Genomic DNA, 115343 nt, shown 5'->3' with positions numbered 1-115343 from the left:
TTGAGCGCAAGGCCAACGTGGGGGCACGTGTGGTTGCCCTCTCCCCCGAGGGGCTTATTCAACTTTATCAAGTTCGCGAAGCCTTAGAAGGTATGGCCGCTCGCTTAGCAGCGCGCTACATGAGTGATGAAGAAATTGGCGATATGCAGTCATTGTTAGACAGTCACTTCGACAAAGTTAAAGACAGCCACAATTATTACCAAGAAGCGGGCGATGTGGATTTCCATTACCGCATTGTAACAGGCAGTAAGAATGAGCATTTGATCAGTGTGCTTATTGATGGCCTCTATCACTTAGTGCGCATGTATCGCGTGCAACTTGGTATGGCAGGCCCCCGTGTAAGCACCGCCTTTGACGAGCACAGGCACATCGTTAATGCCATTGCCAACCGAGACGAAGAATTGGCAGAAATACTAATGAGACGCCATATTCTTTATTCCAAAAATAATATCGAAAAGAAGCTGAACCATGATTAATTTGGACTACGCTTCTTTAAACCCATTACACCTCTACCCTACTTTCAAATAAGCGAGTGATACCATGAGTGCAGGAAAAAAATTCAGAATCGCCTTAGAGAATAATAAGCCTCTACAAATTGTCGGCACCATTAACGCCTACACGGCCATGATGGCAAAAGCCATCGGCCATCAAGCTATTTATTTATCAGGTGGCGGTGTGGCAAATGCGTCTTATGGGCTTCCTGATTTAGGCATGACCTCACTAAACGACGTTATTGCTGATGTTCAGCGTATCACCAGTGCATGTGACTTACCTTTACTTGTGGATATCGACACCGGTTGGGGTGGCGCATTCAATATAGCTAAAACCGTACGCGATATGGAAAAAGCAGGCGCAGCGGCCGTTCATATGGAAGACCAAGTAGCACAAAAACGTTGTGGTCACCGTCCTAACAAAGAAATTGTTAGCACTGAAGAAATGGTAGATCGTATTAAAGCCGCGGTAGATGCCAGAACAGATCCTGACTTTTTCATCATGGCCCGTACCGATGCATTCGCACAAGAAGGCTTAGAAAAAGCCATCGAACGTGCAAAAGCATACGTTGCTGCTGGTGCCGACGGTATTTTCGCAGAAGCGGTACAAACCGAAGAGCATTATAGAGCATTTGCCGAAGCGCTAGACGTACCTATTCTTGCCAACATCACTGAGTTCGGAAAAACCGAACTATGGAACAAGGAAGAGCTTGGCGAATGGGGCGCTGACATGGTGCTTTACCCACTGAGCGCATTCCGTGCGATGAATAAAGCAGCAGAAACGGTTTACAAATCTATACTTGAAAACGGCGACCAAAAAGCCGTAGTCGATATGATGCAAACACGTATGGACCTATACGATTACCTTGGCTACCACGAATACGAGCAAAAACTAGATGCCCTATTCGCCCAAGGCAAAAATTAGAATTAATACGACACAGCTTTAAGCGAGAAGGGGGGCGAGGCACCGAAAGAGTGGGGGTGGTGCGCTGGGCGTTACCCCTCCGAGGCATGGATGCCGAGGCGGAGCCCCCATGGATGGGTTTACGGCGTGGTAACGCCCTGCGCACCGCACCCGATCCAATGGTGCCACGCACCCCACTCGAAGCTGTAACTTACACAGTTTATTTTTAAACAGACTTTTAAGTACCTTACAAATTACACAAGACCGGAGACAACAAGATGGCTAAACAGTTAAGTGGCGCGGGACTACGCGGACAAGTTGCAGGTAAAACAGCATTATCGACCGTAGGTAAATCAGGTTCAGGTTTAACGTATCGCGGTTACGACGTAAAAGACTTAGCGCAAAACTGTCAATTTGAAGAAGTAGCGTACCTTATTCTTAAGGGCAAGCTACCTAACCAGTCTGAGCTAGATGCTTATAAAACCAAACTTCGCGGTATGCGCGGTCTTCCAACAGCGCTTAAAGAAGTGCTTGAACGCATTCCTAAAGACGCCCATCCAATGGATGTACTTCGCACGGGTTGCTCAATGCTTGGCAACCTTGAAATGGAAACCAGCTTTGATCAACAGCAAGATGTAACTGATCGCATGCTAGCCTGTTTCCCAAGTATTATTTGTTACTGGTATCGCTTCTCACACGATGGCGTACGCGTAGACGTTGAAACTGATGACGACTCTATTGGTGGTCACTTCCTGCATATGCTTCACGGCGAAAAACCTCGTGAATTGCACGAGCAAGTTATGCACGTATCACTTATTTTATACGCAGAGCACGAGTTCAACGCATCAACGTTTACTGCTCGCGTTTGTGCATCAACACTTTCTGATATGCATTCTTGTGTTACCGGCGCTATTGGCTCACTTCGCGGTCCTCTTCATGGCGGTGCGAACGAAGCAGCAATGGAGATGATTGAAGGTTTCACGTCTGCTGATGATGCTGAAGAAAAAATGATGGGCATGCTAGAACGCAAAGAGAAGATCATGGGCTTTGGTCACGCTATTTATTCTGAGTCTGATCCTCGCAACGAAATCATCAAACAATGGTCTGAAAAACTGGCTGCCGATGTAGGTGATGAAGTGCTTTACCCAGTTTCTGTTCGCTGTGAAGAAGTAATGTGGCGCGAGAAGAAATTGTTCTGTAATGCCGACTTTTTCCATGCCTCAGCGTATAACTTCATGGGTATTCCTACGCCATTGTTCACCCCCATCTTTGTGATGTCACGCTTAACAGGCTGGGCTGCTCACGTTATGGAACAGCGCGCTGACAACCGTATTATCCGTCCATCTGCTGAATACACAGGTGAAGAACTTCGCCCAGTACCAGCTATTAGCGAACGCGCTTAAGGTTAGTAGCTTATGAATATTGATTTCCGTAAGCCCCTTCCCAACGCGGGTATCGATTTTTTCGATACTCGTGAAGCGGTAGATGCTATTGAGCCAGGCGCATACGCCAAATTGCCTTATACCTCGCGGGTATTAGCTGAAAACTTAGTGCGTAAATGCGAGCCTGAAAAACTCACCGATTCGCTTAAACAGCTGATTTACCGCAAACGCGACTTGGACTTTCCATGGTTCCCAGCCCGTGTTGTATGTCACGATATTTTAGGTCAAACCGCTCTTGTTGACTTAGCAGGCCTTCGCGATGCCATTGCGGCAAAAGGTGGCGACCCAGCTAAAGTAAATCCGGTTGTTCCTACGCAGCTGATTGTTGATCACTCACTCGCAGTTGAACATGCAGGTTTTGAAAAAGACGCGTTTGAAAAAAACCGCGCTATTGAAGATAGACGCAACGACGACCGATTCCACTTTATCAACTGGACAAAAACCGCATTTAAAAATGTGGACGTTATCCCTCCGGGTAACGGTATTATGCACCAGATTAACTTGGAGCGTATGTCACCGGTTATTCAAGCTCGCGACGGCGTCGCCTTCCCAGACACGTTAGTCGGTACCGACAGCCATACGCCTCATGTTGATGCACTTGGTGTTATTGCTGTTGGCGTAGGTGGTCTTGAAGCAGAAAGCGTTATGCTAGGTCGCGCTTCATATATGCGATTACCTGATATTGTAGGTGTAGAGCTTACCGGTAAACCGCAGCCAGGCATTACCGCAACTGATATCGTATTAGCACTTACCGAATTCTTGCGTAAAGAGCGCGTTGTATCAGCTTATTTAGAATTCTACGGTGAAGGTGCTTCACACCTAACATTAGGTGACCGTGCCACTATCTCGAACATGACACCTGAATACGGCGCTACCGCGGCCATGTTCTACATTGACCAGCAAACCATTGATTATTTGCGTTTAACAGGTCGTGAAGAAAAGCAAATTGCGCTTGTTGAGCAGTACGCGAAACACACTGGTTTATGGGCCGATGACTTGGCAACAGCTGAGTACGAACGTGTGCTAACCTTCGATTTATCTGCTGTTGGTCGCAATATGGCAGGCCCTTCAAATCCTCATGCGCGCTTGCCAACCAGCGACTTAGAAAGTCGTGGCATTGCGGCAAAATGGACGGAAGAAGAAGAAGGCAAAATGCCAGATGGCGCGGTGATTATTGCTGCCATCACTAGCTGTACCAATACGTCTAATCCGCGCAATGTAATTGCGGCAGGCCTACTTGCACGAAACGCTAACGAGCGTGGATTAACCCGTAAACCATGGGTGAAAAGCTCCCTTGCACCGGGCTCTAAAGCCGTTAAGTTGTACCTTGAAGAAGCCAACCTAATGGGAGAGTTAGAAGATTTAGGTTTTGGTGTAGTTGCTTTTGCATGTACTACCTGTAACGGTATGAGCGGTGCGTTAGATCCGAAGATTCAGCAAGAGATCATCGACCGTGACTTATACGCTACAGCAGTATTATCGGGCAACCGCAACTTCGACGGCCGTATTCACCCATATGCCAAGCAAGCGTTCTTAGCTTCACCTCCGCTTGTAGTTGCTTATGCCATTGCCGGTACTATTCGCTTTGATATTGAGAAAGATGTCCTAGGCACCGACAAAGATGGTAACCCAGTTACTCTGAAAGACATTTGGCCAACTGATGAAGAAATTGATGCCATTGTCGCAAAGTCGGTAAAGCCTGAGCATTTCAGAAAAGTGTACGAGCCCATGTTCGATTTAAGTGTGGACTACGGCAAAGACATAAATCCGCTTTATGACTGGCGTGAAATGAGTACCTATATTCGTCGCCCACCTTATTGGGAAGGTGCGATGGATGCCGAGCGCACCATGAAAGGCATGCGTCCACTGGCCATTTTGGGTGACAACATCACCACTGACCACCTATCGCCTTCAAATGCAATTATGGCAAGCAGCGCGGCTGGTGAATATTTGGCGAAAATGGGCTTGCCAGAAGAAGACTTTAACTCGTACGCCACCCACCGCGGCGACCACTTAACCGCGCAGCGCGCTACCCTTGCGAACCCGAAAGTGTTCAACGAAATGGTGTTAGAAAACGGTGAAGTGAAACAAGGTTCACTGGCCCGTGTTGAACCTGAAGGTAAAGTGATGCGTATGTGGGAAGCCATTGAAATCTATATGAACCGCAGACAACCATTGATTGTTTTTGCTGGCGCAGACTATGGTCAAGGCTCTTCACGTGACTGGGCAGCCAAAGGCGTACGCCTTGCTGGCGTTGAAGTTATTGTCGCTGAAGGTTTCGAGCGTATTCACCGCACTAACCTTATTGGTATGGGTGTGTTACCGCTTGAATTTAAACCAGGCACGACGCGCAAGACCCTTGAGCTTGACGGTACTGAAACCTACGATGTTAACGGCGAGCCATCACCTGGTGCAACGCTCACGTTGGTTGTGAATCGCACCAATGGTGACCAGCTAGAAGTGCCTGTAACCTGTCGTTTAGATACCGCTGAAGAAGTATCTATTTACAGCGCAGGCGGCGTATTGCAGCGCTTTGCCAAAGACTTCTTGGAAGCTGAAGCTAGCTGATTTAATTGGGAAGAACTGAGTCGGTTACGGGACACGCCGTGAATACATCCTTGTAGGCTCCCAATTCGCATCCATGCGAATTGAGGGTCCCACACCCGACTCAGTACTCCCTTTATAGTCTAGCTGTTGGACGAAGAAGTGAATCAGTTACAGGGCACGCCGTAAATACGTCCTTGTAGGCTCTCAACTCGCATCCTTGCGAGTTGAGAGTCCAGAAACTAACTCACCTCTCCCCTTTTATCTTTGTTAGCTTTTTAGTTTAGAGAGAGTGTTGGGGCACGGTTGAAACCTTCGGGGTGTAGACCTCCTCTCTCGAAAGAGTTTATTACTTTTGGGTGGAAGCTGTTTGTGATTTGAAACCTTCCAGCCGCAAGGATGCGGTTGGGGAGCGCACATGGATGTGTTCACAGCGTGTTTCAATTCGAACCAACCTCCTTCAAACTATTAAACCAACGTTTTTTAATTTAAGAGAATGTTGGGGCAATGTTGAAACCTTCGGGGCGCATGGACGCGCCCCGAGAGCCTACAAGGATGTATTCACGGCGTGTTTCAACAGTGCCTCAACGCTCTCTTTCCGAAGAAAGGAAAAAACATGACAAAGTATGCGCCACAACTTCGAGTACCGGCTACCTACATGCGTGGCGGTACCAGCAAAGGTGTGTTTTTTAAATTAACGGATTTACCAGAAGCAGCGCAACAGCCAGGCCCTGCGCGCGATGCGTTGTTGCTGCGTGTAATTGGCAGCCCCGATCCTTACGGTAAACAAACCGACGGGATGGGTGGTGCTACATCAAGTACCAGTAAAACGGTGATCTTAAGCAAAAGCGAGCGCGAAGGTTACGACGTCGATTACTTATTTGGCCAAGTGGCTATAGACAAACCTTTTGTCGATTGGAGTGGAAACTGCGGAAATTTAACCGCCGCAGTGGGTGCATTTGCAATCACGAATGGTCTTGTAGATCAAAGCAGAATTCCAGACAACGGCATAGCTACTGTAAATATTTGGCAAGCCAACATCAATAAGGCCATTATCGCGAAAGTACCAATTACCAATGGCCAAGTACAAGAAACTGGCGACTTTGAACTTGATGGCGTTACCTTCCCAGCTGCGGAAGTAGAGGTTGCTTTTGTAGATCCAGCCGATGGTGAAGGTGCGATATTCCCAACAGGGCGTTTGATCGACACTCTTGAAGTACCCGGGGTGGGCTCACTTCAAGCCACTATGATCAACGCGGGTATTCCCACCATCTTCATAAATGCAGAAGATATTGGCTACACAGGTTCTGAGCTTCAAGATGACATAAATAGCGACATCGATGCATTAAACAAATTTGAAGCCATTCGTGCCCACGGCGCAGTTCAAATGGGCCTAATAAGCGATGTCAACGAAGCAGCAAACCGCCAACACACACCAAAAGTGGCTTTTATTGCGCCGCCTCAAGCTTACAAAGCATCTAGCGGCAAAGATGTATTGGGTTCAGATATTGACGTTCTGGTTCGCGCGTTGTCTATGGGCAAACTTCACCACGCTATGATGGGAACTGCTGCCGTAGCAATTGCCGCTGCCGCAGCCATTCCAGGTACATTAGTAAATATTGCTGCTGGCGGTAAGGACCGTGAATCTGTTACTTTTGGACACCCGTCTGGCACCCTTCGCGTGGGAGCAAAGGCCGCTTTAGAGAACAATCAGTGGCAGATAAATCAGGCAGTTATGAGCCGTAGTGCCCGAGTGCTTATGGAAGGCTTTGTTCGCGTTCCACAAGAGCAATGCTAAAGCGAAATAAACGCCAACCTGCGATAGGTGACTGAAAATAAGAAAAATCTTATTTAGACATTCGTATGAAAAGCCCTCTTTTTTGAGGGCTTTTTTCTCTATTTTGGTTAATATGTCCCAAGATATGTATTGAGAAGTCCACATGTATAAAGTTTTGGTTGTCGAAGACAGTATTACTGTCCGAAAAATAGTTAATAAACTGATAGAGGATAACCCTCACTTTACCTGTGATTTGTGCGAAGACTTGGCTGAGGCTAGTGCTGCTTTGGCAAACAATGCTGATTATCTTGCAGCCATCGTTGATTTGAACCTCCCTGATGCACCTAACGGTGAGAGTGTAGAGCTTGCATTATCGTACAATTTGCCCACTATTGTACTCACTGGTAACTTCGACGAATTTACCCGCTCTCAACTACTCGACCAAGGCGTGCTTGATTACATCACCAAAGAATCTCGTTATTCCTATTTGCAGGTGTCTAAACTTATTGACCGCTTGCGCAAAAACCTAAATACCAAAGTATTGGTTGTTGAAGATTCTAAAACTAGCCGCCATCATATATGTAACTTACTGAAAAAATTCCAATTTCAGGTTCATGAAGCCAACGACGGTATTGAAGCGTTAGAAGAACTCGACAAACACCAAGATATTAAAATGGTCATTTCTGACCATCGCATGCCTAACATGGATGGTTATGAACTGGTAAAAGCAATACGCCACGAAAAACGCTTACAAGACCTTGTCTTCATTGGGTTATCTGCAACGGGAGACAGTGTTCTAACGTCTAAATTTATTAAAAGTGGGGCAAACGATTTTCTATCCAAACCCTTCTATCACGAAGAATTTTATTGTCGTATTATGCAGAATCTTGAGTCTCAAGAAATGATTCAAACTATTCGCGACAATGCCAATTTAGACCCGCTTACCAAAGTGTATAACCGACGCTATTTGTATGAAAAAGCCGAGGAATTATATGCAAATAAGGAATCTCGCAATAAAGTCATTGTGTCAATGATTGATGCGGATAACTTCAAAAATGTGAATGATACACTGGGCCACAAAACGGGCGATACATTGCTTCAAGAGTTTGCCGCCTTACTTCAAGAGTATTTTCCGGATGACCTCATTGTGCGCTATGGCGGTGAAGAGTTTACCGTTGTATCACTGCGTCCACCCAAGCTTTACTTAGCGGCAGTGTCTTCGTTTATGAATGCAGTACGAACAACGCCATTTACACCACATAAATTCAATATTACCTGCAGCATTGGAGTTTGTGCTGAAGAGTATGACTGCTTAGAGTCTCAATTGGATGTGGCAGATGCCCGCTTATATCACGCGAAACACTCGGGTAAAGATTGCATAGTAACTCGTGACAGTAACGCGTGACATTGTCGCGTAAAAGTGACTCGTGACAATGACGCGTAAGAGTAAGGCATGAAATAACCATCACGCTAGGACAAGGTTTCAACTTGCTTTTGCCTTTGTGTTATTGAGCTTCCCGCAGTTGCCACTACGACTAACGCCACCGCAAACCACTGCGAAACTGTCAGTGTTTCGTCAATAATGATAAACGCTGCGATGGCAGCAATGGCTGGCTCAACACTCATCATTATGCTAAAGGTTTGCTTTGGCATATTTCGCATCGCGTTCATCTCTAATGTGTAAGGGATGGCAGATGAGAACACCCCTACCGCAACGCCCATAAAAAGAGCGAAAGGAGTAAGTAAAACCTCCCCCTGACTAATCACGCCAATAGGTACGATAGCAAATGCCGCTACTAACATACCGAGTGTTACCGTAACACCACCTGAACCTTCGCTACCGGTTTTATTGCCGAAAACAATATAACCAGCCCAAAATGCACCAGCGGTGAGTGCAAGCATAACCCCAACGGGGTCAAGACTATCTGGAGACGTACCAATATCAGGGAGCAACAAACAAACGCCAACAACGGCCAATAACACCCATGCGAAGTCACGTTTTTTCCTTGCACTAAAAAATGCAACAGCCAAAGGCCCAGTAAACTCTAGTGCTACACCAATACCTAAAGGAATACGCGCAATTGCCAAATAAAAAATGATATTCATGGCACCAAGGCAAAGACCATAAAAGATAACGTTACGCCATCCTCTCGGCGATAAACGGGCTTTCCATGGTTTAAAAATAATAGAGAGTATGGCTGCAGCGAAAAATGCACGAAGCGCGCTAGTGCCCTCAGGGCCTGCTATGGGAAAAAGCTGCTTCGCAAACGATGCCCCAGATTGAATAGCTACCATGGCCAACAATACAGACACTATGGCTGACAAAAAACGTTTATTCACAGAATGCCGTATATCCAGTGAGGAAAAAGAGCCCGGATTATATTTGTTCTAAAAACAAAATGCTCATGATAAATACAGCCCGTTTTTTACGTTGCCGGTCAACATTGCCCATCACAAGGTGTTACTGGTAACGTTTTGGATCACATCCATGAGCGCCTTGTTGATTCAACCTCTATAAGAATTGAATCGGCAAGCCTGTAAACATAGCTCTCTGGAAGGAAGGGAACTGTGACCGCACCAGACGCTAAAACCACTTTTAACGTAGCTAACTTCCTACGCTTCATAAAAACGCTTTGCTTCACCATAACTTGCTGCACTTTGTAAGGTTCAAAACACAAATAATCGACGCCTACGCGACCTCGTCTAACGTAGATATAGCGGCGGTCAAATGCAATGCCCCAGCGCCACCAACGAAGCGTCAATAACAAAGCCACCCCAGAAAAAATGCTAAATGCCAAAACAACGACATCCATGTGTTCACTTACTACGCCCACTGTTATTGCAAGAAGAAAGGGTACTGTCCAAGCAACACTCAACCAATGAAGAATAAAACGCTTACTAATAGTCTGGTAAGTTTGCGCATGCAAATTACACCCAGGCATCACTTCTTGACTGAGCTCGATGGCCTCGTTTTCTGTGACAGAAGGTACGATGAGCTTATTCGGAGACATTAGCTCCTGCACCTGTTGGCTAGCAGTTGTGTTTTGCTCAAAATACAGGTTTACCCGTTTTAGAATTTTGTCTAACCAGTCTTGTTTCGCCGTGATCATTTGAATGCGAGACGCACGCATGCTCACTTCCAATTTATTTAATAAACCACTGCGGCGAATGTATCTGTCATCAGCGCGAGAAAGTGTATAACCATAAAACGTAAACAATGCCCCACCAACACTGAGAAGTGCCAATGCCGCCATCACCATCATTAGCACGACAAAGGCATATAAGCTAAACTGCCACCACGCAATGGCTTGTTCATCTACCAGTTGATTAAGTTGCAACCCTTTTTCAGCCAACCATTCAGAAACAAACCCAAATACATCATCATAAAAAGGGGCAGCTGCACCTAAAATTATCCATACGCGATTATTAGTAATACCATGAATAATAATGTCACCCACTGAGCGCGTATTGAGGATTTCTTCTTTCTCTTCGTCTTGTTCCCCCGTAATTAAGGTCTTATCACCGTCTGGTGAAGTAAGTGCATTCGCTGTAACAGATTCGTTTTGCTGGGCCTTTTCAATTAGAACTCGCTTTCTAAGCGCATGGGCGTAAGCTAATGGCACAGCAACAATTTTCGCTTCTTCTTTACCACTGCCCGCAGTGTCTAACACAACCAGTGCGTAACCAAATGGTCGATAATAAAATGGCAATTCTATTTTTACATTTTGAATTCGCCACAACGGCAGGTTTGTGTAACGTCGCTGAAATACACCGCTGTGTATCTCCACGTGTTGATTATGCACGCGAAATTTATACATAATAAAGCTCACTATACCGCTGCCTGCAGTCAATAAAATAATCGCAGAAATGCCGATATAGGCTTCAGGTGAATTGAGGTTATCGAAAACATTGAAAGTCACTGCAAGGGCAGGAATGACATATATTAGGCCTTGAAAAGTAGTAAGAATATTGCGTATTGTGAAATAAACAATGGCAATGGGTGATAACCGCTGCCAATCATCACCGGTGTCTACCTGAATATTGTTTACTGCTGATTCACTTGCGCTGACTTGATCGGTCATTAGCGCGCGCTCACATCTTTATGATCTAAAATGAACTGCCTTATTTTCTCTGCGTTCTCAAGTGGAAGACCGGGTATTTCAAAGGTATGCATTTCACCACCAGCCGAAAATACTTGCAGTTTAGCAAGGCCAGCCCAGCGGTCGATTGGCCCTCTTTTTACATCCACGTGTTGCACACGCAAAATAGGTTGGCATGAAATACCACGGAAAATTAGCCCTGCCTGCTTACTGATGTCTTGCTCGCGTATGGCATACTTAATTTTGGTATCAGCAAACACGTGATACACAAACCACAAGCCTCCTAATGTGCCAATAACACCTACAATAAACGGATAGGCGTATATTAAATCTTCAGGTAATTCGAAAAAGGGATTAAAGCGCAAGAACGAGGCAATTGCGATAAGTACCAGTGTAACCATTGATGCAATTGAAAGATTAATAATGCGGTATTTTGTACTTATAGGCTCAAGTTGTAATTGCGCTAATTGAGGTAATTCACTGTGCATAATTTGCTGGTTAGAAAACAAAGTATCCTGTGGTGTCATCGGTTGTTCACTGACCATTTTTGTATTCCTTCTACCTGTGCTTTTATGCAAAAAAGGCCCTCAGGGCCTTTTTAAAACTTTACCAATATTTGTCTTAAGACACATGGCACCTAGTCGTCGACCTGCTGCTCGTTTAACCAGTCGTGTAAGGCTTTCATGTCGTGCTGAACTGCCATCTGTAGCTCTTCAACCCAATCGTGCACGTTTTCCCACCACGTAGGGTGATCGCCCTGCTGAATTTGGTTAGCAATACGCTGAACTCGGGCTAAACCTACCGAGCCAGCAGCACCTTTTATCTTATGCGCTTGTGAACACACTTCAGATTTTTCATCGGCACTTAGGCTCAACTGCAGTATTTCCATGTATTCAGGCATTTTCTCCTGAAACACTTTCACACTAGCGCGAACCATGTCATCACCTATTGTATCTACCAACATCTGCAATAAGTCCATATCTAAAATGTTACTTAATGTTTTGCTCGGTTCTGGACGCTCCACTTCTCCGTCAATTTCTAGCGGTGCAGGTGGCGCATGGAACAACTCATTAAACACTTCGATAACACGGGACTTTTTAATTGGTTTGGCAATAACATCATCCATACCATTCTCAAGATATTCGTCGCGCTTTTTTAATGACATTGGCGGTCAGTGCAACAATAGGCGTCTGCATTACCAAGTCTTCTTCAATGATGGTACTGGCAACATCAAACCCTGTCATGTCAGGCAACTGAATATCCAATAAAATAAGGTCGTATTGGTTCGCTCTTACCTTATCAATGGCTTCTTGTCCTGTCATGGCCACATCCACTTTCTGCCCTAGCTTTTCAAGCAAGGCTTTAGCAACCATCACATTAAGCTCAATATCTTCCACCAACAAAATGTTAAGGCCTGTTACTTCAAGCTGCGCGACTTTCATCGGACTATTTGAAATTTGTACAGGTAATACAATTTCAAATCGCGTTCCCTTACCAACCTTACTTGATACGTGAATTTCACCCTTCATTAAATCGACCATTTGCTTACAAATAGCCAAACCAATACCGGTTCCCGTCGCCGATTGATGATCAGGATGGTCAACCTGATAGTACATGGCGAATATTTTATCGATTTCGCTTTCTGGAATACCAACGCCCGTATCTTCAATAATGAATGTTACATAGGCTTTGTCGCCATCAGGTTTGGTTGATGAGACCGATAAACTCACATGGCCCTTCTGTGTGAATTTCACTGCGTTAAACAGGATATTCCACAAAATTTGACGCAAACGCGTACCATCAATTTCCACTAACCGAGGCAGCGGTTCATTGATTGTTGTTTTAAGCTCCAATTGTTTATCTGCCGCCAATAAACGAATTATGCTGCTAAGCTCTTCAGTGAAATCTTTTAGAGAAATCGTTTTAAGACTTAACTCCAGCTTATCGCGGTCGAGTTTGTCGAGGTCGATAATGTCGTTAAAGATGTTACCTAACGTGATAGCGCTGGCATAAATAGTACTCACCCAGTTGAACTGCTCGTCAGAAAGCTCTGTGTCGCGCAGCATGCGACTTAGTCCTACGATCCCGTTCAGTGGCGTACGCAGTTCGTGACTTATCGTGGCAATAAAACGGGTTTTGTCTGTGCTTGCTTTAGCTGCAGCATTCTCTGCTTGCTTGCGCTCAGTCATGTCTCGGCCAAACGATAACAAGCCCAAACGATTGCCTTCTTTGTCGAAGAAAGGCACCCGTTTCATTTCGAAGTAACGACGTCGTCCATCGGCGAAGCGTAACCACAATTCTTCGGTAATGCTGGCATTAGTTTCCAATACTTCATGGTCGCTAGCGACTATTTGACGAGCCAAATCTTCTTCGTATACGTCTTTAGGCGTTAACCCAAGAAGCTCTTGCTCTGTTTTCCCTGTCATCAATTCTGCAATTCGGTTACAGCCGGCAAAACGTCCTTCTTCATTACGATAGTAAATGAGGTCAGGCGATGCATCGATAATTGAACGTAATAGGGTTGAAAGGCGTCTAGCTTGCGCTTCTTGTTCAGACTTATCTTGAATCTCTTTCTCTAGGTCTTTGAACAAGGCTTCGCGTTCTTCTTGCGCTTGCTTACGCTGTTCTATTTCGTGATTGAGTTGTCGAATATTGCTCTGTAGCTCACGATTGAGAAAGACATCTTCTTCACGAAGGCTTTCCAGTTGGCTCACGACCTCTTTTAAATTAGTTCGCGAGTTTTCAAGTTGCTTTATCAGCTCACTAAAGAAATACAGCACCCATGGCGCTGACAACATAGTAAGAATTACAGCACTGATAAAATCATCTGGTTGAACCTGGCTTCCCATGCTCACTCGAATGACATAAGAGCCACCAAGTGTAAAAACAAGAGAAAGTACCACAAACAAAATACTGAGTTTTAACGTGCCAAAACGCTGTACAAATTGAGCAAATCGAATTGCCCATGAATCGTTTGGAGAATCTAAATGCATATCGTTAACTTAGGCTTACTTTACTTGTATCCTAACAGGGTTTGCTATCTTCGGGAATCTTGCTAACACATCGTTTATAAATTGGTCGTTGCACCGCCTAGCAGTGCGGCTCTGAATTCATCAAGGGGAAATGCCGGGCCTGGGTCTACTTTTCGCTTCGGAGCAATCTCATCATGCCCAACGATAGTTGTAATGGCGTGGTGCTCAATTAACACTTTGCACAAATCAAACGTACGCAAGAGTTGTTCATCAGTGTACTTGTGCCAATGTGTTGGCGTTTGTTGATTGCGGTGAACTGCCGTTACCACTTCATTTGCAGAATATGATTTTCCAAACCAACTTTTGAAAAGGCCGTCATCCCTTTTCTCAAGTTGGCCGGCATTATCAAGCTCAATGCCGATTGAGTAACGATTGTAACCACTTCTGCCCATGTAATTACTGCGCCCTGCATGCCACGCAATGAGATTGGTAGGCATCATCTGTACAATATCTCCGTTTCTTCCCACGGCAAAATGCGCAGATACCTTATTTTCAGGGCTCGTTAAAACATCAACTGACGAGGCCAAGTTACTACCTGCCGTAAAGTGGATCACTAGCGTATCAGGCAAACCGGGCTCGAATTCGCCAGAAGTGTTGATAGCACGCTGAAATCTAACGCCAACACCATGCAGGTGATACCGCTCTATTCGCAGATCCAATTTAGATTTAGATGACCTTTCTTGAAACGTGAGCACGAAAATCCCTTTCTTATTCCACTGAAGCATTTTACTTTCGATCAGCATAAGCAATTCACATGAGAGACAAACCGCTTTACATCTGAACAATAATTAACCAATATAGCAGAGTACAAAAATTAGTGGAACTTCATGTTTACAAGTTAATAAAAATACAAACCCACACCCCATTGACAACATAAAATAACAACTTTGCCGCATAATTATTCAAACATAATAAACAAATGAGAAGTATTATCATTTGTGAAGTTGTGATCATGCATCTCAATGGGTTTGCAACATTTTTATAACAAACTCATTCCCTACAACATAGACCACTGATTATTATAAATTTATTTAAAGTTATACTAATTCACTATATCAGTGACACTTTTAGCGTTTGATTTTAGATTTCAATGTGGGTATTTTGTACGGCCCGCATCGCAATAATGCATAAAAATGCGGAAAGACTGGAATCCTCTAATAATAAATAAACGACAAGAAAGACGCATGCCACAAGCAATATCGCTTAAGAGCAAAAAGACGTCTAATAATGTTGTGATACGCATATCTAGGCGCATCTACACGCAACGCATACCTTACCCAGTCAAAAGGTTGAAGGAGTTATGAGATGAGTTTATATAATCCCAATGATTCTCGGGACAACTGTGGGTTTGGCTTAATTGCTCACACTCACGGGGAAGCCAGTCACGAATTGGTAACAACTGCAATTCACGGCCTAGACCGTATGCAGCACCGTGGTGGTATTGCCGCTGACGGTAAAACTGGTGATGGCTGTGGTTTATTACTGCAGAAGCCAGATGCGTTCTTCAATGCAATCGCCGAAGAAAATGGCTGGAAACTCAGCAAAAAATACGGCGTTGGCATGATTTTCTTAAGTCAGGACCCTGTACGTGCGAAAGCCGCTCGCGATGTACTAAACGAAGAACTTGAAAAAGAAACACTTTCAGTAGTGGGATGGCGCGAAGTGCCTGTCGACCGCTCAGTACTGGGTGAACTAGCACTAACTGGTGTACCACAAATCGAGCAAGTATTTGTCAATGCTCCAGCGGGCTGGCGTAAGCGCGATCTTGAACGTCGCTTCTACATGATTCGTCGTCGTGTGGAGAAACGACTCGAGGACGATCCAGACTTCTACGTTGCCTGCTTATCAGGACTCGTTACGATTTATAAAGGCTTGGTAATGCCCAAAGACTTACCAGCTTTTTATCTCGACTTAGCTGACGAGCGTATGCAAAGCGCTATTTGTGTATTCCACCAGCGCTTTTCAACTAATACGCTACCACGTTGGCCGCTAGCACAGCCTTTCCGTTTCCTAGCTCATAATGGTGAAATTAATACCATTAAAGGTAACCGCGATTGGGCTATGGCCCGTGCAGCAAAATTTGCAACACCATTGATCCCAGATTTAAAAGACGCAGCGCCTTTTGTTAATACAGAAGGGTCTGACTCGTCTTCACTGGATAATATGCTGGAACTCTTTTTGGCAGGCGGTATGGACTTGTTCCGTGCTATGCGCCTACTTGTTCCACCGGCATACCAAAACAACAAAACCATGGATGACGACCTTCGTGCATTTTATGAGTTTAATTCCATGCACATGGAACCGTGGGATGGCCCAGCGGGTATTGTATTAACCAACGGTCGTCATGTTGCATGTAACCTCGACCGCAACGGTTTGCGCCCTGCCCGTTACGTCATTACCAAAAACGGTTTTATTACCCTTGCTTCTGAAGTGGGTATTTGGGACTACGAACAGGCCGATGTTATTGAAAAAGGCCGTGTAGGTCCGGGCGAAATGCTTGCGGTTGACACTTATACAGGCAAAATTTGGCGCTCAACGGAAATTGATGACGAATTAAAAGAACGTCACCCCTATCGAGAGTGGCTTGAAAAGCACATTCGTCGTCTAACCCCAATTGAACAGCTAGACGCATCATTAATTGGAAAGCGTGTTTTCGACGATGACGCTATGGCGGTTTACCATAAGTTAAACGCCTACAGCTATGAAGAAATTCAACAAGTCATCAAAGTACTTGCCAAAGACGGTCAAGAAGCCGTGGGTTCAATGGGTGACGACACACCAATGGCTGTCATGTCATCTCGTCAGCGCACGGTATATGATTATTTCCGTCAACAGTTTGCTCAGGTAACGAACCCACCTATCGATCCATTACGTGAGAACCACGTGATGTCGTTAGCTACTTGTATTGGGCGCGAGAAAAACGTCTTCACTGAGACTTCTGGCTACGCAGATAGAGTATTGTTCGACTCACCTATCTTGATGTACACCGACCTTAAACAGCTGCGCGAATTCAACCCTGACAACTACTATTCAGAAGTTGTAGAGCTTCAGTACGCTCCACAAGAAGGCTTAAAGAAAGCTATCGAACGGGTGTGTAACGAAGTTGAAATGTTGGTTAAAAACAAGCGTGCAGCATTTGTTATATTGTCAGACCGCAACATCAAACAAAACCGATTGGTGATCCCTGCGGCAATGGCTGTCGGTGCAGTGCAACGCCGACTCGTAGACAAAGCATTGCGTTGTGACGCCAACGTGGTAGTTGAAACCGCCAGTGCACGGGATCCACATCACTTTGCAGTCCTGATAGGACTTGGTGCCACTGCAGTTTATCCATTCCTTGCTTATGAAACTATCGAGCAACTGTGCGAAAAAGGTGAATTAGATATTTCACCAATGCAGGCCACGTTGAACTACCGCAAAGGTATCAATAAAGGCCTGTATAAAATCATGTCAAAAATGGGCATCAGCACAGTAGCCAGCTATCGTAGCTCTAAGCTGTTCGAAGCAGTTGGCGTAAACAATGAAGTTATGGAGCTGTGCTTTAAAGGCGTAACTTCCCGCATTCAAGGTGCAGGATTCGATGATTTCCAGCAAGATCTGGTTAATCTAAACCGTATCGCTTGGCTTAAGCGCAAGTCTATCGATCACGGTGGCTTGCTCAAATATGTACACGGCGGGGAGTATCATGCGTACAACCCAGATGTCGTAAAAACATTGCAAACAGCCGTGGTATCGGGAAATTATAGCGACTATCAAGAGTATGCAAAATTAGTAAACGAACGTGCACCTGCGCACATTCGCGACTTGCTAGCAATTAACCCGAATTGTGACCCTATCGACATCAGTGAAGTAGAAGCGCCGGAAACCTTATTCCCTCGCTTTGACACCGCCGCGATGTCAATAGGTGCACTGAGCCCAGAAGCACATGAAGCACTGGCTATTGCTATGAACCGCTTGGGTGGTCAATCAAACTCAGGTGAAGGCGGCGAGCACCCTTCACGCTTTGGTACCGAGAAAAACTCCAAAATCAAGCAAGTGGCATCGGGCCGCTTCGGTGTAACACCGCATTATTTGGTTAACGCGAGTGTTATTCAAATTAAGGTGGCCCAAGGTGCAAAACCTGGTGAAGGTGGTCAGCTACCGGGAGACAAAGTTAACAAGTACATTGCGCAACTGCGTTTCTCAGTACCTGGTGTAACACTTATTTCTCCGCCGCCGCACCACGACATCTATTCAATTGAAGATTTGGCTCAGCTAATTTTCGATTTGAAACAGGTCAACCCAACGGCGCTTATATCTGTAAAATTGGTATCAGAACCTGGCGTTGGTACTATTGCCACGGGCGTAGCAAAAGCCTACGCAGACCTTATCACAGTATCAGGTTATGACGGTGGTACAGGTGCAAGCCCGCTGACATCGGTGAAATACGCGGGTAGCCCATTTGAACTTGGTTTATCTGAAACACAGCAAGCACTTATCGAGAATGGCTTGCGCCACAAAGTACGCGTTCAAACTGATGGTGGTTTGAAAACGGGCTTAGACGTGGTTAAAGCAGGGATTTTAGGTGCAGAAAGCTTCGGTTTTGGAACCGGTCCTATGGTGGCACTAGGCTGTAAATATTTAAGAATTTGTCACTTAAACAACTGTGCAACCGGTGTGGCAACACAAGATCAGAAATTGCGCGACGACCACTTCATTGGTTTACCTGAAATGGTCATGAACTACTTCAAGTTCATCGCTCAGGAAGTACGTGAAATAATGGCGTCTATGGGCGTTGCGAAATTCGACGACCTTGTGGGGCGCACAGAGCTACTTAAAGTATTGGACGGTATGACGGCGAAACAGAATCGCTTAGACCTATCACCATTACTTGCACAACCGAAGGCCGGTGAGCATACCCGTTTATTCTGCTCTGAAACCACCAATACACCGGTGGACAAAGGTGAGTTGAATGCACAGATGCTTAAAGACGGTCAACAAGCGGTAGTGAATAGTTCATCAATAACCTTGAAGTATCCTATTCGCAACACAGACCGTTCTGTTGGTGCGCTACTGTCAGGTGAAATTGCTAAACATCACGGCAATCACGACTTTGAAGATACACCCATTAAAGTTGAGCTAACGGGCACAGCTGGCCAAAGCTTTGGCGTATGGAATGCCGGTGGTTTGCATATGCATTTAGAAGGCGATGCAAACGACTATGTGGGCAAAGGTATGACTGGCGGTAAGCTGGTTATCTACCCACCGCGTAACATCACATTCGATGCGCATGACAGTGCTATCATGGGTAACACCTGCCTTTACGGTGCAACCGGCGGCAAATTATTTGCGGCAGGTCGCGCGGGCGAGCGCTTCGGCGTACGCAACTCTGGCGCTATTGCGGTTGTAGAAGGTATTGGTGATAACGGCTGTGAATATATGACAGGCGGTATTGTGGCAGTACTTGGTCCTGTTGGCGTTAACTTTGGCGCAGGTATGACTGGTGGTTTTGCTTATCTTATGGATGACAATGACGACCTTGATAACCGTGTAAACGCCGAGCTTGTAGATATTATGTCTATTGAAGACAAAGCCATTCTTGCTGAGCACTTACGAGGTTTGATTAATCAGCATTACGAAGAAACCGGTAGTGAGCATTCGCTGTCGTTACTGACTAACTTCGCTGAAACGCTTAAACGCTTTAAGCTTATTAAACCGAAAACCAGTGATGTGAAGAACTTGCTTGGTCACATCAGTCGTTCAAGTGCTGAATTACGTATTCAGGCTCAGTAGGAGGATTTAGTTTATGGCAAAGAACGTATATCAATTTGTCGATGTTGAACGTATTGATCCGCCGAAAAAGCCGATCATGGTACGTAAACAAGAGTTCGCGGAAATTTACCAACCGCTCAGTCAGTCTCAAACCGAAGGCCAGGCAGACCGCTGCCTGGACTGCGGCAACCCTTATTGTGAGTGGAAGTGCCCAGTGCACAACTACATTCCACAATGGTTGAGTTTGGCAAATGAAGGGCGCATTTTGGAAGCTGCAGAGCTTTCACACAAAACTAACAGCTTACCTGAAGTGTGTGGTCGCGTTTGTCCACAAGACAGACTATGTGAAGGTGCGTGTACATTAAACGACGACTTTGGTGCGGTTACCATCGGTAGTATTGAAAAGTACATCACCGATACTGCATTTAAGATGGGCTGGCGCCCTGATATGTCTGACGTGGTATGGACTGACAAAAAAGTTGCCATTGTAGGAGCGGGCCCTGCTGGACTCGCTTGTGCCGACATACTGGTTAGAAACGGGGTAAAACCTGTTGTGTATGACAAGTATGAAGAAATTGGCGGCCTGTTAACGTTTGGTATTCCATCGTTCAAGTTGGAAAAAGACGTGATTAAGCTACGCCGAGAAATCTTCACCGAAATGGGTGTTGAATTCGTTCTGAATACAGAAATTGGCAAAGACATTCAGTTCCAAGACTTATTAGACAAATACGATGCTGTTTTCTTAGGCATGGGTACGTACAAGTCGATGCAAGGTGGCTTTGATAACGAACACGTTGAAGGTGTTCACGATGCGCTGCCTTTCCTTATTGCTAATACCAATCGCGTCATGGGCCTTGAGAAAGATCCCGCTGACTTTATCGACATGAAAGGCAAGAAGGTTGTTGTACTTGGTGGTGGTGATACCACAATGGACTGCGTACGTACGTCAATTCGCCAAGGTGCAGAGAAAGTAACCTGTGCCTATCGTCGTGACGAAGCCAGCATGCCCGGTTCGCGAAAAGAAGTAGTAAACGCAAAAGAAGAAGGTGTTGAGTTTCAGTTTAACTTGCAGCCGTTAGACATTGCTGTTGATGAAAATGGTAAAGCCTGCGGCGTTAAATTGGTTAAAACAGAAATGGGCCCACCAGATGCCAACGGTCGTCGTCGCCCAGTTGAAATTGAAGGGTCAGAGCACGTACTTGAAGCCGACGCGGTAATTATTGCCTTTGGTTTCCAACCTAGCCCTGCGCCTTGGTTTGCTGAGTTTGGTATTATGCTAGATGAAAAAGGCCGTGTACGGGCTCCATCTGCTGGTAAGTTCGCTTTTCAAACGTCAAACCCTCAAGTTTTTGCTGGCGGTGACATGGTTCGTGGTAGTGACTTAGTGGTGACAGCCATTGATGAAGGCCGTAAAGCTGCAGAAGGGATCATGGACTACATGGGCGTTTAATAGTATTTGCCTTAAATTAGAAATTAAGCTCGAAAGCACTGCTATCGAGCTTTTTTTGTTTAAAACTAAGGATGTACGCTTTACATTAAAGGAAATTCTTTTATCCCTTGGTGTGCTTATGTCTATGCGTTCAGCGCTTTTATCCGGATTGTCTTTACTCTCTTTTTTTCTCTACTTTCCTGTATATGCCAGTGTTCAAAACACAGAAAAAGCGGCCAAACAAATTTTTAATGAATATTTGGAATACCTAACGTTACCTAACGTAGCCACACAATCGTCGCCAGATATTCAGAAGGTTGCCGAATGGACCGCTAAAAAATATAGCCAATATGGGCTAAAAACACAGTTACTCGAAAATAACGGCCAGCCTATGCTATATGCCGATTATATGCAGGCAGGTGAAGACGCACCTACATTACTCTTTTACGCACATATGGATGGTCAACCTGTCAATCCCGAGCTTTGGGATCAAGAGAGCCCGTGGAAACCTGTATTAAAAGTAAAAGAAAACGAAGGTTGGACGACAAAGCCTTTGTCGATGTTAACCGGTGACATAGACCCAGACTGGCGGATATTTGCCCGCTCAGCATCAGATGACAAAGCGCCTATCATGATGCTACTTGCGGCGATACATGCCTTAGCGTCGAACAGTACAACGCCTTCCATTAATATCAAGGTAATTCTTGATTCCAATGAAGAAGGGGGTTCACCAACGCTAGCAAAAGTTATAGATAGTAATAAGTCATTACTTTCAGCCGATGCTGTGGTTATTTTAGATGGACCAATGCACCCATCTAACGCGCCAACGGTTGTCTTTGGGCATCGTGGCGCCACGCTTGTAAGAATAACCGTATACGGACCAGTATCAGATAGCCACAGTGGCCATTTCGGGAACTATATTCAAAACCCTGCCTTTATGCTGTCTACGCTATTAGCTGGAATGAAAAACGAAAATGGTCAAGTTACCATTCCGCGTTATTATGGCGATACGCCACTCTCAGAGTCAGAAAAACAGGTTCTAAGTGCAATTCCTATTGATGAAAAGGCCCTGTTAAATCGACTTGGTGTGGCAAAGGCTGAATCGGTAGGCGGTAATTATTATGAAGCGATTAGCCTTCCCTCGTTAAATGTAAACGGGCTTAGCGCAGCAAGTACCACAGCAGTGAGAACCATTGTTCCCGCTGAAGCAACAGCATCTATAGATATACGAACCACCAAAGCGGCGTACTCTGCAAGACAAGTAGCACTTCTAAAAGACTATATTGTATCTAAGGGGTATCACATCATTGATAAAGCGCCGACACTAGCGCAGCGTCAACAGCATGAAAAGCTCGTTCGCTTTGAGGTTAGAGAGGGAACCGATGCATTACAGACACCTTTAGATACCCCTGTTGGTTTGTGGGCCAAAGAAGCATTACAACCCGTAAGTGATGATCAGGTAATTCTTATTCCTTTGATGGGGGGAACTGTACCCACAGCGCCTTTGGTTAAAAGTTTGAATAAGCCTGCGATTCTTATTCCGTTAGTTAATGCAGATAACAACCAGCATGCACCTAATGAAAATTTGCGCATTGGCAACTTCTATAGCGGTACAGAATCTTTATATCATTTGTTTACTACACCATACGCGCAGTAAGCAAAACGCAGTCGACAAACTAAGAATTATATACCTGAGGCGATAGCAGCATACGTGATAAAGCCATCGCCTTGTTGAATAACCAGTAAGATTAGGGAAAAGTAGAGTGAGATAAACACCCTTACCTCGTTGTCCTTTAATATTTGCCGTATTAGTGCGTGATGATTTTTTGCGACATAGAGTTAAATTTACTGTGAACGTAACAAAGCTCTTCACTATGAATAATGTACATTTAAACAAACTCGCTCTTTTTTTGACGCTAAGTCTTACCGCAACAGGCATCTGCATGGCGACTCCTACTTCACAAGACCAAGACACGAACAGTCGCAGTAATGGTAGTAGAATTCCAAGCCACCCCAGCACAGTCAAATGCCCGGCGGTATTTGAGCAAATCACTATCGTTGATAACGCGAAACTTTGCCAAGCTTTTAACAAAAACAGTACTGCGGTAATGGTATACCATTCATCTTCTTCACCAAGTGAATTACTCGCCGTTTATCGAGCAGCACATCCTTCTCTACATCTACATCCTGCAATTAATGACCGTAATTTTCTGTCATCCAATGACAAAAGCACCAGAATAATCATTAGCCCAGATAGCAACGGCTCTCAAATCGATATTCTAGTTACCTCGCCTCAAAAATAACGCATTACTTCATATATGCTCATGTTGGCATTTGCTTTGCAAAATCATTAACAACGGCACCGTGACGTCGCCAAGTGTCATTTTTCTGACACTGGTACAGTACCTGTAGTGACACGAAGTCTTTTCAGCAAGTTAAGACTTTATTGGCTTGCTAGCGCACTACTGTCACGGGTTTTAACTTTTGATATTTGTGAGGACTACAATGGAATTGGCAATTATTCTGATGATGTTACTTATTGTTGTTGCGCTAGGTGCCATTAAATTGTCTGATGGTGGCGTGGCATTCCCTTTTCGCCGAAAGCCACAGCTTTTCACACCAGTGGAGCATTCATTTCTCAATCTCATTGAGCAAGCCATGGGCAGAGAGTTCCGTATTATCTGTCGAGTCCGCTTGAACGATTTGGTTTCTGTACGTCAGACCACCAATAAGAAAATGGCAAGCCAAGCCGTTAGTCGTGCATCAAGCAGACAATTAGATTTTGTTCTAGTCGATAAAAATGACATGAGCCCCGTATTGGCTATCGATTTGGTTCACAATCAGGGTAAAGATGGCTACAAATCACAGAAAGATTGGTTTGTTACTGGTGCACTTGATGCAGCAGGCCTTCCGCATGCTCGTATTAAAGTGAAATCGGGCTATTCGGTAGACGATATCCGCGAGTGCCTTGAGAACAAGTTAATTCCTTACCGTCGACTTCAACAGAAAATGGCACAATTGCCTACACACAACCCAGCGCCACCTAAACGCCCTACGCGTCCGGTGCGCTCTAGTCGACCAGCAGCAGCTTGAGTTAAGGAGCGTACCTGCTCCTTAACTTGCTCTTAAGCCTAAGAGCAACGCTTCCCCTAGCCTTTGTTAATACGCTATTTTCACTCTCAAATGGCAAAGGCCTGTTAAAGTCATTGGTATTTAGCGCACCGATGACTTCAACAGGTACTATTAACAAAGGCATTTTTCTGTCAGTTTTCTTATATTCCTTATACAATTACGGGCAAACAAAACGCTCGGGGTGCCGTCGCGCCTCATAATCATATAAACAAGTCGGTACAGCTATGAACAAAATTGGTATTTTAGGCGCAATGGACGAAGAGGTTGCGTTGCTTAAGTCTTCACTAGAGAACCTTAAAGAAACGCAGTGGAAACATCTCACTTTCTTCGAAGGTACATTAAACGGCATGAATGTAGTGCTTGTGAAATGTGGTATCGGTAAAGTTGCTGCCGCCATCGCAACCGCTGTAATGATTGAACAATATGCACCGGATGCTGTGGTGAATACAGGCTCGGCCGGCGGCTTTGATAAAAACCTAAATATTGGGGATCTGGTTATTGCCAGTCACGTAATTCATCACGACGCCGACCTAACCCACTTTGGCTATAAATTAGGTCAGTGTGCGGGTATGCCTGAAGATTATCGTTGCGATGAAGCACTAATGAGCGCCGCAGCAGATGCGGCGAACACAATTCCTTCGTTACAATCTACTACTGGCCTAATTTGTACTGGTGATGCATTTATCGGTAGTGACGAAGCCGTTGCAGAATTGCGCCAAAACTTCCCTGACATGAAAGCAGTTGAAATGGAAGGCGCCGCCATTGGTCAAACCTGTCATATGTTGGGCACACCGTTTCTTGTGATCCGCTCGTTGTCTGATATTGCTGGAAAAACGTCGTCGGTAAGTTTTAAAGAATATTTAGACACCGCGGCAAAGCATTCAGCGCAATTAGTCATGGCTATGATTGAAAAGCTTGCCAAGTAATGACAAGCTTTTTTAGCGACATCAACTACGGGTCGCTATTGGTACTTTGGTTGGCCCTTGCTGTCGATGCCGTATGGCGGTGGCCACAAAGTACACATCCTCTCACGTTTATGCGCTTTTTAGTGCGCCAAATGGGGCGCAAAGTACTTCCGTCGTCGTCATTTAGCCCATCTCAGCACTACATTTCTGGTTCGTTGGCAGCATTGGTACTGCTAACGCCTATTGTGGTGTGCTTGGCCATTTTGGTCTACATGGCCGAATACCCAATCTTTTTTGAAGCTGTCATCATGATAGTATTGTTAGACTTTGGCTATCAACGTCAACAATACAAAAAAGTATTAAAGAGCGTGGGGAGAAATAAAAAGTCCCTCGCCCGTGAGATGGTTGGAACGATCACCGCTAGACAATGTGACACATTGACCGACATTGGTATTGCCAAAGCAGCCATCGAATCACTTTGGCTTAAATTTCTTTATTTATATTGCGGCGTTATATTTTATTTTGTTGTTGCAGGGCCAATTGGCGCCCTAGTCTATCGGTTGTTATTACTAACCACATGGCAATGGCACTTTAGAACGCCAACCATGCGCTATTTTGCCATACCCGTTAGAAAACTTGTGTCGCTCTTAGTTTTACCTCCCGCTTTTATTGGCGCGTTGCTGTCACTTCTGGTCAGTCACCCTGTAAAGGCTTTGAAAGCGTTTCGACGATGTAGCGCAAAAGATAAAACCTCATTGCTTCTCGCCCTATTAGGGGGCGCACTCAATATCAAGCTGGGCGGTCCCGCAATCTATGCCAACAGAAAATACCGTTACCCACGTGTAGGGGGGACTGAAGAGGTTAAGTACTCCCATATGCTTCTTGCTAATAATACAGTGACCTACGCCATGATTGCTGTTGCTGCGGTTGCATCATTATGCTTATTAGCAATTTCAAATTAGTACGCTAAAGCGAATTATCACCATGACTTCACTATCGAAAATATACGTCCTGCCACTTTTAATGAGTTTGTTTTTTACAGGTTGTATTAGGGATGTTTTTGCAAATATAGACACCTCTTCACCTAAAAAGCCGCTGAAAATTGTGAGTTTAGCCCCCCACTTAACCGAGTGGGTGTACAGTCTAGGCTTAGGTGACAACCTATTGGCAGTAAGTGATTACAGCGACTTCCCTGAAGCCGCAAAAACCTTGCCACGCATTGCTGATTACCAAGGCGCAGATATTGCCGCTATTATCACACTATCGCCCGACTTAGTACTGGCTTGGGATGGTGGTAATAAACCCCAAGATATTCAGAAGTTGTCTGCACTGGGACTAAACGTTTTTAAGAGTCGTATCACCGATATTCGCGATATAGCCAGTGAACTCATTCGATTAGGCGAACTTACCCAAACACAGAAAACTGCCAATGCGCTGTCATCTCAGTTTATTGAAAGACTGGATGAGTTAGAAACTCAGTTCGCCAAGCCTGAACTTGACACGGTTTTCTATTATTCGTGGACTTCACCTTTAATGACAATAGGTCCGAATGCCTGGGCGAATAAATTACTCAACATATGCGGAGCGCAAACCCTCTTTTACGATAGCCCAGTCGACTACCCCCAAGTATCGGTAAAAGACGTATTAAGCCGCCAACCCAAAGTCCTAATTGCGGCGAGTAAGAGTTCACAAGAAGCACTAGCGAAATTTTGGCAACCCCACCGCCAATTTTTGCATGCTCCCATTATTACGGTAAACCCAGACGTAACAAGTCGTTTCTCGCTGCGCCTAATCGATGAGCTAAAAATGATGTGTAACAGTATAAACCCGTGAATGTAAGGGTTATACTGAACTATAGTTATTAAGTATAGTTACTGATGGGCTAAGCAGCGGAAAGGGTAAAGTTTAAGATGAAGGTGGTTATTGCAGGACTTTTTATCGTCGTCAGCATAGTGACATTTGTGTCGCTACAATGCTCTGCGAAAGCAACTGCACAATCGTCCGTTGCAGCTTCCCCTTACTTAATTGAACGCGTTGCTAATAACGAATGGTTACTTATCGACGTTCGCTCTCCACAAGAGTTTGCCGATGGGCATATTCCTGGCGCAGTCAATATGCCCCACGACAGTATTAACGATTACATCGCTGACCTTGAAGGGCATAAAGATAAACCAATCATTATTTATTGCCGTTCTGGTCGCCGTGCACAGTTGGCGATGAAAGTATTACAAGATATGGATTTCTCTGAAGTCATGCACTTAGAAGGCGATATGCTTGGATGGAGTGCAGCGGGCTTAACTATCGACCGCATGTAGCTAAGGCGTGTATAGCTAGCGTGAAGCTTAAGCGTTTGGTACCAGTATATTTACCTACTCATTGTGTTTATAAACATGCCTTTATTGATCCCGTTAACAAGCTGTGCAAGTAGCCATGCTGTGATAGACTTTTAGTTTATTTTCTAATTTGTATGCAAGATGATCATTGATATTGCCACTCCAGCCATGCTGTTCCCTGCCATTTCTTTGTTGTTGCTGGCCTATACCAACCGCTTTCTCACCTTGGCCACCATCATTCGTAATTTTTCGAAAGAAGAACGAGATGAGAACACCTTGGCACAAATTAAAAACTTGCGCCTGCGTATCCAATTGATCAAACGCATGCAAATTGCCGGAGTGGGTAGCTTCTTTTTATGCGTGGTGTCCATGCTGGCAATCTACCTTACTTACCAGAAAGTGGGTAACTGGGTGTTTGCAGCAAGTTTGGTATCACTGCTCTATTCTCTGTGGATGTCAGTAAGGGAAATTCTGATATCAGTTGAAGCTTTAGATGTACACCTTGATGGAATGAAAAACGCACATGACAAACAAAAATAATAACATGGCAAAACCACAAAAATCAGATATCACATATGTTCAACTTGCCCCAGAACATTTTGAAGGCGTCATTACTTTGGGCAATTATGTCCACGGCGACAATTATTTAACAGACGATTTGCTTAACGAGTACTACCGTAAGAGCTTTCACAACGATGTTAACGCTAGCTGGGTCGCTGTGAATGAAGGACATATTGTTGGCTTTAGGCTTACTTTTGCGCATAGCCAATGGCAACCCGACAAGTGGTGCACACCAGATAACTGGCCAGTAGAACCAAGCCTTGTGTGCTACTTCAAATGCAATACCGTTGCCCCTGCAATGCAAGGTTTGGGTATTGGTAGCTCACTTTTGCGAAAGTCCATTGAACTGGCAAAGGTTCAAGGGGCCAAGGCAGGTTTAGCCCATATTTGGTTAGCTAGCCCAGGCAACAGTGCGTTTAAATATTTCTCAAAAAATGGCGGTGAGCTTATTAAGAAGCATCCTGATAAATGGCGCTACCCATCAATTCACGAAGGTTACGACTGCCCAGTTTGCGAAGGCTATTGCGAATGTGAAGGCGCTGAAATGCTACTTAAATTCTAGTATTTTAACATTACACCTAATTTATGACATACGACCCGCTTATATCACAACGAGTGAGCCCTTCGCTGCCAAGCCCTAATACTTATTGGCACGCAACCCACAATTGTGTAACACCACCTGCACTTAGTCAGAATTGTAAAACCGAATACCTCATTATTGGTGGTGGTTATACCGGTTTATCCGCCGCTATTACATTAGCAGAAGCAGGCGAGCAAGTTGTGCTCATTGACGCGAATAAATTAGGGTTTGGCTGCGCAGGGCGAAATGGTGGTTTTGTTTTATCAGGAAGTGGGCGGCTTTCGCTAAGCGCAATTGAAGAGAAGTGGGGATTAAGCACAGCAAAAGCCATGCAAGCAGAATATGAAGGCGCAGTTTCACTGCTTACTTCTCGTATTCAACACTATGCTATGCGTGTCGATTACACCGAAGGGCCCTATTACAAATTGGCGCACACGCCAAAGCAGGCTAAAACACTTCAAGCTGCGGCATTACACCAACAAAACCAGTTTAATGTGCCAAGTACTGCATTTAACAAAGAAGACATTCAGCAACGCTTTTCAATTAACAATGTGTACGGTGGTGTTCGCGTTGATGGCGCTTGTCTTCACCCGCTTAAGTTAGCTGACGAATACGCTCGTATTGCACGTTCTTTAGATGCGTCACTCTACTTCAATACACCAGCGTTGAGTATTGATAAGAAAGCAAATGGTTATGCTGTAAATACACCTAACGGCGAAATAAAGGCAAAACATATACTTATTGCCAGCAACGCCTATACCCCAAAGCGCTTCGAAAACATAGTAGATAAAAAGCAGTTTCCCGTACAATCGAGTATCTTTGTTACTGCACCTTTAAGCGAACAGCTGCGCTCGGCAACTGGGTTAAATTCGCCGATGAGCTTTATGGATACGCGAATGATGAAATATTACTATCGCGTTCTATCCGATGGCCGTTTGTTGTTTGGTGGGCGCGGCGCCGTTGCAGGAAAAAATGGCGATAACCTTAAAGAAAAAAACCGTCTTTATCAGGCAATGATAAAGAGTTTTCCTGCCCTAAACGGTACAAAGATGGAATACTTTTGGAGTGGCTGGGTAAGTGTATCGTTAGATGATTTACCCAGAATATTCGTCGACGGCGACGATAATCACAAAATGGGTTATGCCATGGGCTATTGCGGTTCAGGCGTTTCGTTTGCGGCCCATGCAGGTATGCGATTAGCGCAGCGCATGTTAAATACTGGCAATATCGATTTGTCGTTGCCGTTGTTCCAAACACCTTTGCCTACCTATCCATTTTCATCATTCAGAAGAATGGCACTGCACGGCTTATATCAATGGGCCAAAATTGCTGAGCGATAAACCGCAGAAAAAACTGGACTGATCTCGAGTCAGTTTCACCAGCAGAGTCATGCGGAAGATCACGGAATATGACTTTCGCCGGACATATCTGCTTCTTTGCACTCAAAATATCGTTTTTAAGTAAGTAAATACCCTACTATCAGTGCTGTGTTGAAACTAACCAAACGCGGCGACTAGCGCATTACTAGTTTTACATCAATTGAAATGTGACCTATGTTTATGCGTATATTTTGAACTATACCAAATTGCAGAAAAATGTACCTAGCCGTTTAAATCATATTGAACAACTAGATCGTGTTGACCTTTTCGGTACACTTTTCGTTCATTCCAAGCGAGTTTCAGGCGATGAACGAATTGCGTGGTTTGGTTATTCCAAATTAGCAACATTTACTATTCAACATAAGGAGTTATGTTATGTCATACATAGACGGATTTGTCGCTGCTGTTTCATCAGACAAAAAAGATGCTTACCTTGCTCATGCAAAATTGGCTGGGGGAATATTTAAAGAATATGGTGCAATAAAAATAATCGAAACATGGGGAGATGACGTGCCAGATGGCACGCTAACTTCTTTCCCGTTGGCGGTAAAAGCTAAAGAAAATGAAACTGTCGTTTTGTCATTTGTTTTTTGGCCATCTAAAGCTGTTCGCGACGAAGCATGGCAGAAGGTAATGGAAGATCCAAGAATGCAAAATGAAGAAAATCCTATGCCATTCGACGGAAAACGTATGATATATGGTGGTTTTGAGTCGATTCTAGAACTGTAACTTAGGGTTTCGAGAACAATCCCGTGTATTCTTAGTCAGGGTTTGAGCGGGATTGAAATATCATATAGGCCAAAGCTCCTGTTTAGACAGCGGATTACTTAAAAGGAAATAGTACTACTTTCAGTTTCAATTCAGTTTTGCTTCACCTTTCATTCACTCACGTTAAGTCAATATATACGCAGACCTAGCACATACACAGAGTGAATTATGAAACCCTTATTTTCATTAATAGCGATATCCCTGATAGCCACGGGTGCAAACGCAAGTGAACTCAGTGTTGCGAACCCCGTAACACGTTCACTGACGTTACAAGACAACGAAGTACTTATTAGTGCTGGCGTATCACATGGCAAAACAAATGGTCACAACTATACAGGCCCAATTTTAGGTGCGGCGTATGGTGTGAATGACAATTTAACTGTTGGCCCTGTTGGTTTGCGCTATAACCTATTGCCTCGTGCTTACGACGGAACCGGTTTAGAAGTTACTTTGGATGGTGGCCTAATGGGCTACTACGAGTCCAAGGAGTTTGATGACAGCTACGCGTTAGGCGCAGGACTCACTGGTAAATATGTCTTAAGCGATGCGCTAGCATTTACCTTTTCTTCTCACTATCTCTTCTGGAACGAAGATCTTCGAGACAACCGCAGTGAAGTTCGTGTAGGCGCAGGCACCATTTTAAAGGTTATGAGCAATGTTTCACTATATGCCGAAGCTGCCTATCGAGAGCTGAAAGATTTCAATCAGGACAATGCCTCTGAATTTGGTATCGGCGTCATCTGGAATTACAGTAATCAAACAGACTTTACACTAGGCCTATCAACAACCGATTTCGACCCACTTAAAGACGGCTATGAGAACGACGCCTCTTTAGAGAACGCCTTTAACCTAAATATGAACTACCGCTTCTAAGAAAAGGACTTTACTAATGCAACATATCTTAACCAAACTTACTATTGCCACAGCAACTATCGGCTTGTTAGCCGCCTGCGGAAGCAACGATCCCAAAGGCTTACCTAGAGTAATTACTTCTGATTACGATGGCACATGGATAGCTTCTCACTACGGTAAGGGTTTAACCCTTCATAATGCAACCCTTACCGTGTTTGACTACACAGATGACTACTGTATTGCAACACAAGTGCTTCACGGTGTGAGTGGAGAAGACATGGCTGAAGTCTTTTACCTCGATGAAGACAATCAGCAGATAATTGACATTGACGATATTGGCGACGAAGACTTTGCAGATATTGGTCTGGTATATGAAAAAGTGCTTGAGAGCTTACCAACCACTACTCCAGCGGCGTGCCGAGACAACATGCTCAGTGTTGTAGGTTCAACGGGCTATGAAGCTGATACTGATCGCGACCTTGCTTACTTTTATCAGGTGTTTTCGAATTACTATGTAAGCTTTGAACTTACTAATACAGACTGGGAAGAACAATACCAAATTGCCGATGCAGAGATTAACGCATCAAGTAGTAACCAGGATCTGTTTGAAGTAATGGCTAACATGATTGCACCTTTGAAAGACTCACATGTTGCCATCACTTCTGAGGAACTTGGTGTAGCTAGCGTAAACAACGCAGATACCTTTTTAGAGACCTTACTTGCCGAGTTTGCTGAAGATAATGGCTATACACTGCCGCTCAACCAACAGCAGCTTACTGCTGCTAACCAATATATAGAGCAGGAATTGGCGAAAGTAAGTCAAGCAACGCTGCAATACGCTGAATCTCCGAGCGATTTAAAAGAGGCTGGCAATGGCGCAATAGCATGGTTTAGTCGCGAAGGTTTAGGTTATTTGTCTATACAACGCATGTTTGGCTTTGCTGACGATTATGAAAATACCGATGATGACGTAGAAGCCGTGCGCCAAGCCATGAATATCGCTATGGAAGAACTTGCGAGCACAGATGGTCTGGTAATAGATTTACGTCTTAACAATGGTGGTAGAGATGCTGTGTCTATGGCACTAGCCCAGTACTTTTTCACCGGTGAACGCCACGTATTTAATAAAGATTTGCAAACACCTTCGGCAGCAGAGTTCCGCACAGAGGTTTCTTTTCAGGGTCATAACAATGCTTATACAAAACCTGTGATCCTTCTTACCAGTGCCAGTACAGTAAGCGCAGCGGAAGTATTTGTACTTATAATGCGCAATTTTGATAACGTCGTCATTGTTGGTGAGCCTACGCAAGGTGCGTTCTCTGATGCACTAGAGAAAATACTACCAAACGGTATTGCCTTCTCACTGTCAAATGAGCAATACCGCTCTGTGGATGAAGAATGGTTTGAACGCAGCGGTATTCCAGTTGACGTAGAAGTACCCGTATTCACTCGCTCGCAGCGAGATAATTTGGAAGACCATGCTATTGAAGCCGCTGTTTCAATATTACTTGGCGAGGAATAGTAAGTAGTATTATTAATGAAAAATAGGCCTGGCTATTGAATGTTATCGGCTCGTATCGAGCTAGACGAGCCGTCGAGTAGCATCAAACAACAACGACTAGATCAGGCCTATTTACACTTTCTTTGCTGATTGTCTGTAATCCCAAACAAAACAATTCATCGCAATAACTGAATATCCATAAGCTGTATTGGTAAGCGCTGTTTGAGTTTTTTATAGCGTAAACACACAAGTAATAAAATGAAACTGTTTAAACCAAGTTGAGTAGCCCAAAGCATATATTCACTCGATACAACTAGGTTATAAATAGCAATGCCCAGTAACCCTAGCCATAAGGCGCTTCCCCATATTAAGCTTATTTTCCAATAGTGTAGTTGCTGTTTCAACTGTGTTTCTTTAAACGTTAGCATTGACTGTACGTCTAATACTTCAGCTTGCCATTGCTTTTGCCTGACACGGTATCCCCACAAACCAAAACCGACAGGTAAAGGTGATAATACGCTAATGAGTAATTGCTGTAATAAACTAGTCGCTTCAAAAACTGCGGCATAAATACAAAAACACGTTACAACTAAGCCCAGTATTAAATCCACAAGTCCTTTGCACTTTAACTTAAATTGCGCTTTCTTGGTTTGCTGCGTTAACAAACGTGCATTTACATTTGGTGTTGCTGCTTTGTAGGCAGTTTGCCATTGAGCTAATTGACTATCTAAATCAGTGTTGTTCATTTCAATACTCCATTATGCTAGCAAGCTTTTGACGTGCACGGCTTAGTCGCTTTGCTACGGCCGCTTCAGAAAGTCCCACCATTTGGGCAATTTCTAGTTGATGAAAACCCTCCAATTGCAATGAGAGAACTTGCCTGTACTTGATGTCTAATCGGTGTAGTGCTGCCATGAGATCTAACGCTCTGTCTTGCTGAGTAAATGTGTGGTCGTGAGCTTCACTGTGCTCAATAGCCTCTGTGCTCGAAAATTCCTTGCATCGCTGTTCCTTAAGTACATGATCAACGGCTTTGTTATGTGCTATTTTTGCTATAAAAGTTTTTAAACTTGAATCACCTCGAAACGCGTTATTTGTCGAATTGGAGGTATTGTCCAACGCTCGCCATACTGCCAGCGAAATTTCTTGCATTAACTCTTCACGCAGTGAATTGTTTGCTTCGAAAGTAGCTGCAACGCGGGCAATAAGTGGCGTAAATTCTTCAAGTAATTGGGTAATTTTCTTCATAGCATTTGTTCACATTACATCCATGTCAGTTAGGCGCTTTGACCTTTCCACACACTTTTACTTAATCTATATCATTTGGGCTTTGTGAGTCTTTAAACAGCTGTTTATAGGCGATAAACGTTACACATGTCATGTAAGGACCTACAAGCAATGCACTTAACGCACCAGTGTAAGGCACCGAAAAAACGACAATAATTGAAAGTAACATGAGCACGCTCATAGGCTTCCACGCTCGTATTACACAGAAGACACTTTGACGGAATGCACGGTAAAGCGGTTGCCCTTGTAGGATAAGAAGCATGGGAACAAAAGAAAGTAGCATGGCTATGGGCGTTGTAGAAGCAAAGATGACTCCAGCCTGCCACAAAGCAACATTCGTGTAGTCGCCCATTAGAGAGGCCGACATATTGTCACTACCAATGAGTATGCTACCAACTTGAAATTGAATAGAAGCCAACAAGACACCTGACAGGCTCCATAGAGCAAAGCGTCCCCACTGCTTGAGTATTGATGTATATCCAACAGACTGGCTTCGCACACTGAAACCACGCCCACAGAAAAGGTTGTTAAGTATTAAGCACACTACCCCAAGAAGCATCGGTCCAACCCATTTTGATAACATCAAACCAAATGGAGAGGGTAACAACTGCAGTAAACCAGGCAGTATTGCGAAAAGGGTCATCACACTAAAAATTTTAATAGGGGCTTGTTTAAAAAGCTGCCAACCGTCTTTAAACCAAAGCGATGAAACGGAAACCGTTTTATTAGCTTGCGTTGTAACTTGATTGAATGATGCTGATGTTACTGTTGTCATGGTTTTTCCTTTTTACTGAGTAAACGTTATAAACATCACCAACTGCGCTTGTAACGCTTAGCGCAAGATGTGTTTTTGTGCTTTTGTTATCCTCATAGACGATCGATACTCAAGAAAACTGACAACTATTTTATCTTTTTTTAAAATTCACAAAAAAGCCCGCAATTTGCGGGCTTTACAAGGTATTATTGTTCACATAGCTCTACTGTTTGGCGAAAAAGCCAACCACAAAAACGCTATGAAAGCGTGACACGCGCAAACTTACGCTTGCCAACCTGATACACGTTTTCACCTTTTTCAGTGAGCACCAAGCGGGTGTCTTCCACTTTATCGCCATTAATTTTTACTGCGCCTTGTTTAATCATGCGCATAGCGTCAGAAGTCGAACCCACAAGATTTGCTTCTTTGAGTAGGTTACCAATCGCAATGCCTTCTTCGCTTAACACAATTTCAACTTCGGGCATATCATCAGGGATAGCATTTTTTTGGAAGCGCTGAATGAAGTCCTGATGTGCACCTTCAGCTGCGGCTTCATCGTGGAAACGTGCAATGATTTCTTTTGCTAGCAATATTTTGGTGTCACGTGGGTTTTCACCATTAGCCACTCGTGCTTTAAGATCTGCAATTTCTTCTAATGGACGGAAGCTCAGTAGGTCATAGTAACGCCACATTAGGTCATCAGAAATTGACATCACTTTACCAAACATATCATTTGGCGCATCGGTAATACCAATGTAGTTATTCAATGACTTTGACATTTTTTGAACGCCGTCAAGACCTTCAAGCAAAGGCACCATTACAATTGATTGCTGAGTCAACCCTTGATCTTTTTGCAGTTCACGGCCCATCAACAAATTAAAACGTTGATCGGTTCCACCTAACTCTACATCAGCCTTCAGAGCAACCGAGTCCCAGCCTTGTACCAACGGATACAAAAATTCATGAATAGCAATCGGTTGACCGTTGCTGTAGCGCTTTTTGAAATCATCACGCTCAAGCATACGCGCAACGGTTTGACTTGCAGCCAACTTGATCATCCCCGCTGCACCGAGCTGCTCCATCCACTCAGAGTTAAAACGGATTTCCGTTTTTTCTTTGTCTAAGATTTTGAACACTTGTTCTTGATACGTTTTGGCGTTCTCAAGTACCTGTTCTTTACTCAGGGGCTTGCGTGTTACATTTTTACCTGTAGGATCGCCGATAAGACCAGTAAAGTCGCCAATAAGAAATACAACTTTATGACCAAGCTGCTGAAAAGTACGCAACTTATTGATAAGTACTGTGTGACCTAAATGCAAGTCAGGCGCTGTTGGATCAAAACCCGCCTTTATAGTAAGGGTTTTACCGGATTTAAGTTTCTCAATTAAATCCTCTTCGGGAAGAATTTCATCTACTCCCCGTTTAATTTCAGCCAACGCTGTTTGCCAATCATTCATTTGTACGTCACACTCTTTGATAAGACTAAATTCAATATTGGCGGGCATTTTACGCGTACAAAGGAACCATTTAAAGGTTTACACGTCAAAAAGCGGGTTACAATATGTCATGTTGTTAAACCCAATGGTTTCAAGGCAAGAACAAAAATCGTACAATTAGACGAAAGAACCATTGGGTTTAATAATTAGCGCTAATAAAATAATGAGAATAGTTGGATTTTTGAGCAACAACTACATGATCGTGTTGGAAGAAAAATATCCTTTCTCAGGTGGGCAGTAGAATGAGAAAAACATTAAACGCTTCTAAGGCGGTTAATTTATATAAAAATTTACCGAAGCAGCACCGCACAGGCTTGGCAGTAGCTAGCCTTTTTCTTGGTGGGCTTATTCTTTTGCCGTCAGAGTCGGTAGAAGCAAGTCGTCATCATGATGCCCATATTCTCGATGCTGGTGTTCGCTACCCAGTAGAACTTCACATCACACCTTCAACTGACGTTTTTTCAGGCGAAGAAGAGTCAACCTGGCAAACTTACAAAGTGCGCAGTGGTGATACCCTTGCTAAGCTTTTTAAGCGTGCAGGCTTTACATCTCGTGATGTCTACAATGTTACACATGCTGGTGAATTAGCCAAAACGCTCGTAACCCTGCTGCCTGGCGATGAGCTGTCGTTCAAAGCTAATAAAGACGGCAGTTTTGGTGAATTAAAATACAAACTGTCATCTACTGAAACCTTATTTGTTCGCCCCAGCTCTCAGGAAAATGGTAAAACGCTGACCGCTGAGCTTGAAAAACGCGATGTGGACATTCGCTACAACTTCGCACAAGGTGAAATTCATTCTAGCTTTTGGAATGCAGCTGTTGATGCAGGGCTTACCAGCAATCAAATCATGAACCTTGCAGGGATCTTCGGTTGGGACATTGACTTTGCTATGGAGATTCGCTCTGGCGATACCTTTAACGTAGTATTTGAAGAACAGTATATCGACGGCGAGTTTGTGGGCTATGGCGACATTGTGGCAGCTGAGTTCACTAACCAAGGGGAACAATTTAGCGCTATTCTGCATGAAGATGGCACGTATTACACCCCTGAAGGCCGAAGTATGCGTAAGAGCTTCTTGCGCGCGCCAATTAATTTTAAGTATGTCAGTTCAAACTTCTCAAAAGCGCGCTTCCACCCTGTGCAAAAGCGCTGGAAAGCCCACCGTGGCACCGACTATGTTGCTGCTGTAGGTACGCCAGTAATGGCTGCTGGTGATGGTAAAGTGGTTAAGTCGACATACGACAAATACAATGGTCACCACGTTTTTATTCAGCATGGTGAAAAATACACCACTAAATACCTTCACTTTAAAAAGCGTGCCGTTAAGTTAGGTGAAACTGTGAAACAAGGTCAAACCATTGGATACTTAGGCAGTACCGGTTTGGCATCTGGCCCTCACGTGCATTACGAATTTTTGGTAGATGGTGTGCACAGAAACCCTCGCACTGTTGAGTTACCTAAAGCACTGCCTATTGCCAAAGAAGAGCGAGAGCGCTTTATGGAAATAGCCAGTGAGCGCCAAGCACAGCTAGACAATAACAAGCGCATTATGCTTGCTATGAAATAGCAGCAAAATGGCTAAGTATATCGGCCTGATGTCAGGCACCAGTATGGACGGCGTTGATGCCGTCCTTTGCGAAATAACATCAGACCACTGCGCCACGCTTGCCGCACATTCCATTCCTTACCCACAAGAATTGCTAGCTGCGCTTAATGCACTTTGCAGTGAAGGCCCCGACGAACTTAATACCCTCGCTATTGCTGACAGGTTGGTAGCTGAAACCTTCGCTAACGCGGCACTTGGCTTACTGGAGAAAACAAACCTAGTTGCAAGTGATATCATAGCAATTGGCTCCCATGGGCAGACTGTTCGTCATCACCCAAGTGGAGAAATAAAATCATGGCTGTTTAGCAATGAGTCGCTCCGTGGATTTACCTGCCAAATTGGCGATCCCAATACCATTGCCGCACTGACCAACATTGACGTTGTTGCCGATTTCAGACGTAAAGACATTGCACTTGGTGGGCAAGGTGCGCCGCTCGTTCCAGCCTATCACAATGCAGTATTTGCACATGAAAGTAAGTATCGCGCGCTGGTTAATATTGGTGGAATAGCAAATGTTTCACTTTTGCCACCTAAGAAACAATTTGAACCTGTACGCGGTTTTGACACCGGCCCAGGTAACACGCTTATGGACAAGTGGATATTGCAACATTTAGGTCTACGTTTTGATGACAACGGTCAATGGGCTGCATCAGGTACAACCAACGAGGCGTTGTTAAGTAGGTTGCTTTGCGATGCGTATTTCTCTCTGCCTGCCCCAAAAAGTACTGGGCGCGAGTATTTCAATTTGAATTGGCTACAAAACGTGTTGAGCCATTTATCCAATTCATCGTCTCCGGCATCTTACAATTCTGTTGAACACAATATTCAACCTGTTGATGTTCAAGCTACTTTGCTCACTCTTACAGTAGAAACTATTGTCAACGATATAAAGGCTAACTTGCGGAATCAAAACGATGCTGGTGAGCAAAGTGAAGTCGTAATATGCGGTGGTGGGGCTTTTAACAATGCATTAATGCGAATGCTAGAGCAGCGTCTACTTCAATATCAATTAAGTGACAGCAACGCTATTGGCATTCACCCACAACACGTCGAAGGTGCAGCCTTTGCGTGGTTAGCTCATGCTTACTTACATAATATCCCAGGTAACGTTCCTGAGGTCACTGGCGCATCGCGACCCGCGGTGCTCGGCGCACTGTTTAAAAAGTAGTTTTTCGTTTCAAGGGGCATCATTAGAGTAAACGGAGCTTTTTTATATCAAAACGCGCTAAAAGCTATTCTTGAATCAATCCGATTAGTGTCTATCTCTGTCATCATAGAAAATTTGCCAAACAAAAATATAGGACTACTAATGACAGATTCAGTACTTTTTGAACCACTCGATTGGGCTGGCCAAACACTTAAAAACCGTATGGTACTAGCACCGTTAACACGAGGCCGCGCAGGGCCGGATCGTGTGCCAAATAAAATCATTGGCGATCATTATGTGCAACGTGCGAGCGCAGGGCTGATTATTACTGAGGCCACATCAATTTCTGAAGAAGGTAACGGCTGGGTCAACTCTCCAGGCATCTATACCGAAGCAATGGTGGAAGGATGGCGCTCTGTTGTAAGTCGAGTTCACAACGCTGGTGGAAAGATGATATTGCAACTTTGGCACACCGGCCGCGCTTCTCATAGCGACTTTCACAATGGCGAGTTGCCTCTATCAGCCTCAGCAATAAAAATTGAAGGCGATGAAATCCACACGCCTAAAGGCAAAAAAGAGTACGAAGTGCCCAGAGCTATGACTGTCGCAGATATAAAGCGCACAGTAGCAGACTACAAAAAAGCGGCCATTAATGCTAAAGCAGCGGGGTTTGACGGCATTGAAGTGCATGCGGCAAATGGCTATTTGATTAATCAATTTCTCGATAGCAGAAGCAATCAACGCAATGACAACTATGGCGGCTCGCTTGAGAACAGATATCGCTTTTTATCAGAAGTTATGGATGCGGTTCTAAGTGTTTGGCCTTCCGAACAAGTAGGCGTACGTTTATCACCGAATGGCGTGTTTAACGACATGGGCGCAGATGATTACAGGGAGACATTTACCTTTGTTGCCCTGCAACTCAATACATTGAAGATTGGTTACTTGCATATTATGGATGGACTTGCCTTTGGCTTTCACGAGCGCGGCGAACCGATGACGTTGGCCGAGTTTAGGGCATTGTTTGAGGGCATACTTATTGGGAACTGTGGATACACAAAAGAAGATGCAGAAAAGCGTATTAGTGCTGGAGACGGCGATATGATTGCTTTCGGCCGACCTTGGATCACTAACCCAGACTTACCATTGCGCCTTGCTAACAATTACCCACTAACAGAATTCGATGATCCTTCAAACTGGTATGGAAACAGTGTCGAAGGCTACAATGACTTCACTACTTATGATGAAAAAAGCGGTGAAGATGTGCTTTAAGTATTAGGCTAACTGCTCTAAAACACCAAAGTGGGGCTTTGCCCCACTCCTAGCAAAACTCCGTGGCTTTAGTTAAAAGACTGCTTCTGACTCGCCAACACAGCAAGTTTTTCCAAACACGACATCCATGCGTAGTTGTGTTGGTCGCATTCATCTTTGTTTGCAAAACCACTTTGTACTAGTACCAACCTCACATGCCCTTCAGGTGTATCTTCGAAATGGATATCGACAGACGTCATCACTGAGTCTTCAAAGTCGTCTTCCCACGCCCATGAAAATGCCAACTGCTCGTTGGCTAGAATAGTAATGTATTCTCCAGTGAGCGACATTTCCACACCATTAGGCTCTAACATTTTGATGCGATAGCGACCGCCTTCTTTAAAATCGCACATGATTTGTGATACCACACAATTGCCAGGAGCAAACCATTCACTTAAATATTCTGGTTCGTGAAATGCGGCAAAAACAAAGGGAAGTGATGCATCAAAAGTAACATCAATTTTAAACTGGTGCATAGCGCTGCCTTTATCATATAAATAAAAATTCCCGAGCCCGCGTAAGGAAAGGCCCGGGAAAAGGAGAACATCCTCATTGTTATATCGGCAGCGATTGTATTTCTCTTAACTGATTAGAGCGCACCAAACCGCGTACATTTACGATTGCCTGACTAAAAAACTGACTCATGCACAATTTATGAAAAAGGTACACAGGCTCTAGGGCCTATTAATCATGCCCAGCCATCAACGTAGCCATGCTGGCTTTACTGCCAAAATGTTGTGCACATACGCGCTCGCTAACGTTGAGATAAAGTGCATCAATGTCTTCATTGGCCATAAAACCTTGGCAAAAGCCTGGCGCATGGGGCTCGATAAAGTGCTTCGCTGCCAACATAAAGTGTGCAATTAGCTGTTTTACGTTATCTGTACCCATTGCTATTCGCATGGTCGTCAATTCGATACCGGCTTTCTTTTGCTCTTCTGTACTTAGTTCAGAATGCGATGTTAGTGCTGGGCACAAAATAATGGTGTTGTTTTGCCCTATACTCACTTGGTGACTAAACGCAGGCTCCAGTGCATCAAAAAAGCGTGTAAATACATCTCGTGGTAAGTTTGCTGGTGCCATGTCTACAGTAAATAGTGTGCAAGGCCACCCATGCGTGTGCTGCTTTTCGCGAAGTCCTGCGTTACTGTGCTGTGGTAATGCATGGCAGTTAACTCGAATTTGCTCGTGAGCATGCAAAAACGATGTAAATACTTCGGTGTTAATAACTTTAGTCATCATGCGTTGTTCAAGGGTTTTCATGCCATTGAGTACATCAAAGGCCTTTTCTGAGTCTAAGAATGCCCCTTTAATGTAGTACACATCCCAGAACATGGTTTGAGACCAATCTACACCCTTCATGCTACTGCCTTTAGGTTGAAACATGCGGTGTCCTTCACCGATGACAACACCGGCAGTCGTTGCCCCACTACCACATAAATCTTTGGTGTAACTGTGCATTACATAGTCGGGTCTTGCCGCTTTATTTTTGTGTTGCAAAGGTTGGTGCAACACGGGCGTAGCTAGGGTTGAATCTAACATAACCAATGAACCTTCAGCATGTGCCAGCTCACAAATTCCCGGAACATCAAGTACATAACCATGAGGATTACACGGCGACTCTAGATAAACGTGCATATTCGCACCATTTTCTAGACGCGATGCATACTCACGCTTGGTCTGCTGCATAAAATCAGCAAAGCTGTCTTTGTCATAGCCATCAAACCACGCAATTTGAATGTCCATACGATTGCTGCGAGCGAAATAATCGTGAAGTAGTTGGTAAACGCCACCATACACATTTCGAGAGACAATGAGTACATCACCATGACTCAACACATTGGACAGACACGCGTCAATTGCCGCCATACCCGAGTTAAAGTTCCACGCTAAATACTCTGCGGCGTATGGGCCAGCTTCCATATCTACAATGGCATTTGCCAATGAAATATTGGTTGGGTTGAGAAGACGTGAGTAAATTTGGTGGGTAAACTCTTTCCCTTGAAAAGCATCGTCAACCCACTCTGTGCAGGCATAAACGTACGTCGCTGTTCGCACCACAACAGGTGTTGCAGAAAACAAAGCCGTAACGTTGTCGAATAACGGATAATGACCTTGTGAACCGTTGCCACCCGATAAACTTTGATAAGTCGCTCTAAACGGGTTTTGTAATGTATCTAGAATTTTGGCAATTTGGAAAGATAAGAACTTTTTGGCATTAAAATACGCTACCCTGTCTTCTTTATCGAGCCCTTGCAGCGTATTGCTGGTAATGTCCCACAGTTGCATAACACTAGATTGTGCGCCGTAAAGGTGGTGCGCCGTGTTGGCGAGGACTTTACCATAGTCACTTGATGCATCAATACCAAAATGAGACAGTTGCTCAGACACAAGCGCCTCTGTTGTCTCGGCAACAGATGTATTGCGTTTCGGAGAAAGTACTTTGGCATGTTCGACATTGATAGAAGAATGAATATTTGACTGCATAGGTATTCCATTAAGTATTGATACTAACTCGAAGTAAGCGCACCTCGATTCATTAACAAAAATGTAAAACTTAATTTACCTTTTTTAAATAATTAGCAGTTCAATAGGCTTGGATCGACAAGGAAAGAAATGTTTACTCTTAGAGAGAAAAGCGAATGAATTCAACAGATGTAGCACAGATTAGTGTCACAATTTTAAGCGATGAAGCAGACGATATCGCCAAGGCTATTTCCAGTCAGTTAGACGATGTCGGTAATATTTTGTGTTCTTCCGACATGCTCGATAGCCCGACTCGTGCACAGATTCATATTCAAAAAGTTGCTACATCTCCTGATGAAATCGATCACGATTCAGTCTCGATATTGCTGGCCGATCCAGACCTCGCCGCATGTATTGTTGAGCAATGCCATAATCTATCTTGGTGTCAATCAACGTGGGCAGGTAATGCGCCTTTGCTACGCGCGCCTAAGAGGGATTACACACTAACGGGAGTAAAAGGCATTTTTGGCAAGCTTATGCGCGAATATGTGTTTGCTTACTTACTACAACACGCTAGAAATATAAAAACATTTAGTGACAATCAGCAATCTACCCCGCCTATTTGGGAAGCGGCTCCACGTCAGCCTTTACACGGTCAAACCTTAGGTATTTTAGGCCTTGGAAGTATAGGCAAATCACTCATTCCCGTTGCAAAGGTGTTTGGTATGAACGTTGTGGGTTTAAGTCGAAGTGGTGCCAACATTAATGATGTTGATGCAATGTACACACCCGCTTCACTTTTGCAATTTGCACAACATGCCGACCATGTGGTTAATCTAATGCCTGACACACCGGATACACATGACTTTGTGTCCTATAGCTTCTTCAAGGCACTAAAACCACACAGTATTTTTATAAACGCAGGGCGTGGAAGTGCGGTTGATGATCTTGCCCTTGTTGAATGCCTCGACAAGGGCTATCTGGCACATGCTGTGCTTGATGTTTTTAGGCAGGAACCCCTACCCCAAAGCCACGCGTTTTGGTCACATCCAAAAATAACAATTACGGCGCATACTGCTGCTGAGTCTCAACCCTCTGATGTAGCCAGTGTATTTTTGGCCAATGCAAAACGTTACTTACGCCATGAGCCTCTTCACTATCAATTCGACTTTGATAAAGGCTACTAGAGCGCTTCACTTAACTACGTGGATCAGTTGCTGTTACCTCAATACGATGATGGTGTTTTTCATGAAACTCGAGCAGTTGGGGGTAATCTCTCATATTGTGAAGCTCTCTGAAAAGCACCCAATCAACCATAGAATAAAGGCAAATTTCTGGATATGTCCACCCGCTAAAGCCACCAGCATCCAGCTGCTCAGACAGCGTGGTTAGTACTGCTTCGATACGTTCATTTTGCAGTCGAAAGTACATTCTATCCTGAGTAATGTCGAAGTCTGAACGCTTCAGAAGCATCATCTGTACAAAGGAATCGTTTGCAGCATCAATCAAGGTAAGCTGATTCTCTTCTTCCCACGTTAGCCCATCAAGGTCCAGTTTGTCCGCTAGATAATTGTAGATGATACGGGAATCAAAGAGCATTTGGCCGTCATCTTCCAAACACGGTACTTTCAATGTAGGGTTACGTGACGCCAGCAGCGCGCGATCTTCACCAGAGAAAATCTGCAAATTAAGAAATTCGTGCTCGGTAGACGCGAGTATAATGCGTATACGACGAACATAAGGCGATGTAGTAGAGCCATATAGTTTCATAGCGATACCTTTTTCTCAGTGGTTGCAAATGCAAATTGAAGCATTGCTGCTTCGCACTTATTTTGTTGAAGGTTACTCACTCAACATTCAATGAATAACCAACATATAAAAAACTAGCCCAAAATCAACAAAAAACGCTAACTAGGTACGCATGGGTTGAATAGGCAAGCTTCTGTAGCGCGTACCCGATGCTTGGTAAATGGCATTACTGAGCGCGGGGGCAAAAGGAGCCATACCGGGTTCGCCCAGCCCTGTAGGTTTGGCATCGGAATCCACAAAGTGCACGTGGACATCAGGCATGTCGTTAATGCGCATTACAGGGTAATCATGAAAGTTGCTATTTACTACAGCGCCGTTTTCAAATGATACTTCACAGTATTTGGCAAGTGATATACCCATAGCCACTGCGCCCTCTTGTTGTGCCGTTGCACCGTCTTTGTTGAGTACTTGGCCACAATCTACCGCTGAATCTACGCGTAGAACCTCAAAGTCATCGCCTTTCATACGCACGTGAACAGCCATAGCTACATAGGATAAGAAACTGTGATGCACCGCTATGCCAATCCCTTCACCTTCGGGCAATGCCTTGCCATAGCCCGACTGGGCCACTACTAAATCAAGCACTCCCCTCGAGCGCCTTACCTGTTCAGCCTGTTTTGGGTTTGAATTGCTATCATAAAGCCGACGTAACATAGTCGCAGTATCAACACCGGCTTTTTCAGCAAGTTCATCAGTAAACACGCCGTAAGCGAAGCCCCAAAATATTGCGTACACGGCACGATACCAGCCGATTCGGGTATGCGCTGGTGCAAGACCTGATTCGCTGCGAAGGTTAGCAATACCGTAAGGGTGGTTTTCTACTTCGCTCATGGCATTTGCCGGAGCAAATTGAACTGATGGATCAAATAAGGTGTTGATTGACGGGAAGGCTGCGCGATGCAGCCATCCCGTGACATTGCCATCTTTGTCTAAAGACGCTTCAATATGTTGGGCACTATTTGAATGATAAAAGCCAGTTCGGGTGTCTTCTTCTCGAGTCCACGTCAATTGAATTGGCGTACCCACGGCCTTTGAAATTGCAGCCGCTTCTTGTACGTAATCACATTTAAATTTACGCCCAAACGCACCACCACTGATCATAACATTGACCTTTATGGCTTTTTTATCGATGCCTAAAAACTGCGACAGTACCGATTGAATATCGTCAGGACTTTGCGTTGATGCCCACACTTCGCATGCACCATCTTGTACAGACACCACACTGGCGTTTGGCTCCATTGGAGCATGTACAAGATGACCTTCGGTGTAAGTTGCAGAAACTTTGTGCGCAGCATTGGCAAATGCAGACTCTACATCGCCGCGCTCAGTAATTTTGTTAGCAGGCTTTTCAACGTTTTCAACCAACATCTTCATGTAATCAGAAGTATTGTAGCTGCCGTGCTCACCTCTATCCCACTCTACTTTAAGTTTTTCAACGCCTTGCTGTGCAGACCACGAATTATTCGCAACTACAGCTACACCACCTAAAGAGCCAAATGGCACTTTCATCGGTGCAATTTCAACAACCGCGGTAACACCTTGCACTTTCATAGCTTCGGTTTTGTCTACCGACTTAAGTGTGCCGCCCATTACAGGGCAGTGAACAATAGCCGCATACTGCATACCGTCAACCTTGGTATCTACACCGTACTGGCGTTTACCTTGAATCACCAAGGAAACGTCATGACGAGGTAAATGCGACCCAATGTAACGAAAGTCACTTTTGGCTTTAAGGGTTGGATTTTCTGGTGTTGGCATAGTTGCCGCTACACTGGCGAGCTCGCCATAGCTTAATTTTTGCTGATTGGTTTTATTGATAACAAAATGATTTTCAGCGTAGCAATTATCAGGGCTCGTCGCCCACACTTTGGCAGCCGCCGCCACCAGCATTTCTCTTGCTACGGCGCCCGCTTTTCGCATGGGCTCGTACATGGTGCGAATACTCGCCGAGCCGCCTGTGGCCTGGCTACCGTATTTGTCTTGATCGCCTTCAGCTTGTTCCACCGTCACTCTTGACCAATCCGCTTCCATTTCATCAGCAACCACTGACGGTAATGCAGTACTTATGCCCTGGCCCATTTCACAGCGACCGCAATAAATAAGTACGCTGCCATCTTTTTGCAGGTGAATAAAAGCATTAGGGTTAAATTCTGCAGCCTGCTTCGCTGAAGATGCATTGGCGCTAGCATTTAGTGAGATCCCCACCACGAGGCCACACGAACCAACGGCAGTGGCCTTGAGAAACTGTCGTCTATTTAGCGTCAACGATAAAGGTTTTACGGTGAATGATTGTTCTTGTTTTTCCCGTTGTGCAACAAGTAAGCTTTCGATATCAGCGCGCATTATGAAACCTCCTTGGCCAAATCGTAATTAGCCAACTCGGTAGCGGCAATATTTATCGCTTTTTTAATGCGTTGATAAGTACCACAGCGACAAATATTACCTTGCATGGCATCATCAATTTCTTTCTCTGTAGGCGATACATTTTTAGACAGCAAACTGGCAGCGTTCATAATCTGCCCTGCTTGACAATAACCGCATTGGGGTACTCCTACTTCTAGCCATGCCTTTTGAAGCGGATGAGACGCATCTTCTGACAAGCCTTCAATAGTCGTCACCTTGCGCCCAGCCAAGGCTGTAACAGGCATAACACATGCGCGGGTAGCTTGGCCGTCCACATGCACTGTACACGCACCACACAAGCCTTTTCCGCAACCGAATTTAGTGCCAGTAAATGCCAGCCTATCCCTTAAGAACCACAAAAGTGGCATATTTTCTGGTACATCGATGGGATACTCTTTCCCGTTGACGAAAATGGTTTTACTCATGCCTGTTCCCTATTTACTTATTATTTTTTCTGTCTAATACCAAACTACATAGGAGCCTACTCTCTCAGATTGAGTAAGCATCTATACGGATTGGTATAATGGGCGCTAATAGACCTTTTATGTACATTGTTTTATAAAAGGTCGCCGACCAAACGCTTGTAATGATATTGTTAACTTAGACAAGTTACTGTTTGAAGACAATGCGCTTTATCGGCAAGACAGGTTGTTTGACCTTATGAATTGTAAGGTGATATTTCCACGTAAAACGAAAACTAATTGAAGCGAGAAAGTGATAAGAGAAGTTTGGGTGAGCCTTCCACCTAGATCCCACCTAGATCATTTATCTAGATGGAATGCTTAGTGGAATTGGAATGGCAGTGAACTTAAACGCTGAAGCTCGCCCCACAACCACAGGTTGTTGTAGCATTAGGGTTTTGCACAAGGAAACGAGAACCTTCTAACCCATCTACATAATCTACAACGCCGCCCACCAAATATTGTAGGCTCATTGGATCTACCACCAATGTGACACTGTCTTTCTCAATGGTCATGTCACCCTCATTCACTTTTTCATCGAATGTAAAACCGTACTGAAACCCAGAACAACCACCACCGGTTACGTAAACGCGTAATTTCAAATCCGGATTTTCTTCTTCTGTAACAAGGGTTTTCACTTTCGCTGCTGCCGCGTCAGAAAACTCAATTGGCAACGCCATTTCTACAGACATACCCACCTCTTAACAATTACTGTGCATTTAAGCACACACTATGCGAACAATTATCTAATACTTGAGTATTTTCATCAACTATTGGGGTGAAACTTAACGAAACAAGGTTTAGCAAAAAATACTCCTCATCAAATTTATTGCATTTCAGGTTAATACACTGGTAGCGTTACCAAAGTGATTTGTATGCATGCAACACACTGTGAATGCCATTACAAGGACGACACACATATGCAACCCCGCGAAGAACAATCTACACCGCTCGTACTACCCGAAAGCTTTGGCGAGTCACGATTTAAAGACAAAGACGCCTATAAAAATGCGCTTACCGTATGCCAAGAGCAGCTTTTTCATGTGCAACAAGCGTACTTCCATCAAAAACGCAGGGCGTTAATTGTCTTTGAAGGCTGGGATGCTTCGGGTAAAGGCGGTGCTATTCGACGCATTACCGAAAAACTTGACCCCCGTGGGGTTAGCGTATTTCCCGTCGCAAAGCCCGCTAAAGAAGAGCAAGATAAGCATTTTCTGTTTCGCTTTTGGCAGCATGTGCCCGCACCGGGAACACTTAAAATATTTGACCGTTCACATTATGGACGAGTACTTGTTGAACGGGTAGATGAATTGGCCTCCCAAGAGGCGTGGCAGCGCAGTTATACAGAAATTAACGAATTTGAGCGTACCTTAAGCGATAACGGAGTGCGTATCATTAAATTGTTCATGCACATTTCGTCAGATGAACAACGACAACGTTTTAAAGAACGGTTACATAACCCTTTTAAGCGCTGGAAACTTACCGAAGAAGATTTACACAACCGCCAACAGCGCTCCGCTTATATAAACGCTGTAAATGATATGTTCAGTAAAACTGATACTGAGTATGCCCCTTGGCGTATAATTAATGGCGAGTACAAGTGGCAAGCAAGAATAGATGTGCTAGAAACCGTTATTGCGGCCCTTAGCGAGGGCGTGGATATCACGCCCCCACCATTGGATGAAAAACTGATTGAACTTGCTTCTGCTCAATTGGACTTATAACTTGCCCTTTTGTACAAACGCTTAGAAACCTAACCAACACTGACGAAGCTAGAAGCGGAGTGTTTCTGGCGCACACCATTACCCGAGCGCCGAGGCGAGGTATATACGGCTACAGTATTTTTACCTAGTGCTTTAGCTGCGTACAAAGCCTCATCAGCGGCTTTCAGTAACTCAACAAATTTCAATGAAGCTTTATTTTCTGATGAAGAAACGCCGACACTAACAGTCACGCGACCAAAGTCAGAATGCTTGTGCCGAATCAGCAAGCGTTCAACTGCGCGCGTCATGTGATGTGCAAGCTGTAACGCTTCTTTTTGTTTTGTCTTTGGCAAAAGAACAAGAAACTCTTCACCGCCAAATCGAAGTACATAATCAGAAGGCCTTTTGACAATGCCACTTAATGTCTTCGCAACAGCCTTTAGTACTTTGTCGCCATCTAGATGACCATAAGCATCATTGAATTTCTTAAAGTCATCAACATCAATCATCATTACCGACAAACAAGCCTGTTCACGACTGAGCTGGCGAACAATTCGGGGCAAACTTTGTACAAGAAACTGCCTATTGTACAAAGAAGTCAATGAATCCTTACATGCCAAACTTTCTAAATAAATTTCTCTAGATTTTACTTCTATTTGATGTTGCAAGCGCATTTTCAACACTTCAGCTTTTATCGGCTTAGATACAAAATCCGCGGCCCCCGCCATCCAGCACTTTCGTTGTAACTCACAATCTTCATTGCCTGTAAAAAAAACAATAGGGATATGCTTTAATTCGTCATATTGCTGTATGGCTTGGCAGGTTTTTAGACCATCGAATTCAGGCATGTGGTAATCCATTAATATAACATCAGGGCTTCCATGTTGTTTGCAAAACTCAATAGCTTTACGTCCGTTATCGACATAATGGCAGTCAAACTCTTTGTTCAACATACCCATGATGGTTGCCCTTACTAATGCATCATCATCAACAATAAGCACACTGCTTTTTTTCGCTATCGTGTTTACATTCATAGCTGCCACCCTTTTTTATAGTTTGTCTTCGATTGGGTAAGCACACTGTTAAGAGGCAACCCGTTCATCAAGCCGAAAAGTCGCAATGAAAAGAAAGCTGATAACTTCGAATTATCCGTATTTTCGTTGACCTTCATCTGATGATGTACGTGAATATTTGGGCTATATAGAACTTCACTGCGCTCAAGTATTTTTAGTAAAAAATCCCGCTGAGCATCAATTCCATTTCCAATAGGAAAGCCGCCCAATTTTTCAAAACGCGCCTTGCTGATTAACATGGAAGAGATAACAAAAGGTAAATCGTTGCGCTTATTTGCATCGTAGAAACTGGATAGTAAAAAGCCATTTGGGTTTGCAGAAGGTAGCCTTATCTTAGCATCTGCTGGATTTTGATGGCTGTCGACAAACTGATATCTACTGGCAAAAATGTTTAAATGTGGATGTTGCTGCTCTAACTTTTTCATTTCAAGGGTAAAGAAGGGTAACCATGTATCAGCAGGGTCTAAAAAAGCAACATGAGCATTCCTTGCACTTGCTACGCCTTTATTGAGCGCAGCTGCAACGCCAAGCCCAGGCTGCTCTATCAGTTTTAGGTTGTAACAAGAATAGCTCTGAATAAATTCAAGGCTTCCATCAGTAGAGCCATCATCAACAACGATGATTTCATCGACTTTTTCGTACTGGTTGAGAACACTATTTAATGCGCGCTCAATAGAATCAATATGATCATGTAGGGGGATAACGACTGATAACTTATTCATAATGCTAACTTCCCATTTTGATATCAACTTCTTTGATAACCGGAAACAGCAAGTAGCAAGCCAAAAATAAAAATCAAAATAAAAACAACACCTTAAATTTCTTTCCATTAATTTCAGGCTGTTGAGCGATCAAATATTCTCAATTTGCAATATACAGTGAGTCGCAAATCGCAAATTGTCTTTTTTTTAAAAAATACCGATAGAAAAAGCATTAATAAAAAGAACTTATGAAACGCAATGACAATAATGACTCAATGGTGCTTTAAAAAACCTATTGGCCCTAGAGCGTGTCGTTCTTTGCGGTACACTTTGCTGAAAAAACGTACTGCAAAGGTCAGCTTTCTCTGGCTATGTACTTAAAACGTAGCCTGTTTCAATATGCTATATGCAATATAGCCAAAGAGCTTATACCAGTCCGCACAGATAATTATCCACTCAGCGAGAGTTAAAATGTTCGTAATCGCGGCGTGTTACCGCAGGTATAGTGATTCTACAAAAGGAGGATTGAAAGAGATTTGTCGTTGTAAACCTTTGCTCATAGCAACTCAATAATAAAAGCGAGACTACGAGCAAAGTAAAGAAATACATGCTCATAACAAGGGCATGTACCGTTAATAAGCCCCTTTTGCCATTAGCACTGCAGGTACAGTGGCAACTAATATTTTCATATCAAAATACCAGCTTTGGTTCGCAATATAGGTTTTATCTAATTCAAGCTGCTCCTCAAAAGTGGTATCAGCCCTTCCTGACACCTGCCATAGACCAGTCAATCCGGGCTTGCAGTGTAGACGAACGAGCGTATCGCTGCTGTACTGCACATATTCCGTAGTAAGGTGAGGACGTGGACCCACTAACGCCATATCTCCCTTAAGAACATTGAATAACTGAGGTAACTCATCAATAGAGAGTTTTCTGATAATTCTGCCTATCTTCGTAATACGAGGATCACTGTACATTTTTTGACAAATCCCCTCCCTGTCACTCTTCATTTTTTCGGCTTCTCGCCACTGTTCTGAACCGGGTAGATACATAGATCGGAACTTATAACATTTAAATTGCCTTCCGTGCTCACCCACTCTCAATTGAGAAAATATAATTGGTCCCTTACTTTCTAACTTGATACAAACTCCAAGTATTAAAAGAAACGGGGATAATGCCAGCAATCCAGCCAATGCAAAAAACTTTTGCATAAACATGGGTAGACCTTTGTGATTTGTCACATTTGTGGTGTATTTCTTTGACAAATAGTTCATAGCCTTGCTCCTTAGAACATTCTGATATCGGTAAATCATTAACTAGAAACCGGTACTTATATTCTCTACTTAAAAATTCCCCCTAAGGGGCATACCGAGTACTTTCAGTGAGAGCAGCAAGAAGCTTACCAACATAATTTATCAATATTTTCAAACACTTAAAAACACAAAGTGGCTAATCCTTAGCATTTTAAAAACCGGTTTTCAAAATAGGAATTTGTCGTGTGAATTTTTTATGATGAAGTGCTTGTTGAACCAGAGCGTGTTGACCTTTTCGGTACACTTCTTGTTCATTCCAAGCGAGTTTCAGGCAGCAGAATTAACACTCTTTAGGAAGACCTAAACCAGTCGTACAGCCCCAGTGAAAAACCTTGAAAAATGTCGATACCCAACCACGATTTTAATAGGTAAATAATCACCACGCCTAATAATGAAAGTAGCATGAAAGTAAGTGTTATAATTAGCAACAATGTCCCCGCGGCAATAGATTTTTCTTTCGCCGTTAGCGTACGCCTGTTTCTACCGGTTAATAGAACCACGTAGAAACTCCATGGAACGAACGGAAGTTTTATGGTTGCCCTTAAATCAACACTATGGAGCCGACCGCCACGTAACCCAACCACTCTTCCTAGGGCCATAAGTTGCTCGACAGAAAAGCTCTCAGCAATGTGAGGCTCCATACGTTGTAACAGGCTTCTCACTGCGGGATCGTGCATTGGATGAGAGGTTTCATTGCTTTTTGACATTTATCTCACTTCTCACTAATACATATTACATGCTAATCCACGCATTCTCAGCCTCAGCATTTGAATTACCATTGCTGAATTTTTCTGTACAAAGTCGATGGGCTGACACCTAATGCATTAGCAGCTTTCACAACGTTGTCTTCAAAATAGGTTATTGCGTCTTCAATCGCTTTTCGCTCTATGTCGGCTAAGGTTTTAATAACACCATCTTCTTGCAAGGCTGCCACCTGCTCAATAGTTTCATTCGGACACACCCCAGTAGTGGTAGAGACTGGCGCAGATGTTAGAGGTATATTTCCCGTTTGATTTGCAGGAACAGATGCTTGTATCAATTCATCTTGAATAGGTAATTGAGATGACAGCATACTAGCGGTAAGTAAAGGCCCTTCGTTCATTACAACACAACTGTGGATCAAGTTTTGAAGTTGACGTACATTGCCCGGCCAAGAGAATTTGCGCAGCAGTAGTTTAGCGTCATCAGAAAAACCTGAAAAAATCTTATTCTCTTCAGACATAAAGGCATGCAAGAAATGATTTGCCAACAATAGGACATCGTCCCCTCTTTCTCTTAAAGGAGGTAAATGCAACGCAATCACGTTTAATCGATAAAATAAATCTTCACGCAGATGCCCGCTTTTTATCGCATCCAAAGGATTACGATTAGTTGCAGCAACAAACCTGACATTTACTTTTTCAAGTTTGCCAGACCCCACACGCTGAAAGGTGCCCGTTTGAATAAAACGCAGGATCTTGGCCTGTAAACTCATATCCATTTCACCGAGTTCATCCAGAAATAACGTACCGTTATCCGCTTGTGTTGCCGCGCCATCTCTATTCGATATCGCTCCAGAAAATGCGCCTTTCACGTGGCCAAATATTTCAGACTCCATAAGTTCCGAGGGAATAGCAGCACAGTTGAGCGCAACAAAGTTACCTCCTTTGCGCTTGCTAAGATTATGAATGGCATTGGCAGCAACTTCTTTCCCTACACCGCTCTCGCCAGTAATAAATACTGAAGCTTGGCTAGGCGCAGCCTTTTGTATCACCGAATAAACATTTTTTAACGCACCTGATTCGCCAATAAATCCTTCAACTGCGCGCTTTATCCTCGACTCAGCCTTTTGCAACGCAACTTTAAGTACACTGCGTTCAATCAGGGTTTTGCGCATGGTAACTGCCTGTCCAATCACCATTTCTAAGCGTCTGTCATTCCATGGTTTTTTCAAATAGCTCCACACTTTCGCTTCGTTAATAGCATCTAGTACCTGCTCAGCGTCACCGTGTGCAGTCAACATTATCCGAATGGTTTCTGGAGCAATTTGTATTAAACGCTTCAAGAACTCGGTGCCATTCATACCTGGCATGCTAAGATCACTGATTACAATGTCGTATACTTTGTCTTGGCACTTTTCCAGGCCTTCCTCTCCACTGCTGGCAGTATCAATGTTGGCAACTAACAAACAATCAAGGGTTCGCTTCAGCGCTCTTTGAACTGCAGCATCATCATCAACGAGCAATATATCTAAAGTTTCACTCATTGAATTACCCCCATGTTTTGTTTCTCACTCGCTTTGGGAAGCAATATAGAAAAACACGTTCCCACATTTTCAGTAGACTCAACCTTCAAGACACCATCATGTGCATCTATAATGCTTTTTGAAATTGCAAGTCCCAGCCCTGTCCCTTCCCCTACCCCCTTCGTGGTATAAAAGGGTGAAAATATTTTCTCTAGATTCTCTTTGGGAATGCCTATACCACTGTCTTTTACCTCAATAGAAAACGCATAATTTTCATCTTTCACAGCCATACTTACATCACCGTGGTTCTCTGTTGCATGCAAAGCATTTATCACAATGTTTAATAAGACTTGCTCAATCTCTCGGCTATTGGCATTGACTAATGCTGGACTCTCTAACGTCTGAACAGAAACATCTTTTGTGTATTTTTTACTAAATGCGGCAACCTTAAGTACATCTTTAACCACTTTATTTAAGTCAATCACCGTATGCTCATCCACACTGCTGTGGACAAATGTTCTTAAGCTGTCGCTAATTTTACTGAGCCTATCTATGCCCTCTGTATTATCTTGTAGAACCTCGATAATGGTCTCTTCAAGTTTGAGCAAGTGGTTTGATTCCACCAATTTGGCAAAGACAGAACCGTCAAGTGCAACGACAAGTTTCTTCAACCCTTCGATTGCCGGGACTAACGCTCTTTTAAGGTATTTATTATTTGCAGAAATAAAGGCTAATGGATTATTTATTTCGTGCGCGACACCACTGGCCAATACCCCTAGCGATGCCATCCTATCGGTTACCACTAACTGCTTACGCGCTGTTGAAAGCTGACCTTTAAGGTCATCAATCACTTTCATTTCTAATTTTCTAAGCTTATCGTTGTTGAGCTTATCTAGACTGTGCCTTAGCTGAGCAATATGGGCATCCAGCGCGTGAAGTTTCTCTTCATCGATGAGCTCAGAATCAATTAGCATAACCAACCAACCATCGACATTCTCAGCATAATGAAAGTTACAATACACTAACCAGCTTGGTTCTCTGCCATTATTTGATGGTATGAATTCCTGAATACACCATGCTGACAATAGGTGTGTGGTAGACAGTGGTAATACGTTAGTGACATCCAGCTGACTAACTCTGTTTTCTTTGTTTCTTATTATGGTCGGCGTGGAAGTGAGGTTGCCATCTTTACTTAAAAAACACGCAGCGTAACTAGCGTCGGTGAATGTTGCGCATAGCTCTAGCAGTGACTCTACCAATGTTAAGTGACTCTCAGCGCTGGTTGACTCTTCCGTAGATTTAACGAAAAACTCTATCTCCAGCTGCTTTTCTTCAACCGTTGCCACGGCCTTTCTGAGAGTTTCATTGGCAAGAAATGCTTGTTGTGAATAATCATCAAGCATTCGCTCAGCAAGTTTTCGCGCCTTCGTTTCTCGATTAAGGCGTCTTTTAAGAAGTGCTATCTCTTGCTCATACTGTCGCTTCACTCAAGTCACCCAACATGACCATACGATAATACTTAGAGTTTAGAAGAGAATGGAAGTTTGTATATACTTCTTACGTATAACGTTAAATATACGCAGTTTATGAACAATTCCACCATGATTTGGCCACATAGATGCAATTAGAAGGAGTCGCAGGAAGAGACAATACAGTGAAAGTGACTTCCACTGTATTGTTTGTGAAGAGCAGTTATTGGATTACTGCCGGTCAGGTAGCGTAACGTTTAGCTCTAGTACACTGCAATCGTCGTTATTGTCCAATTGAACCGACACCTGATCATCAGCAATCGTTACATATTTGCGAATAACCTGAATAATCTCTTGCTGCATCATAGGTAGATAATCAGGCTCAGAACGCTTTTTTCGTTCGTGGGCCACGATAATTTGCAAACGCTCTTTTGCTACAGCAGCAGAACTTGCTTTTTGCTTCTTCTTGAGCAAATCAAAAATTCCCATTATTTCCCTCCTAACAAGCGTTTGAAGAACCCTTTCTTCTCCGCTTCCAAGAAACGATGTTCCACAGTCTCGCCCAACAAGCGTTTTACTGCATCAGAATATGCTTGGCCAGCGCTTGCTTCTTGGTCAAGAATAACAGGTAGGCCTTGGTTTGACGCTTTTAGCACCGCTTCTGACTCAGGAATAACACCCAAAAGCGGTATGGCTAAAATTTCTTCCACGTCTGCCACGCTTAACATTTCCGCGCTTTCTACACGTGATGGGTTATATCGAGTTAACAATAAATGTTCTTTAACTGACTCGCCCTTCTCTGCCTTCATTGACTTGCTTTGTAGAATACCCAATATACGGTCTGAGTCGCGCACTGACGATACTTCTGGGTTCGTCACAACAATGGCCTCATCGGCGAAATACAGTGCCATTTGTGCACCTTGCTCGATACCTGCAGGAGAGTCACAAATGATAAAGTCAAAGTCCTTCTTCAGTTCATCAAGTACAGCTTGAACACCATCAACAGTTAATGCGTCTTTGTCACGGGTTTGAGAAGCAGGCAGAATAAACAACTTGTCGTTGCGTTTATCTTTTATAAGCGCTTGTTTTAACGTTGCTTCTTTATTGATTACGTTTACAAAATCATAAACTACGCGACGTTCACAGCCCATGATCAAATCTAAATTTCTAAGGCCTACATCGAAATCGATTACCACCGTTTTGTGCCCAGCTAACGCAAGGCCTGTACTAATTGCTGCACTTGATGTGGTTTTACCCACTCCACCTTTTCCTGACGTAACAACGATAATTTTTGCCATTAATTTTTTCCTAAATTTTCTACACTACGCCTACGATAGACTGAGTTATTAGAGCGTACTGGCTTATCCTGCACACTTTTTATTTAATCGTTTATACCAGTGGTACTATGCGTAATGTGTCTTCTAAATATATTTGTGCTGGTTTTTTCCAGCATTCGCTTTTAATTGCGTCGTGCAGAATAAATTGCCCGGCAATTGAGATAAGTTCAGCATCAAGCGACTGACAAAATACCCGCGCATTGGTATTGCCTTTAACGCCAGCTAACGCTCTCCCCCTTAGTGTTCCATAAACATGGATATTGCCATCGGCTAGTAGCTCTGCGCCCTCGCTGACAGATGCGGTAATCACTAAATCACTACCTTCCGCGTAAACTTGTTGACCAGAGCGCACAGGGCGGGAAATAACCTTGGCGGGTTTCAACTCTCGAGTCGGTATTATCTGTACTTTATCGGCAGAGGAATGCGGCGTTTCTTTCTTGCTATCAGACTGCTCGCTTTCATTACTTTGCGTTTGCTCGCGGGATGTAGTGTCGTTGTGTTGCGATTTCAATACACTATCAGTAAATTTACTTTGGCTAACGTCAGCTAAGCCCAGTTCATTAATAACGGGTTTTAGCTCTCCAACTTCTCCCTTAACAGCCATCGGCTGCAACTGTAATTTTCTGCAAAGCGCAACCAGAGCAGTAAATTCAGAGTCAGACATTGGCTTTAGAAGATGTAAGATTAGCGAAGACCGAGTAAAAAAGTGTGGTGCGGTAGCGAGCTTTTGCGCAAGCTGTGACTCAAATTCATTGGGTTTAAAATCTACTACTTCAAGTACAATACTGGTCAGTGTTGTACCTTTCATGCGAAAGCACGTTTCTGTCATCTGTTCTTCCCGAAAAGGCCTAAAAACTTAAACAAAGCCTATATACACGGCATCTTTCAGCCACTTTAAGCGCCACTGTATCAAAATTCCCCTTTACAGCAACTATTAAGCATAACTAAGTGCGTAATTAAACGAAGAACTAAGCGAAGAGCATGCCAATACAAGGTATTTTTGAGTTAACCTTACTCCAAACCAGTATTTAGTACATCATGCCAAGGAAAAGCCACGTCATATGCACTTTTGCGTGTTTTGTATTGATAAACCGTTGTAGAAAACGCAATGTCTTGAGGGGTAAAATTTTGAGGCAACGAGAGTTCGACGGTAACTGCTTGAAAAAACCGAAAGCGATACTTGATATCTTCTAATTCCAATTCATCGTTGCTTGAGTGCAAAGTAACAGACTTACCTTCGATTTGGCCCTTAATTGCTACAGACAGATTGCCATTAATCACGGCTTTTTGCTCGCGAGATTGCAGCAATACCATTCGCAGTTGATAGCGGTTTTGGTCAAGTGCAGATAATTCAACACCTTCAATGGCGAGTATTTCTTCCGATTTTTCGGGTGCCACAACGCGCTCGTAAAAGGTCAATAACTCTTGTTGCGCATCGAATTCCTTTCGTTGCTCAGCCAACTTTTTCACTAACTCTTGGGTTTCCCCTTTGGCCAACACTAACGCCACCTCTAATTGGTTAACTTGGGTGATTAGCGCATTGTTCTCATCAGATAAAATGGCAATAGATTCTTTGTGCGCTTGTAATTGGCGACTTTGCCCTTCATCCACAATACGCGCTAATTTATAACCAAAACCAACCATGACTAACATGATGAAGGCTACAAGTATTGACCACTTGTGATTTCCCAATTGTTTTTTTATTTGATCCGCTGTCATTGTTAATACTTCAAAATAAACCAATGTCTATCAATTCAAGGAAAGTGATAGACAACAAAGAACTGCAGTTGTTTTCAACGTTTTGGAATGCTTTTCAACTTCGAGAAAAAAGTCATCGATGTAAATACGCTAAACATTATGAAATTTAAGTGTTTATGGTAAGCTTTCCGATACGTCACCACTACTGTATCACATCATGCGCTTGCAGGCTTTAAGAGAGGAAGTAGCTCACCCACGCACATCAGTGCAATTGTGTTTATTGGGCATCGTCGGCGGTACCTGCGCTGCATTGATCATCATACTCTTTCGTTTGTGTGTGGAATGGTTACAAGTCACCGGTATAACAACGCTTCAATCTTTGCTCCCCCAAGAGTGGCTAGTTTGGTTGGTGCTACCTTCACTTAGTGTGGGGCTTATACTATTCGTCGCGTTTTTAACTGGCTTTAAACACTACCGGCTCGGTATTCCCTTTGTAATACATCGCGTTAAGTACTACTACGGTCATATTCCTTTTCGCACGACAATAAACCAATTTTTTGGCGGTATGCTTGCGCTAGCGGGCGGTTTTGTTGTTGGCCGCGAAGGCCCCTCTGTTCATTTAGGCGCTTCTGGCAGCAGCTTTTTAGGCCAATGGCTAAGACTACCCTATAACAGTATTCGTATTTTAGCTGGTTGTGGAATTGCAGCAGGTATATCAGCCTCTTTCAATACGCCCTTTGCGGCCGTTATCTTCGTTATGGAAGTAGTGCTACGGGAATATAAAATCCATATTTTCGTTCCTATCATGCTAGCCGCAGCCTGTGGCTCTGTGCTCACACGCATTGTGTTTGGTGAAGTGAACGAACTGTCATTTTTATCTTTTAATGCATTTAGCCAGTGGATGTACTTTTACTTGGTTCTCCTTGGCATACTATTGGGTATGTTGGCGGTGCTTTTTAACAGTCAACTGATGCGGGTTATGACCTGGTTTCGCCCCGTCTCTATGGTGTGGCGTTTAATCTTAGCGGCGGCAATTACTGGGGTTATTGGCATGTTTATCCCTGAGGCGCTTGGGGCAAGTTTTGTCGATGTAGAGCATTTATTTGACAGTTCTCCTGGTACATTGCTTCTCGTATCTACCTTAGTGTTCAAAGTTGTACTGGCTGTATTTGCAATTGGTTTGGGGATCCCCGGCGGTATCATTGGCCCAGTAATGGTAATTGGTATGCTGGCAGGTGCGGTACTTTTACTGCCGCTGACTTACTTCATAGACATACCTAATTTCACGAGTAGTTTTGCGCTACTTGGTATAGCTGGCATGTTAACAGCGGTACTCCATGCGCCACTGGCGGCTTTATCTGCTGTTATGGAGTTGTCTTACAGCCCACAAATCATACTACCCGCTATGCTTGTTATCGTGCCTGCTTATGTTACCTCAACACAGTTTTTTGGTAACCGCTCCATCTTTATTCGGCAACTCGACTATCAAAATTTGCCTTACGCGATTTCTTCCATCCGCGAAGCGCTTGAAAAAACAGGTGTTCTCGCTGCAATGAATACCGAATACAAGTTATTCCATGATGCGCCAGAAAAAGCCTTGTCTGATTTTTTAGAGAAAAACCCGACAACAATTGTTGTCCAGCAATCAAAATTTGAAATAGATGTGCAGTATAAACTGGTCCAATACAATGTGAGTCTAGATCACGACTCAACTGCACTGAGTTATTACGATATGGAGGGGATTAACGCCCAGTCTACCCTTCATGAGGTGTATGAGCACCTTAAGAATACACGTTCAGGCGCAGTTTATATTTACGATCAGGAGCTTAACGATATTATTGGCGTGATTACGTGGAATATCCTTCAAAGCTTCTTACAAAAGGCACAATATTAATATGTACATTTTATGGTTTAAGGCACTTCACATCTTTTTCATGCTTGCGTGGATGGCGGGAATTTTTTATCTGCCGCGCTTGTTTGTCTATCATGCCTCAACGACATCTCAGGTTGTCAAAGATGAATTTAAAGTCATGGAGCGCCGTTTGTGGCTTTTCGTTACACCTTTTGCGTTATTAACGCTGGTATTTGGCATTGCGCTCATCGTGAGTTATGGCGCAACCTGGTTCAAAATGTCGGCCTGGCTACACATTAAATTACTACTTTTACTTGCGGTTTACGGATATCACTTCTATTTATTTAAATTACTGAAGCAATTTGCTCGTGATGAAAACAGGCATACACCACGCTTTTATCGCATTTTGAATGAAGCGCCTGTGTTACTCATTCTTGCCATTGTGTGCTTAGCAGTAGTGAAGCCTTTGTAAAAAAAGAAGTCAAAAAATATCCTATGCTGATTTAGCAAAGAAGGGAAAGCACAAATTTTGCTGCAGGTTTTGTTATAGCTCTTGCTTTAAGCAGAGCTATAAATGTGGATGTAGCTCATTAATAAACGCCGAGCTTAGAGGTATTGATCGGGATCCAATACTCAACGATAAAGGAATACACATGGATGATACAAGTCAGCATTTAAAACATTTGCTCAAGCAAACAGATATTGCCTTCAAAGCATTGATGAATGATCCAGGCTCATTAAACCTAAATGAACAATATGAACAGGCAAAACACGAGCTCGATTGCTATACCGCTTCTCTTAAACATGCAATAACTGCCCGTCATCAGAATAGACAGCATAAGCGCTAATGCTTATGCACTAGATCATTAGTGTATGCTGATGTAGACGTTACTTTAACTGCTTCTACTACTGTGGGGCTTTTGCGAAGGTTTCAAATTGGTTGGGCAACGCCGCTGCCAATTCACCAGCAAGCGTTGTGTACTCAACTAGAATAGCCGGTAGTTGTTTGATAAGACTGGTAATATTTTCTTGCAACATTTGAGCTTTCGTTGCGCTTCGACTACTCATGGCTAAGTCGACATTCGCCAGCGTAGAAAAAAGCCGAAGACACCGAGTTAGCCTTATTTCTGGCGATTCGCTAGCTGAAACCTCGTTTGCTTTATTAGTTTTTTCGATAAATGTTCCCACGCGTTTTGCCAAACGGGCTCGACCTGTTTGTGTACTTGAAGTAAGCCATTTAACCACTGCACTAAATCTGGACAAGGACGAAAACCTGATGCTGATTCTACAGGAACAAGAATTTCATCAGATAGAGCGCAGCCACCTTTGCGCATAAAATCTAAATGCTCTCGTAAACCATTCATTAATGCATCGGCCAGTTTATCTACGTCCTTATCAACGAGGTGGCTTGCGCTATTTTGAACGAGCCAGGGCATCCATTGTTCTGGCATTGGGATTTCGGGGGAAGCAGCCACCGCGAAAATCATTCCGTCAATTTGTGACACCGATGGGAGCACATCCTTAAACGTTGCATTCTCTAGTGCTTTGTTAATGATGTCTATGGGCAACGTTTGGGTCATTACTATGTCCTATTTAATCTCTGCCTTCTATGGGCTGTCATTTATAAGCTGGCATTTTTACGCTTTTTATTTGATTTCGCCAACCATCTTAAGAGTGAGTTGCACTCTCTCCAACCTATTGTCATCATAGCAAAAGTTAACTAAGAGTCGTTGCAATGGCAAAAGATAAATCAGGATTTATTATCGCGGCCGCCTTTATCGGCCCCGGAACCGTTACTACCGCAAGTTTGGCCGGAGCAAACTTTGGTTTCCACCTTGTATGGGCATTATTATTTTCCATATTTGCCACTATTGTATTGCAAGACATGGCAGCACGGCTTGGCGTCGCCAGTGGTCAAGGGTTAGCCAATGCGATGAGAAGCATGACAGGAAAGCCTTGGCTAAAGAACGTTTTTATCTTATTAATTATTAGCGCTATTGGTATAGGTAATGCAGCCTACGAGTCGGGTAATTTAACCGGTGCAGCTATCGGGCTTGATTCGTTTATCAGTATTGGTATTGGCCCTTGGGCAAGCATTCTAGGCGCTCTAGCGATAGCGTTATTGTGGTCAGGTAGCTACAAATGGATTGAAACTGTCCTTGTCTATTTGGTGTTTATAATGGCTGGCGTATTTTTCGTCACTTTATTAGTGGCAAAGCCCGACATAGCCGCCATGTTCGCTCAGCTTACATCACCAATACTCAGTATCGATACCATTACAACAGTACTTGCATTAATTGGCACCACCATAGTGCCGTACAACCTATTTTTACACGCCAGCCTAGTGGCAAATGCCTCAAAAGGACAAGACAAGCACCATGCCGTCCAAGCTTGTCGAAACCAATCTGCCAAAGCCATAAGTATGGGAGGTCTGATAACGCTTATTATTATGGCAACAGCCATGATGGCTTTCTTCAATCAAGCCGCCACCATAAACGCATCCAACATGGGTGAACAGCTTAAACCTGTATTAGGTGAGCAAGCGCAATGGTTTTTTGCGTTAGGTTTGTTCGCCGCAGGCTTAACAAGTGCTATTACCGCTCCCCTTGCGGCCGCATACGCCGTAACCGGTTCATTAGGCTTGTCAGATAATATGCAAAGTAAACCTTTTAAAACTGTGTGGTTGGCTATTATTTTGGTTGGGGTGAGTGTTGCTGCATTAGGGTTTAAACCTCTTCCCGCTATCCTATTTGCACAGGCTACTAATGCACTACTGCTGCCTATCATTGCCATTTTCCTTATGGTGGTAATGAATAAAAGTAGCGCGCTAGGCGAATTCAAAAACACATGGAAAAGCAATATTGCCGGAGCCATTGTTGTGGCTACCGTTGTGGGTCTAGGTGGGTATAAGCTGTTCGGTCTTGTTAGCTAGTTTTGTGGTTTGCTCTCTCTAGAGCCTACTAGAGCGTGTTGACGGTCAATATTGCCTATCGCAAGATGTTACTGGTTCTGTTTGGTGCCCCAAATAAGCCAGTAACAGCAAAGTGAGGGGCAATATTGGCTTTTTGTATTAAGCAACAATGCGCCTAACACAAAAAGCATAGGGGCTTGAGCTGTACTATTTAGCCAGTCGTGACAAAATATCATCAAGCATGGCGCTACTGCATCCAAAGTTAATTCTAAAATGGTCTGCCTTGTGAAAGTCTACGCCGGGTGAAGGTCCCACGCCTTTTTCTTCGGCCCAATTTAGTACGTTGTCGACATTTAACCCACTTGCATCAACCCATGCTAAAAAAGTCGCATCCGCTTTCAACATATTTAAGCCTTCAATTTGATTAATTGCATTGAAAACTTTGTTTCTGTTTTCACGCAAATAACTGAGCTGAGCCTGATGCCAATCATCACATAACGTAAAAGCAGCTTCGGTTGCAGCAAGCCCTAATACCGTCACCCAAGGAACAATACCTGCGGCAGCAGAGGTAAACGCCTGACGCAGTTTGGCATTAGGTATGATAGCGAATGACGTACCTAATCCAGCTACGTTAAAGGTTTTACTGGCCGCCATTAGGGTAATGCTATTTTCTGCTAACGCGGCTTCTCTGCCAGCTGGAATATGTGATTTACCCGGCTCTAAAATCAGATCACAGTGTATTTCATCGGAACACAGGGTCACGTTGTTTTTATTACAAATAGCGGCAATTCTGTCTATTTCGCTTTGTGTTAGTACCGATCCCACCGGGTTCATTGGATTACACAAGATAAACAGTTTACATTTGGGATCGGCGGCTTCACGCTCTAACGCTTCAAAGTCGATAGTATATCTTTGAACTGTGTTTCCATTGTTATCTTGACTTGTCTCGATTACCGTGCCGATATCTACACGTTCAAGGCCGTTTAATTTTGGCGCTGCCAACAATGGCGGGTAGTTTGGTGTTTGTATGAGTACTTTATCGCCAGCCTCACAATAGGCTTTACACGCCACATTAAAAGCAGGTACTACACCTGGTGTCCACACTAGCCACGACGGGTCAATATCCCAGTTATGTTTATCTTTAAGCCAGCGAACTACGGCATTAATTGCACCTTGGTGATGGGCTGGCAAAATATACCCCATATTGCCATGTTCAATTTGTGCACTGAGAGTATCCAAAATGGGCTGAGCACAACGAAATTCCGTGTCAGCTACCCAAGCGGGAATGATGTCTTTTCCTTGGTACTTTTGCCATTTAAAAGAGTAAGTATTCTTTCTTGGTGGAGTGTTGTCGAATAGCGCGCTCACTGGATGTCCTATAACTTATTGCATTTGGACAACAGTGTAGAAGTTTACGCGTAAAGAAACTAGGTCAAAAATTCAAATGTCTATATCAAAATGAACTTAATTAGGGAATGTAGTTCTTTTCCATCAACTTGCATTATTCTTTATGAAAATCAGATCTTTGGCCTTTTGAACAAGCTCCTGCATATTAAGGGGCTTTGCCAAAAAGCCACTTACCCGCATACTTCGCGCTTTAACCACTAGCTCCTTGTTAGGATCTGCAGTAATTAGTAAAAAGGGGACATCGAGTCCCACTGAACGACAAACTTTCAACAAACTTAAACCATCGTAATCACACATAAACTGGTCGCTAATAATTAAATTCAGCGAATCATTCGATTGCTGTAAAAAGAACTCATGCGCTAATTTACTGCGACTGAAAGCATAAACGGTAGCATCAAGTTGCTTTTCCAACGTGTGAACAATTAAGTCTAATGTAATTAGATCGTCCTCAACTACGGCGACAGAAAACACCACACCCCCCTATCATGCCAAATAACATTCTGCTAGATACAGTACTCGCGGCACTATGGCTACATTACTCAAGAAACAAACACTATACTTCTAAAACAACAATTAGAGCATAGTCAGATTAGCTAACTTTCACCACCTTCTTCGTCGGTTCCTACTAGTAAGGCAATATAAGTGGCAAAAAAAATGCCAACAAATGTTGGCATTTTTTGAGCAATAAACCTAACGTCTTCGCTTATTTAGGTGCACGAGATGCACGCTTGCGGTCGTTTTCAGTAAGCAACTTCTTACGAATACGAATTGACTCAGGAGTCACTTCTACCAACTCGTCATCATCGATAAACTCTAGTGCTTGCTCAAGCGACATCTTGATTGGTGGAACCAAGGTTTGCGCTTCATCAGTACCAGATGCACGAACGTTTGTTAATTGCTTACCTTTAAGTGCGTTTACAGTAAGGTCGTTGTCACGGCTGTGAATACCAATAACCATACCTTCATATACTTCAACACCGTGACCAATGAATAAGCGGCCGCGTTCTTGTAAGTTAAATAAAGCGTTGGTTAGTGCTTTACCATTAGCGTTGGCAATAAGAACACCGTTTTTGCGCTTACCAATAACGCCACCTTTATATGGGCCGTAATGGTCAAACGTATGGTAAAGCAAGCCAGAACCTGATGTCATTGTCATAAATTCAGTTTGGAAGCCAATTAAACCACGACTTGGAATGATAAAGTCGATACGTACACGACCTTTACCATCTGGAGACATATCAGTCATTTCCGCTTTGCGGATACCTAATTGCTCCATAATTGACCCCTGATGCTGCTCTTCACAGTCAATAGTCAATGTTTCAAACGGCTCTTGTGTTTCGCCATCCACTTCTTTAAGAATTACTTCTGGACGTGATACGGCAAGCTCGTAACCTTCGCGACGCATATTCTCGATAAGAATACCCAAATGAAGCTCACCACGTCCTGATACGCGGAACTTATCAGGATCTTGTGTTTCTTCAACGCGAAGTGCAACGTTGTGTACCAATTCATCTTTCAAGCGTTCAAGGATATTACGTGATGTTACGTATTTACCTTCTTTACCTGCAAACGGAGAGGTATTAACTTGGAACGTCATGGTTACTGTAGGCTCATCTACGGAAAGTGGAGGTAGCGCTTCTACTGTATTCACGTCACAAATCGTGTCAGAAATCTTAAGTTCACCTAGACCTGTAATTGCAATAATGTCACCCGCATGAGCAGATTCAACTTCATGACGAGCAAGACCAAGGTAACCGTATACTAGACCAACTTTACCATTGCGCTTTTTGCCATCAGCGGTAACAACAGTTACTTGCTGGTTAGGCTTAACCGAACCACGCTTAACACGGCCAACACCAATAACGCCTACGTATGAGTTGTAATCAAGCTGCGAAATCTGCATCTGGAATGCACCATCGATGTCAGCATCTGGTGGAGATACTTGATCAACAATAGTTTGAAACAATGACGTCATGTCATCTTCTTTAGTATCAGCATCTAATGATGCCCAACCGTTAAGTGCAGATGCGTAAACTACTTGGAAATCCAGTTGCTCATCTGTTGCACCTAAGTTGTCGAAAAGATCGAATACTTGGTCAATTACCCAATCAGGGCGAGCACCTGGCTTGTCAATTTTGTTGATAACAACAATTGGCTTAAGGCCTTGAGCAAATGCTTTTTGAGTCACGAAGCGGGTTTGCGGCATTGGGCCTTCCTGCGCATCTACAAGGAGAAGAACAGAGTCAGCCATTGACATTACGCGCTCTACCTCACCACCGAAATCAGCGTGTCCAGGAGTATCTACGATATTAATACGGTAGTCGTTCCAGTTAATTGCTGTGTTCTTCGCAAGGATGGTAATGCCACGCTCTTTCTCGATGTCGTTCGAGTCCATTACGCGCTCTTCTTGCTCACCTCGAGTTTCAAGGGTGCCAGACTGCTGTAACAGTTTGTCTACCAGGGTTGTTTTACCGTGGTCAACGTGGGCGATGATTGCGATGTTACGCAATTTACTAATATCAGTGGTATTCATGCTTATATAGAGCCTGTATAAATCGATGCCTATTCAATTCTTAACGAACAAATATGCACTAGATTTGTTGCAAAAAAATGCAGATAGAGAAATTTGCGCGGATTGTACAGAAAAACCACGACGTTTGCGCATCTTTTTTTCATTGGTGAAAAGAAATTTTAGTTTAGCAAAAGCGAGAGCTTAATCACAACATGTTCAATAGTGAACAAAAAGCTATCCGAAGTGGCAAATGCTGATAAAGTGACCTAGTCTAAACAAGTTTAAACGTTGCACCAATCACCACACTGGTGCAATAAAGCACCAATATAGTGCAAATATATTTAAAGAAGGATAGTGTTCGTCTTGCAATGCCACAGAATACGGCAGTTATATAGATGGCATGATAATCGCTTCCACATTTTTCACTGTTGGGGTGAAGCTGATCATCCCGCATTTTTACATTAAACCTGGAGGACACGATGTCAGTAGAAAAGGCATTAGAGCTGATTAAAGAAAGTGAAGCGAAGTTTGTAGATTTACGTTTTACCGATACTAAAGGTAAAGAACAACACGTATCGATTCCTGCGAGCGTTGTTGATGAAGAATTCTTTGAAGAAGGTAAAATGTTTGATGGCTCTTCAATTGCCGGTTGGAAAGGCATTAACGAGTCAGACATGGTTCTTCTTCCAGACGCAGACAGCTGCGTAGTTGATCCTTTTGCAGAAGAAACGCAAGTTAATATTCGTTGTGATGTTTGTGAACCATCTACAATGGAAGGTTATGAGCGTGACCCACGTTCTGTTGCTCGTCGCGCAGAAGAATACCTTAAAACAACAGGTATCGGTGACACGTGTTTCTTCGGCCCAGAGCCAGAGTTTTTCCTTTTTGACGACGTGCGTTTCCACACTGACATGGCGGGCTCGTTCTACAAAATCGATTCAGCAGAAGCGAAATGGAACTCTGGAGAAGAGTTCGAAGGTGGCAACATGGCGCACCGCCCAGGCGTTAAAGGCGGTTACTTTCCAGTTCCACCTGTAGATTCAGCACACGATATCCGCGCTGCAATGTGTTTAGTTATGGAAGAGATGGGCCTTGTTATTGAAGCGCACCACCACGAAGTAGCGACCGCTGGCCAAAACGAAATTGCATGCCAATTCAACACGCTAGTGAAAAAAGCTGATGAAATTCAGATTTATAAATATGTTGTTCACAACGTAGCACATGCTTACGGTCAAACAGCAACCTTCATGCCTAAGCCACTTGTTGGTGACAACGGTTCTGGTATGCACTGCCACCAATCAATCTCTAAAGATGGCGTAAACATCTTTGCTGGTGATAAGTACGCAGGTCTGTCTGAAGAAGCATTATTCTACATTGGCGGTATCATCAAGCACGCGCGTGCTATCAACGCATTTGCTAACGCGTCAACAAACTCGTACAAGCGTCTTGTACCAGGATTTGAAGCACCAGTAATGCTTGCGTACTCTGCACGTAACCGTTCTGCGTCAATTCGTATTCCTCACGTAACTAGCGATAAAGCGCGTCGTATTGAAGTACGTTTCCCTGACCCAACAGCAAACCCTTACCTAGCGTTCAGTGCAATGCTTATGGCAGGTATCGACGGTATTAAAAACAAGATCCATCCTGGCGATGCTATGGACAAAGACTTGTATGACCTACCAGCTGAAGAAGCAGCAGAAATCCCAACTGTTGCAAGCTCGCTAGAAATGGCGCTTGAAGCACTTGATAACGACCGTGACTTCCTAACTGCTGGTGGCGTAATGACTGACGACATGATCGATGCTTACATCGACCTTAAGTCTGAAGAAGTAACGAAACTTAACATGACAACTCACCCAGTTGAGTTTGACATGTACTACAGCGTGTAATTTGCACTCTGTATAATGATTCATACGGAAGCCCGCTTTGCGGGCGTTTTTTTATGTCTGTGGTTTCACTAATATTAATGATTATGGCTCATTAAGGCGAAAGAGAAAGACTATGCGTACTGCATCAAGACAATTTTCACTTTTATTATCTACGCTTGCGTATGGTCTTGCTTCTACTTATGTATTCGCCCAAACCGTTACTCCAAAGACACCGCCTCCCCCGCCACTCGTTGTTACTGCAACCAATACGCAAACTAAAGCAAAGCCAGCCCAAATATACAAAGTCATTGCTGCTGATGGCACCATAACCTTTACCGACAAGCCTTCAGATAATGCAGAGCCAATGACATTTGATATAAAGACACAAAATGTTGTCGACTCCGCTCCTACGCCTACTATTTTACCAAAGCAAACTACCACTGAGCCTAAACGCGATTACCGAGTGACTATTCAAAGTCCAGAACCCGAAGCCACTATTCGCAACAATTTAGGGGAAATTGCCATTAAAGCGACACAATCTGGTGCATCAAAAGCATCAATCTACCGCTTGGTTTTTGATGATGCCCCATATGCTAGCAATAGCTCCGGTGTTTTTAAGCTAAATGGTATCCATCGTGGGGCACATACCTTTAAAGTTGAGCTAATTAACAATACGGGCAAGACTCTTGCATCGTCTCCTACTCAGACCCTTTACCTACATCAGGCATCGGCGTTAATTAATAACTAATAGCGTGCAACGCAAGTACCCTAGGCGCACCAACGCGGTTCAGCATAAGTTTTTAGAAAAAACTTCATTCGCCAGAATGCGTATAGCACACTACAATGCACAATTATGGTGCAGAGGAGATAAGCTCGGATGCAATCTACCGAGTTAGAAACACAGCAACTGATCAATAGTTTAAATACTGCTTTGGTGATGGTAGACAGTAAGTTGACGATTGTTTATGCCAACCATGCAGGGGAAGCACTGTTTGAAACAGGGCTTAAGCAACTTATTGGTCATCCACTACAAGACTTCTTTTTGCCTGGCACTATTGAATCGACACGACTGAAAGCCGCAATTAGAAAAGGTGAAGACTTTACTGAAAACGAAATTAAACTGGCATTTCGCGATAATCGGTATGTGTCGGCAGACCTGACAGTTACCAATTTACATATCGATAATAGTCCTCGTTTGTTGTTTGAAGTTAAGAAGATTGATCAGCAAAAGCGCATATCCAGAGAAAACCTACAAAATGCACAACACTATGCTGCGCGAGAACTCATTCGTGGCCTAGCCCATGAAATTAAAAACCCATTGGGGGGAATTCGCGGCGCTGCACAGTTGCTGGAAAAAGAGCTTAACGAAGAGCTCAAAGAATTCACGCAGATGATCATTGAGCAGTCAGATAGATTGCGCAACTTAGTTGACCGGCTACTCGGCCCTAATTCTTTGCCTCGTTTTGAATTAGGCAATGTACATCAGGCACTTGAAAAAGTGCGCAGTTTGATGCGAGTCGACTCAGAAAATCGCATTACTATTGTGCGCGATTACGACCCGAGTATTCCACCTATAATGCTCGACCCTGACATGATTCAACAGGCGGTGCTAAATATCATCAGAAATAGCGTGCAAGCGCTTATCGATAGCCAAACCCCAAACCCTGAAATTCGACTTGTTACCCGAATAGAACGGCAAATGACAATTCAAACTAAACGTCATGCGCTAGTAGCTAAAATTAAGATCATCGACAATGGACCGGGAATTCCGCCTGAAATTAAAGATACGCTTTTTTATCCTATGGTTACCAGCAAGCAAAATGGTTCTGGTTTAGGGTTATCCATTTCACAAACATTAATAAACCACCACGGGGGCAAAATAGATGTTGATAGCTACCCGGGACATACTGAATTTGTAATTTACATTCCAATAGATCGTAAGGAGACAGACGATGACGAATGAGTCGGTATGGATTGTCGATGATGACAGTTCTATTCGTTGGGTGCTGCAAAAGGCCTTGCAAGCAGCTGATATAAGTTGTTTAAGCTTTGAAAATCCTGAAGATTTGTTACTTCAACTGCAAAGCGGCCAAGCTCCGGAAGTGATTATCTCAGACATAAGAATGCCGCAAATGGACGGCATGGCATTGTTAAATGAAGTGCACGCATCACACCCTCTATTACCGGTTATTATAATGACCGCGCATAGTGACTTAGACAGTGCAGTGAATGCCTATCAAAAAGGGGCGTTTGAGTACTTACCAAAACCCTTTGATATCGACGAGGCTGTCACCTTAACGCAGCGCGCGATTGCCCATGCCAGAGAACAATCAACTGCATCGAAAGTACAGCCAGATGATACAGTGACTGAAATCATTGGTGAGGCGCCTGCAATGCAGGAAGTATTTCGTGCAATTGGGCGTCTTTCACGCTCATCAATAAGCGTGTTGATCAATGGTCAGTCAGGTACAGGTAAAGAGCTCGTAGCTCAGGCGTTGCATAGACACAGCCCAAGAGCCAGCAAGCCGTTCATCGCGTTGAACATGGCCGCTATTCCGGCCGATTTGGTTGAGTCTGAGTTATTTGGTCATGAAAAAGGGGCATTTACCGGAGCACAAGCTGCCAGACAAGGTCGGTTTGAACAGGCAGATGGCGGAACTCTGTTTTTAGATGAAATAGGCGATATGCCTCTAGACGTTCAAACGCGTTTATTGCGGGTTTTAGCGGACGGACAATTTTATCGCGTTGGTGGACATCAGTCAGTAAGCGTTGATGTACGCATCATTGCCGCGACGCACCAAAACTTAGAGAAGCGAGTTGCTGAAGGTAAGTTTCGTGAAGACTTATTTCACCGGCTGAATGTTATTCGCGTTCACCTCCCCTCGTTATCTGAACGCCGTGAAGATATTCCACTATTAACACGCCATTTCCTCAGAAGAGCGGCAAAAGAATTAGACGTAGAAGCGAAGAGTATTTCTAAAGAAGCGGAACGAGTAATGTCACAATTACCGTGGCCTGGGAATGTTAGGCAACTGGAAAACGTATGTCGCTGGCTTACTGTTATGGCAAGTGGTCAAGAGGTATTGCCGAGCGATTTACCACCGGAAATACACAGTGACAGTAGCATAGAAAAACCCCCTGCTGAGGCTGGAGACTGGCCAGATTTATTGGCTTCTTGGACAGACAAACAATTGCGAGATGGTCATCACAATATTCTTAATGACGCCATGCTCACCTTTGAACGGGTAATGTTAGAGCGCGCGCTTTTTCATACGCATGGTCACAAGCAAGATGCCGCTAAGCGATTAGGCTGGGGTCGAAATACATTAACCCGCAAACTCAAAGAGCTGGGTGTGAACTAATTACCTGAGTTTGTACTTAACTCGGCTTAAATAGTAAAACGACAAAGAGCAACCTAAGTGGTTGCTCTTTCGTTTTTTGTTAATAGCTTAGAAAATCATTCAACCCATCTGGTTAAACAGCCTTCATTGACATTGTACGAATTAGTGACCTTTTGTTAGCAATGCAGTCATACCTTGGTTAAAGTGGCGAACCCATTTCATGCTAAATTGACCTTTAGCACTTCGGTTAATTTCAATAACCGCATCTTTTTTAGATAACACGTTATCTTGATTATGTGCGCGAGGATGTGTCATTGCGTCATAAGTATCGACGATGGCAAGTAGTTTTGCCCCATCGCAAATGTCGTCTTCCTTGATACCCAAAGGATACCCAGTTCCATCTGTTCGCTCGTGATGCTGCATAACAATCTTTCTTGCCATATCCCACTGGTCCAAGTGCTCCAACAACCGCGCACTCTTATACACGTGAGAACGCATAAGATTGAATTCGATATCACTAAGGGCATCACCTTTATGCAATACCTTTAGTGGCATAAACGCCATACCAAAATCGTGAACATAACTTGCTACGGCTAATTGATCTTCATCCACTGGATTGCCCGCAACATCGTTAATATACATAGCGAGTTTAGCAATGCGATCGCCTCTGCCGCCCCAAAAGTTTGAGCGTCGTTCAATGGTTTGCATTAAATCTCGAAAAAACAAAATGTCTTGTTTTTTCTCACTGCTAATATCTTTAGGTATCCCCGTAGAAGACAGTGCAGGCGGCTTAATTTGTACACTCTGAGGATTGTCACTGTCGGTAATAACGTCAAGCGATGGGTTTAACAACAAAACCGCTTCGGTAAGTCGTTGTTCATGCTCTGCACTGTTGTCTGGTCGAATTCTACCTATGGCTAAAACGAGGTGCTTGTGGAGTTCTTCATCATATTCGGCCTTTCCTTCAGCCATTACACGCTCAACAAACGCTTTTACTCTATCCATAGTTTGCAACACCAAATCACTCATTGTGCTGGTGTAGGCTACCTGCCCTTTTCGCAGGTAATCGAGCAAATCCTCTACATGCTGAAGCAATGGGATCATGGGCGAGAAGTTGACTAACCCTAGATCGCCCTTAATCGTATGAATAGAACGAAACAACGCTCGCTGCAATTCATTGTCCTCAGGACGTAATTCCAACTCGATAAGCGTTTGTTCACTGGCCTCGTAGAGTTCATTAATTTCCTCCATTAGGTCATTAAGAATATCATCTTCAAGGTCTTCAGGAGTAAATGTCTGCATAGATTCTACCGAGTGTTATATTCGCTTAAATTGGGTCTATCGACCTTTAATTTACGAATTTCTTTAAGACAAGCGCGTATTAATCGCGGTTTTCCAATTATAGCCTATGGATGATTGTAATTGGGTATCGGCGAAATGTCCTCATACTAAAGGCGATAAAATCAATTTCCCAAAACTATCTCTTAATCGAAATGGGTTGAACGCTGCCTGCTGTGTGAAATGATAACGATTGTAGGTTTACCAAGAAGATTAACCAATCCGCGTTAAGTTTTATAATTTCAATGACTTTCCATCAAAAAAATGCATCCAGATTAAGATTAGAGCGACAGATATTGAACCACTCTACGCTTCAACTGAAATTAAATTGTGTTGTCGTAGAGACTCCAAGAATGCCAACACATCCTTCAAGCATGTTTCAGGGCTCACCTCATACTCACTCATCAGAGTATCGATGAGACCATCAACGGTCAAAGGAGTATGCAATGAATCCCATATCATACTTGCTATGGGGTCAAGCCCATAGTATTCACCATTTTCTAAACTCATCATAACGGTTTCGCCATCAATTGAAGCATCTACTATATCTTGGTTTTTTGTTATTAAAGAGGTCTTTCCAATTGGGGCTTGCATAATTACATCTCTATAAAACGTTGGTTTGTATATATGCGATGTAGTGTATAGTCTGCATTAAAGTAATTCAAAACTAAAAATTAGTAAGACATATTTCCATTAGGCTTAATGTAAAGTATGAGCAGTATCTATGGCGTGTTCCCCAAGCAGCAACATACCAAACCTTATATAAAAAACATGATGACTGCGGCCAATTACTGTTCACTGAATAACGACATCCCAATGAATAGATCGCTTTTTAAAAGCTTCTCCCCTTTCCTCGTAGTGAACAAACTAGGGACTATCGGAACACCATAGCTCTGCATTTGCCTTTCAAAGAATGACTTATCACTCATCAAACGACGAGAGAGAGCAGAGCTTTTTGGTGAAAAAAAGTCATGCCAATAAGGTAATTCATGTGTATAGACAAAAGAAAGCCATTCCTTTGAAGGGAAACTATATAATTTTAAGTTATAGTCGTGACGAGGAGGTATTGTATAAAAATACGCTAGCTTAAAAAGCTGTCCTAGTTGTTTAAAGTCGCTAATATTAGACTGTTCTATTTCTTTCTATTGTTTAACCAAGTCTTGAAGCAATATCGCCAAGCATGCAAAAGATACCACAGGAATAAACGATACAACGCCAAAGGAGCTCTTACTGCAATAGGTTTAGATGTATAGCTTAGCCAACAAGCTTGTTTGTGAAGCTCGACCAAGTCAGATTTACCAGGAACTAAATAAGCCAAACAAAATATCGCTTTAGGCTCAGTTGGAAAAAGAAACCTATTTAGTTTTCTCTTAAACGAGCTTTTCATTTACTCAGTCAACGTTCGTTTTTTTGAGGGTGCCATTGTTATCAAAGGTAGCTACAAAGATCTATCAAAATAATGAAAGTCCCTACTCAGCCTCTTTTTCTCGACCGTTGCGATAAATACACTTCTTCTGATGTGCCAGTAAAAAGTAAACAGGAAGAAGGAATGGACATGCGTAATTTCAACGTTGAGGCTTAAAGAAAGATCCTGTAAAGAGTAACTGTAAAAACTCATCGGACAAGTGTACGCTGAAACTTCCACTATACTGCGCGCGTCATTTTTCTCTAGGAGTTGTTTTGATAGCTTTATTCCGCGTTCCTGCACTGTTTATTGCCTTTTTACTCATAAATATCGTTTTGTTGGTTGTTTGTATTGCACGCCCTTTTCATAAAAATAACGTCCATATTGCAGGTCAACTCTACTCCCTTATGGCGAAAATTGTTGGGCTCAAACTGATTATCCAACAAGATTCTGCAGTAAAAATTAACGAACCTTACGTATATATTGCGAATCATCAAAACAGTTTCGATGTCATTACCATATGTAAAGCCGCTTTGCCTGGTGTGGTCACTATTGGGAAAAAGAGCCTCAAGTGGATCCCTATTTTCGGTCAAATATATTGGCTTTCGGGCAACATACTAATCGATAGAAAGAACTCAGGCAGAGCAAGAAATACCCTTGATGTTGCGGCAAACCTAATTTCAAAAAAGAGAACCTCAGTCTGGCTATTTCCCGAAGGCACGCGTAGTTATGGCCGCGGAATTCTGCCGTTCAAACAAGGAGCGTTTCGTTTAGCAAGTACAACTAATGAGCCCGTTGTAATGGTCACTGCCAGTAACTTACATAAAAAAGTGAAGTGGAATCGCTGGAATAATGGCATCGTAATCATTGATATTTCGGCTCCACAGGCAATGACACCAGAACATTCCGTTAAAGAATGGATGGCGCATTTCAACGATCAAATGAAACAAAAATTCGAACAACTAAATACACAGGTCGATGAACTAGAAAAAAGCAGGTAAACTTACGTTAAATTTATTAGTGAGTGCCTTAAATGAACCAGTTTGACGAACGCGAAGAGTGGTATGAGTTTAACCAAGAAACCATTGATGCCCTGCTTGAAGATGGCAGCCAAGCAGACGCGGACTATACCATTGAACACCACGTTGCTAGTACTGACTTTGACGTGTTAGAAAAAGCGGCAGTTGACGCATTTAAAGCTGGGTTTGAAGTTACTGATGCAGAAGAGTTAATGCTTGATGATGGTGAAACGATTTTTTGTTTCGACGCTGTCGTTGAGCGTAAACTAGACATTGAGCGACTTAACGCAGATTGTGATACTTTGCTAAAAATTGCCGACAAGCACAACGTTACCTACGATGGTTGGGGTACCTATTTTGAACCTCGAGAAGAAGGGGCTTATGAAGACGATACGTATGACGAAGATGACTTCGACTACGACGATTAGAATCACCTTCTTTTAAACCGTTAAGTTACCCTTCAGCTTTTGTTCATCTTTTTCCATCAACAATGACACTGTCATTAACGATTGGAAAAGGATGCACAAATGAAAACCCCTTTATTTTCCTTACTAACATTCTCAGCTTTTGCCTTGTTGCATATGCTAACTCCAAGTACCGTTTCAGCAGCAGAAGCGCCTACAAAAATTCAAGCGATCTCTAAAGAATTTCGCTACGACAAACCGTTTGTTGCATCAGAAGAACCATTAAGTTCGAACAAAAATACACGTAATGCTAGTGAAGAAAATCAACAAACCTTGAGCAACGTATCTAACGGCTCTGAAATTGCAGTACGTAAAGAAAAGCACCTAAATACCAGTAAATCATCCAGTGACATTATGCTAAACAGTGTAAATGAATTTTGGATTTATGATGCGTGGACCAGCCTAGATAGCGATATTGACTACGACGGTTACTACTCTACATTTTCTGTTGAATTCGATGCCGACACTATTTTCACGCAAGTCCCAGTTTACGCTGTTTTATATGTAGGCACTGACGGCCAGTACGACGCAATTCATGTATCTTCTGAATTCTATATCTATGGTGAAGACTCGACGGATAGCTTCACTATTGAAAGTACCTTGATATCAGGCTTTCCCAGTAACGACTATGATGTGTTGATTGAACTTTACGATGCTGATACCGAAATGCTAGTGGCATTCTCTGATGGTTACGATGATGCTTCATTGGCTTACTTGCCATTAGAAAGCAAGAACAATGAATACATAGTAGAAGACACCGTTGTTATTGTAGAGGAACACGGTGGTTCATGGTCAGTACTTTCTTTGTTAGCTATCGGTTTTACCTTCATGGTAAGAACGCGTAGAAAATTAGTCACACAGAAATAGTGATAAGGTGTAATACGCTCACTTAAAATAACGTAGGTTCTCGCATGGATACCAACCCAACATGTTGAGAACCGCCATTGCTATTCACATACCTTCATTCAATTCAAATATATGCCGACACAAATTAACGTTAATTAAGTGCTTATAACTTCTATCTCAACTACGTTGGATCACTCGCAATTTTATCCACATATTACGGTTCGAAAACCCTGCATATTTTTAATGTACTGCTATTATAGACTTAGAAACAATATCAAATTAGTACCCAAATAGATCTAGTACTCTGACATTCAAGGATTTTTAGAAGTGTACCCAACGAAAGGTAAGCATTTAGCTCCGTTATCACCTCCTCGTCGCAAATTATTAAAAGGTTGTGCGGCGCTGAGTATTACCGCTGGTGTAACTCCATTTGCTATAGGTAAAAGCAAGCCAACCTTAAAAGTACTGGGTACGCATGTAACGCTTCAAGAGGAATTACGCCAAAGGGCAATGGAAGACTTAGGGATCAATATTGTTTTTGAACCTGGTGGCAGTGCAACCGTTTTACAAAAAGCATCCATGAACCCTACTTCTTTTGACCTTTACGAGCAGTGGTCGAACAGTATTAATGTTTTATGGCGAGCACAAGCTATTCAACCTATTGAAAAAAAGCGTCTTCATTATTGGTCTGAAATAAACAATTTATCCAAAACAGGGAAGCTAACTGAAAACGCCCGAATGGGAGCAGGTGACGCACCACATAAAATATTAAACGTGCAAAGTGACGGCAGCCTAGGCACACAACATACCGATGAAATAAGTTTCCTGCCCTATGTTCACAACGTGGACTCATTTGGTTATAACCAATCATTGCTACCTACGGAGCTAAAACAGGAACAGGAAAGCTGGGGATGGTTGCTCGATAGTCGTTACTCGGGAAAAGTCGCTATTGTTAACGACCCTACTATTGGTCTATTTGATCTTGCGTTAGCCGCTCAAGCCAAAGGTTATATTCAATTTCAAGATATTGGCGCTATCACAGAAGCGGAATTAGATACACTCTTTGGCATTCTCAATGAGTTATCTCAATTAAATCACTTTAGTGGTTATTGGACGTCTGTTCCTGAATCAGTGCAATTTATGAAAAGTGGTCGGGTGGCAATTGAAAGTATGTTTTCTCCTGCAGTGTCTGCGTTAAATGGGCAGAATATTCCGGTTACGTTTGCAGCACCCAAAGAGGGTTACCGAGGATGGCATGGTGTTATGTGCTTGTCATCGGCAAGCCAAGGGCGAAGCAAAGACATTGCATATGAGTATATGAACTGGTGGCTGTCAGGCTGGCCTGGGGCCTTTATTGCCAGACAAGGTTATTACATTTCTAACCCAGAGCGTTCAGCCAAGTATCTATCACAGGCCGAGTGGGATTATTGGTACGATGGCAAAGTAGCTTCAGAGGCACTGAAAGGAACCGACGGTATGATTAGTGTTAAAAAACGGTGCTCAACGCAACGGCGGTAGTTACCAGAAACGCTTTAGCAACGTAGCGGTGTGGAATACGGTTATGCCAACCTATGAGTACAGCTTGCAAAAATGGTACGAATTCATCACGTCTTAGACTTAAGTCAAAACACCAACCTCATTTTCTTATAAGGCCACAAGATCACGATGCTCTCATCTATTCGCATTCAACTTATTACGGTACTTATTGCACTGATTGCGCTTATTCTTGCCCAAGGTTATGTTGCGCGAGAGAATCAAGCAACTTTAACTACCGGTGTTTCTTTTGCAGCGAAAACCGTTGTTGATGTAAGTTTGGTAAAAGAACTTGAGCGAGACGTTGTGGATTTACAACGGAATGTACTTATTTTCAAAGAAAACGCCAGCAAGTCGGCTTTTACACGCTTTGGCAGATTGATGGTTAGTATCGATGCAAAACTAGACAAGCTTGCTGAGAACAATAATTTCAATAAGCGTGCTGAAGATGACTTTGTTTTAGATCGAATGCGAGAGCACTTAACCGCTTACGAAGAAAACTTTGTACAAGTTGTTGATGCACGCGCAGAGCGTGACAGCCTTATTGCTAACGGCACCCTTTCAGACATCGCCTTAATAGAAGACTTATTTAACGTAACTTCTAACAACGGATTAATTAATACCGAGTTCTTAGACAGGGCTCGGGTTTTGCTGTTAAAAGCAGAAAATGCCATGCTGAAGTACATTTCAAAGCCAGATATGAATTATATATCCTCCTTTAATCAATCGATTGATGCATTGCAAACTTTGCCGCTCTTCAATAGGCCTTCAGCACAAGAGCAAATGGTAACGCTTGCTGCAAAAGCCAAAGCAGACTTTTTCAAATTGACACAAATTACCCAAGGTAATTTGTTTCTAGTAAATGTGGTAATGGCCGGCTCTGCCAATGAGTTTTTGTATTTAAGTGGTGAATTAGCAAGTCAGGTTACTGATAATTCAGAAATGACTACTCAGCGCACTTATGCGTTAGCCAGAAGTACACAACAAAATGGAGAATTGTTTTCACTATTTGCTATTTTACTTGCTGTTGTAGCAGCGCTGTTTTCAACTAAACGTATCTTGGGGCCAATTCACTCAATTACAGAAGTCTTTAAGAAACTATCTGAAGGCGTAGAAGTGTCGAAAATTCCAGGAAGTAGCCGACAAGATGAAATAGGAAAGCTTGCACAATCTGCACTTGTATTCAGTGATAAAAATCGTCAAACGGAAAATCTGTTATCGGAAGCGCAAAGGATGAACGTGCAACTTGAGAATCTTAATAAAGAACTAACAGAATCCAAAATTAAGGCAGAACAAGCGACTGCGTCAAAAAGTATTTTTTTGGCCAACATGAGCCACGAAATTCGTACCCCGATGAATGGCATCATAGGGCTAATAGAGTTAGCTCAACAGCAAGACTTGTCTCCTACTGTCAGGGGGTATATCGATAAGGCCGCGTATTCGGGTCAAATTCTACTCAGTGTAATCAACGATATTCTGGATTTTTCAAAAATTGAAGCAGGCAAGCTCAAAATAGAGGAAGTAAGTTTTTCTCTACATTCATTGTTCGACAACTTGATTGCAGTAATTGCACTTCGCGCTAAAGAAAAGAACTTGTCAGTGCACTTTACTGTGCAGCCCTCCATTCCACCTCAAGTAATTGGCGATCCACTACGCATTGCTCAAATTATTATGAACATTGGTAACAATGCGGTGAAGTTTACCGAGCAAGGCAGAATAACCATCGAGTTTGAAGGACAGCTCAATAGCAAAGGCAGTACACTTTCGCTAACTATGCGAATTACCGACTCGGGCATAGGCATGAACGAAGAGCAGTTAGCTAGAATATTTAAGCCATTTACCCAAGCTGATGGCTCTACCAATCGAAAGTATGGCGGAACAGGATTAGGCTTAGCTATCGTTAACCAGTTAACCGAACTCATGGGTGGACGTTTACATGCAACCTCAACTCCAGGAAAGGGAAGTATGTTTGAGGTCACCCTGCCCTTGAGATCATTTGAAAATCAGTTGGGCGTTTTAGAGCAAGTACCAACCCTTCCAAAAGGTAGCGTTTATATAACTGACAATATATTACTTCCCCAAACTTACTGTAAACAAATACAACTAGAAGAAAGTTCAGTTAGTACATTAGAAAACGCTGAACGCACTGAGGCCTTACCCTTACACATAATCGTTGATATTCCAGACTTTAGTGTATTCCGACAAAAGCTTGCTTGGTTAAAAGCACTATCAGAGCAAGGAAAGCATATAGGTTTGGTGATGGAAAGTGCAGGTTCAGCACTACAAAATAAATATGCATCAATGTGGGAAGGGGCTTTCATTATGCATCCCTTCACGCCTGCGCAATTCGAACGCTTCATGCATCAAATCATCACTGGTGACGACAACATTAATGGCCCTATTTTTCAAGATGATACGGCGTTCTCCACGCTAGAAGGTCATATTTTGCTGGTAGAAGACAACAATATTAACCAGCTAGTAACCGGCGAAATGCTGTCTAATTTAGGTTTAACATTCGATGTTGCAGAAGATGGAAAGCAAGCGGTTTATAAGGTAGAAAATGCCCCTCATTACGACCTTGTGCTTATGGATGTGCAAATGCCAGTAATGGACGGATATGAAGCAACTAACCAGTTAAGAGAAAAAGGGTTTACACACATACCTATTATTGGTTTGTCAGCCAACGCGATGAAAGAAGATAAGCAAAGCGCTTTAGATGCTGGCATGAATGACTACTTAACCAAGCCTATCAAGCAAAAAGCCTTAATTCAGGTTTTACGACACTACCTCAAGTAACGAATGGAATTGTTGGCAATACCCTCACCATTATTTACTTACAGCGACTTCTTAATGATTTAACGCCAGTCTGTAAAGTACCAATATAAGAGCAGGGCCATGAAAGCAAAATTTTATTTAGTTATTGTTTCATGGTGAGTTAAACCCGATTAAATTATGTATGACACTTAGTAAACACCGTTGTATGATTTAAAGATTACATTTTGTACATATTGCAACAATAGAATTGCATATAACTGGCACTGCTTTATCGCGGTAATTGTGCAAGGAAATTTACTCATGGAACCAATGTTTATGCTCGTCACCAAATTACTTAAACGCGTGTCAGTTGAAGCGAACACCACTCCTATTAAAATTGTGCTCGCCAGTTTGGCGCTTTTTGTTGGGCAAAGTAATGCGTATGCCCAAGCCACAACCTGTGCTGGCGGCCTACAAGAAAGTACCACTTCAAACTCACACACCATAATGTGTACTGCCAGTGATTTTTCAATTTCTTCATCGGTCACAATTGTAGACTCCGGTTTTGGGCTTTATACCCTTTCAGAGCTAAATAATGCGACGGCAACAGATTCATTTGGTACACCGGTTAGTGAGAACGAGCAATTAATAGATGCAACCTGCTATGAGTTTACCAGTACTGATAGCGCAACAAGCGGCGCTGTTTATAGTGCAACCGTTTTTGATAATGTGGGCTTTACAGATGTAAATGAAGCTAGCTGTTCGGGTGGTGGCGGTGGTCCTGGGCCAGGTCCGGGGCCCGGTACTATTCCAGATGCTCCAGTGGTGACATCACCAACATCTGCAACAGCAGCTACTTATGTCGTTTCAGGTACACACCCAGTAGACGGAACCATTATTTCTGTCGTTATAGACAGTAATAATAATGGCCTTATTGATGTTACAGAATTCCCTGCAACTGGGGCTGTGAGTGTTATCGGCGGTAATTGGAGCACTGCACCAATTGCAATTTCTTCGACAACCACTTTTTTAGTTGTCGCAAATGATCCCATCAGTGGATTACCGTCAGATGTTGTTGCTCATACTGTTGTATTTTCTGTGCCGAACACCGCACCAATTGCAAACAACATGATGCAAAGCACCGATGAAGACACACCGCTATCCTTAACCTTTGACGTGAGCGACAGCGACGGTGATGACCTCGCAGCCACTATCGTTACACAACCGCAAAATGGCAGTGTCATTGTAGACCCTAATTCCATCAACGCGACCTTTACGCCGAACGAGAACTTTAATGGCACCGCAACATTTACCTACTCAGTAAGTGACGGAGCCGCCAGTTCAAATACCGCAACCGTAACCATTGTAGTTGACCCCGTTAATGATGCGCCTACCATTAGTGGTACGCCAGATACAGTGGTCGTCGCCGGTAACGTCTACTCGTTTCAACCTACCATCGCCGATGTGGACGTGGATAACTTAAGTGAACTGACCATTACGTCAGAAAACGTCCCTAGCTTCCTGATGTTTGACAGTAGCGATGGTTCTCTCTCTGGCCAACCGTCAGAAACTGATGTGGGCACCTACAGCGACATTACCATTACTGTCACCGACAATGAATCAGCTTCCAATGAGCTCAACTTTAAGCTAGAAGTGGTCAGTAATAACACCGCACCAATTGCAAACAACATGGTGCAAAGTACCGATGAAGACACACCGCTATCCTTAACCTTCAACGTGAGCGACAGCGACGGTGATAACCTCGCAGCCACTATCGTTACACAACCGCTAAATGGCAGTGTTACGGTAGTTCCTAATTCCATTACCGCGACCTTTACGCCGAATGAGAACTTTCATGGCACCGCAACATTTACGTACTCAGTGAGTGACGGGGCCGCGAGTTCTAATACCGCAACCGTAACCATTGTGGTTGACCCCGTTAATGATGCGCCTACCATTAGTGGTACGCCAGATACAGTGGTCGTCGCCGGTAACGTCTACTCGTTTCAACCTACCATCGCCGATGTGGACGTGGATAACTTAAGTGAACTGACCATTACGTCAGAAAACGTCCCTAGCTTCCTGATGTTTGACAGTAGCGATGGTTCTCTCTCTGGCCAACCGTCAGAAACTGATGTGGGCACCTACAGCGATATTGCTATTACCGTCAGTGACAATGAGGCTGCTCCGCAAAGCTTACGCTTTACCCTAGAAGTAGTCAGTAATAACGCTGCGCCCGTTGCCAATGACATGACGCTGAGCACCGATGAAGACACACCGCTATCCTTAACCTTTGACGTGAGCGACAGCGACGGTGATGACCTCGCAGCCACTATCGTTACACAACCGCAAAATGGCAGTGTCATTGTAGACCCTAATTCCATCAACGCGACCTTTACGCCGAATGAGAACTTTCATGGCACCGCAACATTTACGTACTCAGTGAGTGACGGGGCCGCGAGTTCTAATACCGCAACCGTAACCATTGTGGTTGACCCCGTTAATGATGCGCCTACCATTAGTGGTACACCTGCAACTAGTGTCAATGTAGGAAATGAATACAGTTTCACGCCTGAAGTCAACGATATCGAAGATGGAAAGGACTTAACATTTTCAATGACTCACCGTCCTATTTGGATGGAAGAAATTAACCCTATCACTGGCGAAGCCAAGGGTACACCTGGTAGTCATGATGTAGGGACATACCAAGGCGTCACTATCACCGTTACTGACAAGGACGGAGGGAGCGACAGTTTAGAGTTTTTTATAGAGGTATTAGGGAACAATACAGCCCCTGTTATCAGTGGTACACCGCCCAGCACAATAAGAGTGGGAGAGCTTTTCAGGTTCCAACCAATTGTAACCGATGCTGAAAGAGGCCCCTATAAGTTCACGGAAAATGCTTTACCGACCTTTTTGAACATCAATGAAACGTCAGGCTTAATAACCGGCACCCCCACCGCCGATGATGTTGGTATTACTAGCGGTATCACTATCACTGTGACCGATAGTGAGAATGCCAGTGACCAGTTAACTTTTGACTTGGAAGTTAAATCAAATAGTGCGCCTAGCGCAGGCAATGTGAATGTTACTACTTCTATCAACACACCAATACTCATCGGCCTTACCGGAACAGATCCAGACAGCGATGACCTTATATACAGCATCGATTCCCAACCAGGTAACGGCTCGGTTGTTGTTAGTTCAGAAGATGAAAGGTTTGTAACTTACACCCCTACGCAATGCTTTATTGGGCAGGACTCTTTCACCTATAACGTAAGTGATAGGGTTTTATCCGACAGAGGAACGGTTAATATTACCGTATCTGATACTAACCTCCCTCCGGTAAATGATAGGCCGCTAGGCTCGGTAACAAAGAATGAAAATGACACTACTTTCACGTTTGAATTTGGACTCTATTTCTACGACCCTAACAATTGTGGAAATGGAACTTTAACGTATACGTTTAGCGAAAACATCGACAATTTAGTTGAAGATTATACCTTTGAAGGCGAAACCGCAGTATTCACGCTAGATGGTGTAAAAAATGGCACTGAGCAGATTACCGTAACCGTTACTAACAGCAAAGGTCTTTCAATTACTGCACTTTGGACATTAACAATTGAAGAAGCTAATGACAGACCTGAGTGGTCTGCAGCCCTAGACGAGGTTATTAATCTTGAGCCTGATGAAACAGTTCAATTTAACATGTCAGAATACGTTCAGGATGAAGAAAGTAATTGGGCAAATGGTTCACTTCAAGGCACTGCAATTAGTAGTAACCCTGATGCAGCAAGTGCCAATATACAGGGAGCGCTTTTAAGTATTGCCGGATTGTCAGGTGGCGAGAGCACAGTTACCGTCACCGTTAGAGATAATGAACATGAACTAGTCAAACAAATAGCCGTATTTGTAGAACAAAGTACCTCGCTGCGAACAACTTGTGAAGATGAACTTGAGCTTACAGCTCGCATAGATGAAGCCTTCAGATACAGTGTCAATCAGTGTTTCGAGAACGCAGAGTCAGTGGAATTAAGTGATGTCACATGGGCTGATGCAAATTCCTTTATAGCTTTTCCTCCAGGCTCCCATAACTGTATGTGGGCTCAATGTTCAGAAATAGATAATAATTTCGTAATACAGGGAACCCCCTCTGCAGAACATAGAAACTCTACGCTTACCCTGAATTTTGTCATCAGAGGGATTAAGCCAGAAAGTATACTTAGACAAAAAATTGAAATAAAAACGCCAAAAACCATTAAACCGGAAATTATTGCACCAGATAAAGTAGAAATAAACGCAGCGGGTGCATTTGAATCGTTGCCCTTCACTAAACTATTGTCTGTAGAGTCTGATGATGATGTTCAGCAAGCATTAGAAGATCTTGTTATTAGTGGACAGGGTATACCAAAAATTGTCTCAATCAACGGACGCACGGCAACTATTGATGTATCTTTTGCGGTCAAAAGCTACCTATCTTTTTCTTTGGAGGGATATAATGAGTTGGGTAACTATCACATACTGACTTCTGGCAAGTATACATTAGGCTGGCAATTGGAAACCCCTAACGGTGAAAAATCTGACATTGTTTATCAAGATGTGTGGATATGGCCTCAATATACATTTGACCCTACGGAAGTTTTTGATGGACAAAAAGACCCATCGTTCGGCACTCATGCATTAAGCGGTGTGCTACCAGAACCTGAAAACTATTTAACAATACAATATAGTGAGCTCTCAGGAACATGCGTGGGTCAGATAGCGCCTTTGAGTGATACGTTGTTTAACAGTGATAAAACTGAATTAACCGTTTTTGGTGAGGTACAAAGTAGCGAAGGTTCTTTTGGCATTCTTGGAGGTGACTATTGTAAGTATTCGCTAGAACCAAAACTATCTGAGACCGAACTTTACCCAAATAACGCCGGCATATACTCCACGGAAAGCTCATCAAAGTCATCCTTTTCTAAGGAGGGTAACGTTAATATTGTTGCCAGATTTGCTCTTTCTGACACAAATGCAAAACCAAGCAAAGTTCAAACGACCAATCCATATATACTTAGTCCTCAAAATATTATAAATGGTGAAATGTCTAACTCTCATAATAATTTTCTGACAGGTGTAAATTTAAACGTTTTAGGTAGTGGTGTAGATCTTGGACGGCCACTATCTGTAGGTCACGTAGCAAGTGAGTCAAAAGAAACAAAAACACCTAATCCAATACCGTTATCTACACTAATATCTGCAACTGATGATAGTGCAATTCCTATTGAGTTCGAACAAGACGGTGCAGATATTGCGCTGAAACTTCCCGCTAACTTAGCCACGGGTATCTATCAACTCATCTTTGAGTTCATTGATATAGAGGGAAAAATCGGCCAGTCGACAGCGTTTGTCAAATTAGCAAATGCGCTCCCCATTCTCAGTATAGATGAAGACACAGATGGCGATGGTTTGGTCGACTTAGCTGAAGGTGTTATCGACAGTAATAGCAATGGTATTGTTGATTACCTTGACAACATCAACTTTACCTATCAATTGCCCTTGCATTATGATTTTAGCGCAGTTATTCAGTGCCGCGCAGGCTACTTGTGTGCACTTGGCCCGTATGCATTGGGAGCAGGCGGCGATGGCGCGGCAATAACGGTGCAGGAATGGTCACAATTATCACAAACTAGTTTTCCTGACAGCACTATCGCCATAAGTGAAATATACGACTTCACGGTTCGTGACTTACAAACTGTTGGGCAACCTGTTGACGTAGTTGTTCCATTATCACAGCCTATTGCCAGTAACGCTGTTTATAGCACTTATATTCAAGGAGTGTGGTCATCGTGGGTAGAAGACGAGTTTACAACGCTTTCGTCATCGCCTAGTGATATATCGGGTGTTTGTCCATCTGCTGGTGCAGAATCTTACCGCCCTGGCTTGAATCCGGGTGATGTATGTATTCAACTCCCCTTAGTTGATGGTGGTGCTAATGATGCCGACGGTATTGCTAATGGTGAAATTTACTTTACCGGTGTACTCACATTAGCAAACAATCAGCTTCCTGTTCTTGAAGTGGATACACTGACTTTACCGATAAACCAATTCGGGGTAATCAATGTATTGGAAAACGATACCGACCCTGATGAGCATGAATTAACACTTATCGACGTGAAAGGTGATTTTGTAGACATCGGCTTTACCAGCGATGGTGATGTTGAAATTACACCGTACGACGATTTCACAGGTTCACAACTATTGCGTTATATAGTGCAAGACAGTGAAGGTGCTTTTGCTGAATCGGCGCTTATAGTAACTGTTGAGCAAAACCAAGCACCTGTGGCACAAAATGACATTGCTAGTACAGATGATAGAACAAGCATTGTTATTGATGTATTAGCAAATGATACTGACCCCGAGGACGGTGCGTTGATAGTCGATCAAGTGCAAGCTGAACACGGCACTGTTTCTATTGTGAACAACCAAATTAAGTACACTCCTTTAATAGGCTTTGATGGTGTCGATACTATCCTATATTTTGTAGAGGATAGCCTAGGAGCCGATACATCAGCAGTTGTCGAGGTAACCGTTCAAGCACACCAAACTGTAGTTAGCGAGAATAAATCAGGCGGAAGTATCGGTACAGGTATGATGGCACTACTATTGATGGCGGCGTTAATACGCCGTCGTGCAACACTGCTTACTGCCGTCGCTTTACTGGCTGTAAGTCACTCAAGTTTGGCACAGGGGTGGTACACCCAATTTGAAATTGGCCAGGCTTCTGCTGAGAAGCCTGCAATTCCAACTCAAGTTAGTGTTGTTAACTATGATTTAAACGACACCATGTGGGGCGTTACACTAGGTTATCAACTTAGTGAATCTTGGGCCCTTGAATCAAGCTATTTAGACTTAGGCGACAGCAGAATCACACTGGAACAGCTTACTTTACAGCCTGATGTAACAGAGCAAGAACTCGCGGCTATTCAACCACTTTTAACCCAAGGGGTGACATTAGGAGCAAGATATACCCTTCTTCAGAAAAATGGCTGGTCGGTAAGTGTGCCTCTGGGGCTTTATAGATGGAAGACCGATGCGCTATCAGGCTCGGGGACTTCTATCAGCACAAAAGAGCGTAATGGCAGCGACTGGTTTACGGGTATTTTGATAAATGTAAAAGTAGCAGATCATTTACAACTAGGAGCCAATTACCGTTATATTGATTTGGAATCGGGTAAGGTCGATACATTTAGTTTAAGTGCCACCTACTTATTTTAGACAAATAACTGTGGTTAACTTGTCTTCAAGGTGTGATGAACAATACCCATTTTCTGCAGGAACTAGAAAACCAAACGCATTAAGCAAAAAGTATTACTTTAGGTTTTGCGACAATACTTAAAAGGTAGCTATACTCAAGTGTAAAAAGCGATTTATGAAGTCACGCTACCTTATGCATTACAGCCCTACATTTAAAGCAGCGCCGCGTTATTTTTACGCAAAACTCTGGCTGCTTCTTACTTTGGTAAGCCAATTTTCCACCCTGTCTGCCAACGAGCAAAAGCATATCCTCGTTGGCACAGGTGATGGACCGCCATTTATCCGCACTGAAAATGGAAGCATTTATAAAGAAGCCCCCGGTTTAAGTATCGAAATATTGCAGAGCATTGCGAAACATAACAGTTGGAAGCTCGAATTTGTCGAAATGCCTTTTGCTAGACAAATTGTTGCCACAAGACTTGGCGAAGTAGACGCTATGGTGGCTGTATTTAAGATGGATGCACCTGATCTACTTTATCCGTTAACACCTATTGCCGTTGCAGAACATTGCTTTTTTACGCGCGAAGATACAGACTTTTGGTTTACATCTCTTCAAGATCTAGACGCCATCAAGTTGGGAGTAATTAATGATTATAACTATGGGCTTATTGATGACTATGTGGCCGAAAACAAACAAGACAATATATTAAAGGTTTCAGGCCAAGATAAAGATTCACTAACCAAATTACTTGCACTGCTACATATGAGGAGAATAGATGCCTTCATAGAGGCGAAATCCGTGGTAGAGCACGTTACAAACAGTTTAAATACTGAAACACTGCGTATTGCAGGGTGTACGACTATTTCACCAGCCTATATTGCTTTTTCCCCTGTATCAGAAGAAAGCGAACAGCTTGCCCATGAGTTTGACTCTGCTATTGAGCAGTTAAGAACACAAGGGGAATTGAAACAGCTCTTCCAAAAATACGGCATTACCGACTGGCATAAATAAAATTGAAAAGGGCTGCCTTTGCAGGCAACCCTTTCGTGTTTTGAACGAAGCAATATCCTATTTGAGATAACGCTTAACGTTCAAGTAAATCATTCTTGCTATTTTACACAGTACTAATGGGCTTTCGCCCACCAATAATTATAACGCTTGAATGGTTTCGAACTGTTCTTTAAGTTTGGCAAGGGCTTTTTCACCCTCTTCTAACTTAGCGCGTTCCTTTTCAATAACCGCTTCTGGTGCATTGCTTACAAACTTGTCGTTACTCAATTTACCGCGGGTACGAGAGACATCTTTATCAATCTTCTCCATGGCTTTGGTAATACGTGCAAGCTCGGCATCTTTGTCGATTAGACCTGCCATTGGAATAAGAATTTCCATCTCTCCTACCAACGCAGTCGCGCTGGCTGGCGCTTGTTCACCGTCTTTTAAGATAGTCACAGTTTCAAGCTTAGACAGTTTGTCTAAGAAGGCTTTAGCTGCATCAAGGCGACGGGCATCTTCATCACTAACATTCTTAAGTAACGCGTTAAGCGGTTTGTTAGGAGAAATATCCATTTCACCGCGAATATTACGAATACCCACGATAAACTTCTTCACCCACTCAATATCAGCAAGTACGTTGTCGTCTTGCTTTGCAGCATCTACTTCAGGGAATGTCTGAACCATGATGCTCGCGCCCTCTTCCACTTTAAGTGCACTTAGTGGCACCACTCGTTGCCAAATGGTGTCGGTGATAAATGGCATAAGTGGGTGCAATAAGCGCAGAAGGCTTTCAAGTACGTTAATTAACGTGTGACGAGTTCCGCGCTTTTCCGCTTCAGTACTTGCATCGTTGTTAAGTACCGGCTTGGTCAACTCTAAGTACCAGTCGCAGAACTGGTTCCATGTAAATTCGTAAACCGTTTGCGCCGCAATATCGAAACGATAGTCTTCAAGCGCTTTTTCGAATTCAACAAGGGTTTGTTGGAACTTCGCCCAAATCCAGCGATCGGCTAAGCTAAGCACCATTTCACCACCATCACGACCCGTATCGTGCTCTTCCGTATTCATCAATACGAAACGCGATGCGTTCCAAATTTTGTTACAGAAGTTACGGTAGCCTTCAACGCGCGCCATGTCGAAGTTAATATCACGGCTAGTTGAAGCCATGGCAGCAAATGTAAAGCGCAATGCATCTGTACCGTAGGCTTGAATACCTTCTGGGAATTGTTTGCGCGTGCGCTTTGCAATTTTTTCAGCAAGCTGAGGCTGCATCATGCCTGCTGTACGCTTGGTTACAAGAGACTCGATATCAATTCCGTCGATTAAGTCGATAGGATCAAGTACGTTACCCTTCGACTTCGACATTTTATCACCATTCTCATCGCGGATAAGACCGGTAATATAGATGTCTTTAAACGGAATTTTGCCGGTGAACTTCTTGGTCATCATTATCATTCTGGCAACCCAGAAAAAGATGATGTCAAAACCGGTTACCAACACTGAAGACGGCACAAAAGTTTCAAGATCAGGTGTTTCTTCTGGCCAGCCCATGGTCGCAAATGGCCATAATGCACTTGAGAACCAGGTATCTAGCACGTCGTCATCTTGCGAAAGCGTAACGTCACTGCCAAGGCCATGCTTATCACGCACTTCTTCTTCTGTGCGGCCTACATAAACACTGCCGTTTTCGTCATACCACGCAGGAATGCGGTGTCCCCACCACAATTGACGAGAAATACACCAGTCTTGAATATTGTGCATCCACTGGTAGTACGTTTTGTTCCAGTTCTCTGGTACAAAACGAATTTCACCGCTTTCCACAGCCTCAATGGCAGGCTTGGCAAGAGACTCCACTGCTACGTACCACTGATCTGTCAAATACGGTTCGATTACTGCGCCCGTTCTGTCGCCACGCGGTACTTTTAACTTGTGCGGTTCAATCTTCATCAACACGCCTTGCGCGTCTAAATCAGCAACAATTTGCTTGCGGGCATCGAAACGATCAAGGCCACGGTAAGCTTCTGGCGCATCGTCATTAATTTTCGCATCGTCGGTAAGAATATTGATCATCGGTAAGTTGTGACGCTTACCCATGTCGTAGTCGTTAAAATCGTGAGCTGGGGTAATTTTAACGCAACCAGTACCGAAATCTTGTTCTACATAGTCATCAGCAATAATAGGAATTAAGCGCCCGGTGATAGGCAATTTAATTTCTTTACCTATCAAGCTTTGATAGCGCTCATCATCAGGGTGCACAGCTACCGCTGTATCACCAAGCATGGTTTCAGGGCGCGTAGTTGCAACCACAAGCTCACCACTACCATCAGCAAGTGGGTAGCGCATGTGCCACATGTGGCCATCTTCTTCTTCGTTGAGTACTTCTAGGTCAGATACTGCTGTGTGTAGTACTGGGTCCCAGTTTACCAAGCGCTTGCCACGGTAAATTAAGCCTTCTTCGTGAAGTTTGACAAAGACCTCGGTTACGGCTTTAGACAAATCTTCGTCCATGGTGAACACTTCGCGCGACCAATCAGGTGACGTACCTAATCGACGCATTTGGCCAGTGATCGTACCGCCGCTGTGCTCTTTCCATTCCCACACTTTTTTGATGAAGTCTTCGCGACCTAAATCGTGACGTGTTTTGCCTTCAGCGTTAAGTTGGCGCTCAACCACCATTTGGGTAGCAATACCCGCGTGATCAGTACCTACTTGCCAAAGTGTATTGTCCCCTTTCATGCGGTGGTAGCGTGTTAGGGCATCCATAATGGTTTGCTGGAAACCATGGCCCATATGCAGGCTACCGGTCACATTTGGTGGTGGAAGCAAAATGCAATATGGGTCGCCACTGCCTGAAGCTTTAAATAAACCCGCGTCTTCCCATGCTTTATAGCATTGCTGTTCGATAGACTGCGGTTCAAAGGTTTTATCCATTACTGACTCTCAATTTTAAGCGATAGATGTCTTTTTTATGCAGACTTAAACTGCATGTTACACCCAGCTTGCTGATAGTTTTTGTATCTTACCCGCGCCGCCTGTTTGGCGTTTTCATCTACGGGTACAAAGTCGATTATTTGGCGAAACTGATTGGGAGAAGGCACCATACCAGAGCCTACATTTACCACCATTTGTCGCCTGGCAACCTGTTGAGGTTGCCAACAAATTTCCACCGGCGTCCCCGTTTGCGGCCCTTCACCATAAAGGTTGTGAGGTACAAATCGGTCTGACGGCAATTGCCACAATAGTTCATCAACTTGCTCTGCTTGAGCTTGGGTATCGCACAGCACGCTAATTTTTTGCTTATTTGCAAACGCCGAAGCAATAACTTCGCTGGCGCGGCCTGCCACGCCATTGTCACTTGCGCTGAGTTGATAAAAAATCACTTGTGGCATGAACGCTTAGTCCTCTAGCTTGATATCAGCGCGGTTCATTAAGAACTGAGACAACATTGGTACAGGGCGGCCTGTTGCGCCTTTGTTCTTACCACTGCGCCATGCAGTTCCAGCAATATCAAGGTGAGCCCAGTTATATTTCTTAGTAAAGCGTGACAAGAAACAACCTGCGGTGATTGAACCCGCTGGACGACCACCGAGGTTGGTCATATCAGCAAACGGGCTTTCCAATTGCTCTTGATAGTCGTCCCACAATGGCAAGCGCCATGCGCGATCTGAGCTTTGTTCTGAGGCATTTAACAGTTCATGAGCTAGCGGATTATGCGTACTCATCACACCGGTAGCATGATGACCAAGGGCAATAATACAAGCGCCAGTTAGGGTCGCTACGTCAATAACTAACTCTGGCTCGAAACGCTCAACATAAGTTAGCGCATCACACAATACTAAGCGTCCTTCAGCATCGGTATTCAATACTTCAACAGTTTGCCCCGACATAGTCGTTAATATGTCACCTGGACGATAAGATTTACCGTCAGGCATATTTTCACAACCCGCCAATACACCAATTACGTTAATCGGTAAGTTAAGCGCTGCCACGGTGTGCATAGTGCCCAATACGCCTGCTGCACCGCCCATGTCGTATTTCATTTCATCCATCGCTTCGCCAGGCTTGATTGAAATACCACCAGAGTCAAACGTTAGGCCTTTGCCCACTAGCACAATAGGCGCTTGATCAGCTGCACCACCGCGGTGATGAATAATACTCATCATGCTTTCATTGTCAGAACCACGGCCAACAGCCAAATACGCTTGCATACCAAGCTCGGCCATTTGGGTTTCATCAACCACTTCTGCAGAAACACTGTCGTATTGGCTTGCCAATTCTTGCGCTTGTTGCCATAGGTATTCTGGGTTGCAAATATTTGGCGGCATATTCGCCACGTCTTTGGTGACTTTAGCACCGCGAGAAACCGCAAGGCCATGCTCAACGGCACGCTCACCAACGGTAAGTTCACGACGAGTGGGTACATTAAATACAATTTTGCGCAGTGGACGGCGAGGCTCGCCTTTCTTGGTTTTAAGCTGCATAAAGGTGTACAAGGTGTCTTCTGTCGCTTCCACAGCCTGACGTACTTTCCAATAGGTATCACGACCTTTCACATGCAGCTCTGTTAAGAAACAAACCGCTTCCATTGAACCCGTTTCGTTCAATGTTTGAATAGTTTTAGCAATAATGTTTTTGTACTGGCGCTCATCTAGTTCGCGCTCTTTACCGCAACCGACTAGAAGGACGCGCTCGCTCAGTACATTAGGTACATTGTGTAAAAGCAACATTTGGCCAGCCTTACCTTCAAGGTCGCCGCGGCGTAATAAGTTGCTAATATAACCTTCACTGATCTCGTCTAGCTGTTCCGCCACTGCCGTTAGGCGGCGCGGCTCGAAGACACCCACAACAATACATGCACTGCGTTGTTTTTCTGGACTGCCACTTTTTACACTAAACTCCACGATATCACCTCGCTTTTCGTCGTTTAAGGTTTGCACGATGACTAAAATCACGTAACGTTTCGCGCTGCTTTATGTTTTAATACACAGCATAACTTTTTAGTACACTGCAATTTAATACGCTGAAAGTACCTATGTAATGAAAAATGTTTAAAACATAGGCTAATTTTGCGTTAAAACACCATGCAAACGGTTTATGATTGCAGGCAAAACTTGTAAAAACGGTAAGTTTAAACAAAATTGTGCTTTCTTTCACTAAAATTCCTAATTTTCCGGAAGGACTGGAATGCTGATATTCCGCTATTTACTTAAGGAAACGCTGAAATCTCAGTTAGCGATTTTCTTCATCTTAATGGCCATTTTTGTCACGTTGCGATTTGTGCGCGTATTAGGTGATGCGTCAGACGGTGATATACCTGCTGGCTTAGTCCTTGGCTTTCTTGGTTTGTATGCCCCTATTCTCTCTTCTCTGGTACTTCCAATAAGTGCCTATTTGGGCATTATGCTCGCCCATGGGCGGCTTTATGTCGACAGTGAAATGACTGTCATGCGAGCATGTGGCATTAGTGAATGGTATGTAACCCGAGTCATGCTTTTCTTGTCGGTGCTCATCATGATTGTCACTGGTGCTATAACATTGTACTTCTCCCCCCTTGCCGCAGAAAACGAGTATAAACTGCGTGAAAAGGCCCGAAGCGAAGCGGGCATTTCTGCCCTCATGCCAGGTAGATTCCAACAAACGGGCAACGAAAAAGCGGTTATTTTTGTACACGATGTTGACACCAATACTGAAGGGCAAGACCAACTACTTCGCGTATTCTTGTCGCAAAACCAAACCGATGACAATGACGAAGACGTACGCGTGGTTTATGCCCAAACTGGTGAAGTGGCCACCAGTACTGATGGCACTCGCAACCTAGTGCTACGAGAAGGCGTACAATACGAAGGTAAGCAGTCAGAAAAGGCTTATCGCAAAGTTGAATTTGATGAGTACCAAATTCAAATAGCAGACAAACCCGCTGACGAACCTCGTAAAAAAGTGAGCGTGTTACCTACATCAGAATTATGGGAAGACGATAGCATTGAGGCTCGTGCTGAACTTCAGTGGCGCATTGCTATTCCTTTATCAATTCCATTTTTAGTCCTTATTGCAGTACCACTAAGTGCTGTTGACCCTAGACAAGGACGGTTTGGCAAAATGTTCCCCGCTATACTGTTGTATTTAGGCTATTTCTTATTGTTACTGGCTAGCCGCCGCGTATTAGAAGATGGCAAAATGCCACCTCAATTGGGGCTGTGGTGGGTGCATACCGTTATGCTTGTTATCGGTATCGCATTGATTGTTAGGGACAGAAAAACCGGTACGCAGCTACGCGCCTGGGTATTGGGGAAAAAGTAAATGTTTAAGCTACTTGATGTATACATTGCGCGCACGCTACTGGGCACCATTACCGTAACACTAAGTGTACTAATTGGCTTAAGTGCGCTTATCAAATTTGTAGAGCAATTAAGGAAAATAGGCGAAGGTGAGTACGACATGGTGGTCGCCTTCATTTATGTGTTGCTTAGTTTACCTAGAGACCTTGAGCAATTTTTTCCGATGGCCACACTGCTCGGTGGTCTAATTGGTATGGGCGTATTGGCCAGCAACAGCGAACTCGTTGTAATGCAGGCCGCAGGACTTAGCCGTTGGAACATCATAAATTCAGCGATGAAGTCTACCTTAGTGATGATTTTGTTAGTGATGGCGGTTGGCGAATGGGTAACGCCGTATAGCGAAACTAAAGCGAAACAAATTCGCACCGAAGCTATTTCTGGGGGAAGCCTTTTCTCTTCCGATAAATTAGTGTGGGCTAAAGATGGCGATAGATTTGTCAGTATTGGCCAAGTAATAAGCCAAGACACCCTAAAAGATATCAGCATTTTTAACTTCCATGATGACTTGTCACTTGAAAGTATCACCCATGCTAAAACTGCCGACTTTGACAGTGATGGTTGGTGGTTAAGTGATGTAGATGTGACGTACTTTTCTGAGTCTCAAGTGAGTATTGATACTACAGCTCGTGTGCGCTGGAGCTCAACACTCACCCCTGACAAACTGGGTATTGTTGCGGTAAAACCAGAGGCCCTGTCTATTACCGGGTTGCTAGATTACGTCAATTATTTAGAAAATAACGCACAAGATCCTTCGCGCTACAAGTTAGCTTTGTGGCGTAAGATATTCCAACCAATATCCGTTGGCGTGATGTTATTAATGGCGCTGAGTTTTATTTTTGGCCCGCTGCGCAGTGTAACCATGGGCGCTAGAGTGATTATGGGCGTACTGACAGGGTTTGGTTTCTTTATTCTAAACGAAGTATTTGGCCCAGTGAGCTTGGTATATCAATTACCGCCATTTTTAGGCGCATTGCTTCCAAGCCTTCTTTTTGCAGCAATTGCGGGAATAATGCTGAGGCGTTAAACCTTTGAATTATCGCACTTTCGGAAAATAGGCCCTCTAGCAAGTGGACCCGCTCATAAGCAGCCCTTTTGGCAAACAGCTCCGAACGTGTTTTTGAAGGAAGGTCCTCACCTTCCTTTTTATCAAAAATAAACGACTACCAACTTTTATGATCGTTCGCTTCTTTGGTCAATTTAAGCACTTCTGTTTTGGCCAGCCGGTCTTGCAGTGATTGCTTATTCTTAATGTCGAACAAAACTAATAGCGTACCCAATCCACCAAGCGATGCCACCAATCGAACAAATAAACGTGGCCACGTCATTGGCTCTTCAACTGTGCTGTATATACGCAGACGCCACGCACGCATTCCCAGAGTTTGACCGCCTCTGCGCCAAAACCACAAGAAGAACCCCACGATCCAAACACTTACCCAAATTTGAATAAGTAACTTATAGCCAAATGATGCTTGAATAAGGTCAGCAGGCTCTGCATACCCTTGTAAATCCAAGGCGCCATTTTTAAGCATCACCACCAGCGTAACTATCATCACCATGGCCGCACACATACCTACTGCCGTAGCAACTAACGTGTCGTAAATCATGGCCAATAAACGGCGCACAAATCCGGCTCTCTGAAGTGGTGAACCATCAGACTTAGAGTTAGAAGCGTGATTATCACCGGTAGTTTTTTGATGATTGGTTGATGAGGGTTTATTCTTTGCTCTCTTATCGTGTCTCGCCACGGGCTTCTCTTTACTTCAAAAATGACAACCTCTATTTTGACACAAGCGCCAAATAGCTTAAACAGAATAAACCACACTTAACGGTATTTAATAATGTCATGACCGAGCGCGTTCGTGGAGAATTTTTTGTTATTGTTGCATCCATCTGCCACCGTGAGTCGTTATTGTTTCTAAAGACGGATAATGGACGTAAATACGGTGACCGCAAAAACTCTGGTAACAACACTCATCGCTAGCTCATTTTCACTCGGTATGGGCGTTGCATTGGCGTTAGACGACCCCGAAGGTGATATTGAACATATTCGAGTACGTGGCGACTCGTCTGTAAAAAACGGAGAGTTTATCTCGGCTTCTCAGGGATGGGTGTCTGGTGACACGCTGATTGAGCGTCCAATGTTGCGCGCCGGTGAAATACTTGAATTTATCCCAGGCATGATGGTGACCCAACACAGTGGTTCGGGAAAAGCCAACCAGTATTTCCTGCGCGGTTTTAACCTCGACCATGGTACTGATTTCACTGTAAGTGTAGATGGAATGCCAGTGAATATGCGAAGCCACGGACACGGCCAAGGGTACAGTGACCTTAACTTTATTATCCCCGAATTTATCGACAATCTAAGCTACTTCAAAGGCACCTATTATGCCAACATTGGCGACTTTTCCAGCGCTGGCGGGGCGTTCTTCAATTTAAGAGATTCACTTGAGCAAAACCAGTTGTTCTTAGGCTTAGGAGAATATGGGTTCAAGCGCGCTGTTACGTTAAATCACTTTCAGGCTGATCAGAGCCGCGTTATTACAGCGCTGGAATATCAAACCTACGACGGCCCATGGACCGACGTTGACGAAGATGTAAAAAAGAAAAATGCCCACATTCGTTATATTACGCCCTTGCTAGGCGGTCAACTCGCCATTACAGGAATGGCCTACGATAATAGTTGGAACGGTGCTGACCAAGTACCTGAGCGCGCTATTGAAAGCGGCTTAATAGACCGTCTAGGATCTATCGACACCCAAGTTGGCGGCGATTCATCTCGCTTTAGTTTCTCCGCAAACTATACGAGTGATACATGGAATGCCTCACTGTATGCCATAGATACAACACTTAGCCTTTTTTCTAATTTTACTTACTTCCTTGATACCCCAGAGACAGGTGACCAGTTCGAACAGGCTGACGACAGGCAAATTTACGGTGGTGAAATATTCACTACCCTCCCCTTAACCAATACAGATGGAAGCAGTATTACTCTAGGCGGCCAGTGGCGTTTCGACGATATTGAAAACGTGGGGCTGTATCGCACACAAAATTTAGCACGATTGGGCACCATTCGAGAAGACGCGATTAAAAGTAATAGCTATGCACTGTTCGCTCAGTCGAACATTGTACTCAGCGACGCACTTAGCCTGTCATTAGGTGGTCGATACGATTATTTATATGTGGACGTTACCAGCAGTCTTGGGGCCAATTCAGGGAGCGAAAGTGACGGTTTATTTACCCTTAAAGCAGGCTTGAAGTACAGTGTATCAGACCAACTCACCGCATTTGCCAACATTGGGCAGGGCTTTCACTCTAACGATGCTCGAGGAGCGACAATTAGCATTGACCCGGTAAGTGGTGACGCCACCGAAGCTGCTCCCTTGTTAGTAAAGAGCCTTGGCTATGAAGCAGGTGTTAACTATACCGATAATAAAACCTATAACCTATCTGCTGCCCTGTGGCGCTTAGAACTTGATAGCGAGCTGGTGTACGTTGGCGATGCAGGCTTTACCGAAGCCAGCCGTCCCTCCGAGAGAAAAGGCATTGAGGTGAGTGCCTACTACTGGATCAGCCATCACCTAACTGCAGACGTTGAAGCAGCGTGGACCAAAGCACGATTTAGCGACAGCGTTGAAGGCGAAGGCCGCCACATTGATGGCACCGTGCCAGGCGTGGTAAGTGCAGGTTTAACTTACTATCAAAAGAGCAATCAACTAGGGTTCAGCTATACCCTACGAGGCCGCTACTTAAGCTCTCGCACCGTAGAAAGTTTCGATGAAATTTCACCGCCATTAACATTTTTAATTAATGCTCAAGTTGCCTATCGCCAGCCAACATGGGACGTAACGCTAGAAGTACTTAATGCCTTAGACAGTGACGATCATGATATTGATTATTTTTATGCATCTAGGCTGCCCGGAGAGCCAGAGGAAGGGATTGAGGATTTGCATTATCACCCTGTAGAGCCGAGAAATGTTCGCCTTACTTTGTCAATAAATTATTAATACATAAACGCTTTACTGTTTAGAGGTCTTTCTATTGATTAGGCAACCGTTTGGGCAGTTGTTTATAAAGCATGCTACTTTTAAAAGTAGCCGCTAAACAGTTAAAGCAATAAACAGATGGCCGCGCCATAACGATAAAAATAGGAGCAACAATGGAACACGAAACACTGTTTCCTCTGCTGTGTAAAACCGCAGACGGCGACAAAAAAGCGTTCGCAGAGCTTTATAAGATAACAAGTCCACAGCTCTACGCTGTTGCTTTAAGGCTTTTGAAACGTCCAGAGCTAGCCGATGAAGCCACCCAAGATGCCTATATAAAAATTTGGCATAACGCCGGTAATTATCAACGGGGCAAAGGTACGGTACTTACCTGGATGGTCAGTATAGCTCGCTATCGTGCGCTCGATTTAATCCGCTATCACAATGTTAGAAATGAAGTGGAATTAAATGATGATGCACCGTCAGGTATGGAATCCACGCAATCAATAAAGTTAGAGGCAGAACAAGCAAAATTAGCCTCTTGTTTAGATGAACTTGATGGACCGCAGCGTCAGGCTATCCATTTAGCCTATGTGAATGGTATGTCACATCAAGAGGTGGTGACTCACTTGGCGTCGCCACTTGGAACCATTAAAAGCTGGATAAGACGAGGCTTGCAAAGCTTGCAGAGGTGCCTATCACTATGAATTATTTAAAAGAAGAGCGATTAAACGCCCTCGCGGCTGAATATGTAGTTGGAACGCTACGCGGCAAAGCGCGAACGCGCTATCAAAAGTTAATGATGCAGTATCAGGCTGTTAGCGATGCCACCGCACAATGGGAGCAATACCTTACTGGATTTGCTGAAACCTTGCCTCCGGTGACACCACCTGACAGCGTGTGGGAGAATATACAAATTAAGCTTGGCCACAAGGCGGCTAATGATACAGAGTATGTCGATCAAACGACTAGTACTAAACCAAGTAGCGACAATGTAGTTGATCTTGAAAAAGAAAAGCAGAAGCGCTGGAAGAACTTATCGTTCATATCCACAGCAGCTGCAATGGTGTTGGCCGTATTGCTTTTCGTCATGCAACCTGTACCTACCCCAGAAGTTTCCCATATTGCCGTGGTCAATAATGCTGATAACACGCCATTGTGGGTGATAGAAGTTTCTGACACTACCATGAATGTTAAGGTCACCGATGCATTCGTGGCTTTAGCCGACAAAGACTATGAACTTTGGATGGTGCCAGCAAACGGCGAAGCTCCAATTTCCCTTGGCTTGATGCCTGAAGTTAATGGGGACACGCGCGCGACACCAGATATCTTGCTAGATCAAAGTATCGCGGCGTTAGCAGTGAGCTTAGAAGCACCAGGCGGCTCGGTAACGGGCGCACCAACGGAAGTGCTATATATAGCGCCGATTGTTTCCGTGTAATTTTACGCACTAAGCAGCACACCAAAAGGCCACGAAACGTGGCCTTTTACTTTTCATAAAAACTTTTTTCTAATTTTTTAAACAATCTTGCATCTAAGGTGAAACCTCAGTCGTTTGGTCTCTTGAACTCATAAAAAACAGAGAGACTCGACATGATCCAATTCAAACGCAAAACTTTGTCACTGGCTATTGCCGTGACATGTGCAGCTGTAACTGCTGGCGCAATAGCGTCAAGTCACCGAGAAGCACCGAATATTACTCGCCACCCAGCGTTAGATAGCACCGACTTTTATGCTTTCAATAGCTATGAACAAGGCCGTGAAGATTATGTGACTTTCATAGCAAACTATATTCCACTGCAAGATGCCTACGGTGGCCCTAACTACTTTGCAATGGACCCGAATGCGCACTACGCGATTCATATTGATAGTGATGGCGACGCGGTTGAAGACCTAAGCTTTGTTTTTAAGTTTAACAATATGCTTGCTGCTGATAACGAAGGTATTGCCCTGCCAATAGGCCCTGAAGGCGAACAGAAAATGGTGAAAGTGCCGCTTAAAAATGTAGGCGGTATCAGCGCAGACAATTCAAGCGCAGCAAACTTCTCGGAAATGTACAGCCTTACTATGGTGAGTGGCGACATGCAGACAGGCACGCGCACTCCCCTTACACCCGCCATGGGCGATATGTTTAAGAAGCCGCTTGATTACATTGGTAATAAAACCTTTACCAGTGAAGCGGAATACGCACGCTATGCTGAAAGCTTTATTTACTCGTTCAGTATCCCTGGGTGCGATGACATGGCCAAAGTGTTTGTTGGTCAGCGTAAAGACCCCTTCGTTGTCAACTTAGGCAAAACATTCGACTTGGTAAATTACGTACCTGTTGAGGGCGACAGCGCACCGGGCGCAGGCGATGGTGAAGGTTTCCCTGGCGGTATAACGCAAAGTGCCATGAATGATGACTTAGCCGATAAAAACGTGACAGCGTTATCTATTGAAGTACCCAAGGCGTGTGTTACCGGTGAAGGTAATGGCGTAATTGGTAGCTGGACCACGGCAAGCTTGCCGCAAGCGCGTATCCTAAACCCAGATGCTACTTTTGCGAAACCTGAGACTAATGGTGGTGCGATGACTCAAGTGTCTCGTTTAGGTAGCCCGCTAGTAAATGAGCTTGTTATCGGTATTGGCGATAAAGACAAATTCTCTACTTCTCACCCAAGTGCAGACGGTCAATTCGCTGATTATGTAACCCACCCTTCTTTGCCAGAACTACTGAACATTCTGTTTAAAGATGCAGTGAATACTACGCTGGGTACGGAGATTGAGACCCTTGCACCGACTAACTTCCCGCGTATGGACTTAGTGACAGCGTTCCTTACAGGTTTCCCAGGCGTAAACCAACAAGCAACTGTAACAGCATCAGAAATGCTGCGCCTAAACACAGGGATCCCAGCAACGCCAGCCGAATCGCAGTCAGCATTTGGTGTGGCAGGCGATGACTTAGCAGGATTCCCGAACGGTCGCCGCCCAGGTGATGACGTAGTTGATATTGCCCTTCGCGTTGTTATGGGCCGTTTGTGCTATCCCATCCCGGTAGCAGGTGAAGACACAGACCTTGGCCTTTGTACACCAGAGCAAGCCAGTGTAGGAAATGTACCTTTCACTGATGGTGCGCCACTAGATGCAAACATGATTGACTCGTCATTTCCTTACCTAAAAACACCACTTGCTGGCTCTGAATAAGGAGGTCCATCATGTCTATGAAGATTAGGTTATTTAACAAGAATCCAAATGCGCCCGCGTTTGTTAAGTCGGCTCAAACCCCTTTGCAGAAACATAAGTTGTGGGTCATTTCTGGATTGGTGCTAGCGCTAACTGGTTGTTTCGATAGTGATGACGATAACGATTATCAAGCGCCAGAAGAAAATGCAGCGCCTGTAGCCGTTGATGAAATGCTAACGACGCAAGCAGATATTGCGTTTGACGGCACGTTGACAGCAACCGATGTCGATGGTGATGCGCTTACCTTCGGGCTTGGTGAAAACGGTACGTTAGGTAATGCAGAAGTTAATGCTGATGGCAGCTTTACCTACACACCTAACGCTCAGGTAACGGGTAGCGATAGCTTCACATTCACCGTTTCTGACGGCGTAAATCCAGAAGTTACGGCCACCGTTAGCGTTACGATTGAGGCACAGCAGGTATCGTTCTCTAGCTATACCCGTGATGCCTTTAATCAAGCACCGACCGATGAACCTCTGCCAATTAACGCAAGAGTGTTCACGCAAGATGCAGATGAAAACACGTTCGACGACTTGCTAATCGACCAGTATCCATAAAGCTAACAAGCTTGGTCACTAGTTAAGCCAAGGATGGCTTTTTTTAAGGAAGTAGCTATGAAAATTATAAATAAGCATGCTTTGAGCATTGTTATAGCATGTTCGGCACTTAACTTTTCAAGTCACAATGCTTTTGCCCAAGGCCAAGACACTACTTTGCATAGCGATACCATTATTGCAACTTGGCAGCCAAAGCATGCATTAATAGCGACGTTTGATGACGCAGAAAAAGCACTGAGTGAAAGTAGATACCTAGACGCAACAGGCGCAGAAAGAGAGCGAGTAACTCGCTTTACGAAAACGATGCGAAGCCAATACGGTACGTTATCCCCTGGTCAACAAAAGCGCCTTGTTCTTCTGGAAGCAAGGTTACTTCAGGGCGTTCACAAGTTTGAGCAAGCCAAGCAGCACCTAGAGCAAATCAATTACGCACGCTTACCTTCTGTGCATTTGTTGTTATCAGACATTAGCATTCAACAAGGCAATGCTGAAAAAGCAAAAGAATTCTGCGAGAAGCTCGTGGGTCAAACTAGCTTTCTAGTTGCTTTTACCTGCATGGTAAATGCAAGTTTTTCCCAAAGCATGAACATAAAATTGTTCAATAAGCTAAAAGCCTTTGAGACCTTTGCAAGCAACGCTAGACCCACTGAACGGCAGTGGTTCTATGAAGTACTTGCTGATATGTCACTTCAACTTGGTGATGCTGAAAGTGCAATTGATTACCTGAATAAAACGGCATTTAATAAGCTACCAATAAGCGCCTTGTTGGTTTGGATTGACGCACATGCCAAGCTAGGCAAGTTCAACATTATCATTTCTACCCTAGAGCGCAATATTAATGACATTTCAAAAACTGACGACAGCTTACTGCTTAAATGGGCAAAAGCAGAGCGCGCGCTTGGACTCAATAGCTCACGAGTACAGTCTCAACTGGCAAAAAATATGGAGATTCGTGTTTGGCGTGAAGACAGTTCTCATGCCGCACAGGTCGCTATCTACTTTTTAGACTTAGCACCTAATTACACACAGGCTCTTAAGTTTGCCAAGCTTAATTGGCAATACGCACAAACATCTACAGACAAACAATTGCTCGAGCGCGCAATCAAAATCCATGAAGCCCATTCAGAGGTATAACCTCACAACTCACAAAAGTGATTGAACCATGATTAGATATATTGTTTTTCTTATATTAGCCACAGTCAGCTTTTCGTTATATCCTCACGAATTAAGTAATGGTTACCTAGTACTTAGGGGAGAGTCAAACGAAGCACTTTCAGGCGAACTTTCCTTGAAACCTGAAGACATTGGGCAGGCGGCCGGCTTAGATACAGACAACAATGGAAAGTTAACATGGGGTGAGGTAATCACGAATCAAAACTTGGCGATAAATTATATCCAAAACCATTTAATTATTCGCGATAGCCAAAGCCAGTGCTCGCTCTCTATAACGCTTCCTACTATGCAAAATATCTCTGCTGAGTCGCTTCTAGTTTACCCACTTGCAGTGAATTGCACTCATATAGGCGAAATCTCGGTACAATACAGCGGGATAATAAATGATTTTCCTACCCACAAATTACTTACCTCGGTAACAATTGATGACCACACGAATATCCATGTGCTAGACAGTGAGCGGGCATCTATCACTATTGCTGCACTAGGAACGGCATCACTTGCCCAATTTGGTGAAATGGTCTTCCAAGGCATTTGGCATATTTTCATTGGGTTAGACCATATTCTGTTTTTGGTTGCCACATTACTCACAGTAAACCTGCAAAGAAAAAATCAGAAGTGGGTAAAAGCACTAAGTAAAAAACTTATCTTAAAAAATACCATTATTTTGGTAAGTACATTTACCTTGGCACATTCCATTACCTTAACCGCAACGGCCCTAGATTTAATAGCGCTGAATAGTCGTATTGTCGAACTTGGCATTGCCGTATCGGTCGCTTTTACTGCGCTAAATAATATGTATCCTGTGATCATGAGACTTAGTTTTATTACTTTTGGGTTTGGCCTATTGCACGGTATGGGTTTTGCCAGCGTATTTGGAGAGCTTAATGCACAATCGGGCGGCTTGCTTCTTAACGTACTCGCTTTCAACCTAGGCGTAGAAGTGGGTCAGTTGGTCATTGTAGCGATGCTAATGCCTGTTTTACTTGCACTGAGAAACCTTAGAGTTTACGCCAAAGCGATTATGCCTGTTGCTTCATCAATAATTGCAGTAATTGCCCTAAATTGGACGCTGCAACGATGGTAAAAACGAGTTACGTGTTAATTGGTTAATAAATCCAGTAGGTCAAAGGCTGTTTTGGACAATCTTTCAGCACTTAGTAATAAAAAGGACAAAAAGTTGTTGTATAGGCGCGCCGCATCGCTATAATGCTGCTCATCGACATCGCGTTGATATCTATACACAATGCCAGTGTGATGGAATTGGTAGACATGACGGATTCAAAATCCGTTGCTAGCGATAGCGTGGCGGTTCAAGTCCGCCCACTGGTACCATCTCTTCTTTTAGAAGTAGATACTGAAACCGACCTTTGAGTCGGTTTTTTTGTGCCTGAAAGAAAACCGTCGAAACCATCTTACTTTTATTTGCAGATTCAAACCTCACCGCCTTTAATAGTGTGCCGACTGAAGAAGGCCTCTGGTACCAATTTAACGGTAGTCGGCTATATGCATGTAAACGCATAGCATTCAGTAGGGCATAATCAATATACTGTAATAGAAGTCGCTAGCTTAACTGAGACCAAACCTGAGCCGACAAAAGGCGTCATCTATATTTTTCTTTCAATAAACAGAAAACTATTTAGAGCTAATCTGCACATCATGGGCTTCAGACCACACTCTGAGCTCATCTAGAATATGCAAAGCTGTTCGCCCAAACTCGGTCAGCTCATAAGTAACAGCAACTGGCCTATCGCTTATGACCTTCCGCAACACCATACCTTCATCTTCAAGTTCTTTAAGGCGCTGATCAACCATCTTTTTACTTGCGCCACCAAGCATTCGTGCAAGATCGTTAAACCTGACAGGCTCATCTTTCAAGTGGTAAATAATCGATCCTTTCCATTTTCCGCCTATTAATCGCATGCCTTTTTCGATAGCACAGGGCTCCATGCAAGCGTTATAAACTTTTTTTCGCCCTTTACTGTCTGTTTTTATTGAACTTTCCAAATGGCACCCTCTCATTTAAACAAGGTTACTAAAAGTATACTAATTGATTACTGTTTAAAGGTAACTAAAATATACCACACAACGTTAAGCGAGAAAACGCACTTGCTTTTATTAACCCTTATAAAAGTAATCTTAGGAGTTATTCAATGAGCACCACAAGTTCAGGCAATGTACTAATTATTAATGCCCACCAGTATTACCCATTCTCAGAAGGCAAGCTTAATGCAGCCTTCGTTGATAAAGCCATCACTCTGCTTGAAGGTAAAGGCTATAACACTCGCGTAGTGACGATGGCAGAAGAATACGATGTGGATGAGCAGCTGTCACATCACCAGTGGGCAGACTTTGTCATTCTTCAATCGCCTATTAATTGGATGGGTCTGCCCTGGTCATTCAAAAAATATATGGACGAAGTGTATACCGCAGGAATGGGCGGCGCTTTGTGTTCAGGCGACGGACGTGTAGCAGAGGAACCTAAGAAAAACTACGGTACTGGTGGCACACTTAATGATGTGAAGTACATGATGTCTTTAACCTTCAATGCACCAGAAGAGTCATTCGATGATAATGAAGAGTTTTTCGACGGCAAGTCTGTTGACGATTTAATGTTCCCAATGCATATGAACTTTAAGTTTTTTGGCATGACACCAATGGCAACCTTTGCCAGCTTCGACGTGATGAAAAACGCAGACGTTGAAAATGACTTTAAACGCTTTGAAACCCATATTAACAAGCACTTTTAACCCAGTTGTAAAGCGGCGTTTTTGAAAAACGTCTGAGGAGTTTTTATGTCTTTTTTGCGCTCCGTATTGAAATCCGGACTGTGCTTATTCTTGGCAGCGACTGCCAACACTCATGCTCACGAGCAACATGAGCCAGGACACATTGCTTCACCTGAACAGTATGAATTGTTGCTCGAAAACGAACGAGCCTTGGTTTTAAAAATGGTGTTAAAGCCGGGTGAGAGCGATTCGTTTCATCGTCACAACAATGAAACGGTTTATTTTGAAAAAGGTAGCAAGTTAAAAATTGAAGCGCTTGGCGCCGAGCCAATTGTTGCTGATGTTCCCGACGGGCACGTCATGTCGCATGAGGCGTGGACACACAGAGTAACAAACCTCGGCGAGCAGACGGCTATTGCAATCATAGTAGAAGAAAAATAAGAGAGGTTTTCAATGGTATTTACAGACCATCCTGAAGCACTGCTTTGGCATGTTATTGCTTACTGATATTCGAAGGAGAATTCGACGATGAGTTCACAAAAAGATATACACCTATACACAGCATCTACCATGAATGGTTGGAAACCTGTTGTTTTTCTTGAAGAAGCAGGCGTCGAATACGATTTAACACATATCGATTTTTCGAAGAACGAGCAAAAAGCACCGGACTACGTGAAGCTCAACCCAAATGGCCGCATCCCTACCATAGTAGATCGTTCCAACAACGACTTCGTGGTTTTCGAATCAGGTGCCATTCTTTGGTACCTGGCTGAGAAATACGGGAAATTTATCCCATCCGCCCCTGATGAGAAATCAAGAACACTACAGTGGCTGATGTTCCAAATGGGCGGTGTCGGACCAATGATGGGCCAGGCAATGTATTTCCAGCGTATAGCGGCGAAAAACGGAAACGAAGATCCCTTCGCTATTAAACGTTACGTTGACGAAAGTCGAAGGCTATTGGAAGTCCTGAATACACATTTAAAAGGTAAAGACTTTCTCGTAAACAACAAGTACACCATTGCAGATATGGCTACCTATACGTGGGCACGTGCCTATTATTGGGCGAATGTCAGTGTTGATGGTCTGCCTCACCTGCAAGCCTGGTTCGATAGAATTGACGAGAGGCCCGCCACACAACGTGCTCTTGAAATTCCAAAGCCGTTCTGGGCTTTCTTCGGTAAAGGCGATGTTGAAGCTCAGGAACGTGAAAACGCTGAACGCTTCAAGCATGATGTGAAGAAATAGATACCAAAACCGACGAAAGTCGGTTTTTTGTGCCTGTAATTAAGTGTAATCGACACAACAGCGTTGCCTAGGAATGAGTCCCAACAACTTCATTCCTATCTAAACTATATTTTCTTCAGATATGTAAATTGCCGAACATCTCCACAAGTATTAACCTATAATAGAAAGGATAGTAAACAACCAATCATGAGTGGTTAGGCTATTGATAAACAGCGCCTCATATAAACAGTATTACTTAACAAACCTGACAATAGTACTTTGCCTCTTCACTGGCTGTGTGAATACCCCACCCCCACCAATGTCGCCCCCCCCTACAAAAAATGAGACTGCGCTGAAAGATTTAGAAATACTGGCCTCTGACACTATGCAAGGTCGCAAGCCCGGTTCTTCTGGTCATGAAGCTGCCAGAGACTTCATTCTCAAGCGTTTCCATACACTTGAATTGAAGGCATTTTCCGAGAACTACCAACAAACGTTCTTATTTTCCCAAGGTTTCCAGCGACAAACTGGATATAATCTTATAGGCTGGTTAGAAGGCACAGAATTCTCTAAAACCTTCATTGTGATCACAGCACATTACGACCACCTAGGTAAGCAGGGCAGAGAGACGTTTAACGGCGCTGACGATAACGCCTCTGGCGTGGCAGCGCTGCTTGCACTTGCTACTTACTTTGCGCAGTATCCACCTAAGCACTCACTCATTTTTGTTGCTACTGACGCAGAAGAAGGTGGCCTACATGGCGCTGATGCGTTTGTATCGGCACCCCCAGTAAATTTGAGTTCAATAGTTTTAAATATCAATTTAGATATGTTGGGAATTGGTGGGAAGCGTGGTCAACTTCATGCCCTGCCGGCTAAAGGCCAGTCAACAATTAAAGCATGGCTGAAGCAACAAGCTCCTCGGTATAACTTTCCAAGTATGAATTTGCGTATTGGCGCGCCTATTCCGACAAGAACACAGGGGATCATGAATAAGGTTGATTGGTATAAAGCCAGCGATCATGCCAGCTTCGCTCGTGTTGGCATTCCCTATATCTATTTTGGCACTGATGTTCACACCCACTATCATCAGGCCACAGATGTTTACAAGAACATCAATCACGGCTTTTTCAGTGCGGCACTACACACTGTACAGGAAGTACTCAGTTCATTAGATAATGCACCACATTCATCAACAGGACTAACATTGAGCCAGTAGCTAGATAGAAGAAAATGGGCTTTCCCTAAGTTCAATTTGTATACTTATTGCCACTATCTTGTGAACAATTAAATAAGCTATGATTTATGATAATCGGTAACATTTTATTACAAATTAAACGCACATCGGTTTGTTTATAAAAAGCGTTCGCTGAAAAAGCATTTTTCACACAGATAGATTATTTAAAGGAAGCGAATTGATTGATGCAGTATTTGCTCCAATGTTCTTTTTCTAGAGTTACTAAAAAGCCCCTGTTCATTTGGTGGCTAGTGCTTTTGTGTGCCCTACAACTCTTTATCAGCGCTAAAGCAGAGCCTGTTATCAGCTCTCCTCGCTTCAAACATTTATCAACAGAAAATGGTTTATCACAAGATTCTATCAACGACATGTTCGTCGATAGCGACGGTTTTTTATGGGTGGCAACAGAAACAGGGCTAAACCGTTACGACGGATACCACAATAAACAATATATTGGACTTAACAACGAATTCGCTGACGATGGTATTTATTCACTCTATGAAGATCAAAACAATGATTTATGGGTAAGCACTTATAGCAGTGGTGTCTATAGAGTTAACCGTCAAACCGGCGAAAGTAAACGCGTGTTGGCAATAACCTATAAAAGTCAGCCAGAGTGGTATCAGTTTGTTTCGCATTATATACCAGGTCCCAACAACACACTTTACATTGCTCATGATCACGTGATCGTACAATTCAATTTAGAAACCGAGCAGTGGGCGACGGTTTTCGATTTACTTTCTCCTGAGATAGCGCTCCCTGAAAGTGAAGTTATTAGGCATATCGCGCTTTATGATGAAGTGCTTTTTATTGCCACTAGCGCAGGATTTTATACTTATGACCTGCTTACAAAAGCGACAAGAAAAATACAGTATGAAGAAAATCGCGAGTCGAATAGGGATAAATTGAATGCCAAGCTCATCATGATTGATGAACAAGCTAACTTCTGGCTTGGTACCGTTGAAGGCTTGTATAAATTCAACTTAGAAGCACTGCTTACATATGCAAAAAGCGGAGGCGATGTACCTCTTGGCGCCACTGCCATTCCCTCGCTTAATATTTGGAGCCTACAGAATATAGATGGTTCGCTTTACTATTTAGCTACCAACAACGGCTTATACACCGTTGACCTAGTGACTTTGGAATTACAACATTTATTCAAACCATCAGATTCCAACTTACTCATCACAGACAATAACTTAACGAAGATAGCGTTTACTCCTAGCGAGCAATTATGGCTATCAACAAAAACATCGGGAATGCTGCTTTGGAACCCACGCTCTGTTTTGTTTAACAACGTTTACGCCGATGACGAGTCCAAGAGTTCTCTTAGTGACAATACAGTTCACGACTTCCATGTTCAAAACGATGAAAACCTATGGGTAGGCACCAATAATGGACTGAACCTGTACAACCTTGAATCGGGTGAAATAGAGCAATTCTTTGTATCTCGCGACGAGAAAGCAGTGGCCTCTTACGGTTCTATTTACATTATAAGGGAAGGTGAAGATGATTGGGTTTGGCTCGCTACCTATGAAGGTTTGCGTAAATTTGATTTAGTTAAAAAGCAAGTAATTCCCTTTCAAATGGATGCGCAGACCAACGAGTTATTAAGTTCTGACAAGACGTACGACATATTACGTGTATCGAAGAATAAGTATGTTGTAGCCTCCGAAAAGCAATTCTCTAGACTCGACGAAACCCAAAATACATTTGTCAAAGATGAAGTGTTATCTACTACGTTAGACGTTAGTCAGTTTTATACCTTCATTCCTGATTTCAGCGAGGATGAAGACTACGTTTTAATTGCTATGACCGGTGGCCTTTGGCGTTACAACGTAGCAACCAGTTCACTTCAGAAAATTCACGAAACACGCAATGTGCAGTCCGAATACATATTACAACCCACTGAAGCAATTTTAGATGACTACGGGACATTGTGGATCAGTTATCCAGGTCATGGTTTGTACGGGCTAGATGCAACGTCCTATGAGCAAAAATACTTTTTTGACACATCTAACATACTGCCTACCAACATCGTTTTTAGTTTGGAGAAAGACGACAACGGCTACATATGGATGGGCAGTCACAAAGGCTTACTACAGCTTGATCCTAAGACATTAAGCCTTAAGCAATTTACAACAAAAGAAGGCTTAATTAATAACGAATTCAAGTGGGGCTCTAAAGTTCGTCTAAATAATGGGGATATGGTGTACGGTTCTCAGAAAGGTTTCACCCTATTTGACCCGAATAAGTTCGTCGAAAATGAAAATACATTACCCCCAACTTTGATTACCAATGTGGCCCTAGTATCAAAACAAGTAGCCCTTGGTTTTGGTGATAAAAGTGGCAAGCTACTAAATATAAATCATGACGATATTGGTTTGTCGATTAACTTCTCTGACATGCAGTATGACAACACCAATGTAAGCCACTATCAATATAGCCTTACTGGTGACATCAATATTTCATACCCACCAACTAAATCAGCAGAAGTCTCTTTTCCTCAGTTAAAGCCGGGAAAGTATACGTTCTTAGTAAGCAGGTATGACGTTGCCAACGAGTCTCCAGGCCCCGTGTCATCATTACAAATTAAGGTAAAACACCCTGCATTTGCTTCGCCTTTTGCATACTTTATGTATTGTCTAGTTTCAGCAGCGCTACTTTTCATCTTTATCTGGCGACGTAAACTTAATAGCGACAAATTGAAAGCTGCTCACTTAAGTGTACTGAAGAACAAAAACAGGCTTTCTATGGCACTCACAGCCAGTAATACCAGAGTGTGGGAGTGGAGCGAAGATACAAATGCTATTGAGCAAGAACGTATTAAAAAGGAATTACACTACACTGACGCAACAATAAGCTTTGATGAGCATTGCAAACTCATTCACGAGCACGATAAGCATGTATTTTTAACGCAATGGCATGGTGTACTCAAAGGCGAGAGAAAAAACCTCGATGTCACCTATCGTATCAAAAACCGCGATGGTGAGTATGAGTGGTATCGCGATGTAGGAGCATTGGTTACCAATAATGATACTTCAACGAATGCGATTAAACTCGCAGGGACGTATTCCAACATTACAGAAACTATTAATACACAAACCAAAGCTCAACTGTATGGAGAAGCATTTGAGCATACTCGCGATTGGGTTGTGATTTTCGATAGTAATTTCAAACCAATTATTGCCAATCAATCATTTAAAGATGCGCTTTGTCTATGCCTAGACGAAAATATTTCTACTCAACTTATTCAGGTTTTTTCTAGCCAGAAACATAAGCTCATTCATGCATTAAGCAAAATGCGAAAGCTATCCCCGAATGAACATTGGAGTGGAGAAGCCGATATTCAGAGTTTGCAAGGTGATAAATATATTGTGAACATTGGCATTACGGCAGTGAGTAACCCGAGAAACGAAAGCGAAATTAGTCGCTATTTGGTCATCCTCTCAGATATAACCAAACAAAAAGATGCTCAAGGCGCATTGGTTAAAATGGCAAACTACGATAGCTTGACCGGGTTGCCAAATCGTTCTTTGCTGCTAGATAGAATTCAACATGCTTTCGATCAGGCCAAGCGAGATAAAACATCTATTTGTCTCTTCTTTATTGACTTGGACAGGTTCAAACAAATTAACGATAGCCTTGGTCACG

General features: G+C 43.6%; 91 protein-coding genes, 1 tRNA gene and 2 pseudogenes (1 of these 94 running past the window's edge). 57 read left to right on the top strand and 37 right to left on the bottom strand.

The features are described 5' to 3' along the window. From EYR97_RS00460 to EYR97_RS00435, 6 genes are all read left to right on the top strand, one after another. On the top strand, positions 1 to 476 hold the 3' portion of the coding sequence (locus EYR97_RS00460) for a GntR family transcriptional regulator (RefSeq protein ID WP_131091896.1). The gene continues 187 nt to the left of window position 1, outside the view; only the last 476 of its 663 coding nucleotides appear in the window; the start codon falls outside the window, past its left edge; its stop codon occupies positions 474 to 476. Positions 477 to 540: 64 nt separating this feature from the next. Further along, positions 541 to 1416 (top strand): methylisocitrate lyase, encoded by an 876-nt coding sequence (gene prpB / locus EYR97_RS00455; RefSeq protein WP_131091895.1) that lies wholly within the window; start codon positions 541 to 543, stop codon positions 1414 to 1416. A gap of 257 nt (positions 1417 to 1673) precedes the next feature. Further along, entirely contained in the window at positions 1674 to 2798 is a 1125-nt protein-coding gene (prpC, locus tag EYR97_RS00450) for a 2-methylcitrate synthase (RefSeq protein WP_131091894.1), read from the top strand. 12 nt (positions 2799 to 2810) lie between these two features. Next, the gene (acnD, locus tag EYR97_RS00445; protein WP_131091893.1) at positions 2811 to 5405 is read left to right on the top strand and encodes a Fe/S-dependent 2-methylisocitrate dehydratase AcnD; all 2595 of its coding nucleotides are present in this window, start codon (positions 2811 to 2813) and stop codon (positions 5403 to 5405) included. Between the two features lie 592 nt (positions 5406 to 5997). Continuing rightward, a complete protein-coding gene (gene prpF / locus EYR97_RS00440; protein WP_131091892.1) occupies positions 5998 to 7179 on the top strand; it encodes a 2-methylaconitate cis-trans isomerase PrpF in 1182 nt (393 codons plus the stop codon). 142 nt (positions 7180 to 7321) lie between these two features. Next, a complete protein-coding gene (locus EYR97_RS00435) occupies positions 7322 to 8563 on the top strand; it encodes a response regulator (protein WP_131091891.1) in 1242 nt (413 codons plus the stop codon). Between the two features lie 65 nt (positions 8564 to 8628). Here the strand turns inward: EYR97_RS00435 and EYR97_RS00430 are convergent, their stop codons facing one another. The 5 genes and pseudogenes from EYR97_RS00430 to EYR97_RS00410 all read right to left on the bottom strand — a co-directional run bounded on the left by EYR97_RS00430 (position 8629) and on the right by EYR97_RS00410 (position 14985). Continuing rightward, complete coding sequence (locus EYR97_RS00430; protein ID WP_131091890.1) at positions 8629 to 9498, bottom strand: DMT family transporter; 870 nt, start codon at positions 9496 to 9498, stop codon at positions 8629 to 8631. Positions 9499 to 9638: 140 nt separating this feature from the next. Further along, complete coding sequence (locus EYR97_RS00425) at positions 9639 to 11240, bottom strand: PH domain-containing protein (RefSeq protein ID WP_131091889.1); 1602 nt, start codon at positions 11238 to 11240, stop codon at positions 9639 to 9641. Next, positions 11240 to 11803 carry a PH domain-containing protein gene (locus EYR97_RS00420; protein ID WP_307722603.1) on the bottom strand — a complete coding sequence of 188 codons (564 nt, stop codon included), beginning with the start codon at positions 11801 to 11803 and terminating at the stop codon, positions 11240 to 11242. Before EYR97_RS00420 ends, EYR97_RS00425 begins: the two co-directional genes overlap by 1 nt. Positions 11804 to 11895: 92 nt before the next feature. Further along, positions 11896 to 14251: pseudogene (gene arcB, locus EYR97_RS00415) on the bottom strand (aerobic respiration two-component sensor histidine kinase ArcB). A gap of 74 nt (positions 14252 to 14325) precedes the next feature. Continuing rightward, on the bottom strand, positions 14326 to 14985 hold the full coding sequence (locus EYR97_RS00410) for an N-acetylmuramoyl-L-alanine amidase (RefSeq protein WP_242634819.1): 660 nt from the start codon (positions 14983 to 14985) through the stop codon (positions 14326 to 14328). Positions 14986 to 15595: 610 nt separating this feature from the next. On the opposite strand from EYR97_RS00410, the gene gltB reads away from it, so the two are divergent. The 15 genes from gltB (at position 15596) to EYR97_RS00335 (ending at position 33502) form a co-directional block, all read left to right on the top strand. Continuing rightward, positions 15596 to 20062, top strand: coding sequence for a glutamate synthase large subunit (gltB, locus tag EYR97_RS00405; RefSeq protein WP_131091888.1), 4467 nt, complete (start codon positions 15596 to 15598; stop codon positions 20060 to 20062). 13 nt (positions 20063 to 20075) lie between these two features. Continuing rightward, on the top strand, positions 20076 to 21491 hold the full coding sequence (locus EYR97_RS00400) for an FAD-dependent oxidoreductase (RefSeq protein WP_131091887.1): 1416 nt from the start codon (positions 20076 to 20078) through the stop codon (positions 21489 to 21491). A gap of 55 nt (positions 21492 to 21546) precedes the next feature. Next, a complete protein-coding gene (locus tag EYR97_RS00395; protein WP_258313179.1) occupies positions 21547 to 23127 on the top strand; it encodes a M20/M25/M40 family metallo-hydrolase in 1581 nt (526 codons plus the stop codon). A 286-nt stretch (positions 23128 to 23413) separates the two neighbouring features. Next, positions 23414 to 23773, top strand: coding sequence for a hypothetical protein (locus EYR97_RS00390; RefSeq protein WP_131091885.1), 360 nt, complete (start codon positions 23414 to 23416; stop codon positions 23771 to 23773). Positions 23774 to 23975: 202 nt separating this feature from the next. Then, complete coding sequence (locus tag EYR97_RS00385) at positions 23976 to 24563, top strand: DUF2726 domain-containing protein (RefSeq protein ID WP_131091884.1); 588 nt, start codon at positions 23976 to 23978, stop codon at positions 24561 to 24563. Positions 24564 to 24826: 263 nt separating this feature from the next. Beyond that, positions 24827 to 25528, top strand: coding sequence for a 5'-methylthioadenosine/adenosylhomocysteine nucleosidase (locus tag EYR97_RS00380; protein ID WP_131091883.1), 702 nt, complete (start codon positions 24827 to 24829; stop codon positions 25526 to 25528). Beyond that, entirely contained in the window at positions 25528 to 26469 is a 942-nt protein-coding gene (locus EYR97_RS00375) for a regulatory signaling modulator protein AmpE (RefSeq protein WP_131091882.1), read from the top strand. The genes EYR97_RS00380 and EYR97_RS00375 overlap by 1 nt, the downstream gene beginning before the upstream one ends. A 22-nt stretch (positions 26470 to 26491) precedes the next feature. Further along, positions 26492 to 27340 carry a cobalamin-binding protein gene (locus EYR97_RS00370; RefSeq protein WP_131091881.1) on the top strand — a complete coding sequence of 283 codons (849 nt, stop codon included), beginning with the start codon at positions 26492 to 26494 and terminating at the stop codon, positions 27338 to 27340. Positions 27341 to 27417: 77 nt separating this feature from the next. Beyond that, on the top strand, positions 27418 to 27822 hold the full coding sequence (locus tag EYR97_RS00365) for a rhodanese-like domain-containing protein (RefSeq protein ID WP_131091880.1): 405 nt from the start codon (positions 27418 to 27420) through the stop codon (positions 27820 to 27822). Positions 27823 to 27981: 159 nt separating this feature from the next. Further along, a complete protein-coding gene (locus EYR97_RS00360) occupies positions 27982 to 28380 on the top strand; it encodes a DUF2721 domain-containing protein (RefSeq protein WP_131091879.1) in 399 nt (132 codons plus the stop codon). Continuing rightward, positions 28364 to 28963, top strand: coding sequence for a GNAT family N-acetyltransferase (locus EYR97_RS00355; protein ID WP_131091878.1), 600 nt, complete (start codon positions 28364 to 28366; stop codon positions 28961 to 28963). The genes EYR97_RS00360 and EYR97_RS00355 overlap by 17 nt, the downstream gene beginning before the upstream one ends. A 23-nt stretch (positions 28964 to 28986) precedes the next feature. Next, positions 28987 to 30321 (top strand): FAD-binding oxidoreductase, encoded by a 1335-nt coding sequence (locus tag EYR97_RS00350; RefSeq protein WP_131091877.1) that lies wholly within the window; start codon positions 28987 to 28989, stop codon positions 30319 to 30321. Positions 30322 to 30735: 414 nt separating this feature from the next. Then, positions 30736 to 31089 carry a DUF1428 domain-containing protein gene (locus EYR97_RS00345; RefSeq protein ID WP_131091876.1) on the top strand — a complete coding sequence of 118 codons (354 nt, stop codon included), beginning with the start codon at positions 30736 to 30738 and terminating at the stop codon, positions 31087 to 31089. Positions 31090 to 31296: 207 nt separating this feature from the next. Then, entirely contained in the window at positions 31297 to 32001 is a 705-nt protein-coding gene (locus tag EYR97_RS00340; RefSeq protein WP_131091875.1) for a hypothetical protein, read from the top strand. A gap of 16 nt (positions 32002 to 32017) precedes the next feature. Next, entirely contained in the window at positions 32018 to 33502 is a 1485-nt protein-coding gene (locus tag EYR97_RS00335; RefSeq protein ID WP_131091874.1) for a S41 family peptidase, read from the top strand. Between the two features lie 155 nt (positions 33503 to 33657). Here EYR97_RS00335 and EYR97_RS00330 read toward each other — a convergent pair whose 3' ends face one another. The 4 genes from EYR97_RS00330 to tyrS all read right to left on the bottom strand — a co-directional run bounded on the left by EYR97_RS00330 (position 33658) and on the right by tyrS (position 36979). Then, positions 33658 to 34227: a hypothetical protein gene (locus EYR97_RS00330; RefSeq protein ID WP_131091873.1), complete on the bottom strand. Its 570-nt coding sequence runs from the start codon at positions 34225 to 34227 to the stop codon at positions 33658 to 33660. A gap of 1 nt (position 34228) precedes the next feature. Then, positions 34229 to 34729, bottom strand: a complete 501-nt coding sequence (locus tag EYR97_RS00325; protein WP_131091872.1) for an RNA polymerase sigma factor — start codon at positions 34727 to 34729, stop codon at positions 34229 to 34231. Positions 34730 to 34790: 61 nt separating this feature from the next. Continuing rightward, positions 34791 to 35543: a hypothetical protein gene (locus EYR97_RS00320; RefSeq protein ID WP_131091871.1), complete on the bottom strand. Its 753-nt coding sequence runs from the start codon at positions 35541 to 35543 to the stop codon at positions 34791 to 34793. Between the two features lie 236 nt (positions 35544 to 35779). Then, on the bottom strand, positions 35780 to 36979 hold the full coding sequence (gene tyrS / locus EYR97_RS00315; RefSeq protein WP_131091870.1) for a tyrosine--tRNA ligase: 1200 nt from the start codon (positions 36977 to 36979) through the stop codon (positions 35780 to 35782). Positions 36980 to 37260: 281 nt separating this feature from the next. On the opposite strand from tyrS, the gene EYR97_RS00310 reads away from it, so the two are divergent. From EYR97_RS00310 to EYR97_RS00300, 3 genes are all read left to right on the top strand, one after another. Continuing rightward, positions 37261 to 38586, top strand: a complete 1326-nt coding sequence (locus EYR97_RS00310; protein ID WP_131091869.1) for an OapA family protein — start codon at positions 37261 to 37263, stop codon at positions 38584 to 38586. A 7-nt stretch (positions 38587 to 38593) separates the two neighbouring features. Beyond that, the gene (locus EYR97_RS00305; RefSeq protein WP_131091868.1) at positions 38594 to 39793 is read left to right on the top strand and encodes an anhydro-N-acetylmuramic acid kinase; all 1200 of its coding nucleotides are present in this window, start codon (positions 38594 to 38596) and stop codon (positions 39791 to 39793) included. A gap of 141 nt (positions 39794 to 39934) precedes the next feature. After that, positions 39935 to 41044 carry an alkene reductase gene (locus EYR97_RS00300; protein ID WP_131091867.1) on the top strand — a complete coding sequence of 370 codons (1110 nt, stop codon included), beginning with the start codon at positions 39935 to 39937 and terminating at the stop codon, positions 41042 to 41044. 68 nt (positions 41045 to 41112) lie between these two features. Here EYR97_RS00300 and EYR97_RS00295 read toward each other — a convergent pair whose 3' ends face one another. Together EYR97_RS00295 and EYR97_RS00290 are read right to left on the bottom strand one after the other, a co-directional pair. Beyond that, positions 41113 to 41559 carry an SRPBCC domain-containing protein gene (locus tag EYR97_RS00295; RefSeq protein WP_131091866.1) on the bottom strand — a complete coding sequence of 149 codons (447 nt, stop codon included), beginning with the start codon at positions 41557 to 41559 and terminating at the stop codon, positions 41113 to 41115. 208 nt (positions 41560 to 41767) lie between these two features. After that, complete coding sequence (locus EYR97_RS00290; protein WP_131091865.1) at positions 41768 to 43570, bottom strand: PLP-dependent aspartate aminotransferase family protein; 1803 nt, start codon at positions 43568 to 43570, stop codon at positions 41768 to 41770. Between the two features lie 155 nt (positions 43571 to 43725). On the opposite strand from EYR97_RS00290, the gene EYR97_RS00285 reads away from it, so the two are divergent. Beyond that, positions 43726 to 44736 carry a D-2-hydroxyacid dehydrogenase gene (locus EYR97_RS00285; protein WP_131091864.1) on the top strand — a complete coding sequence of 337 codons (1011 nt, stop codon included), beginning with the start codon at positions 43726 to 43728 and terminating at the stop codon, positions 44734 to 44736. A 10-nt stretch (positions 44737 to 44746) separates the two neighbouring features. Here EYR97_RS00285 and EYR97_RS00280 read toward each other — a convergent pair whose 3' ends face one another. The 4 genes from EYR97_RS00280 to erpA all read right to left on the bottom strand — a co-directional run bounded on the left by EYR97_RS00280 (position 44747) and on the right by erpA (position 48914). After that, positions 44747 to 45319, bottom strand: a complete 573-nt coding sequence (locus EYR97_RS00280) for a glutathione S-transferase family protein (protein WP_131091863.1) — start codon at positions 45317 to 45319, stop codon at positions 44747 to 44749. Between the two features lie 141 nt (positions 45320 to 45460). Continuing rightward, a complete protein-coding gene (locus EYR97_RS00275) occupies positions 45461 to 47701 on the bottom strand; it encodes a molybdopterin cofactor-binding domain-containing protein (protein WP_131091862.1) in 2241 nt (746 codons plus the stop codon). Then, a complete protein-coding gene (locus tag EYR97_RS00270) occupies positions 47701 to 48186 on the bottom strand; it encodes a (2Fe-2S)-binding protein (protein WP_131091861.1) in 486 nt (161 codons plus the stop codon). The genes EYR97_RS00275 and EYR97_RS00270 overlap by 1 nt, the downstream gene beginning before the upstream one ends. A gap of 383 nt (positions 48187 to 48569) precedes the next feature. Next, positions 48570 to 48914, bottom strand: a complete 345-nt coding sequence (gene erpA / locus EYR97_RS00265) for an iron-sulfur cluster insertion protein ErpA (protein WP_131091860.1) — start codon at positions 48912 to 48914, stop codon at positions 48570 to 48572. A gap of 228 nt (positions 48915 to 49142) precedes the next feature. Between erpA and EYR97_RS00260 the strand changes: the two genes are divergently transcribed. Next, a complete protein-coding gene (locus EYR97_RS00260) occupies positions 49143 to 49946 on the top strand; it encodes a polyphosphate kinase 2 family protein (RefSeq protein WP_131091859.1) in 804 nt (267 codons plus the stop codon). A 29-nt stretch (positions 49947 to 49975) separates the two neighbouring features. Here the strand turns inward: EYR97_RS00260 and EYR97_RS00255 are convergent, their stop codons facing one another. From EYR97_RS00255 to EYR97_RS00210, 10 genes are all read right to left on the bottom strand, one after another. Further along, complete coding sequence (locus EYR97_RS00255) at positions 49976 to 50959, bottom strand: diguanylate cyclase (RefSeq protein ID WP_131091858.1); 984 nt, start codon at positions 50957 to 50959, stop codon at positions 49976 to 49978. Continuing rightward, positions 50956 to 51720 (bottom strand): glycosyltransferase family 2 protein, encoded by a 765-nt coding sequence (locus tag EYR97_RS00250; protein WP_165477954.1) that lies wholly within the window; start codon positions 51718 to 51720, stop codon positions 50956 to 50958. The genes EYR97_RS00255 and EYR97_RS00250 overlap by 4 nt, the downstream gene beginning before the upstream one ends. A 611-nt stretch (positions 51721 to 52331) precedes the next feature. After that, positions 52332 to 52973, bottom strand: coding sequence for a sugar transferase (locus EYR97_RS00245; RefSeq protein ID WP_131091856.1), 642 nt, complete (start codon positions 52971 to 52973; stop codon positions 52332 to 52334). 329 nt (positions 52974 to 53302) lie between these two features. Next, entirely contained in the window at positions 53303 to 53719 is a 417-nt protein-coding gene (locus EYR97_RS00240; protein ID WP_242634817.1) for a hypothetical protein, read from the bottom strand. A 65-nt stretch (positions 53720 to 53784) separates the two neighbouring features. After that, a complete protein-coding gene (locus EYR97_RS00235; RefSeq protein WP_131091855.1) occupies positions 53785 to 55257 on the bottom strand; it encodes a sigma-54 dependent transcriptional regulator in 1473 nt (490 codons plus the stop codon). Next, complete coding sequence (locus EYR97_RS00230; protein WP_131091854.1) at positions 55254 to 56723, bottom strand: sensor histidine kinase; 1470 nt, start codon at positions 56721 to 56723, stop codon at positions 55254 to 55256. The genes EYR97_RS00235 and EYR97_RS00230 overlap by 4 nt, the downstream gene beginning before the upstream one ends. 213 nt (positions 56724 to 56936) lie before the next feature. After that, on the bottom strand, positions 56937 to 57194 hold the full coding sequence (gene minE, locus EYR97_RS00225) for a cell division topological specificity factor MinE (RefSeq protein ID WP_131091853.1): 258 nt from the start codon (positions 57192 to 57194) through the stop codon (positions 56937 to 56939). Continuing rightward, positions 57194 to 58003, bottom strand: a complete 810-nt coding sequence (minD, locus tag EYR97_RS00220; RefSeq protein WP_131091852.1) for a septum site-determining protein MinD — start codon at positions 58001 to 58003, stop codon at positions 57194 to 57196. The genes minE and minD overlap by 1 nt, the downstream gene beginning before the upstream one ends. Before the next feature lie 91 nt (positions 58004 to 58094). Then, complete coding sequence (gene minC / locus EYR97_RS00215) at positions 58095 to 58871, bottom strand: septum site-determining protein MinC (RefSeq protein WP_131091851.1); 777 nt, start codon at positions 58869 to 58871, stop codon at positions 58095 to 58097. A gap of 182 nt (positions 58872 to 59053) precedes the next feature. Continuing rightward, positions 59054 to 59761, bottom strand: coding sequence for a DUF6776 family protein (locus EYR97_RS00210; protein WP_131091850.1), 708 nt, complete (start codon positions 59759 to 59761; stop codon positions 59054 to 59056). 196 nt (positions 59762 to 59957) lie between these two features. On the opposite strand from EYR97_RS00210, the gene EYR97_RS00205 reads away from it, so the two are divergent. From EYR97_RS00205 to EYR97_RS00195, 3 genes are all read left to right on the top strand, one after another. Continuing rightward, the gene (locus EYR97_RS00205; RefSeq protein ID WP_131091849.1) at positions 59958 to 61634 is read left to right on the top strand and encodes a chloride channel protein; all 1677 of its coding nucleotides are present in this window, start codon (positions 59958 to 59960) and stop codon (positions 61632 to 61634) included. A 1-nt stretch (position 61635) separates the two neighbouring features. Then, the gene (locus EYR97_RS00200; RefSeq protein WP_131091848.1) at positions 61636 to 62064 is read left to right on the top strand and encodes a CopD family protein; all 429 of its coding nucleotides are present in this window, start codon (positions 61636 to 61638) and stop codon (positions 62062 to 62064) included. A 181-nt stretch (positions 62065 to 62245) separates the two neighbouring features. After that, on the top strand, positions 62246 to 62440 hold the full coding sequence (locus tag EYR97_RS00195; RefSeq protein WP_131091847.1) for a hypothetical protein: 195 nt from the start codon (positions 62246 to 62248) through the stop codon (positions 62438 to 62440). A gap of 58 nt (positions 62441 to 62498) precedes the next feature. Here EYR97_RS00195 and EYR97_RS22585 read toward each other — a convergent pair whose 3' ends face one another. Together EYR97_RS22585 and EYR97_RS00190 are read right to left on the bottom strand one after the other, a co-directional pair. Continuing rightward, a complete protein-coding gene (locus tag EYR97_RS22585) occupies positions 62499 to 62660 on the bottom strand; it encodes a hypothetical protein (RefSeq protein WP_307722602.1) in 162 nt (53 codons plus the stop codon). Between the two features lie 53 nt (positions 62661 to 62713). Continuing rightward, a complete protein-coding gene (locus tag EYR97_RS00190) occupies positions 62714 to 63172 on the bottom strand; it encodes a UPF0149 family protein (RefSeq protein WP_307722601.1) in 459 nt (152 codons plus the stop codon). A 155-nt stretch (positions 63173 to 63327) separates the two neighbouring features. Here EYR97_RS00190 and EYR97_RS00185 point away from each other — a divergent pair, with 155 nt between their 5' ends. Beyond that, positions 63328 to 64524, top strand: coding sequence for an Nramp family divalent metal transporter (locus EYR97_RS00185; protein WP_131091846.1), 1197 nt, complete (start codon positions 63328 to 63330; stop codon positions 64522 to 64524). A 186-nt stretch (positions 64525 to 64710) separates the two neighbouring features. Here the strand turns inward: EYR97_RS00185 and EYR97_RS00180 are convergent, their stop codons facing one another. The 3 genes from EYR97_RS00180 to typA form a co-directional block, all read right to left on the bottom strand. After that, positions 64711 to 65871 (bottom strand): MalY/PatB family protein, encoded by a 1161-nt coding sequence (locus tag EYR97_RS00180; protein ID WP_131091845.1) that lies wholly within the window; start codon positions 65869 to 65871, stop codon positions 64711 to 64713. 123 nt (positions 65872 to 65994) lie between these two features. Continuing rightward, positions 65995 to 66384, bottom strand: a complete 390-nt coding sequence (locus tag EYR97_RS00175) for a response regulator (RefSeq protein ID WP_258313176.1) — start codon at positions 66382 to 66384, stop codon at positions 65995 to 65997. 229 nt (positions 66385 to 66613) lie between these two features. Beyond that, the gene (gene typA / locus EYR97_RS00170; RefSeq protein WP_131091844.1) at positions 66614 to 68443 is read right to left on the bottom strand and encodes a translational GTPase TypA; all 1830 of its coding nucleotides are present in this window, start codon (positions 68441 to 68443) and stop codon (positions 66614 to 66616) included. A gap of 458 nt (positions 68444 to 68901) precedes the next feature. Here typA and glnA point away from each other — a divergent pair, with 458 nt between their 5' ends. The 4 genes from glnA (at position 68902) to glnG (ending at position 73652) form a co-directional block, all read left to right on the top strand. Then, positions 68902 to 70311, top strand: a complete 1410-nt coding sequence (gene glnA / locus EYR97_RS00165) for a glutamate--ammonia ligase (RefSeq protein ID WP_131091843.1) — start codon at positions 68902 to 68904, stop codon at positions 70309 to 70311. 112 nt (positions 70312 to 70423) lie between these two features. Then, positions 70424 to 71038 carry a DUF4124 domain-containing protein gene (locus EYR97_RS00160; RefSeq protein ID WP_242634816.1) on the top strand — a complete coding sequence of 205 codons (615 nt, stop codon included), beginning with the start codon at positions 70424 to 70426 and terminating at the stop codon, positions 71036 to 71038. A gap of 129 nt (positions 71039 to 71167) precedes the next feature. Next, complete coding sequence (gene glnL, locus EYR97_RS00155; protein WP_131091842.1) at positions 71168 to 72253, top strand: nitrogen regulation protein NR(II); 1086 nt, start codon at positions 71168 to 71170, stop codon at positions 72251 to 72253. Beyond that, on the top strand, positions 72243 to 73652 hold the full coding sequence (gene glnG / locus EYR97_RS00150; protein ID WP_131091841.1) for a nitrogen regulation protein NR(I): 1410 nt from the start codon (positions 72243 to 72245) through the stop codon (positions 73650 to 73652). The genes glnL and glnG overlap by 11 nt, the downstream gene beginning before the upstream one ends. 141 nt (positions 73653 to 73793) lie before the next feature. Here the strand turns inward: glnG and EYR97_RS00145 are convergent, their stop codons facing one another. Both EYR97_RS00145 and EYR97_RS00140 read right to left on the bottom strand, forming a co-directional pair. Next, entirely contained in the window at positions 73794 to 74933 is a 1140-nt protein-coding gene (locus EYR97_RS00145; protein WP_131091840.1) for an HD domain-containing phosphohydrolase, read from the bottom strand. Positions 74934 to 75275: 342 nt separating this feature from the next. Next, the gene (locus tag EYR97_RS00140) at positions 75276 to 75563 is read right to left on the bottom strand and encodes a lasso peptide biosynthesis PqqD family chaperone (protein ID WP_131091839.1); all 288 of its coding nucleotides are present in this window, start codon (positions 75561 to 75563) and stop codon (positions 75276 to 75278) included. An 865-nt stretch (positions 75564 to 76428) separates the two neighbouring features. Between EYR97_RS00140 and EYR97_RS22075 the strand changes: the two genes are divergently transcribed. From EYR97_RS22075 to EYR97_RS00105, 8 genes and pseudogenes are all read left to right on the top strand, one after another. Continuing rightward, positions 76429 to 76551, top strand: a complete 123-nt coding sequence (locus EYR97_RS22075) for a hypothetical protein (protein ID WP_258313175.1) — start codon at positions 76429 to 76431, stop codon at positions 76549 to 76551. Between the two features lie 98 nt (positions 76552 to 76649). After that, complete coding sequence (locus EYR97_RS00135; protein ID WP_131091838.1) at positions 76650 to 77375, top strand: 1-acylglycerol-3-phosphate O-acyltransferase; 726 nt, start codon at positions 76650 to 76652, stop codon at positions 77373 to 77375. Between the two features lie 32 nt (positions 77376 to 77407). Further along, positions 77408 to 77821 carry a ribonuclease E inhibitor RraB gene (rraB, locus tag EYR97_RS00130; protein WP_131091837.1) on the top strand — a complete coding sequence of 138 codons (414 nt, stop codon included), beginning with the start codon at positions 77408 to 77410 and terminating at the stop codon, positions 77819 to 77821. Positions 77822 to 77920: 99 nt separating this feature from the next. Next, on the top strand, positions 77921 to 78724 hold the full coding sequence (locus tag EYR97_RS00125) for a choice-of-anchor H family protein (RefSeq protein WP_131091836.1): 804 nt from the start codon (positions 77921 to 77923) through the stop codon (positions 78722 to 78724). Positions 78725 to 79168: 444 nt separating this feature from the next. Then, positions 79169 to 80318: pseudogene (locus tag EYR97_RS00120) on the top strand (PotD/PotF family extracellular solute-binding protein). A gap of 50 nt (positions 80319 to 80368) precedes the next feature. Then, entirely contained in the window at positions 80369 to 83032 is a 2664-nt protein-coding gene (locus EYR97_RS00115; protein WP_131091835.1) for an ATP-binding protein, read from the top strand. A gap of 279 nt (positions 83033 to 83311) precedes the next feature. After that, entirely contained in the window at positions 83312 to 90250 is a 6939-nt protein-coding gene (locus EYR97_RS00110) for an Ig-like domain-containing protein (RefSeq protein ID WP_131091834.1), read from the top strand. A 154-nt stretch (positions 90251 to 90404) separates the two neighbouring features. Next, the gene (locus tag EYR97_RS00105; RefSeq protein ID WP_131091833.1) at positions 90405 to 91241 is read left to right on the top strand and encodes an ABC transporter substrate-binding protein; all 837 of its coding nucleotides are present in this window, start codon (positions 90405 to 90407) and stop codon (positions 91239 to 91241) included. A gap of 138 nt (positions 91242 to 91379) precedes the next feature. Here EYR97_RS00105 and EYR97_RS00100 read toward each other — a convergent pair whose 3' ends face one another. From EYR97_RS00100 to pepA, 3 genes are read right to left on the bottom strand one after another with little or no spacing between them, the layout of a single operon-like run. Next, positions 91380 to 94154, bottom strand: a complete 2775-nt coding sequence (locus EYR97_RS00100; RefSeq protein ID WP_131091832.1) for a valine--tRNA ligase — start codon at positions 94152 to 94154, stop codon at positions 91380 to 91382. 35 nt (positions 94155 to 94189) lie between these two features. Beyond that, entirely contained in the window at positions 94190 to 94612 is a 423-nt protein-coding gene (locus EYR97_RS00095; RefSeq protein ID WP_131091831.1) for a DNA polymerase III subunit chi, read from the bottom strand. A gap of 6 nt (positions 94613 to 94618) precedes the next feature. After that, positions 94619 to 96124, bottom strand: coding sequence for a leucyl aminopeptidase (pepA, locus tag EYR97_RS00090; protein WP_131092305.1), 1506 nt, complete (start codon positions 96122 to 96124; stop codon positions 94619 to 94621). 283 nt (positions 96125 to 96407) lie between these two features. Here pepA and lptF point away from each other — a divergent pair, with 283 nt between their 5' ends. Beyond that, on the top strand, positions 96408 to 97520 hold the full coding sequence (gene lptF, locus EYR97_RS00085; protein ID WP_131091830.1) for an LPS export ABC transporter permease LptF: 1113 nt from the start codon (positions 96408 to 96410) through the stop codon (positions 97518 to 97520). Next, the gene (gene lptG / locus EYR97_RS00080; protein WP_131091829.1) at positions 97521 to 98582 is read left to right on the top strand and encodes an LPS export ABC transporter permease LptG; all 1062 of its coding nucleotides are present in this window, start codon (positions 97521 to 97523) and stop codon (positions 98580 to 98582) included. A gap of 136 nt (positions 98583 to 98718) precedes the next feature. Here lptG and EYR97_RS00075 read toward each other — a convergent pair whose 3' ends face one another. Continuing rightward, positions 98719 to 99303 carry an RDD family protein gene (locus EYR97_RS00075; protein WP_131091828.1) on the bottom strand — a complete coding sequence of 195 codons (585 nt, stop codon included), beginning with the start codon at positions 99301 to 99303 and terminating at the stop codon, positions 98719 to 98721. 183 nt (positions 99304 to 99486) lie between these two features. Between EYR97_RS00075 and EYR97_RS00070 the strand changes: the two genes are divergently transcribed. The 8 genes from EYR97_RS00070 (at position 99487) to EYR97_RS00035 (ending at position 107831) form a co-directional block, all read left to right on the top strand. Then, on the top strand, positions 99487 to 101562 hold the full coding sequence (locus EYR97_RS00070; RefSeq protein ID WP_131091827.1) for a TonB-dependent receptor: 2076 nt from the start codon (positions 99487 to 99489) through the stop codon (positions 101560 to 101562). 152 nt (positions 101563 to 101714) lie between these two features. Further along, on the top strand, positions 101715 to 102248 hold the full coding sequence (locus EYR97_RS00065) for an RNA polymerase sigma factor (RefSeq protein WP_131091826.1): 534 nt from the start codon (positions 101715 to 101717) through the stop codon (positions 102246 to 102248). After that, positions 102245 to 102982 carry an anti-sigma factor domain-containing protein gene (locus tag EYR97_RS00060; protein ID WP_131091825.1) on the top strand — a complete coding sequence of 246 codons (738 nt, stop codon included), beginning with the start codon at positions 102245 to 102247 and terminating at the stop codon, positions 102980 to 102982. The genes EYR97_RS00065 and EYR97_RS00060 overlap by 4 nt, the downstream gene beginning before the upstream one ends. Positions 102983 to 103134: 152 nt before the next feature. Next, complete coding sequence (locus EYR97_RS00055; protein WP_131091824.1) at positions 103135 to 104727, top strand: DUF4331 domain-containing protein; 1593 nt, start codon at positions 103135 to 103137, stop codon at positions 104725 to 104727. An 11-nt stretch (positions 104728 to 104738) separates the two neighbouring features. Beyond that, positions 104739 to 105323: an Ig-like domain-containing protein gene (locus tag EYR97_RS00050; protein WP_131091823.1), complete on the top strand. Its 585-nt coding sequence runs from the start codon at positions 104739 to 104741 to the stop codon at positions 105321 to 105323. Positions 105324 to 105380: 57 nt separating this feature from the next. Further along, positions 105381 to 106457 carry a lipopolysaccharide assembly protein LapB gene (locus EYR97_RS00045; protein WP_131091822.1) on the top strand — a complete coding sequence of 359 codons (1077 nt, stop codon included), beginning with the start codon at positions 105381 to 105383 and terminating at the stop codon, positions 106455 to 106457. 28 nt (positions 106458 to 106485) lie between these two features. Next, positions 106486 to 107583, top strand: coding sequence for a HupE/UreJ family protein (locus EYR97_RS00040; protein ID WP_131091821.1), 1098 nt, complete (start codon positions 106486 to 106488; stop codon positions 107581 to 107583). 161 nt (positions 107584 to 107744) lie between these two features. Continuing rightward, positions 107745 to 107831 (top strand) — tRNA-Leu (locus EYR97_RS00035). A gap of 300 nt (positions 107832 to 108131) precedes the next feature. On the opposite strand, the gene EYR97_RS00030 is transcribed toward EYR97_RS00035, so the two are convergent. Beyond that, positions 108132 to 108503, bottom strand: coding sequence for a helix-turn-helix domain-containing protein (locus EYR97_RS00030; protein WP_131091820.1), 372 nt, complete (start codon positions 108501 to 108503; stop codon positions 108132 to 108134). Between the two features lie 146 nt (positions 108504 to 108649). On the opposite strand from EYR97_RS00030, the gene EYR97_RS00025 reads away from it, so the two are divergent. The 5 genes from EYR97_RS00025 to EYR97_RS00005 form a co-directional block, all read left to right on the top strand. Beyond that, complete coding sequence (locus tag EYR97_RS00025; RefSeq protein ID WP_131091819.1) at positions 108650 to 109246, top strand: NAD(P)H-dependent oxidoreductase; 597 nt, start codon at positions 108650 to 108652, stop codon at positions 109244 to 109246. Between the two features lie 45 nt (positions 109247 to 109291). Next, positions 109292 to 109666: a hypothetical protein gene (locus EYR97_RS00020; RefSeq protein ID WP_131091818.1), complete on the top strand. Its 375-nt coding sequence runs from the start codon at positions 109292 to 109294 to the stop codon at positions 109664 to 109666. A gap of 87 nt (positions 109667 to 109753) precedes the next feature. Next, positions 109754 to 110473 (top strand): glutathione S-transferase family protein, encoded by a 720-nt coding sequence (locus EYR97_RS00015; protein ID WP_131091817.1) that lies wholly within the window; start codon positions 109754 to 109756, stop codon positions 110471 to 110473. A gap of 277 nt (positions 110474 to 110750) precedes the next feature. After that, positions 110751 to 111671 carry a M28 family peptidase gene (locus EYR97_RS00010; RefSeq protein WP_131091816.1) on the top strand — a complete coding sequence of 307 codons (921 nt, stop codon included), beginning with the start codon at positions 110751 to 110753 and terminating at the stop codon, positions 111669 to 111671. Between the two features lie 269 nt (positions 111672 to 111940). After that, positions 111941 to 115343, top strand: a 3403-nt coding sequence (locus EYR97_RS00005) for a two-component regulator propeller domain-containing protein (RefSeq protein WP_165477952.1), incomplete at its 3' end; no start/stop codon positions are given.

Source organism: Alteromonas sp. KUL42 (genome assembly GCF_006538325.1).
GTDB lineage: Bacteria > Pseudomonadota > Gammaproteobacteria > Enterobacterales > Alteromonadaceae > Alteromonas.
Note: the sequence above shows the minus strand (reverse complement) of the source record. Positions and strands in the feature narration are given on the sequence as shown.

What these genes read in the sequence shown, in the direction of transcription:
- prpB (WP_131091895.1), top strand. Translation starts at nt 541, where the DNA reads ATGAGTGCAGGAAAAAAATTCAGAATCGCCTTAGAGAATAATAAGCCT.
- prpC (WP_131091894.1), top strand. Translation starts at nt 1,674, where the DNA reads ATGGCTAAACAGTTAAGTGGCGCGGGACTACGCGGACAAGTTGCAGGT.
- acnD (WP_131091893.1), top strand. Translation starts at nt 2,811, where the DNA reads ATGAATATTGATTTCCGTAAGCCCCTTCCCAACGCGGGTATCGATTTT.
- prpF (WP_131091892.1), top strand. Translation starts at nt 5,998, where the DNA reads ATGACAAAGTATGCGCCACAACTTCGAGTACCGGCTACCTACATGCGT.
- EYR97_RS00435 (WP_131091891.1), top strand. Translation starts at nt 7,322, where the DNA reads ATGTATAAAGTTTTGGTTGTCGAAGACAGTATTACTGTCCGAAAAATA.
- EYR97_RS00425 (WP_131091889.1), bottom strand. Translation starts at nt 11,240, where the DNA reads ATGACCGATCAAGTCAGCGCAAGTGAATCAGCAGTAAACAATATTCAG.
- EYR97_RS00420 (WP_307722603.1), bottom strand. Translation starts at nt 11,803, where the DNA reads ATGGTCAGTGAACAACCGATGACACCACAGGATACTTTGTTTTCTAAC.
- gltB (WP_131091888.1), top strand. Translation starts at nt 15,596, where the DNA reads ATGAGTTTATATAATCCCAATGATTCTCGGGACAACTGTGGGTTTGGC.
- EYR97_RS00400 (WP_131091887.1), top strand. Translation starts at nt 20,076, where the DNA reads ATGGCAAAGAACGTATATCAATTTGTCGATGTTGAACGTATTGATCCG.
- EYR97_RS00390 (WP_131091885.1), top strand. Translation starts at nt 23,414, where the DNA reads ATGGCGACTCCTACTTCACAAGACCAAGACACGAACAGTCGCAGTAAT.
- EYR97_RS00385 (WP_131091884.1), top strand. Translation starts at nt 23,976, where the DNA reads ATGGAATTGGCAATTATTCTGATGATGTTACTTATTGTTGTTGCGCTA.
- EYR97_RS00380 (WP_131091883.1), top strand. Translation starts at nt 24,827, where the DNA reads ATGAACAAAATTGGTATTTTAGGCGCAATGGACGAAGAGGTTGCGTTG.
- EYR97_RS00375 (WP_131091882.1), top strand. Translation starts at nt 25,528, where the DNA reads ATGACAAGCTTTTTTAGCGACATCAACTACGGGTCGCTATTGGTACTT.
- EYR97_RS00370 (WP_131091881.1), top strand. Translation starts at nt 26,492, where the DNA reads ATGACTTCACTATCGAAAATATACGTCCTGCCACTTTTAATGAGTTTG.
- EYR97_RS00365 (WP_131091880.1), top strand. Translation starts at nt 27,418, where the DNA reads ATGAAGGTGGTTATTGCAGGACTTTTTATCGTCGTCAGCATAGTGACA.
- EYR97_RS00360 (WP_131091879.1), top strand. Translation starts at nt 27,982, where the DNA reads ATGATCATTGATATTGCCACTCCAGCCATGCTGTTCCCTGCCATTTCT.
- EYR97_RS00355 (WP_131091878.1), top strand. Translation starts at nt 28,364, where the DNA reads ATGACAAACAAAAATAATAACATGGCAAAACCACAAAAATCAGATATC.
- EYR97_RS00350 (WP_131091877.1), top strand. Translation starts at nt 28,987, where the DNA reads ATGACATACGACCCGCTTATATCACAACGAGTGAGCCCTTCGCTGCCA.
- EYR97_RS00345 (WP_131091876.1), top strand. Translation starts at nt 30,736, where the DNA reads ATGTCATACATAGACGGATTTGTCGCTGCTGTTTCATCAGACAAAAAA.
- EYR97_RS00340 (WP_131091875.1), top strand. Translation starts at nt 31,297, where the DNA reads ATGAAACCCTTATTTTCATTAATAGCGATATCCCTGATAGCCACGGGT.
- EYR97_RS00335 (WP_131091874.1), top strand. Translation starts at nt 32,018, where the DNA reads ATGCAACATATCTTAACCAAACTTACTATTGCCACAGCAACTATCGGC.
- EYR97_RS00330 (WP_131091873.1), bottom strand. Translation starts at nt 34,227, where the DNA reads ATGAACAACACTGATTTAGATAGTCAATTAGCTCAATGGCAAACTGCC.
- EYR97_RS00325 (WP_131091872.1), bottom strand. Translation starts at nt 34,729, where the DNA reads ATGAAGAAAATTACCCAATTACTTGAAGAATTTACGCCACTTATTGCC.
- EYR97_RS00320 (WP_131091871.1), bottom strand. Translation starts at nt 35,543, where the DNA reads ATGACAACAGTAACATCAGCATCATTCAATCAAGTTACAACGCAAGCT.
- tyrS (WP_131091870.1), bottom strand. Translation starts at nt 36,979, where the DNA reads ATGAATGATTGGCAAACAGCGTTGGCTGAAATTAAACGGGGAGTAGAT.
- EYR97_RS00310 (WP_131091869.1), top strand. Translation starts at nt 37,261, where the DNA reads ATGAGAAAAACATTAAACGCTTCTAAGGCGGTTAATTTATATAAAAAT.
- EYR97_RS00305 (WP_131091868.1), top strand. Translation starts at nt 38,594, where the DNA reads ATGGCTAAGTATATCGGCCTGATGTCAGGCACCAGTATGGACGGCGTT.
- EYR97_RS00300 (WP_131091867.1), top strand. Translation starts at nt 39,935, where the DNA reads ATGACAGATTCAGTACTTTTTGAACCACTCGATTGGGCTGGCCAAACA.
- EYR97_RS00295 (WP_131091866.1), bottom strand. Translation starts at nt 41,559, where the DNA reads ATGCACCAGTTTAAAATTGATGTTACTTTTGATGCATCACTTCCCTTT.
- EYR97_RS00290 (WP_131091865.1), bottom strand. Translation starts at nt 43,570, where the DNA reads ATGCAGTCAAATATTCATTCTTCTATCAATGTCGAACATGCCAAAGTA.
- EYR97_RS00285 (WP_131091864.1), top strand. Translation starts at nt 43,726, where the DNA reads ATGAATTCAACAGATGTAGCACAGATTAGTGTCACAATTTTAAGCGAT.
- EYR97_RS00280 (WP_131091863.1), bottom strand. Translation starts at nt 45,319, where the DNA reads ATGAAACTATATGGCTCTACTACATCGCCTTATGTTCGTCGTATACGC.
- EYR97_RS00275 (WP_131091862.1), bottom strand. Translation starts at nt 47,701, where the DNA reads ATGCGCGCTGATATCGAAAGCTTACTTGTTGCACAACGGGAAAAACAA.
- EYR97_RS00270 (WP_131091861.1), bottom strand. Translation starts at nt 48,186, where the DNA reads ATGAGTAAAACCATTTTCGTCAACGGGAAAGAGTATCCCATCGATGTA.
- erpA (WP_131091860.1), bottom strand. Translation starts at nt 48,914, where the DNA reads ATGTCTGTAGAAATGGCGTTGCCAATTGAGTTTTCTGACGCGGCAGCA.
- EYR97_RS00260 (WP_131091859.1), top strand. Translation starts at nt 49,143, where the DNA reads ATGCAACCCCGCGAAGAACAATCTACACCGCTCGTACTACCCGAAAGC.
- EYR97_RS00255 (WP_131091858.1), bottom strand. Translation starts at nt 50,959, where the DNA reads ATGAATGTAAACACGATAGCGAAAAAAAGCAGTGTGCTTATTGTTGAT.
- EYR97_RS00250 (WP_165477954.1), bottom strand. Translation starts at nt 51,720, where the DNA reads ATGAATAAGTTATCAGTCGTTATCCCCCTACATGATCATATTGATTCT.
- EYR97_RS00245 (WP_131091856.1), bottom strand. Translation starts at nt 52,973, where the DNA reads ATGAACTATTTGTCAAAGAAATACACCACAAATGTGACAAATCACAAA.
- EYR97_RS00240 (WP_242634817.1), bottom strand. Translation starts at nt 53,719, where the DNA reads ATGTCAAAAAGCAATGAAACCTCTCATCCAATGCACGATCCCGCAGTG.
- EYR97_RS00235 (WP_131091855.1), bottom strand. Translation starts at nt 55,257, where the DNA reads ATGAGTGAAACTTTAGATATATTGCTCGTTGATGATGATGCTGCAGTT.
- minE (WP_131091853.1), bottom strand. Translation starts at nt 57,194, where the DNA reads ATGGGAATTTTTGATTTGCTCAAGAAGAAGCAAAAAGCAAGTTCTGCT.
- minD (WP_131091852.1), bottom strand. Translation starts at nt 58,003, where the DNA reads ATGGCAAAAATTATCGTTGTTACGTCAGGAAAAGGTGGAGTGGGTAAA.
- minC (WP_131091851.1), bottom strand. Translation starts at nt 58,871, where the DNA reads ATGACAGAAACGTGCTTTCGCATGAAAGGTACAACACTGACCAGTATT.
- EYR97_RS00210 (WP_131091850.1), bottom strand. Translation starts at nt 59,761, where the DNA reads ATGACAGCGGATCAAATAAAAAAACAATTGGGAAATCACAAGTGGTCA.
- EYR97_RS00205 (WP_131091849.1), top strand. Translation starts at nt 59,958, where the DNA reads ATGCGCTTGCAGGCTTTAAGAGAGGAAGTAGCTCACCCACGCACATCA.
- EYR97_RS00200 (WP_131091848.1), top strand. Translation starts at nt 61,636, where the DNA reads ATGTACATTTTATGGTTTAAGGCACTTCACATCTTTTTCATGCTTGCG.
- EYR97_RS00195 (WP_131091847.1), top strand. Translation starts at nt 62,246, where the DNA reads ATGGATGATACAAGTCAGCATTTAAAACATTTGCTCAAGCAAACAGAT.
- EYR97_RS22585 (WP_307722602.1), bottom strand. Translation starts at nt 62,660, where the DNA reads ATGAGTAGTCGAAGCGCAACGAAAGCTCAAATGTTGCAAGAAAATATT.
- EYR97_RS00190 (WP_307722601.1), bottom strand. Translation starts at nt 63,172, where the DNA reads ATGACCCAAACGTTGCCCATAGACATCATTAACAAAGCACTAGAGAAT.
- EYR97_RS00185 (WP_131091846.1), top strand. Translation starts at nt 63,328, where the DNA reads ATGGCAAAAGATAAATCAGGATTTATTATCGCGGCCGCCTTTATCGGC.
- typA (WP_131091844.1), bottom strand. Translation starts at nt 68,443, where the DNA reads ATGAATACCACTGATATTAGTAAATTGCGTAACATCGCAATCATCGCC.
- glnA (WP_131091843.1), top strand. Translation starts at nt 68,902, where the DNA reads ATGTCAGTAGAAAAGGCATTAGAGCTGATTAAAGAAAGTGAAGCGAAG.
- EYR97_RS00160 (WP_242634816.1), top strand. Translation starts at nt 70,424, where the DNA reads ATGCGTACTGCATCAAGACAATTTTCACTTTTATTATCTACGCTTGCG.
- glnL (WP_131091842.1), top strand. Translation starts at nt 71,168, where the DNA reads ATGCAATCTACCGAGTTAGAAACACAGCAACTGATCAATAGTTTAAAT.
- glnG (WP_131091841.1), top strand. Translation starts at nt 72,243, where the DNA reads ATGACGAATGAGTCGGTATGGATTGTCGATGATGACAGTTCTATTCGT.
- EYR97_RS00145 (WP_131091840.1), bottom strand. Translation starts at nt 74,933, where the DNA reads ATGCAGACATTTACTCCTGAAGACCTTGAAGATGATATTCTTAATGAC.
- EYR97_RS00140 (WP_131091839.1), bottom strand. Translation starts at nt 75,563, where the DNA reads ATGCAAGCCCCAATTGGAAAGACCTCTTTAATAACAAAAAACCAAGAT.
- EYR97_RS22075 (WP_258313175.1), top strand. Translation starts at nt 76,429, where the DNA reads ATGAAAGTCCCTACTCAGCCTCTTTTTCTCGACCGTTGCGATAAATAC.
- rraB (WP_131091837.1), top strand. Translation starts at nt 77,408, where the DNA reads ATGAACCAGTTTGACGAACGCGAAGAGTGGTATGAGTTTAACCAAGAA.
- EYR97_RS00125 (WP_131091836.1), top strand. Translation starts at nt 77,921, where the DNA reads ATGAAAACCCCTTTATTTTCCTTACTAACATTCTCAGCTTTTGCCTTG.
- EYR97_RS00115 (WP_131091835.1), top strand. Translation starts at nt 80,369, where the DNA reads ATGCTCTCATCTATTCGCATTCAACTTATTACGGTACTTATTGCACTG.
- EYR97_RS00110 (WP_131091834.1), top strand. Translation starts at nt 83,312, where the DNA reads ATGGAACCAATGTTTATGCTCGTCACCAAATTACTTAAACGCGTGTCA.
- EYR97_RS00105 (WP_131091833.1), top strand. Translation starts at nt 90,405, where the DNA reads ATGAAGTCACGCTACCTTATGCATTACAGCCCTACATTTAAAGCAGCG.
- EYR97_RS00100 (WP_131091832.1), bottom strand. Translation starts at nt 94,154, where the DNA reads ATGGATAAAACCTTTGAACCGCAGTCTATCGAACAGCAATGCTATAAA.
- EYR97_RS00095 (WP_131091831.1), bottom strand. Translation starts at nt 94,612, where the DNA reads ATGCCACAAGTGATTTTTTATCAACTCAGCGCAAGTGACAATGGCGTG.
- lptF (WP_131091830.1), top strand. Translation starts at nt 96,408, where the DNA reads ATGCTGATATTCCGCTATTTACTTAAGGAAACGCTGAAATCTCAGTTA.
- lptG (WP_131091829.1), top strand. Translation starts at nt 97,521, where the DNA reads ATGTTTAAGCTACTTGATGTATACATTGCGCGCACGCTACTGGGCACC.
- EYR97_RS00070 (WP_131091827.1), top strand. Translation starts at nt 99,487, where the DNA reads ATGGACGTAAATACGGTGACCGCAAAAACTCTGGTAACAACACTCATC.
- EYR97_RS00065 (WP_131091826.1), top strand. Translation starts at nt 101,715, where the DNA reads ATGGAACACGAAACACTGTTTCCTCTGCTGTGTAAAACCGCAGACGGC.
- EYR97_RS00060 (WP_131091825.1), top strand. Translation starts at nt 102,245, where the DNA reads ATGAATTATTTAAAAGAAGAGCGATTAAACGCCCTCGCGGCTGAATAT.
- EYR97_RS00055 (WP_131091824.1), top strand. Translation starts at nt 103,135, where the DNA reads ATGATCCAATTCAAACGCAAAACTTTGTCACTGGCTATTGCCGTGACA.
- EYR97_RS00050 (WP_131091823.1), top strand. Translation starts at nt 104,739, where the DNA reads ATGTCTATGAAGATTAGGTTATTTAACAAGAATCCAAATGCGCCCGCG.
- EYR97_RS00045 (WP_131091822.1), top strand. Translation starts at nt 105,381, where the DNA reads ATGAAAATTATAAATAAGCATGCTTTGAGCATTGTTATAGCATGTTCG.
- EYR97_RS00040 (WP_131091821.1), top strand. Translation starts at nt 106,486, where the DNA reads ATGATTAGATATATTGTTTTTCTTATATTAGCCACAGTCAGCTTTTCG.
- EYR97_RS00025 (WP_131091819.1), top strand. Translation starts at nt 108,650, where the DNA reads ATGAGCACCACAAGTTCAGGCAATGTACTAATTATTAATGCCCACCAG.
- EYR97_RS00020 (WP_131091818.1), top strand. Translation starts at nt 109,292, where the DNA reads ATGTCTTTTTTGCGCTCCGTATTGAAATCCGGACTGTGCTTATTCTTG.
- EYR97_RS00015 (WP_131091817.1), top strand. Translation starts at nt 109,754, where the DNA reads ATGAGTTCACAAAAAGATATACACCTATACACAGCATCTACCATGAAT.